At 56.5% G+C, this 115343-nt stretch carries 102 protein-coding genes and 3 rRNA genes (2 of these 105 only partly in view); 29 read left to right on the forward strand and 76 right to left on the reverse strand.

Going from position 1 to position 115343, the window contains the following annotated elements:
* From fdhF to NQ230_RS21520, 3 genes are all read left to right on the forward strand, one after another.
* Nucleotides 1-943, forward strand: the 3' portion of a protein-coding gene (gene fdhF / locus NQ230_RS21510) for a formate dehydrogenase subunit alpha (RefSeq protein WP_159515341.1). It extends 1205 nt beyond the left edge of the window; 943 of the gene's 2148 nt are visible here — the last part of the coding sequence; its start codon lies beyond the left edge, outside the window; the stop codon is at nucleotides 941-943.
* Between the two features lie 322 nt (nucleotides 944-1265).
* Entirely contained in the window at nucleotides 1266-1418 is a 153-nt protein-coding gene (locus NQ230_RS21515) for a Hok/Gef family protein (RefSeq protein WP_042719158.1), read from the forward strand.
* A 121-nt stretch (nucleotides 1419-1539) separates the two neighbouring features.
* Nucleotides 1540-2214: a tetratricopeptide repeat protein gene (locus NQ230_RS21520; protein ID WP_257259073.1), complete on the forward strand. Its 675-nt coding sequence runs from the start codon at nucleotides 1540-1542 to the stop codon at nucleotides 2212-2214.
* Between the two features lie 80 nt (nucleotides 2215-2294).
* On the opposite strand, the gene gltP is transcribed toward NQ230_RS21520, so the two are convergent.
* Nucleotides 2295-3608: a glutamate/aspartate:proton symporter GltP gene (gltP, locus tag NQ230_RS21525; protein WP_023310067.1), complete on the reverse strand. Its 1314-nt coding sequence runs from the start codon at nucleotides 3606-3608 to the stop codon at nucleotides 2295-2297.
* A 422-nt stretch (nucleotides 3609-4030) separates the two neighbouring features.
* On the opposite strand from gltP, the gene acs reads away from it, so the two are divergent.
* The 3 genes from acs to actP all read left to right on the forward strand — a co-directional run bounded on the left by acs (nucleotide 4031) and on the right by actP (nucleotide 8085).
* Complete coding sequence (acs, locus tag NQ230_RS21530; RefSeq protein WP_257259075.1) at nucleotides 4031-5989, forward strand: acetate--CoA ligase; 1959 nt, start codon at nucleotides 4031-4033, stop codon at nucleotides 5987-5989.
* Nucleotides 5990-6124: 135 nt separating this feature from the next.
* Nucleotides 6125-6439 (forward strand): DUF485 domain-containing protein, encoded by a 315-nt coding sequence (locus NQ230_RS21535; protein ID WP_063144972.1) that lies wholly within the window; start codon nucleotides 6125-6127, stop codon nucleotides 6437-6439.
* Nucleotides 6436-8085, forward strand: a complete 1650-nt coding sequence (gene actP, locus NQ230_RS21540; protein ID WP_121426247.1) for a cation/acetate symporter ActP — start codon at nucleotides 6436-6438, stop codon at nucleotides 8083-8085. Before NQ230_RS21535 ends, actP begins: the two co-directional genes overlap by 4 nt.
* Nucleotides 8086-8117: 32 nt before the next feature.
* Here actP and NQ230_RS21545 read toward each other — a convergent pair whose 3' ends face one another.
* Together NQ230_RS21545 and NQ230_RS21550 are read right to left on the reverse strand one after the other, a co-directional pair.
* Nucleotides 8118-8807, reverse strand: a complete 690-nt coding sequence (locus tag NQ230_RS21545) for an LrgB family protein (RefSeq protein WP_257259079.1) — start codon at nucleotides 8805-8807, stop codon at nucleotides 8118-8120.
* Nucleotides 8800-9210, reverse strand: a complete 411-nt coding sequence (locus tag NQ230_RS21550) for a CidA/LrgA family protein (RefSeq protein WP_059312929.1) — start codon at nucleotides 9208-9210, stop codon at nucleotides 8800-8802. The genes NQ230_RS21545 and NQ230_RS21550 overlap by 8 nt, the downstream gene beginning before the upstream one ends.
* Before the next feature lie 102 nt (nucleotides 9211-9312).
* Here NQ230_RS21550 and NQ230_RS21555 point away from each other — a divergent pair, with 102 nt between their 5' ends.
* On the forward strand, nucleotides 9313-10200 hold the full coding sequence (locus NQ230_RS21555) for a LysR family transcriptional regulator (RefSeq protein WP_257259083.1): 888 nt from the start codon (nucleotides 9313-9315) through the stop codon (nucleotides 10198-10200).
* 81 nt (nucleotides 10201-10281) lie between these two features.
* Here NQ230_RS21555 and NQ230_RS21560 read toward each other — a convergent pair whose 3' ends face one another.
* From NQ230_RS21560 to soxR, 4 genes are all read right to left on the reverse strand, one after another.
* The gene (locus NQ230_RS21560) at nucleotides 10282-11928 is read right to left on the reverse strand and encodes a Na+/H+ antiporter (RefSeq protein ID WP_257259086.1); all 1647 of its coding nucleotides are present in this window, start codon (nucleotides 11926-11928) and stop codon (nucleotides 10282-10284) included.
* A 152-nt stretch (nucleotides 11929-12080) separates the two neighbouring features.
* Nucleotides 12081-13430 (reverse strand): guanine/hypoxanthine transporter GhxP, encoded by a 1350-nt coding sequence (gene ghxP, locus NQ230_RS21565; RefSeq protein WP_219324588.1) that lies wholly within the window; start codon nucleotides 13428-13430, stop codon nucleotides 12081-12083.
* 295 nt (nucleotides 13431-13725) lie between these two features.
* Nucleotides 13726-14397 (reverse strand): glutathione S-transferase family protein, encoded by a 672-nt coding sequence (locus tag NQ230_RS21570; RefSeq protein WP_193941015.1) that lies wholly within the window; start codon nucleotides 14395-14397, stop codon nucleotides 13726-13728.
* 376 nt (nucleotides 14398-14773) lie between these two features.
* Nucleotides 14774-15232, reverse strand: coding sequence for a redox-sensitive transcriptional activator SoxR (gene soxR / locus NQ230_RS21575; protein ID WP_023331806.1), 459 nt, complete (start codon nucleotides 15230-15232; stop codon nucleotides 14774-14776).
* A 98-nt stretch (nucleotides 15233-15330) separates the two neighbouring features.
* Here soxR and soxS point away from each other — a divergent pair, with 98 nt between their 5' ends.
* On the forward strand, nucleotides 15331-15657 hold the full coding sequence (soxS, locus tag NQ230_RS21580) for a superoxide response transcriptional regulator SoxS (RefSeq protein WP_013095071.1): 327 nt from the start codon (nucleotides 15331-15333) through the stop codon (nucleotides 15655-15657).
* A gap of 6 nt (nucleotides 15658-15663) precedes the next feature.
* Here the strand turns inward: soxS and pdeC are convergent, their stop codons facing one another.
* Nucleotides 15664-17229 carry a cyclic di-3',5'-guanosine monophosphate phosphodiesterase PdeC gene (pdeC, locus tag NQ230_RS21585; protein ID WP_111964200.1) on the reverse strand — a complete coding sequence of 522 codons (1566 nt, stop codon included), beginning with the start codon at nucleotides 17227-17229 and terminating at the stop codon, nucleotides 15664-15666.
* 644 nt (nucleotides 17230-17873) lie between these two features.
* Between pdeC and NQ230_RS21590 the strand changes: the two genes are divergently transcribed.
* Nucleotides 17874-18155, forward strand: a complete 282-nt coding sequence (locus tag NQ230_RS21590) for a YjcB family protein (protein ID WP_008503385.1) — start codon at nucleotides 17874-17876, stop codon at nucleotides 18153-18155.
* Nucleotides 18156-18217: 62 nt separating this feature from the next.
* Here the strand turns inward: NQ230_RS21590 and ssb1 are convergent, their stop codons facing one another.
* Nucleotides 18218-18748: a single-stranded DNA-binding protein SSB1 gene (gene ssb1, locus NQ230_RS21595; RefSeq protein WP_023310055.1), complete on the reverse strand. Its 531-nt coding sequence runs from the start codon at nucleotides 18746-18748 to the stop codon at nucleotides 18218-18220.
* Between the two features lie 250 nt (nucleotides 18749-18998).
* Between ssb1 and uvrA the strand changes: the two genes are divergently transcribed.
* Complete coding sequence (gene uvrA, locus NQ230_RS21600) at nucleotides 18999-21821, forward strand: excinuclease ABC subunit UvrA (protein WP_121426241.1); 2823 nt, start codon at nucleotides 18999-19001, stop codon at nucleotides 21819-21821.
* Nucleotides 21822-21824: 3 nt separating this feature from the next.
* Here the strand turns inward: uvrA and NQ230_RS21605 are convergent, their stop codons facing one another.
* From NQ230_RS21605 to dnaB, 8 genes are all read right to left on the reverse strand, one after another.
* Complete coding sequence (locus NQ230_RS21605; protein ID WP_023310053.1) at nucleotides 21825-22178, reverse strand: MmcQ/YjbR family DNA-binding protein; 354 nt, start codon at nucleotides 22176-22178, stop codon at nucleotides 21825-21827.
* Between the two features lie 2 nt (nucleotides 22179-22180).
* Nucleotides 22181-22597 (reverse strand): secondary thiamine-phosphate synthase enzyme YjbQ, encoded by a 417-nt coding sequence (locus NQ230_RS21610; protein ID WP_029740213.1) that lies wholly within the window; start codon nucleotides 22595-22597, stop codon nucleotides 22181-22183.
* Nucleotides 22598-22710: 113 nt separating this feature from the next.
* Nucleotides 22711-23424, reverse strand: coding sequence for an acid phosphatase AphA (gene aphA, locus NQ230_RS21615; RefSeq protein WP_193941020.1), 714 nt, complete (start codon nucleotides 23422-23424; stop codon nucleotides 22711-22713).
* A 254-nt stretch (nucleotides 23425-23678) separates the two neighbouring features.
* On the reverse strand, nucleotides 23679-24872 hold the full coding sequence (gene tyrB / locus NQ230_RS21620; protein ID WP_121426237.1) for an aromatic amino acid transaminase: 1194 nt from the start codon (nucleotides 24870-24872) through the stop codon (nucleotides 23679-23681).
* A 75-nt stretch (nucleotides 24873-24947) separates the two neighbouring features.
* A complete protein-coding gene (locus NQ230_RS21625; protein ID WP_257259096.1) occupies nucleotides 24948-25958 on the reverse strand; it encodes an AAA family ATPase in 1011 nt (336 codons plus the stop codon).
* Nucleotides 25955-26512 (reverse strand): nicotinamide riboside transporter PnuC, encoded by a 558-nt coding sequence (pnuC, locus tag NQ230_RS21630; RefSeq protein ID WP_121426235.1) that lies wholly within the window; start codon nucleotides 26510-26512, stop codon nucleotides 25955-25957. The genes NQ230_RS21625 and pnuC overlap by 4 nt, the downstream gene beginning before the upstream one ends.
* A gap of 22 nt (nucleotides 26513-26534) precedes the next feature.
* A complete protein-coding gene (gene alr, locus NQ230_RS21635; protein WP_257259097.1) occupies nucleotides 26535-27614 on the reverse strand; it encodes an alanine racemase in 1080 nt (359 codons plus the stop codon).
* A 16-nt stretch (nucleotides 27615-27630) separates the two neighbouring features.
* On the reverse strand, nucleotides 27631-29043 hold the full coding sequence (dnaB, locus tag NQ230_RS21640) for a replicative DNA helicase (RefSeq protein WP_023310046.1): 1413 nt from the start codon (nucleotides 29041-29043) through the stop codon (nucleotides 27631-27633).
* A gap of 66 nt (nucleotides 29044-29109) precedes the next feature.
* Between dnaB and NQ230_RS21645 the strand changes: the two genes are divergently transcribed.
* A complete protein-coding gene (locus NQ230_RS21645) occupies nucleotides 29110-30093 on the forward strand; it encodes a quinone oxidoreductase (RefSeq protein ID WP_121932734.1) in 984 nt (327 codons plus the stop codon).
* A 184-nt stretch (nucleotides 30094-30277) separates the two neighbouring features.
* Here the strand turns inward: NQ230_RS21645 and pspG are convergent, their stop codons facing one another.
* From pspG to NQ230_RS21665, 4 genes are all read right to left on the reverse strand, one after another.
* A complete protein-coding gene (gene pspG, locus NQ230_RS21650; RefSeq protein ID WP_023310044.1) occupies nucleotides 30278-30520 on the reverse strand; it encodes an envelope stress response protein PspG in 243 nt (80 codons plus the stop codon).
* Between the two features lie 136 nt (nucleotides 30521-30656).
* The gene (gene dusA / locus NQ230_RS21655; RefSeq protein WP_032623124.1) at nucleotides 30657-31652 is read right to left on the reverse strand and encodes a tRNA dihydrouridine(20/20a) synthase DusA; all 996 of its coding nucleotides are present in this window, start codon (nucleotides 31650-31652) and stop codon (nucleotides 30657-30659) included.
* Nucleotides 31653-31734: 82 nt separating this feature from the next.
* The gene (locus NQ230_RS21660) at nucleotides 31735-33045 is read right to left on the reverse strand and encodes a conjugal transfer protein TraF (RefSeq protein ID WP_032662606.1); all 1311 of its coding nucleotides are present in this window, start codon (nucleotides 33043-33045) and stop codon (nucleotides 31735-31737) included.
* A gap of 172 nt (nucleotides 33046-33217) precedes the next feature.
* Nucleotides 33218-33706, reverse strand: coding sequence for a cupin domain-containing protein (locus NQ230_RS21665; protein ID WP_121426231.1), 489 nt, complete (start codon nucleotides 33704-33706; stop codon nucleotides 33218-33220).
* 115 nt (nucleotides 33707-33821) lie between these two features.
* Here NQ230_RS21665 and zur point away from each other — a divergent pair, with 115 nt between their 5' ends.
* Complete coding sequence (zur, locus tag NQ230_RS21670) at nucleotides 33822-34334, forward strand: zinc uptake transcriptional repressor Zur (protein WP_008503369.1); 513 nt, start codon at nucleotides 33822-33824, stop codon at nucleotides 34332-34334.
* A 47-nt stretch (nucleotides 34335-34381) separates the two neighbouring features.
* Here zur and NQ230_RS21675 read toward each other — a convergent pair whose 3' ends face one another.
* From NQ230_RS21675 to NQ230_RS21690, 4 genes are all read right to left on the reverse strand, one after another.
* Nucleotides 34382-34591 (reverse strand): CsbD family protein, encoded by a 210-nt coding sequence (locus tag NQ230_RS21675; protein ID WP_024906712.1) that lies wholly within the window; start codon nucleotides 34589-34591, stop codon nucleotides 34382-34384.
* 120 nt (nucleotides 34592-34711) lie between these two features.
* The gene (gene dinF / locus NQ230_RS21680; RefSeq protein ID WP_257259098.1) at nucleotides 34712-36049 is read right to left on the reverse strand and encodes an MATE family efflux transporter DinF; all 1338 of its coding nucleotides are present in this window, start codon (nucleotides 36047-36049) and stop codon (nucleotides 34712-34714) included.
* A gap of 63 nt (nucleotides 36050-36112) precedes the next feature.
* Nucleotides 36113-36721 carry a transcriptional repressor LexA gene (gene lexA / locus NQ230_RS21685; RefSeq protein ID WP_257259099.1) on the reverse strand — a complete coding sequence of 203 codons (609 nt, stop codon included), beginning with the start codon at nucleotides 36719-36721 and terminating at the stop codon, nucleotides 36113-36115.
* A 108-nt stretch (nucleotides 36722-36829) separates the two neighbouring features.
* Nucleotides 36830-37198: a diacylglycerol kinase gene (locus NQ230_RS21690; RefSeq protein ID WP_023334158.1), complete on the reverse strand. Its 369-nt coding sequence runs from the start codon at nucleotides 37196-37198 to the stop codon at nucleotides 36830-36832.
* Nucleotides 37199-37352: 154 nt separating this feature from the next.
* Here NQ230_RS21690 and plsB point away from each other — a divergent pair, with 154 nt between their 5' ends.
* Entirely contained in the window at nucleotides 37353-39773 is a 2421-nt protein-coding gene (plsB, locus tag NQ230_RS21695; RefSeq protein WP_063144995.1) for a glycerol-3-phosphate 1-O-acyltransferase PlsB, read from the forward strand.
* Nucleotides 39774-39891: 118 nt separating this feature from the next.
* On the opposite strand, the gene gntU is transcribed toward plsB, so the two are convergent.
* From gntU to NQ230_RS21720, 5 genes are all read right to left on the reverse strand, one after another.
* Nucleotides 39892-41232 carry a gluconate transporter gene (gene gntU, locus NQ230_RS21700; RefSeq protein ID WP_023310036.1) on the reverse strand — a complete coding sequence of 447 codons (1341 nt, stop codon included), beginning with the start codon at nucleotides 41230-41232 and terminating at the stop codon, nucleotides 39892-39894.
* Nucleotides 41233-41235: 3 nt separating this feature from the next.
* Nucleotides 41236-41763: a gluconokinase gene (gene gntK, locus NQ230_RS21705; protein ID WP_008503362.1), complete on the reverse strand. Its 528-nt coding sequence runs from the start codon at nucleotides 41761-41763 to the stop codon at nucleotides 41236-41238.
* Nucleotides 41764-41889: 126 nt separating this feature from the next.
* The gene (gene gntR, locus NQ230_RS21710) at nucleotides 41890-42885 is read right to left on the reverse strand and encodes a gluconate operon transcriptional repressor GntR (RefSeq protein WP_021242747.1); all 996 of its coding nucleotides are present in this window, start codon (nucleotides 42883-42885) and stop codon (nucleotides 41890-41892) included.
* A gap of 91 nt (nucleotides 42886-42976) precedes the next feature.
* Nucleotides 42977-43672, reverse strand: coding sequence for a pirin family protein (locus NQ230_RS21715; protein ID WP_000639796.1), 696 nt, complete (start codon nucleotides 43670-43672; stop codon nucleotides 42977-42979).
* A gap of 123 nt (nucleotides 43673-43795) precedes the next feature.
* Nucleotides 43796-44833 (reverse strand): oxidoreductase, encoded by a 1038-nt coding sequence (locus NQ230_RS21720; protein WP_257259107.1) that lies wholly within the window; start codon nucleotides 44831-44833, stop codon nucleotides 43796-43798.
* Between the two features lie 256 nt (nucleotides 44834-45089).
* Here NQ230_RS21720 and yhhY point away from each other — a divergent pair, with 256 nt between their 5' ends.
* Nucleotides 45090-45578: an N-acetyltransferase gene (yhhY, locus tag NQ230_RS21725; RefSeq protein ID WP_045143059.1), complete on the forward strand. Its 489-nt coding sequence runs from the start codon at nucleotides 45090-45092 to the stop codon at nucleotides 45576-45578.
* A gap of 106 nt (nucleotides 45579-45684) precedes the next feature.
* On the opposite strand, the gene ggt is transcribed toward yhhY, so the two are convergent.
* Complete coding sequence (gene ggt, locus NQ230_RS21730; protein WP_196355181.1) at nucleotides 45685-47430, reverse strand: gamma-glutamyltransferase; 1746 nt, start codon at nucleotides 47428-47430, stop codon at nucleotides 45685-45687.
* A gap of 123 nt (nucleotides 47431-47553) precedes the next feature.
* Between ggt and NQ230_RS21735 the strand changes: the two genes are divergently transcribed.
* Nucleotides 47554-47931, forward strand: coding sequence for a DUF2756 family protein (locus NQ230_RS21735; RefSeq protein ID WP_029742185.1), 378 nt, complete (start codon nucleotides 47554-47556; stop codon nucleotides 47929-47931).
* On the opposite strand, the gene ugpQ is transcribed toward NQ230_RS21735, so the two are convergent.
* The 10 genes from ugpQ to livK form a co-directional block, all read right to left on the reverse strand.
* Entirely contained in the window at nucleotides 47915-48661 is a 747-nt protein-coding gene (gene ugpQ / locus NQ230_RS21740; RefSeq protein WP_257259115.1) for a glycerophosphodiester phosphodiesterase, read from the reverse strand. The genes NQ230_RS21735 and ugpQ overlap by 17 nt on opposite strands.
* Nucleotides 48658-49728, reverse strand: a complete 1071-nt coding sequence (locus NQ230_RS21745) for a sn-glycerol-3-phosphate import ATP-binding protein UgpC (protein WP_032662615.1) — start codon at nucleotides 49726-49728, stop codon at nucleotides 48658-48660. The genes ugpQ and NQ230_RS21745 overlap by 4 nt, the downstream gene beginning before the upstream one ends.
* A 1-nt stretch (nucleotide 49729) precedes the next feature.
* Nucleotides 49730-50575, reverse strand: a complete 846-nt coding sequence (ugpE, locus tag NQ230_RS21750) for a sn-glycerol-3-phosphate ABC transporter permease UgpE (protein ID WP_257259116.1) — start codon at nucleotides 50573-50575, stop codon at nucleotides 49730-49732.
* Entirely contained in the window at nucleotides 50572-51459 is an 888-nt protein-coding gene (gene ugpA / locus NQ230_RS21755) for a sn-glycerol-3-phosphate ABC transporter permease UgpA (protein ID WP_023310026.1), read from the reverse strand. The genes ugpE and ugpA overlap by 4 nt, the downstream gene beginning before the upstream one ends.
* A gap of 102 nt (nucleotides 51460-51561) precedes the next feature.
* Nucleotides 51562-52878, reverse strand: a complete 1317-nt coding sequence (ugpB, locus tag NQ230_RS21760; RefSeq protein WP_023310025.1) for a sn-glycerol-3-phosphate ABC transporter substrate-binding protein UgpB — start codon at nucleotides 52876-52878, stop codon at nucleotides 51562-51564.
* A gap of 247 nt (nucleotides 52879-53125) precedes the next feature.
* Nucleotides 53126-53839, reverse strand: coding sequence for a high-affinity branched-chain amino acid ABC transporter ATP-binding protein LivF (gene livF, locus NQ230_RS21765; protein ID WP_008500102.1), 714 nt, complete (start codon nucleotides 53837-53839; stop codon nucleotides 53126-53128).
* Nucleotide 53840: 1 nt separating this feature from the next.
* Nucleotides 53841-54608, reverse strand: a complete 768-nt coding sequence (gene livG / locus NQ230_RS21770) for a high-affinity branched-chain amino acid ABC transporter ATP-binding protein LivG (RefSeq protein WP_023310024.1) — start codon at nucleotides 54606-54608, stop codon at nucleotides 53841-53843.
* Nucleotides 54605-55882: a high-affinity branched-chain amino acid ABC transporter permease LivM gene (locus NQ230_RS21775; protein ID WP_080329946.1), complete on the reverse strand. Its 1278-nt coding sequence runs from the start codon at nucleotides 55880-55882 to the stop codon at nucleotides 54605-54607. The genes livG and NQ230_RS21775 overlap by 4 nt, the downstream gene beginning before the upstream one ends.
* A complete protein-coding gene (livH, locus tag NQ230_RS21780) occupies nucleotides 55879-56805 on the reverse strand; it encodes a high-affinity branched-chain amino acid ABC transporter permease LivH (protein WP_047646901.1) in 927 nt (308 codons plus the stop codon). The genes NQ230_RS21775 and livH overlap by 4 nt, the downstream gene beginning before the upstream one ends.
* Before the next feature lie 46 nt (nucleotides 56806-56851).
* A complete protein-coding gene (gene livK, locus NQ230_RS21785) occupies nucleotides 56852-57961 on the reverse strand; it encodes a high-affinity branched-chain amino acid ABC transporter substrate-binding protein LivK (protein WP_193941044.1) in 1110 nt (369 codons plus the stop codon).
* A gap of 424 nt (nucleotides 57962-58385) precedes the next feature.
* Here livK and panM point away from each other — a divergent pair, with 424 nt between their 5' ends.
* Nucleotides 58386-58775, forward strand: coding sequence for an aspartate 1-decarboxylase autocleavage activator PanM (panM, locus tag NQ230_RS21790; protein ID WP_121426223.1), 390 nt, complete (start codon nucleotides 58386-58388; stop codon nucleotides 58773-58775).
* A gap of 109 nt (nucleotides 58776-58884) precedes the next feature.
* Here panM and livJ read toward each other — a convergent pair whose 3' ends face one another.
* The 6 genes from livJ to ftsY form a co-directional block, all read right to left on the reverse strand.
* A complete protein-coding gene (gene livJ, locus NQ230_RS21795; RefSeq protein WP_146198314.1) occupies nucleotides 58885-59985 on the reverse strand; it encodes a branched chain amino acid ABC transporter substrate-binding protein LivJ in 1101 nt (366 codons plus the stop codon).
* A gap of 197 nt (nucleotides 59986-60182) precedes the next feature.
* The gene (locus NQ230_RS21800; protein WP_211138228.1) at nucleotides 60183-61448 is read right to left on the reverse strand and encodes a 4-aminobutyrate--2-oxoglutarate transaminase; all 1266 of its coding nucleotides are present in this window, start codon (nucleotides 61446-61448) and stop codon (nucleotides 60183-60185) included.
* Nucleotides 61449-61584: 136 nt separating this feature from the next.
* Nucleotides 61585-62442 (reverse strand): RNA polymerase sigma factor RpoH, encoded by an 858-nt coding sequence (gene rpoH / locus NQ230_RS21805; RefSeq protein WP_024906692.1) that lies wholly within the window; start codon nucleotides 62440-62442, stop codon nucleotides 61585-61587.
* Nucleotides 62443-62693: 251 nt separating this feature from the next.
* Nucleotides 62694-63749, reverse strand: a complete 1056-nt coding sequence (ftsX, locus tag NQ230_RS21810) for a permease-like cell division protein FtsX (RefSeq protein ID WP_029741817.1) — start codon at nucleotides 63747-63749, stop codon at nucleotides 62694-62696.
* Complete coding sequence (ftsE, locus tag NQ230_RS21815) at nucleotides 63736-64407, reverse strand: cell division ATP-binding protein FtsE (RefSeq protein ID WP_023310016.1); 672 nt, start codon at nucleotides 64405-64407, stop codon at nucleotides 63736-63738. The genes ftsX and ftsE overlap by 14 nt, the downstream gene beginning before the upstream one ends.
* A gap of 2 nt (nucleotides 64408-64409) precedes the next feature.
* Nucleotides 64410-65870 (reverse strand): signal recognition particle-docking protein FtsY, encoded by a 1461-nt coding sequence (gene ftsY / locus NQ230_RS21820; RefSeq protein ID WP_257259125.1) that lies wholly within the window; start codon nucleotides 65868-65870, stop codon nucleotides 64410-64412.
* Nucleotides 65871-65997: 127 nt separating this feature from the next.
* On the opposite strand from ftsY, the gene rsmD reads away from it, so the two are divergent.
* Together rsmD and NQ230_RS21830 are read left to right on the forward strand one after the other, a co-directional pair.
* On the forward strand, nucleotides 65998-66600 hold the full coding sequence (gene rsmD / locus NQ230_RS21825) for a 16S rRNA (guanine(966)-N(2))-methyltransferase (protein ID WP_029741819.1): 603 nt from the start codon (nucleotides 65998-66000) through the stop codon (nucleotides 66598-66600).
* Nucleotides 66584-66865: a DUF1145 family protein gene (locus NQ230_RS21830; RefSeq protein WP_010436509.1), complete on the forward strand. Its 282-nt coding sequence runs from the start codon at nucleotides 66584-66586 to the stop codon at nucleotides 66863-66865. The genes rsmD and NQ230_RS21830 overlap by 17 nt, the downstream gene beginning before the upstream one ends.
* 83 nt (nucleotides 66866-66948) lie before the next feature.
* Here NQ230_RS21830 and NQ230_RS21835 read toward each other — a convergent pair whose 3' ends face one another.
* Complete coding sequence (locus NQ230_RS21835; protein ID WP_257259128.1) at nucleotides 66949-67308, reverse strand: DUF2500 domain-containing protein; 360 nt, start codon at nucleotides 67306-67308, stop codon at nucleotides 66949-66951.
* A 129-nt stretch (nucleotides 67309-67437) separates the two neighbouring features.
* Between NQ230_RS21835 and NQ230_RS21840 the strand changes: the two genes are divergently transcribed.
* Nucleotides 67438-68064, forward strand: a complete 627-nt coding sequence (locus NQ230_RS21840) for a lysoplasmalogenase (protein ID WP_028017965.1) — start codon at nucleotides 67438-67440, stop codon at nucleotides 68062-68064.
* A gap of 76 nt (nucleotides 68065-68140) precedes the next feature.
* Nucleotides 68141-70312, forward strand: coding sequence for a Zn(II)/Cd(II)/Pb(II) translocating P-type ATPase ZntA (gene zntA, locus NQ230_RS21845; protein WP_257259130.1), 2172 nt, complete (start codon nucleotides 68141-68143; stop codon nucleotides 70310-70312).
* An 89-nt stretch (nucleotides 70313-70401) separates the two neighbouring features.
* On the opposite strand, the gene ubiA is transcribed toward zntA, so the two are convergent.
* The 5 genes from ubiA to malK form a co-directional block, all read right to left on the reverse strand.
* A complete protein-coding gene (gene ubiA / locus NQ230_RS21850; protein WP_257259132.1) occupies nucleotides 70402-71271 on the reverse strand; it encodes a 4-hydroxybenzoate octaprenyltransferase in 870 nt (289 codons plus the stop codon).
* A 12-nt stretch (nucleotides 71272-71283) separates the two neighbouring features.
* Nucleotides 71284-71781 carry a chorismate lyase gene (ubiC, locus tag NQ230_RS21855; RefSeq protein WP_023334136.1) on the reverse strand — a complete coding sequence of 166 codons (498 nt, stop codon included), beginning with the start codon at nucleotides 71779-71781 and terminating at the stop codon, nucleotides 71284-71286.
* A gap of 180 nt (nucleotides 71782-71961) precedes the next feature.
* Nucleotides 71962-72915 carry a maltose operon protein MalM gene (gene malM / locus NQ230_RS21860; protein WP_257259134.1) on the reverse strand — a complete coding sequence of 318 codons (954 nt, stop codon included), beginning with the start codon at nucleotides 72913-72915 and terminating at the stop codon, nucleotides 71962-71964.
* 112 nt (nucleotides 72916-73027) lie between these two features.
* Nucleotides 73028-74365, reverse strand: coding sequence for a maltoporin (locus tag NQ230_RS21865; protein WP_121426216.1), 1338 nt, complete (start codon nucleotides 74363-74365; stop codon nucleotides 73028-73030).
* Between the two features lie 71 nt (nucleotides 74366-74436).
* On the reverse strand, nucleotides 74437-75546 hold the full coding sequence (gene malK, locus NQ230_RS21870) for a maltose/maltodextrin ABC transporter ATP-binding protein MalK (protein ID WP_023310005.1): 1110 nt from the start codon (nucleotides 75544-75546) through the stop codon (nucleotides 74437-74439).
* Between the two features lie 370 nt (nucleotides 75547-75916).
* Here malK and malE point away from each other — a divergent pair, with 370 nt between their 5' ends.
* From malE to malG, 3 genes are all read left to right on the forward strand, one after another.
* Nucleotides 75917-77107 carry a maltose/maltodextrin ABC transporter substrate-binding protein MalE gene (gene malE, locus NQ230_RS21875; protein WP_257259146.1) on the forward strand — a complete coding sequence of 397 codons (1191 nt, stop codon included), beginning with the start codon at nucleotides 75917-75919 and terminating at the stop codon, nucleotides 77105-77107.
* Between the two features lie 121 nt (nucleotides 77108-77228).
* A complete protein-coding gene (gene malF / locus NQ230_RS21880) occupies nucleotides 77229-78773 on the forward strand; it encodes a maltose ABC transporter permease MalF (RefSeq protein WP_257259148.1) in 1545 nt (514 codons plus the stop codon).
* 14 nt (nucleotides 78774-78787) lie between these two features.
* Nucleotides 78788-79678: a maltose ABC transporter permease MalG gene (gene malG / locus NQ230_RS21885; protein ID WP_023310002.1), complete on the forward strand. Its 891-nt coding sequence runs from the start codon at nucleotides 78788-78790 to the stop codon at nucleotides 79676-79678.
* Between the two features lie 97 nt (nucleotides 79679-79775).
* On the opposite strand, the gene psiE is transcribed toward malG, so the two are convergent.
* The 6 genes from psiE to pgi form a co-directional block, all read right to left on the reverse strand.
* Nucleotides 79776-80186: a phosphate-starvation-inducible protein PsiE gene (gene psiE / locus NQ230_RS21890; protein WP_000202963.1), complete on the reverse strand. Its 411-nt coding sequence runs from the start codon at nucleotides 80184-80186 to the stop codon at nucleotides 79776-79778.
* Between the two features lie 193 nt (nucleotides 80187-80379).
* On the reverse strand, nucleotides 80380-82476 hold the full coding sequence (locus NQ230_RS21895; RefSeq protein WP_121426214.1) for a YjbH domain-containing protein: 2097 nt from the start codon (nucleotides 82474-82476) through the stop codon (nucleotides 80380-80382).
* Nucleotides 82476-83213 (reverse strand): capsule biosynthesis GfcC family protein, encoded by a 738-nt coding sequence (locus NQ230_RS21900; RefSeq protein ID WP_257259151.1) that lies wholly within the window; start codon nucleotides 83211-83213, stop codon nucleotides 82476-82478. The genes NQ230_RS21895 and NQ230_RS21900 overlap by 1 nt, the downstream gene beginning before the upstream one ends.
* Complete coding sequence (locus NQ230_RS21905) at nucleotides 83210-83848, reverse strand: YjbF family lipoprotein (protein WP_126797440.1); 639 nt, start codon at nucleotides 83846-83848, stop codon at nucleotides 83210-83212. Before NQ230_RS21905 ends, NQ230_RS21900 begins: the two co-directional genes overlap by 4 nt.
* Before the next feature lie 63 nt (nucleotides 83849-83911).
* The gene (gene yjbE / locus NQ230_RS21910; protein ID WP_008503423.1) at nucleotides 83912-84154 is read right to left on the reverse strand and encodes an exopolysaccharide production protein YjbE; all 243 of its coding nucleotides are present in this window, start codon (nucleotides 84152-84154) and stop codon (nucleotides 83912-83914) included.
* Between the two features lie 367 nt (nucleotides 84155-84521).
* Nucleotides 84522-86171: a glucose-6-phosphate isomerase gene (gene pgi, locus NQ230_RS21915; RefSeq protein ID WP_121426211.1), complete on the reverse strand. Its 1650-nt coding sequence runs from the start codon at nucleotides 86169-86171 to the stop codon at nucleotides 84522-84524.
* Nucleotides 86172-86545: 374 nt separating this feature from the next.
* On the opposite strand from pgi, the gene lysC reads away from it, so the two are divergent.
* The 3 genes from lysC (at nucleotide 86546) to NQ230_RS21930 (ending at nucleotide 89256) form a co-directional block, all read left to right on the forward strand.
* Nucleotides 86546-87895 carry a lysine-sensitive aspartokinase 3 gene (gene lysC, locus NQ230_RS21920; RefSeq protein ID WP_023334126.1) on the forward strand — a complete coding sequence of 450 codons (1350 nt, stop codon included), beginning with the start codon at nucleotides 86546-86548 and terminating at the stop codon, nucleotides 87893-87895.
* 93 nt (nucleotides 87896-87988) lie between these two features.
* On the forward strand, nucleotides 87989-88933 hold the full coding sequence (panS, locus tag NQ230_RS21925; protein ID WP_159515309.1) for a ketopantoate/pantoate/pantothenate transporter PanS: 945 nt from the start codon (nucleotides 87989-87991) through the stop codon (nucleotides 88931-88933).
* A 50-nt stretch (nucleotides 88934-88983) separates the two neighbouring features.
* A complete protein-coding gene (locus NQ230_RS21930; RefSeq protein ID WP_121426208.1) occupies nucleotides 88984-89256 on the forward strand; it encodes a YjbD family protein in 273 nt (90 codons plus the stop codon).
* Here NQ230_RS21930 and rluF read toward each other — a convergent pair whose 3' ends face one another.
* The 5 genes from rluF to metH all read right to left on the reverse strand — a co-directional run bounded on the left by rluF (nucleotide 89257) and on the right by metH (nucleotide 96422).
* Nucleotides 89257-90129 (reverse strand): 23S rRNA pseudouridine(2604) synthase RluF, encoded by an 873-nt coding sequence (rluF, locus tag NQ230_RS21935; RefSeq protein ID WP_159515308.1) that lies wholly within the window; start codon nucleotides 90127-90129, stop codon nucleotides 89257-89259.
* 54 nt (nucleotides 90130-90183) lie between these two features.
* Nucleotides 90184-90501 carry a CcdB family protein gene (locus NQ230_RS21940; protein ID WP_121426206.1) on the reverse strand — a complete coding sequence of 106 codons (318 nt, stop codon included), beginning with the start codon at nucleotides 90499-90501 and terminating at the stop codon, nucleotides 90184-90186.
* Entirely contained in the window at nucleotides 90501-90794 is a 294-nt protein-coding gene (locus tag NQ230_RS21945) for a type II toxin-antitoxin system CcdA family antitoxin (RefSeq protein ID WP_014830260.1), read from the reverse strand. The genes NQ230_RS21940 and NQ230_RS21945 overlap by 1 nt, the downstream gene beginning before the upstream one ends.
* A 95-nt stretch (nucleotides 90795-90889) precedes the next feature.
* Nucleotides 90890-92521, reverse strand: coding sequence for a Na/Pi cotransporter family protein (locus NQ230_RS21950; protein WP_159515306.1), 1632 nt, complete (start codon nucleotides 92519-92521; stop codon nucleotides 90890-90892).
* A 217-nt stretch (nucleotides 92522-92738) separates the two neighbouring features.
* A complete protein-coding gene (gene metH / locus NQ230_RS21955) occupies nucleotides 92739-96422 on the reverse strand; it encodes a methionine synthase (protein ID WP_257259162.1) in 3684 nt (1227 codons plus the stop codon).
* Nucleotides 96423-96615: 193 nt separating this feature from the next.
* Between metH and iclR the strand changes: the two genes are divergently transcribed.
* Nucleotides 96616-97443 (forward strand): glyoxylate bypass operon transcriptional repressor IclR, encoded by an 828-nt coding sequence (gene iclR, locus NQ230_RS21960; RefSeq protein WP_159515305.1) that lies wholly within the window; start codon nucleotides 96616-96618, stop codon nucleotides 97441-97443.
* A gap of 37 nt (nucleotides 97444-97480) precedes the next feature.
* On the opposite strand, the gene aceK is transcribed toward iclR, so the two are convergent.
* From aceK to NQ230_RS21995, 7 genes are all read right to left on the reverse strand, one after another.
* The gene (aceK, locus tag NQ230_RS21965; RefSeq protein ID WP_257259167.1) at nucleotides 97481-99217 is read right to left on the reverse strand and encodes a bifunctional isocitrate dehydrogenase kinase/phosphatase; all 1737 of its coding nucleotides are present in this window, start codon (nucleotides 99215-99217) and stop codon (nucleotides 97481-97483) included.
* Between the two features lie 51 nt (nucleotides 99218-99268).
* A complete protein-coding gene (aceA, locus tag NQ230_RS21970; RefSeq protein ID WP_029742132.1) occupies nucleotides 99269-100573 on the reverse strand; it encodes an isocitrate lyase in 1305 nt (434 codons plus the stop codon).
* A 31-nt stretch (nucleotides 100574-100604) separates the two neighbouring features.
* The gene (aceB, locus tag NQ230_RS21975) at nucleotides 100605-102206 is read right to left on the reverse strand and encodes a malate synthase A (protein WP_121426201.1); all 1602 of its coding nucleotides are present in this window, start codon (nucleotides 102204-102206) and stop codon (nucleotides 100605-100607) included.
* Between the two features lie 270 nt (nucleotides 102207-102476).
* Nucleotides 102477-103406, reverse strand: a complete 930-nt coding sequence (gene metA / locus NQ230_RS21980) for a homoserine O-acetyltransferase MetA (protein WP_024906663.1) — start codon at nucleotides 103404-103406, stop codon at nucleotides 102477-102479.
* Between the two features lie 173 nt (nucleotides 103407-103579).
* A 5S ribosomal RNA gene (gene rrf, locus NQ230_RS21985) occupies nucleotides 103580-103695 on the reverse strand.
* A gap of 74 nt (nucleotides 103696-103769) precedes the next feature.
* Nucleotides 103770-106675 (reverse strand): 23S ribosomal RNA (locus tag NQ230_RS21990).
* Nucleotides 106676-106883: 208 nt separating this feature from the next.
* Nucleotides 106884-108425 (reverse strand): 16S ribosomal RNA (locus NQ230_RS21995).
* Together the 16S, 23S and 5S rRNA genes form the textbook arrangement of a ribosomal RNA operon.
* Nucleotides 108426-108986: 561 nt before the next feature.
* Between NQ230_RS21995 and purH the strand changes: the two genes are divergently transcribed.
* The gene (gene purH, locus NQ230_RS22000) at nucleotides 108987-110576 is read left to right on the forward strand and encodes a bifunctional phosphoribosylaminoimidazolecarboxamide formyltransferase/IMP cyclohydrolase (protein ID WP_121425949.1); all 1590 of its coding nucleotides are present in this window, start codon (nucleotides 108987-108989) and stop codon (nucleotides 110574-110576) included.
* A gap of 15 nt (nucleotides 110577-110591) precedes the next feature.
* Nucleotides 110592-111884: a phosphoribosylamine--glycine ligase gene (gene purD, locus NQ230_RS22005; protein ID WP_080330445.1), complete on the forward strand. Its 1293-nt coding sequence runs from the start codon at nucleotides 110592-110594 to the stop codon at nucleotides 111882-111884.
* A gap of 49 nt (nucleotides 111885-111933) precedes the next feature.
* Here the strand turns inward: purD and NQ230_RS22010 are convergent, their stop codons facing one another.
* From NQ230_RS22010 to hemE, 5 genes are all read right to left on the reverse strand, one after another.
* Nucleotides 111934-112626, reverse strand: coding sequence for a DUF1481 domain-containing protein (locus tag NQ230_RS22010; protein ID WP_257261358.1), 693 nt, complete (start codon nucleotides 112624-112626; stop codon nucleotides 111934-111936).
* 11 nt (nucleotides 112627-112637) lie between these two features.
* On the reverse strand, nucleotides 112638-112910 hold the full coding sequence (hupA, locus tag NQ230_RS22015) for a nucleoid-associated protein HU-alpha (RefSeq protein ID WP_002445246.1): 273 nt from the start codon (nucleotides 112908-112910) through the stop codon (nucleotides 112638-112640).
* A 186-nt stretch (nucleotides 112911-113096) separates the two neighbouring features.
* On the reverse strand, nucleotides 113097-113687 hold the full coding sequence (locus NQ230_RS22020) for a YjaG family protein (protein ID WP_029742042.1): 591 nt from the start codon (nucleotides 113685-113687) through the stop codon (nucleotides 113097-113099).
* Between the two features lie 47 nt (nucleotides 113688-113734).
* Nucleotides 113735-114400, reverse strand: coding sequence for a deoxyribonuclease V (nfi, locus tag NQ230_RS22025; protein ID WP_257259176.1), 666 nt, complete (start codon nucleotides 114398-114400; stop codon nucleotides 113735-113737).
* A 9-nt stretch (nucleotides 114401-114409) separates the two neighbouring features.
* Nucleotides 114410-115343 carry the 3' portion of a uroporphyrinogen decarboxylase gene (hemE, locus tag NQ230_RS22030; protein ID WP_029742041.1) on the reverse strand. Its footprint extends 131 nt past the window's final position, so only the last 934 of its 1065 coding nucleotides appear in the window; its start codon lies off the right edge, out of view; its stop codon occupies nucleotides 114410-114412.

Here is a 115343-nt window from a genome sequence, read left to right on the forward strand (position 1 = left end):
TGAAGATCCGCTCCAGACCGACGCCGAGCTGTCTGCGGTACGCAAAGGGTTTGAGGATCTGGAGCTGGTGATTGTCCAGGATATCTTCATGACCAAAACCGCGGCGGCGGCGGATGTGATTCTACCGTCGACCTCCTGGGGCGAGCATGAAGGCGTCTACACGGCGGCGGACCGCGGCTTCCAGCGCTTCTTTAAAGCGGTCGAGCCGAAGTGGGATTTGAAAACGGACTGGCAGATCATCAGCGAAATCGCCACCCGCATGGGCTACCCGATGCACTACAACAACACTCAGGAGATCTGGGACGAGTTGCGCAGTCTGTGTCCGGACTTTTATGGGGCAACCTATGAAAAAATGGGTGAGCTGGGGTACATCCAGTGGCCGTGCCGCGATGAGTCCGAAGCCGACCAGGGGACGTCGTATCTCTTTAAAGAGAAGTTCGACACCCCGAACGGGCTGGCGCAGTTCTTCACCTGCGACTGGGTCGCGCCGATCGATAAGCTCACCGACGAGTATCCGATGGTGCTCTCCACCGTGCGTGAAGTAGGCCACTACTCCTGTCGTTCGATGACCGGCAACTGCGCCGCGCTGGCGGCGCTGGCGGACGAACCGGGCTATGCGCAAATCAATACCGCCGACGCGAAGCGCCTTGGTATTGAGGACGAAGCGCTGGTGTGGGTGAATTCGCGCAAAGGGCGGATCATCACCCGCGCGCAGGTCAGCGATCGTCCGAACAAAGGGGCGGTCTATATGACCTACCAGTGGTGGATTGGCGCCTGTAACGAGCTGGTGACGGAGAACTTAAGCCCGATAACCAAAACGCCGGAGTATAAATACTGCGCCGTGCGCGTGGAGCCGATTGCGGATCAACACGCAGCGGAACAGTATGTGATCGACGAATATAACAAGCTGAAAGCCCGACTGCGTGAAAGCGCAATGGGTTGATGCCGTTAATTAAACGATGAATAAAGGGAGTGAGATATTCACTCCCTTTTTATTTCCGCTTAACACATTAAAAATATCAATTGTTATTCTGGAAAGCGGCTCGCAGAAATAATGTAATTCTCGCGAAAAAGAATTACATCTTTGCATTTTAATTCAGAGGGATAAGATGTGCGGCGGGTGCTTAAGACTTTCTGTCTTGAGCATTGTTGAGGGACAGAAAGTAAGAAGCCCCGGGAAATTTTCATTTACCCGAGGCTACTCCCTCAACTACCAACAGGTTGAGAGTAGCCTCTTATTCTTTTTTACACAAGGAGTAAAAGGCATGACGCCATTAAAAACTGCGTTAGGCATTGTCTTTATTATCTGCCTGACGATAGTGATCTTTACCTTTATTACTCGCGGCAGGCTCTGCGAGTTTTCAATAAAGAGTGAACATCAGGAGGTGGCGGCTAAATTAGCCTGCAACGCAGGCTAACCTCTACGGGCGGAAAAAGGGTTCCGCCCGGCTTGTAGGATGCTGAGGTCTTAATGCACCCATTTTTTTCTTCCGCCACCGCGATTATACTGCGCGGCGTGTACCCAGATGATAAGAATCCATGAAACCCATTTTTCTGTTGTTATTCTTTTTAACCTCTTTCGCCCGCGCGGATGAGATAGGCAGCCAATATCAGAAGCAGGCGGAAGCAGGCGATGCCCGCGCCCAGTATTATCTTGCTGATACGTACTTCAGTTCCGGTGACAGCAAGCAGGCAGCGCTGTGGGCAGAGAAAGCCGCAAAAGGCGGCGACGTTGACGCCATGGCGCTGCTATCGCAAATCCACTTTACGCAGGGCGATTACGCTCAGGCCAAAGCCCTGGCGCAGCAGGCAAACATTGCTGGCAGCAAACGTGGCGCAATCATGCTGGCGCGCGTGCTGGTGAACACCCAGGCGGGGAAAACCGACTATCCGCAGGCCATTAAACTGCTGCAAACGGCGACCGAGGATATCGACAACGACTCCGCTGTTGATGCACAACTGCTGCTGGGGCTGATTTATGCCAACGGCGTTGAAGTGGCCCAGGACGATGTGCAGGCTGCCTCGTGGTTTAAGCGCAGTTCAGCACTCTCACGTACGGGCTACGCCGAGTACTGGGCAGGGATGTTGTTCAGGCAGGGTGAGAAAGGCTTTATCACGCCAAATAAACAGAAAGCGCTCTACTGGTTGAACCTGAGCTGTACGGAAGGGTTTGATACGGGATGCGAAGAGTTTGATGCGTTGAGCGGAGAATAAAGTGCCGGGTGGCGGCTTCGCCTTACCCGGCCTACAAAACCCGTAGGCCCGGTAAGCGCAGCGCCACCGGGCTTAGGATGTTACTGGTCAGCCGTCTTATCAAAACGACCCAGCACCTCGCGTTCATACGCCAGCGCTTTTTTGCGGTCGAATTTGTGTTCCCACTTGGCGATAACCAGCACCGCCAGGGCATTCCCCACCACGTTCAGCGCCGTACGCGCCATATCGAGGATACGGTCCACACCGGCGATAAATGCCAGACCTTCCAGCGGAATACCGACGCTGCCGAGCGTAGCCAGCAGCACCACGAAGGAGACACCCGGAACGCCTGCAATACCTTTGGACGTCACCATCAGCGTCAGTACAAGGACGATCTCCTGCCACAGAGACAGGTCAATGCCGTACAGCTGCGCAATAAAGATAGCGGCGATACTCTGGTACAGCGTCGAACCATCCAGGTTAAAGGAGTAGCCGGTCGGTACCACGAAGCTGGTAATAGAGGCAGGCGCGCCATAGGCTTCCATCTTCTCGATGATACGTGGCAGCACGCTCTCAGAGCTTGCCGTGGAGTACGCCAGAATCAGTTCATCTTTCAGGATACGAATCAGGATCCAGATGCTCAGCCCGCACAGGCGCGCCACGATCCCCAGCACCACCAGCGCGAAGAACAGGATGGCGAAGTGCACCAGGAGCACCAGCTTCGCCAGCGGCCACAGGGAGGCAAAACCGAAGTTCGCCACGGTGACGGCAATAAGCGCAAACACCCCTACCGGCGCGTAGCGCATCACCATGTGGGTCACTTTAAACATGGTTTCGGAGATAGAGCGGAACACGGTCACCAGCGGTTCGCGATGCGTCGCTGGCAGTGAAGAGAGTCCCAGACCAAACAGCACCGAGAAGAAGATGATAGGCAGCATCTCGCCCTTCGCCATCGACGCCACGATGTTGGTCGGCACCAGCGACAGGATCGTGCCCATCAGGCCATGCGCGTGGCTCTGCACGTCAGCGGTCGTACTTTGGTATTTCGAAATATCCACCGTGGCCAGCTGCGACATATCAATCCCGGAACCCGGCTGGAACACGTTCGCCAGCGTGATACCGAGGATAATCGCAACCGTAGTGATCACTTCGAAATAGATAATGGTTTTCGCACCAATACGGCCTAACTGCTTCGCATCGCCGACGCCCGCAATACCGACCACCAGCGTCGAGATCACAATCGGTACCACAATCATCTTGATCAGATGAATAAAGATATCCCCTGCCGGTGAAAGCAGGTTCGCAATCAGCCATTCGCGGCTGTCGCTGTGATAGTGAAGGTAGCTGCCCAGCAAGATGCCCAGCACAAGGGCGATTAAGATCTGCCAGGCAAGGCTGACTTTAACGTTTTTCATAGAAACTGACTTCCTCAATGAAGCGCCTTATTCACTCAAACTGCATGAATATGGAGACATACTGAAAGGGTATGAATTGTGTTGCGTTGGTTTATGGGATTTTTTAACGCGGCGTATGAGTATCATTTGCGCGACCTGTTGCGCAAGCCTTAAAGAACGACGCGTTTCACTCACAAAAGCGACGATGACGGGAGTTTGTTCTAATTCTGATAAATAACCTTTTGTTATAAAAACGCTTTTTTAAACATAAATGTGAATAATCGTCAGCATAAATTATTTTCCTTCAAAGTTTCATTCGCTCATTTTTCATACTCTTCAAACAATGCGTGATCTGTAGCCCAAATACTAAACAAAGCTTGTAAAGCCCCTACAATTAACGTTTTTGCGACATATTATTAACATCTTACAAGGAGAAAAAAGCCATGAGCCAAATCCACAAACATGACATTCCCGCAAATATTGCGGACCGTTGCCTGATCACCCCGGAGCAGTACCACGAGAAATATCAGCAATCTATCACCGCCCCGGACACCTTCTGGGGTGAGCAGGGCCATATCCTTGACTGGATCAAACCTTATCAGAAGGTGAAGAACACCTCCTTTGCGCCCGGCAATGTCTCCATTAAATGGTATGAAGATGGCACCCTGAACCTGGCGGCGAACTGCCTTGATCGTCACCTTGCCGAGCGCGGGAACGAGACGGCCATCATCTGGGAAGGCGATGACGCCTCGCAAAGCAAACACATTACCTACAAAGAGCTGCACCGCGACGTGTGCCGCTTCGCCAACGTCCTGCTGGAAAAAGGCATTAAAAAAGGCGACGTGGTCGCTATCTATATGCCGATGGTGCCGGAAGCGGCGGTGGCTATGCTGGCCTGCGCGCGTATCGGTGCGATTCACTCGGTGATTTTTGGCGGGTTCTCACCAGAGGCGGTTGCCGGACGTATTGTCGATTCAAGTTCTAAACTGGTGATCACGGCCGATGAAGGCGTGCGCGCCGGTCGCGGTATCCCGCTGAAGAAAAACGTCGACGAAGCGCTGAAAAACCCGAACGTCAAAACGGTCAGTAACGTCATCGTCCTGAAGCGTACCGGCGGCAAAATCGACTGGAACGAAGGGCGCGACCTGTGGTGGAGCGACCTGATTGAAAAAGCGAGCGACCAGCATCAGCCGGAAGAGATGAACGCAGAAGATCCGCTGTTCATTCTTTATACCTCCGGCTCAACCGGTAAGCCGAAAGGCGTCCTGCACACCACCGGCGGCTATCTGGTCTATGCAGCCACCACCTTCAAATACGTCTTCGACTACCACCCGGGCGATATCTACTGGTGTACCGCCGACGTGGGCTGGGTCACCGGACACAGCTACCTGCTGTACGGCCCGCTGGCCTGTGGCGCAACAACGCTGATGTTTGAGGGCGTACCAAACTGGCCGACCCCGGCGCGTATGTGTCAGGTGGTCGACAAGCACCAGGTCAACATTCTCTACACCGCACCAACGGCGATCCGCGCATTAATGGCGGAAGGCGATAAAGCCATCGAAGGCACGGACCGTTCTTCATTGCGCATCCTCGGTTCCGTGGGTGAGCCAATCAACCCGGAAGCCTGGGAGTGGTACTGGAAGAAAATCGGCAACGAGAAATGCCCGGTGATGGACACCTGGTGGCAGACCGAAACCGGCGGCTTCATGATCACCCCGATGCCGGGTGCCACGCAGCTGAAGGCTGGTTCCGCAACCCTTCCGTTCTTCGGCGTGCAGCCTGCGCTGGTGGATAACGAAGGCAACCCGCTGGAAGGCGCCACCGAAGGCAACCTGGTGATCACAGACTCCTGGCCGGGTCAGGCGCGTACCCTGTTCGGCGATCACGATCGCTTCGAGCAGACCTACTTCTCGACCTTTCAAAACATGTATTTCAGCGGCGACGGCGCGCGCCGTGACGAAGACGGTTATTACTGGATAACCGGGCGCGTGGACGACGTGCTGAACGTCTCCGGCCACCGTCTGGGCACCGCTGAGATTGAATCGGCGCTGGTGTCGCATCCGAAAATTGCCGAAGCCGCCGTTGTCGGTATTCCGCACAACATCAAAGGCCAGGCGATTTACGCCTATGTCACCCTGAACCACGGCGAAGAGCCGTCGCCAGAGCTGTATACCGAGGTGCGCAACTGGGTACGTAAAGAGATTGGCCCGCTGGCGACGCCGGACGTGCTGCACTGGACCGACTCGCTGCCGAAAACCCGCTCCGGCAAAATCATGCGCCGCATCTTGCGCAAAATCGCGGCAGGAGACACTAGCAACCTCGGCGATACCTCAACGCTCGCGGATCCTGGCGTGGTGGACAAACTGCTCGAAGAGAAGCAGGCCATCGCGATGCCTTCCTAGTGTTTTCTCCCTCTCCCCGTGGGAGAGGCCCGGGGTGAGGGCATCAGACCGCCCCTTCCTCCCCTCACCCTAACCCTCTCCCCAAAGGGGAGAGGGAACTAAAAACAAACCAACCTTACCTTTGGAGACTCTGTGATGAATAACGATATTTGTCAGCAGATAGAGAATAGTGCGCACTACAGGGAGCTCGTCGATAAGCGGCAACGGTTTGCCTTCATCCTTTCCATCATCATGCTGGTTATCTACGTCGGCTTTATTCTGCTGATCGCCTTTGCCCCGCACTGGCTGGGCACCCCGCTGCACGAGGGGACCAGCGTGACGCGCGGCATTCCGATTGGCATTGGCGTGATTGTGATTTCATTCTTGCTGACCGGCGTCTACGTCTGGCGCGCGAACGGTGAATTCGATCGTCTTAACAGAGAAGTCCTGCGCGAGGTAAAAGCATCATGAAGCGAGTCCTGACGGCGCTAGCCGCCACACTTCCCTTTGCTGCCAACGCGGCGGATGCCATTACCGGCGAGGTCCAGCGCCAGCCAACCAACTGGCAGGCGATTATCATGTTCCTGATTTTCGTGGTGCTGACGCTGTACATTACGTACTGGGCGTCGAAACGCGTGCGCTCACGTAACGATTACTACACCGCAGGCGGCAACATTACCGGCTTCCAGAACGGGCTGGCGATTGCGGGTGACTTTATGTCCGCGGCCTCGTTCCTCGGGATCTCCGCGCTGGTCTACACCTCCGGCTATGACGGCCTGATCTACTCTCTCGGCTTCCTCGTTGGCTGGCCGATCATTCTGTTCCTGATTGCCGAACGCCTGCGTAACCTGGGCCGCTATACCTTCGCTGACGTGGCCTCTTATCGCCTGAAGCAGGGGCCGATTCGCACCCTCTCTGCCTGCGGCTCGCTGGTGGTGGTAGCGCTGTATCTGATTGCGCAGATGGTGGGCGCGGGTAAATTGATCCAACTGCTGTTCGGCCTCAACTACCACATCGCGGTGGTGCTGGTTGGCGTGCTGATGGTGATGTACGTCCTGTTCGGCGGCATGCTGGCGACCACCTGGGTGCAGATCATCAAAGCCGTCCTGCTGCTGTTTGGCGCCAGCTTTATGGCCTTTATGGTGATGAAGCACGTCGGCTTCAGCTTCAATAACCTGTTCACCGAAGCGATGGCGGTCCACCCGAAAGGGGAAGCGATCATGAGCCCGGGCGGGCTGGTGAAAGACCCGATATCCGCGCTCTCGCTGGGTCTCGGCCTGATGTTCGGTACCGCAGGTCTGCCGCATATCCTGATGCGCTTCTTTACCGTGAGCGATGCGCGTGAAGCGCGCAAGAGCGTCTTCTACGCCACCGGCTTCATGGGTTACTTCTATATCCTGACCTTTATCATCGGCTTTGGCGCGATCATGCTGGTGGGGGCGAACCCGGCGTTTAAAGACGCGGCGGGCGCGCTGATTGGCGGTAACAACATGGCGGCGGTGCACCTGGCCGACGCGGTGGGCGGTAACCTGTTCCTCGGCTTTATCTCCGCCGTGGCCTTCGCCACTATTCTTGCGGTGGTTGCAGGGCTGACGCTGGCCGGCGCGTCTGCGGTGTCGCATGACCTCTACGCCAACGTCATCCGTAAAGGCGCGAGCGAGCGCGATGAGCTGAAGGTCTCGAAAATCACCGTGCTGGTGCTGGGCGTTGTGGCGATACTGTTAGGCATTCTGTTCGAGAAGCAGAACATCGCCTTTATGGTGGGGCTGGCCTTCTCGATTGCGGCAAGCTGTAACTTCCCGATCATCCTGCTCTCCATGTACTGGTCGAAACTGACCACCCGTGGCGCAATGATTGGCGGCTGGCTGGGGCTGCTGACGGCGGTGATCCTGATGATTCTGGGCCCAACCATCTGGGTGCAGATCCTCGGTCACGCAAGCGCCATCTTCCCGTATGAATACCCGGCGCTGTTCTCTATCGCCGTGGCGTTTATCGGCATCTGGTTCTTCTCGGCCACCGACAATTCGCCGGAGGGTAACCTGGAGCGTGAGAAATTCCGCGCCCAGTTTATCCGCTCACAAACTGGTCTCGGCGTCGAGCAGGGCCGCGCGCACTAAGCCTTTCTCCCCGGTCATTCTGGCCGGGGAGCTTAGAACATCACCCACGCCACCAGCGGCGCAATCAGCACCATTACGACGCCCGAAAGCATCATCACCAGGCTCGCGACAACGCCCTCCTGCTGCCCCAGCTCATACGAACGTGCCGTGCCCGCCCCGTGCGACGCCGCGCCAAACCCTGCCCCTTTTGCCATCCCTTCACGGATCGACAAGCGCAGGAATAGCATATCGCCGACCGCCATACCGAACACACCCGTCACGACAACAAACAGCGCTACCAGATCCGGCTGCCCGCCGAGAGGTTTAGCCGCCGCCAGCGCAAACGGCGTGGTCACCGAACGCACGGCCAGACTGCGCTGAATTTCATCGGACAGGGTAAACAGCCGCGCCAGCCAGACGGAGCTGCACACCGCCACCACCGTGGCGGTGACAACGCCCGCGCTGAGCGACATCCAGTGGCGTTTGATAATCGCCAGGTTGTCATAAACGGGGACGGCAAACGCGATGGTCGCCGGGCCGAGCAGCCACAGCAGCCAGTGGGATTCACCAATGTAGTTCTGCCAGGAGATATGGCCGAAGACCAGCATCAGCACCAGCAGGATCGGCGTGAAGACCAGCGGCATCAGCGGCAGGGCATGGAAACGACGATACAGCCGCTTGTTGGCGAAGTAGATCGCCAGCGTCGCAATCAGGCACAAGACGCTGATCTGAAAGTTAGTCATGCTTCTGCCTGCTGATTTCAAAGCGATACACTTTATCCACCACCCAGGCGGTCGCCCCCAGCACCATCAGCGTACTCAGCGCAATAACCGCAAAGATTCGCCAGCCGTCCACCATCAGCAGCTGCGCGTAGTTCACCACCGCCACCACGGCAGGCACAAAAAACAGCAGCATCTCCGCCAGCAGCCAGCGAGCGCCTGCACGCACCCAGTTCAGGGGGATCACGCGACACAGAATAAGCGTCAGCATCAGCAGCATCCCCACCAGGTTGGCAGGCAGCGGCAGATGCAGCCAGCCGACAAGATATTCCGCGAAAACAAACAGTCCCGCATAGAGCAGTACCTGAACCGGGACCTGGAGTCGTTGCACAACGGCAGGCGTAACACGGCTTAACGCCACGGCCATGGAGGGTTTCCTCAAAAATGAGACGAGGCGCCAGTATAGAGACCGCACGGAGTGGACTGAAATGAATTAAAATCATCAAAGGTATAGTTTCGAGGAATAATCATGGACATAAGAACGCTGCGCTATTTTGTCGAAGTGGTTCGTCAGCAAAGTTTTACCCGCGCAGCGGAGAAGTTGTTTGTTACCCAGCCGACCATCAGCAAGATGCTGAAAAACCTCGAAGATGAGCTGAACTGTACCCTGCTGATCCGCGACGGACGCAAGCTGCTGCTGACCGATACCGGGCGCGTGGTGTTCGAGCGCGGGCTGGCCATCCTGGCGGAGTTCCGCCAGCTGGAGGCCGAGCTTGGCGACATCAACCACCTGACAAGAGGGCTGTTGCGGCTCGGCATTCCGCCGATGGTTGGCATGATGATGGCCGGGCCGATAAGCCTGTTTCGTCAGCGTTACCCCGGCGTTGAGCTTAAAATTTCTGAATTTGGCGGTCTGACCGTGCAGCAGGCGGTGATGAACGGCGAACTGGACGTGGCGATGACCGCGCTCCCTGTTGAGGAGGAGAGCGGCCTGGCGACGCTGCCGCTCTTTAGCCACCCGCTGTGCGTGCTGGTCCCTCGCTCCGGCGACTGGCTGAAGCGAGACTCGGTGAAGCCTGAACTGCTCGGCGAGCACCCTCTGCTTATTTACAACGAAGACTTTGCCCTCAGCCGCCAGCTGATGACGCTGTTTAGCCACCATAACGTCAAGCCGCGCATTGCGGTGCGCAGCGGACAGTGGGATTTTCTGGCGGCGATGGTGCAGGCAGGCGTGGGAATTGCCATTCTGCCGCAGCCGATTTGCGAGCGGCTGGATAAAAACACGCTGCGCTGGATCCCGCTGGAGAGCGACCTGCACTGGCAGCTGGGGATGATCTGGCGTGAAGGGGTGTATTTATCGCAGAGCGCGCAGGCGTGGCTGCAGTGTTGTGAGGGGTTTTGGGTGCGGTCTGAATAGTGCCGGGTGGCGGCTTCGCCTTACCCGGCCTACGGTTCGAAGGTAGGCCCGGTAAGCGCAGCGCCACCGGGCAAAACAGCGCTACTGATTCTCTATCAACAGCGCTTCCAGCAGGTCCAGATCGTGCAGCAGCTTTTGCAGCGTTTCGTTGCTGATCTGGCGCGTGGCGCGCAGGTGATACAGCTCGGCACGCTCGGAGCGCAGCGCCGCCAGGCGGAACCGGCGCTCCAGGTTCTCCTCCTGCAGCGAACTTTCCACGTCGTTACGCCCGTCCGCGCGGCGGCGCAGGTTACCAATCACGCGGGAACTGACTTCCGTCAGCAGCTGATTGTCGATGTTCTCTTCCGCATCCGCGGCCAGACGCTCTTCCATTTTCTGGATGGCGACAATTGCCACTTCGGCAGTCGCCGCCCGGGCAATACGTTCTTCTTTATGCTGCTGGGTCGAATCACCGGCATCAATATGCTGGAGTAAAATCGGCAGCATAATCACGCCGACAAACAGGGAGAATAGAATCACGCCCGCCGCCAGGAAGACCAGCTCGTAGCGCGCCGGGAAAACGTCTCCCGTAGGCAACAGCAGCGGAATGGAGAGCACACCGGCCAAAGTGATCGCCCCGCGTACGCCCGCAAAAGAGGCGATCAGCAGCTCACGCGTTGTCCACGAGCCGAACTCCATCGGCTTTTTCTTCAGGAAGCGCACGCTGAATCTCTTCATCGTCCACAGCCAGCCGAAACGCACCAGCATCAGCGCCAGGTAGATCAGCACGACGTCGGTAAACAGCATCCAGACCTCAACGTTCGGGTCGGCTTCGGCCGCCACCAGCGAGGATTCCATAATGCCCGGCAGCTGCAGGCCCAGCAGCAGGAACACCATGCCGTTAAAGACAAATTCCAGCATGGCCCAGGTGCTGTTGGCACGCAGGCGCATGGCCAGCGGCGCGCGGCGCATTACGCCAGAGCGGGTGATGGTCATCCCTGCCGCCACCGCTGCCAGAATGCCCGACACGCCGATATGCTCGGCAATCAGATAAGAGGCAAAAGGCAGCAGGAACAGCAGTACGATCTGCGTAGCGGGTTCATCGCCGCCCCAGCGGCTGAGGAAGCGCAATGAGCGGCCGTACAGCCAGCTCACCACGAAGCCTGCGAGAATACCGCCAATCGCTACCTTGAAGAATTCCAGCGTTGCACCGCCGACGGTAAAGACCATCGTGCCCATCGCAACGGCCACGGCAAACTTCAGGGCGACCAGGCCGGAGGCGTCGTTCATCAGCGCCTCACCCTGTAAAATCCCCATGATTTTCTTCGGAATACGGCCTTCACCCACAATGCCGGACAGCGCCACGGCGTCGGTTGGCGACAGCACGGCGGCCAGCGCAAAAGCCGGTATTAATGGAATACCCGGCACCGCCCAGTAGATCAGGAAACCAATCCCGACGACGGTGACCACCACCAGCGCCAGCGCCAGGCCGAAGATCTCGCGCCCGTGCTCAAGGAATTCGCGCGTGGGCGTTTTCCAGCCATCGGCAAACAGCAGTGGCGGGATAAACAGTACGAGGAACAGTTCGGGGTCAAATTCCACGTGCAGGCCAAACGTCGGCCACGCCAGCAGCGCGCCGATGGCAATTTGCATTAATGGCAGGGGGACCTGAAAGGGCAGTACGCGTGTAACTACCCCGGATAGCGAGACCACAAGGGTCATGATGAGTATTGTGAAGAAGATTTCCATGCGTTCCCTGTTTGCTGTGTTGCTTAAAAGCCAAACCTAAGGCGTCGTGCCTTTTATTCTATCTTCTCCAGAGTAACGCAAAAGGCAACGGGATGAGTCCTGAAAATAAAAACGGGCGGCCTGAGCCACCCGTTTTCGCATCAAAGGACAACTTAGATTGCCCAGCCGCCCGCGTAGAATGCCACCAGCGCAACGGCGATAATCACGGTGCCGATGTTCAGCTTGCGCCATTCACCGGAAACCAGACGACCAATCACCAGCGACGCGAAACCGATCATAATGCCGGTCACGATGTTACAGGTCAGCACGATGAAGACCGCGGTAATCAAGCCGGACATGGCGTCCACGAAATCTGCAAAATCGATTTTCGCCACGTTGCTCAGCATCAGCAGGCCAACGTACATCAGCGCTGGTGCGGTCGCATACGCCGGAACCAGATAGGAGAGCGGAGAGAGGAACAGGATCAGCATGAACAGCACGCCGACGGTGATCGCCGTCAGGCCGGTTTTACCGCCTGCCGCCGTACCCGCTGCGGATTCGATGTACACCGCCGCAGGCGCCGCGCCCACCAGGCCAGAGAAGACGCTGCTCAGGGAGTCAGTAGTCAGCGCTTTGCCGCCATCAATAATCTGACCGTCTTTATCCAGCAGGTTCGCCTGACCGGCCACCGCACGAATGGTACCGGTCGCGTCAAACACGGCGGTCATCACCAGCGCCAGCACGCTTGGCAGGATCACCGGGTTCAGCGCGCCAACGATATCCAGGCTGCCAATCAGGGAGTTGCCTTTATCATCGCTCAGCGACGGCATGGCGAAGATACCGGAGAAGTGTACGGTTGGATCGAAAATCAGGCCGACAATAGAAACGCCGATAATAGTCAGCAGAATGCCGCCCGGGACTTTCAGTTTTTCCAGACCGATAATCACCGCCAGACCGATCAGCGACATAATCACCGGGAAGCTGGCGAAGTGGCCCAGCGCCACCGGCAGGCCGTCCAGCGGGTTCTTGATGACCAGACCAACGCCGTTAGCGGCAATCAGCAACAGGAACAGGCCGATGCCGATACCGGTACCATGCGCCACGCCCTGCGGCAGGTTGCGCAAAATCCAGCTACGGATGCCGGTCGCGGAAATCACGGTAAACAGCACGCCCATCAGGAACACGGCACCCAGCGCAACCGGTACGCTGATGTGCTGACCCAGCACCAGGCTAAACGCGGTAAACGCGGTCAGAGAGATGGCGCAACCAATCGCCAGTGGCAGGTTCGCCCACAGGCCCATCACGATGGAGCCCACGCCGGCCACGAGGCAGGTCGCCACAAAGACGGCCGCTGGCGGGAAGCCTGCTTTGCCCAGCATGCCCGGCACAACGATGACGGAATAAACCATCGCCAGAAACGTTGTCAAACCGGCAACAATCTCCTGGCGCACGGTGCTGCCGCGAGCCGAAATTTTAAACATGGCGTCAAGTGAACCGCCAGTACGCGCAGATGGCGTAGACATAGAAAACATCCCCTGAGAGTTTTTTAGGAAGTCCGTAAGCGAGGTGGAGACGCCACTGCCAGCTGAACGTCAAATCCTTGTGTTGCGTTTGTGACGAAAGGGCGTCACAAAAAAAAGCAAACGTTTAGCTCCGCGCTTACAAACGGGTGGTCAAATTAAGGCAAACGATTATCTAGCGTAATCCCCGCCCTTTTCAACTGAACTTTCTCGTTTTTCGCTAAAATTCACTTATGACGCTGAAGAAATAAACAGAGGATGCGCAAACGTTATCGTCCATGCGCAATTTGTTTACATTTCAATCCTCGCCGGGGATAGATAACGGCCCCCCTTGCTCCAGGGTTCTTTGCCAGCCAGGGCTGCTCTCAACTTTTGTCTTCCATGCCTGAATATGCGGCAGATTAGCGATACCTCCGCGCGCCAGCAGGGCAAAGATCGGAAAGCTCATCTGAATATCGGCCATGCTGAGCCTATCCCCGGCAAACCAGCTGTTTTCGGCAAGATGTGACTCAATAAAGCGCGCATGGGTTTCCAGTTGGCGGTTGAGATAGGCTTTCTGCACCCCCTGCCCCAGCGCTTTGCCCAGGGTTCTGATACCAAACGGCACCGGCGGCTTGCCGAGACTGTTGAAGACCAGCTTCATTAACAGCAGCGGCATCAGGGATCCTTCGGCGTAATGCAGCCAGAAGCGGTATTGCACCTTATGCGCCGGATCTAAAGGCTTAAGGCGTGACTCGGGATCGTACGTTTCCTGCAGGTACTCCAGGATGGCGCCCGACTCCGCAAGAATCAGTCCGTTATCTTCGATGACCGGTGATTTACCCAACGGATGCACCTTTTTGAGAGCCTCCGGTGCCAACATGTTCTTTTCGCGCTGGTAGTGAACGATCTCATAAGGCAGCTCGAGTTCTTCCAGCGCCCAAATCACGCGGTGCGAGCGCGACTGGTTAAGGTGGTGTACCGTGAGCATGGTTTTCTCCTGTTATTCATACTTTTTAACTATAGAAAATTGAACAACACCGCGAAAAAAATTCGTCGAAAAAACGGTCAGCAAGGCTGGCGAAAAAACGGGTCTTGCATAGAATTAAAGTGTCAGCACAATCCGGAACCTCACCAACCAGCTCGACACGAGGGGTACTGACGTCGGGGGAAACCCTCCCGTGAACCAGCGGGATAGAGTGAAAGACAAAGACCGGGAAAAACTAAAGCGCCCTTATGTGGCGCTTTAGTTCTTTATGTATGCGGAGTTTTTGCCGGGTGGCGGCTGCGCCTTACCCGGCCTACATTTAACGGTCTGGTAGGCCGGGTAAGCGAAGCGCCACCCGGCGAATGGGCTACACGCACGCTCAATCCTCTTCCAGCAGCCGCGCCCCCGTCCCCTGCTCGCCCAGCCGGTCACCGGGGTTACGCAACGGACAATCGCTACGCGACAGGCAGCCGCAGCCGATACAGCCATCCAGCTCGTCGCGCAGGGCGACCAGCGTATGAATACGCCTGTCCAGCTCCTCACGCCACTGTGATGACAGCTCTTTCCACTCTTTCGGGCTAAGCGTGTGACCTTCCGGCAGCACGCCAAACGCCTCGCCGATCGTGGCCAGGGGAATTCCGATTCGTTGCGCAATTTTGATAATCGCCACGTAGCGGAGCACGTCGCGGGTATAGCGACGCTGGTTCCCCCCGTTACGGATACTCTTGATTAACCCTTTGCTTTCATAGAAGTGGAGCGCCGATACCGCAACGCCGCTTCGCTTTGCCACTTCACCGGGGGTTAAAAGCGCTTTAATTCGCGGCAATCTCTTTTCCATAAAACCTCTTTACCTCAAGTTAACTTGAGGAATTATACTCCCCCGCAGAGAAAACGACGAATTAACCGAGATAGTTGTATCTACAGAGGGGCAACCTTATGTCGCATCAGCAGATTATTCAGACACTTATTGAATGGATTGATGAACATATCGACCAACCGTTGAACATTGATGTGGTCGCTAAAAAGTCGGGCTATTCGAAATGGTATTTACAGAGAATGTTCCGCACGGTCATGCATCAGACGCTGGGTGAGTACATTCGCCAGCGCAGACTGCTGCTGGCGGCGCAGGCACTACGCTCAACGCAGCGGCCCATTTTTGATATTGCGATGGATCTTGGCTATGTATCGCAACAAACCTTTTCCCGCGTGTTTCGCCGCGAGTTTGACCGCACGCCGAGCGACTATCGCCACCAGTTGAATTAATTACCCTCAGTGCAAAGGCTGCTGCTGCCAGGTCATAAATTCCTGGGGCGGCATCGCTTTCGCGAAGTGCCATCCCTGACAAAACTGGACGCCGCGCTTCAGCAGCCAGCTTACCTGCTCTGCCGTCTCTACCCCTTCCGCAATGGTTTTCAGCCGCAGGCTTTGCGCCATCTCGATAATATGCTCAGCGATCAGGTGGCTGGTGCTGTTGGTCGTTAAGGTATCGATAAATGATTTATCGATTTTCAGAATATCCACGTTCAGCGAGTAGAGGTTGTGCAGGTTCGAATAGCCGGTACCGAAGTCATCGATCGCGACTTCATAACCTGCCTGACGGAAAGCCTGAATCACCGGCGTGGTTTTTGGCACATCGATAAAACCGCGTTCCGTCACTTCTATTTTGATTTGCTGCGCACGGACGGCGTAGTGGCGAGCCTTGTCGGAGATCATGGCGATCAGCCGCGAGGAGTGGAAATCCGTGGCCGACAGGTTAATCGAAATATAGAGATGCGGGTGCTCGGCCAGGAAATGGCCCAGATCGTTGAACACCTCTTCAACGACATAGTCCGTAATCCGCTCGCTCATCCCCTCATTTTCCGCCAGCGGAATAAACTCCGCCGGGCTCATCACCTGCCCGTTAAAACCAGGCCAGCGTAACAACGCCTCCGCGCCCACGCACTGGTTGTTCTTGATATCAATAATCGGCTGATAGTGCACGCAAAGCTGTCGTTTGTTCAGCGCCCGGTGCAGTAAGCGCCCCGGCGAGTTGAGCTCACGATGGGTACGGGACCATACCAGCAAAATAATAATGCTGCAGATCATGCCCAGCGGCAGCGTCAACGTCGCCTGGTGATAAAGCGTTTCATAAAAGCGTTTATTCGATGTCGACACAATGGCCGCAATAGGTCTTTTAGGGGATGTTACGATCGTATAAAAGCGGTTATCTTTTTGAAATACCGATTCCTTATCCCGAATCATCGAATTTAATAAAGAAACATTGGCTTTCTGGCTGACGGAAAAGAAAGCATTGGTTACCGTGTCGTACACGCCCCACGAGAGAGAATGATCCGCAGACATGACTTCGCTGTATGAAAGCGGGTTGACGACCACCACATAATTTCCGCGCTGCATATATGTCATTTTATAGCCAGTATAAAATGGGGTATCGCGATAATAATAGATAGCGACGTCAGGTTTACGCGTGTAATTAGCAACAGGAATGGCGTAGGGGTGATCCGGTGTAAAAACGGTCGAACAAAGAAAATTCTGACCTTCAGCGTAAATTAAATCGGCGACAAACAGGCGGCCACGAACAACGTTCAGCATATATTGACGATGTCCCGGCGTGCAAAGCTCACCCTGATATTTTTCAGCCTCGTCCCGGGCCAGCTCAACCTGTTGAATAACCAGTTCTGTTTTGTCTAAAGCCAGTTCAGCAAATGTCCTTAGCTGGGCGCTTGTTTCAGACACGGCTCGTAGCTGGGCAAACCATAGCGCAAGCATCACCGGCAGCATAACTACCATGATGATCCCTACTACCCTGAGCATTTTGCGCCGCGCGCTACGATTCATTTCCCGCCCTATATCCCTGCATGTTGTACGCCTGTAGTAATGAAGGCCGGATGCTTTGTTAAACAGGTGATTACGTTGCATGAATCATGCGAAGTTAGCAACTGACTTTTCGTATTAAAAATCTTAAATTTCGTTATGACGATAATATTTTCCCGTAAGTTAAACTGTAAGTATTCGTTCCGTTTCAATTAAGGAAAATAATTATCCAGCCCGCAGGGTCAGGCGGGAAGATAACACAACAGACGATCGTTGATTAAGCCAAACGTCTGACAGCATGAAAAAAGTACAACTTCCTCATGACGTTTTATGCTATTTGCTCTGGGTTATTGTGCTCGTTGATTTATAAATAATCAGACTTCGCACAATATTTTCAGCTTCGGCTGAGAATAACGCCCCGCTTATAAAAACCGAATTTGCGGTATTCCCACCTGCCCGGTGGGCGTTTCCGGCACGCTGTGGGTCCATCCCCTCATGCGCCGAAGGCAGAACCAGCCTGTACAATCAGCTTTCCAGAGGAATAAAATCCTCTTTTTGCTCACACAGAGACTGGCGAATAAATCAACAAATGTGATATAGTTCACACATATTTTGTAACGAGAAACACCGTTTCATTCAGTTCGTCTGTTTTGTAGAGGATGGGGTTTATGGCAACCATTACTACCAGCATGGTTCTCCTGCGCTGGCCTTTGTTGAGTGCGGTACTGATGTTTTTAGCCAGCACGCTGAACATTCAGTTTCGTAAATCTGACTATGCGGGTCTTGCTGTCATCAGCACCCTGCTGGGGCTGGGTGCGGCCTGCTGGTTTGCAACGGGTCTGCTTGGCATCACCCTGCTGGATATCGCCGCCGTCTGGGAAAATATTAAAGTGGTGATGGTTGAGGCGATGAGCCACACGCCGCCAGACTGGCCGATGGTGATTACCTGATCCCTTACGGAATAAAAAAACCCAGACCATAGTCTGGGTTTTTTATTTTAAGCACTCGGAAATCAGAACGGAATGTCGTCGTCGAAATCCATTGGCGGTTCGTTAGACGGCGCCGGAGCAGACTGCTGCTGCGGACGAGACTGTGCGCCGCCGCTGAACTGGTTGCCGCCCTGCGGCTGCTGAGGCTGACCCCAACCGCCCTGCTGCTGGCTCTGACCGCCACCTGCCGGTGCGCCACCGCCCTGACGGCCACCCAGCATCTGCATGGTACCGCCCACGTTAACCACAACTTCAGTGGTGTACTTCTCAGCACCGGACTGATCGGTCCATTTGCGGGTACGCAGCTGGCCTTCGATATAGACCTGAGAACCTTTACGCAGATACTCACCGGCCACTTCGGCCAGTTTGCCAAACAGCACAACGCGGTGCCATTCGGTCTGCTCTTTCATCTCACCGGTCGCTTTATCACGCCAGGATTCGGAAGTAGCCAGCGTAATGTTGGCAACTGCGCCACCACTCGGCATGTAGCGTACTTCCGGGTCCTGGCCCAGATTACCGACGAGAATCACCTTGTTTACGCCTCTGCTGGCCATGTTCGTGTCTCCTGAATACGTTTCTTAATAGTGTAAACGCGCGAGTGTAACATTTCCATGCTGCACTTTGATAGTTGCGTAGCACGTTCCAGAGTTCTCTCGCAACTCAACATTGTTACACAGCCAATCAGAAAATGCATTCCAATACTGTATATTCAAACAGGTCAAATTGTGTCATAATTAGCCGTTTCTGACAGCCGTTTGTCCTTCAAACAAATCAGGCAATCCGTGTTCCAACCGGGAAAGGTGAATGGATAAGATCGAAGTTCGGGGCGCCCGCACCCACAATCTCAAGAATATCAACCTCATAATCCCTCGCGACAAACTCATTGTCGTGACCGGGCTTTCGGGGTCTGGCAAATCCTCACTGGCTTTCGACACTTTGTATGCCGAAGGACAGCGTCGTTACGTTGAATCACTCTCTGCGTACGCGCGTCAGTTCCTGTCGCTGATGGAAAAACCGGATGTCGACCATATTGAAGGGTTGTCCCCTGCTATCTCTATTGAGCAGAAGTCCACCTCACATAACCCGCGCTCAACGGTCGGGACCATTACCGAAATTCATGACTACCTGCGTCTGCTGTATGCCCGCGTGGGCGAGCCGCGCTGCCCAGACCACGACGTCCCGCTGGCGGCCCAGACCGTAAGCCAGATGGTGGATAACGTGCTGTCGCAGCCGGAAGGCAAACGCCTGATGCTGCTGGCGCCGATCATCAAAGAGCGAAAAGGCGAACACACCAAAACGCTGGAAAACCTGGCAAGCCAGGGCTATATCCGCGCCCGTATCGACGGTGAGGTGTGTGACCTGTCCGATCCGCCAAAGCTGGAGCTGCAGAAGAAGCACACCATCGAGGTGGTGATTGACCGCTTTAAGGTACGCGACGATCTCGCCACGCGTCTGGCGGAATCCTTTGAAACCGCGCTGGAACTCTCCGGCGGCACGGCCGTGGTCTCCGACATGGATGACCCAAAAGCGGAAGAGCTGCTCTTCTCCGCCAACTTTGCCTGCCCGATTTGCGGCTACAGCATGCGCGAGCTGGAACCGCGCCTGTTCTCCTTTAACAACCCGGCGGGCGCGTGCCCGACGTGTGACGGCCTGGGCGTTCAGCAGTATTTCGACCCGGACCGCGTGATCCAGAACCCGGAGCTGTCGCTGGCGGGCGGCGCCATTCGCGGCTGGGACAAGCGTAACTTCTACTACTTCCAGATGCTGAAATCGCTGGCGGAGCACTACAAGTTCGACGTCGAAGCGCCGTGGGCGAGCCTGAGCCCGAACGTGCACAAAGTGATCCTGTTCGGTTCCGGCAAAGAGAACATCGAGTTCAAGTACATGAACGATCGCGGCGATACCTCCGTGCGTCGCCACCCGTTCGAAGGGGTGCTGCACAATATGGAGCGCCGCTACAAAGAGACCGAATCCAGCGCGGTGCGCGAGGAGCTGGCGAAGTTTATCAGCAACCGCTCCTGCGCCACCTGTGAAGGCACGCGTCTGCGCCGCGAGGCGCGTCACGTGTTTGTGGAAAACACCGCGCTGCCGACCATCTCTGACATGAGCATCGGCCACGCGATGGACTTCTTCAACAACCTGAAGCTCTCCGGCCAGCGTGCAAAAATTGCCGAAAAAGTGCTGAAAGAGATCGGCGATCGCCTGAAGTTCCTGGTGAACGTCGGCCTGAACTACCTGACGCTTTCCCGCTCGGCGGAAACGCTCTCCGGCGGTGAGGCCCAGCGTATCCGTCTGGCCAGCCAGATTGGCGCGGGCTTAGTCGGCGTAATGTACGTGCTGGATGAGCCGTCCATCGGCCTGCACCAGCGCGACAACGAGCGTCTGCTCGGCACGCTTGTCCACCTTCGCAACCTCGGCAACACGGTGATCGTGGTCGAGCACGACGAAGATGCGATCCGTGCGGCTGACCACGTCATCGACATTGGCCCAGGCGCTGGCGTACACGGCGGTCAGGTGGTCGCGGAAGGCACGCTGAAGGACATCATGGCGGTGCCCGAGTCGCTGACCGGCCAGTTCATGAGCGGCAAGCGCAAGATTGAAGTGCCGAAACAGCGCGTAGCGGCAGATCCGGAAAAAGTGCTGAAGCTGACCGGCGCGCGCGGCAACAACCTGAAAGACGTCACCCTGACGCTGCCGGTTGGCCTGTTTACCTGTATCACCGGCGTGTCCGGTTCCGGTAAATCGACGCTGATCAACGATACGCTGTTCCCGATTGCGCAGACGGCGCTGAACGGCGCGACGCTGGCCGAACCTGCACCGTACCGCGACATCCATGGGCTGGAGCATTTCGATAAAGTTATCGACATTGACCAGAGCCCGATTGGCCGTACCCCGCGCTCTAACCCGGCAACCTATACCGGCGTCTTCACGCCCGTTCGTGAACTGTTTGCCGGCGTGCCGGAAGCGCGCTCCCGCGGCTATACGCCAGGACGTTTCAGCTTTAACGTGCGCGGCGGCCGCTGCGAAGCGTGCCAGGGCGACGGTGTGATCAAGGTTGAGATGCACTTCCTGCCGGATATCTACGTGCCGTGCGACCAGTGCAAAGGCAAGCGCTATAACCGTGAAACGCTGGAGATTAAGTACAAAGGCAAGACCATCCACGAAGTGCTGGATATGACCATCGAAGAGGCGCGCGAGTTCTTTGACGCCGTCCCTGCGCTGGCGCGTAAGCTTCAGACGCTGATGGACGTGGGCCTGACCTACATTCGTCTGGGACAGTCCGCCACCACGCTGTCCGGCGGTGAAGCGCAGCGCGTGAAGCTGGCGCGTGAGCTGTCAAAACGCGGCACCGGTCAGACGCTCTACATTCTGGACGAGCCGACCACCGGCCTGCACTTTGCCGACATCCAGCAACTGCTCGAGGTTCTGCATCAGCTCAGAGACCAGGGCAACACTATCGTGGTCATCGAACATAACCTGGACGTGATTAAAACCGCGGACTGGATTGTCGATCTCGGCCCGGAAGGCGGCAGCGGCGGCGGTGAAATTCTCGTCTCCGGTACGCCAGAGACCGTTGCAGAGTGCGAAGCCTCGCACACCGCGCGCTTCCTTAAACCGTTGCTGTAATTGTCACACGGAGAGTTGCTGTCGGGTGGTTTCCGGCAGCAGCTCAACCGCCTGCTGATAGGACGCGTCCACCAGGTAGTAAATCTGCGAGCCTGGAATCGAACCGTCCAGATAGACGGTGCTCCAGTGCGCCTTATTGAGGTGCTTGCTCGGCCTCACGTCATCATGCTGCTGACGGAGCAAATCCGCCAGTTCAGGGCTGGTTTTCAGCGACGCCGCCGGGCGGCCTTCCACCTCTTTCACCATCGCAAACAGCACATCACCCACCTTAATCTGCGTGGCTTTCCAGTCGCTGTGGACGCTCTGCTCCGCGCCGGGCTTGCTCATGCAGTACTGAAGTATCTCCGAAATTGTCATCTTTATTCCCCTTGTAGCGTGGCGATAATTTTACGCGAACCACCGTGAATGCGATGCTCTCCCAGCCAGATCCCCTGCCACGTTCCCAACATCAGCCGCCCGTTGTGAACCGGCAGCATCAACGATACGCCCAGCAGGGAGGATTTAATATGCGAAGGCATATCGTCCGCCCCCTCATAGTCATGCTCGTAAGGCGCGTTGTCCGGGACGCTCTTCAGAAAATGGTGCTCCATGTCGGACCGGACGGTGGGATCGCAATTTTCATTAAGCGTGAGAGAGGCGGACGTATGCTGAAGCAGCAGATGCAGCAAACCCGTTTTCACCCGCGACAGGTCGCGGAGTTGCCCGATGACTTCATCCGTCACCAGGTGAAATCCGCGTGGTTTTGCGCTTAAGGTCAGGGTCTGTTGGTACCACATGTGCTGCTCCGTGATGAAAGATGAATCTTTCTAAGTGTGCAGCAAGAAGACGAAAGGTAAAACCCGCAGCAGCGAGATTTGATTAAAAAAGAGTCAAACCCGCTGCCGGGTACTTAATACTCCGAGTTGACGATCACCTCTTCGCCAAACTTTCCGGCCATCGGCAGCGGTCGATACGTGGAGTTAGAGGCACGTAACACCCTGATCCCTCTGGCACCCACGTCATGCGCGGCGGTGATGTCGTTATCTGAATCGCCGTAGAATACTTTGATATTTTTCTTTTCCAGCCACTGGGTTTTGGTGTTTTGCCCTTCTTTGTCACCGGCAAAAATTACCGGATTCATGCTGGTCACCGGGATCTGGAAATCATCCTGCAGCGTTTTAGAGACGGTTTCCGTTTTGGTCTGACTGCGGCCGGTCACAAAATAAATGCTGTCACCGCGCTTCACGTGCATGGCAATAAGCGCACGGGCAACCTCTTTCGGGATGCTGAATTCGTCCCAGCCGTTATTCATTTTTTCCCAGAATTCCGGGTTCTTCAGATACGCTTCGCTGTCTGGTGAATACGTTTTCTTACCGCGCCAGAAGCCGGGGCTTGAGAACAGCACGGTATCGTCAATGTCAAAACCTACGGCCATTGGCGCACGGCCCATCAGGCTGTTTTCGATTTGGGCCACGGAAACCCAGTGAATGGGCGCCTGCTCGGCGAGAATGGCGGCGGTGGTGCCGGTGTAAAGCGGCGTCGGGGCAGAAGCTCGCGCGACGACGGCGCTATTAAGCGAGAACAATAAGCAGGCGGCGCTGAGCGCCAGTGTGATCTTGCGCATATTTTCCCCTGAATATTCAGTTTGTTATCGTTTTATTTTGAGTGAGTGGTCAAAAAACTATCCGACCATAACCCCAGCGGGAGGTGAAGGGAAGGAGTTTTTGCTTATGAAGCTGAATAAAAAGAAGACGATCACAAAGCGCGGAAGAGGCGTGTAGGCCCGGTAAGGCGCAGCCGCCACCGGGCAAGATTTTCTGCGGCCTGATGCCCTCACCCCGGCCCTCTCCCACGGGGAGAGGGAGGGTTGGTAAGTACTTACATTACAGCAGCTAACGCCTGCGCCACGCGATGAACATTGCTGGCATTCAGACCCGCCACGCACATACGGCCGCTGGCGATCAGGTAGACGCCAAACTCTTCGCGCAGGCGATCGACCTGGGCCGCACTCAGTCCGGTATAGCTGAACATCCCGCGCTGCTTGAGCAGATAGTCGAAATTATGTCCCGGCACGGCCTCTTTCAGGACGTTAACCAGCTCCTGACGCATCGTCTGAATGCGCTGGCGCATCGCTTCCACTTCCGCAAGCCAGGACGCTTTCAGCTGCTCGTCACCGAGAACCGTCGCCACCACCTGCGCACCAAAGTTCGGCGGGCTGGAGTAAATGCGGCGCACCGTCGCCTTAAGCTGGCCGAGCACGCGACCTGCCGCTTCGGCGTCTTCACACACCACGGACAGGCCGCCAACGCGTTCACCGTACAGGGAGAAGATTTTAGAGAAGGAGTTGCTGACCAGCGCTGGCAGCCCGGCGCTGGCCACGGCGCGAATGGCGTATGCATCTTCTTCCATGCCCGCGCCAAAGCCCTGGTAGGCAATGTCGAGGAACGGGATCAGATTGCGGGCCTTCAGTACCTCAATCACCGCATCCCACTGGGCATTGGTGAGATCCGCACCGGTCGGGTTATGGCAGCATGGATGCAGCAGCACAATGCTGCGCTCCGGCAGGGTGTTCAGTTTTTCCAGCAGCGCTTCAACGCGCACGCCGTTAGTTTCGCTGTCGAACCACGGATAGGTCGCCACTTTGAAGCCTGCGCCCTCGAAGATCGCAACGTGGTTTTCCCACGTCGGGTCACTCACCCACACGCCTGAATCCGGGAAGTATTTTTTCAGGAAGTCTGCACCCACTTTCAGCGCACCCGAGCCGCCCAGCGTCTGGATGGTCGCCACGCGTTTTTGCGCGAGCACCGCGTGATCGGCACCAAACAGCAGCGGCGCAATGGTGCTGCGATAGGCATTTAACCCTTCCATCGGCAGATAGAGCGACGCGCCGTGTGGAACAGCGTTCAGACGCGCTTCAGCTTCGGCAACGGCCTGCAGCTGAGGAATAAAACCCTCGTGGTTGTAATACAAACCGATGCTCAGGTTCACTTTGTCGCTGCGAGGATCTTCTTTGAAACGCTCCATTAAGGAGAGGATAGGGTCGCCGGCATAGGCGTCAACTTTCTGAAACACGCGATGGTTCTCCGGAATTCGATGAGGCAGGGATTTCAACAATAAACCGGAAGTGGGAGAAGGTCGAGAGCGATATCAGGCCAGCCCCTGGATATATCGGCAAATTTGATCGATTCGCGCAGAGAGTGGACCCTGCACGCGCAAAAAGGGGATATTTCGCTGTGACAGCTCCGCTTCATACCACGCTTGCTGCCGATGACGAAACGCCTCATCCTGACGGGTCCCATCCTGCACAAAGGGAAATTCATCCCCGCAGAGTACGACCAGAGAATAGTCGCGTTCGGCTAACTCAATTAATGCCTGCGGCGCGCTGCCAAACTGATCGAGCGTGTAAAACAAGGTCGTTAAAGGTGACGTATCGCACACCAGGTAAGGCGCGATACAGGATAATTCCTCTCGGCGCACTTGCTCTCGGGCTATATGCAGTAAATCCTCCAGCTCAAGAACACCATTCTTTGCTTCCCAGTGTTCACGACCATACTCTGCAACGTACGGGACGTTTAGCATCTGCGCCAGTGCCTTAGAAAGCGTGCTTTTGCCCGTTGATTCTCCACCTAATAAGCAGATGCGGAAAACAAAGCTGCGATAAACCTCAGGAGACATCATCTTACGATAACGATGAACATCAGAACGTATGCGCGTTCCCGAAGGGGCATCAGGTTCCAGTGAACGCTGGAGACGAACGTGCGCAACCGGTCGTCCGAAACGTTGGCTCAACACACTGGCAAACCCATCGCCATAGTCTTCGGCAGTAAATACCGCCTGTGGCTGACAATGCAGGATGTCTTCACACAGCGTGGCAACGTAATGACGATGCAGATCGGCGTCAGCGTCGTTCGGTGGGGGCGGCGCAATATCGTAAGACGCCATCACCTGCGGAGAAAGCACAAGGTGGCGACATTGCGGGAAGCGCATCGTTAACCAGTGAAGTCGTTTTTCAGGTTCATAACCGCGTATTTCCGGCACCGAATAGCTAATGATAAAGACCGTCTCGCACTGCTCAAGTGCCGCATTGATAAGCGCTTCATGGCCTGCATGTAATGGTGCGAATTTGCCCACAACCAGGCCGCTGGTATAACGCTTCATTGCGCGCGGATCTCCTTACGCCACTGATAAAGCCCGTGCCACGCATTAAACCAAAACAGCAGATATAACCCGGCGGTCAGATGCAGGTCCCTCATCGCATACAGCGGTACCGCCAGCGTGTTAACGGCAATCCAGACGTACCAGTTTTCCAGACGTCGTCCCATTAGCATAAACTGAGCAAGAACGCTGAACGTCAAAATGATGGAATCCAGCCAGGGCGCCCAGGCATTGGTGTAGAGATGCAAAATCAATCCGTACACCGCCGCCACGCTCATGGCACAGGCCAGCAGAATAAAAAAATGCCCCGGTCTGGTACGCCGAACGGGCAGTACATCCCCGCGATTGCCTTTCAGCCAGTGCAGCCAGCCGGTTATGCTCGTAATGATGAAGAAGAACTGAAGGGTAACGTCAGCATATAGCTGCACAGAATAGAAGACCCAGGCATAAAGCCCGCTGCCTATGATGCCAATCCACCACGTATGGATGTTATTTCTGGCGGCCAGCCAGACGGAGAGCGCATAGGCCAGACAAGCAGCGATTTCTGAAGGGGACATTATCCTTCCCTGGAGTAAAATGTTAGTCGATGTACTTCATCGCCACCCTTGACGTCAGGCGCGTGATAAGTTCGTAAGCACTTACTTTCGTGATTTCCGCGATGTGCTCAACGGGTAAACCTTCTCCCCACATCACCACATCGTCGCCTGGCTTATCCTCGGCTTCAGGCCCCAGATCGACACAAATCATGTCCATAGCCACGCGGCCAACAATCTTCACCTCGCGACCGTTGACCAGAACCGGCGTACCCGACGGTGCGGCACGCGGATATCCGTCACCATAGCCCATCGCCACCACGCCAAGACGGGTATCACGCTCGCTGGACCAGGTACCGCCATAGCCCACCGGCTCACCCGCTTTATGGTCACGCACGGCAATCAGGTTAGAGACCAGCGACATGACCGGCTGGAAGCCAAAGTCCGGCCCCCAGGGTTTGTTCTCCAGCGGCGACACGCCGTAGAGAATGATGCCCGGTCGCGCCCAGTCGAAATGCGACTGCGGCCACAGCAGAATACCGCCCGATGCCGCAATCGAACGCATCCCCGGTTTGCCTTCGCAAAAGGTATTAAAGATATCCAGCTGCCGCTCGGTCGCACCGCACTCGGGCTCATCGGCGCGGGCGAAGTGGCTAACGATATTCACCGGTTGGCGCACGTTTTTGCACCGGCATAAGCGCTGATAAAACGCTTCCGCACTCTCCGGACGCACGCCGAGACGGTGCATGCCCGTGTCGAGCTTCATCCATACGGTCACCGGCTCGCTCAGCTCGGCGGTTTCGAGTGCGGCGAGCTGTTCTTCATTATGCACTGCCGTGTGAAGATGCTGGTCAGCGATGGTCGGCAAATCTGTGGCTTCGAAAAAGCCTTCGAGGAGCAGAATGGGTTGAGTAATGCCGCCCGCGCGCAGGCGGAGGGCTTCTTCAAGACGGGCGACGCCAAAGGCGTCGGCATCGGGGAGCGTTCGCGCGGTCTCCAGAAGACCGTGTCCGTAAGCGTTCGCTTTCACGACTGCAACGAGCTTGCTGGCGGGTGCCAGTTCACGCAGACGTTGCAGGTTGTGTCGCAGAGCGCGGCGGTTAATAACAACAGTTGCCGCTTGCATTTGAATTCCTTAGAAATTACTCATCATCATATTGAGGACCGGCATAGTTGTCGAACCGCGACCACTGTCCGTTAAAGGTCAGACGCACCGTCCCGATCGGGCCGTTACGTTGTTTACCAATAATAATTTCGGCGATCCCTTTCAGGTCGCTGTTCTCGTGATAAACCTCATCACGGTAGATGAACATGATTAAGTCGGCATCCTGCTCGATGGAGCCGGACTCACGCAGGTCAGAGTTGACCGGGCGCTTGTCGGCACGTTGTTCCAGGGAGCGGTTAAGCTGCGACAGCGCAACGACCGGAACGTGCAGCTCTTTGGCTAACGCCTTGAGCGAGCGGGAAATCTCCGCAATTTCCAGCGTACGGTTGTCGGAGAGCGACGGGACGCGCATCAGCTGTAAGTAGTCGATCATGATAAGACCGATGCCGCCGTGTTCACGGGCGATACGGCGCGCGCGGGAACGAACCTCCGTCGGCGTCAGGCCGGAGGAGTCATCGATATAGATGTTACGTTTTTCCAGCAGAATGCCCATGGTGCCGGAGATGCGCGCCCAGTCTTCATCATCGAGCTGGCCGGTACGAATGCGGGTCTGATCCACACGCGACAGCGACGCCAGAGAACGCATCATAATCTGTTCGGAGGGCATCTCAAGACTGAAGATAAGCACTGGCTTATCCTGCAACATCGCCGCGTTTTCGACGAGGTTCATCGCAAATGTGGTTTTACCCATCGACGGACGCGCGGCAACGATGATCAAATCCGACGGCTGCAGGCCGGCAGTTTTCTTGTTCAAATCGTCATAGCCGGTGTTCACGCCGGTGACGCCATCGTGCGGCTGCTGGAACAGCTGTTCGATACGAGCCACGGTGGCGTCGAGGACATCGGCGATGTTTTTTGGGCCTTCGTCTTTATTGGCGCGGCTTTCGGCAATTTTAAAGACGCGGGACTCAGCGAGGTCGAGCAGGTCTTCGCTGGTACGCCCCTGCGGATCAAAACCGGCTTCGGCGATCTCGTTCGCCACCGAGATCATCTCGCGAACGACGGCACGTTCGCGCACGATATCGGCATAAGCGCTGATGTTCGCCGCACTAGGCGTGTTTTTTGACAGTTCCGCCAGATAGGCAAACCCGCCGCAGCTGTCGAGCTGTCCAAGACGCTCCAGCGATTCCGCGAGCGTGATCAGGTCGATTGGGCTGCCCGACTCCTGCAGACGCGCCATTTCGGTAAAGATGTGGCGGTGCGGACGGGTGTAGAAATCTTCCGCCACGACGCGCTCGGCGACGTCGTCCCAGCGCTCGTTATCCAGCATTAAACCGCCCAACACCGACTGTTCCGCTTCAATCGAGTGCGGCGGGACTTTTAACCCTGCGACCTGGAAATCACGCTCGCGAGGTTCAGTCTGTTTGTTGAAGGGTTTGTTTCCTGCCATAGTGAATGGAGTTACCGAGATAAAGAGTGGGTCGAAAGATTACCATATTTTTCTTACGGAGGGAGCATGGCAACGCGCATTGAATTCCAGAAACACGGTGGGCCAGACGTACTGAAAGCGGTGGAGTTCACCCCTGCCGCGCCTGGCGAAAACGAAGTGCAGGTTGAAAACAAAGCCATCGGCATTAACTACATCGACACCTATATTCGCGGCGGTCTCTACCCGCCTCCGTCAATGCCGAGCGGCCTGGGCACTGAGGCAGCCGGTGTCGTCGTCAAAGTGGGCAGCGCGGTCAAGCATATTAAAGAGGGCGACCGCGTGGTGTACGCGCAGTCTGCGCTGGGCGCTTACAGCTCCGTCCACAACGTTCCGGCGGATAAAGCCGCCCTGCTGCCTAACGCCATCTCCTTTGAGCAGGCGGCAGCCTCGTTCCTGAAAGGTCTGACGGTTTACTACCTGCTACGCAAAACCTATGAAATTAAACCCGACGAGCAGTTCCTGTTTCATGCCGCAGCGGGTGGCGTCGGGCTCATCGCCTGTCAGTGGGCAAAAGCACTGGGCGCGAAGCTGATCGGCACCGTCGGAAATGCACAAAAAGCGCAGCGCGCGCTGCAGGCGGGCGCCTGGCAGGTGATTAATTACCGCGAGGAGAGCATTGTTGAGCGGCTGAAGGAGATCACCAGCGGCAAAAAAGTGCGCGTGGTGTATGACTCGGTGGGGAAAGACACGTGGGAAGCGTCGCTGGACTGCCTGCAGCGTCGTGGTCTGATGGTCAGCTTCGGCAATGCGTCAGGCGCGGTGACCGGCGTTAACCTGGGCATTCTGAACCAGAAAGGGTCTCTGTACGTGACGCGCCCTTCTTTGCAGGGTTACATCACCAACCGGGAAGAACTTGAGGAAGCCAGCAACGAGCTGTTCTCGCTGATCGCCAGCGGCGTCATCAAAGTGGATGTGGCAGAGGCGCAGAAATTCGCGCTGACCGATGCGCAGCGCGCGCATGAGGTGCTGGAGAGCCGGGCGACGCAGGGGTCGAGCTTGTTGATTCCCTGAGCCCCAAAAAGAAATTGGGCTTCCCGTGGGAAGCCCTTTCTTTTTTTAGTTCGGCTGTATGTAGGGTACAGCTCGATGAATTCTTTAGCGGCAGTCATAGTGACAGATTCGATAAGTAAATCCTATTCTGTTCTAAGCCATGCCGCCGGAAAAGTTACAAGTATGTGACGAACCCCTCAATACCTTAGTAACGGAAGCGGTTATTGCGCTGATAACTGGGCACTTTTGGCGCTTTAATCGCCCGAATCACCCACACGACCGCAATGGCCAGCAGTAGCCACGGCAACAGCTTGATCGTCAGGGCAAACAATCCACCAATAAACATGACCACCGTCGCCACCACGATAGCCGCCAGAATGCCGAGCAGCGAAACGCCTGTCGCTAACAGCATGACAAAAAAACCAATCACAAAAAGTAGTTCCAGCATGGTGCTCTCCCACGAGTTCCCGAGTAATGCAGTAGGCATTACAAGAATCATGCCAGTATTAACCTGTTGTTATTAAAGCAAAACGCCCCGCGAACGTTCGCAGGGCGTGGTGAATTTGACGAACTTTTAGCGAAAGTTATCGCTTGTCTGCCACCAGTCGCAGCGCATGTTCCAGCACCTCGATATCTGCACCGGCTTTATGCGCATTCTCGCTCAGGTAGCGACGCCACTGACGCGCGCCAGGAATACCCTGGAACAGGCCAAGCATATGGCGGGTGATATGGCCGAGATACGTGCCATTGCTCAGCTCGCGCTCAATGTAAGGGTACATCGCACGCACGACGGCAACCGGATCGGTGTCCGCGCCTTCGATGCCAAAGATTTCGCGATCGACCGTCGCCAGAATGCCCGGGTTCTGATACGCCTCGCGCCCGACCATCACGCCATCCATATGTTCCAGATGGGCTTTAGCCTCTTCCAGCGACTTGATGCCGCCGTTAATGGACATCGTCAGGTGCGGGAAGTCACGCTTCAGCTGATACACGCGCGGATAGTCCAGCGGCGGGATCTCACGGTTCTCTTTCGGGCTGAGGCCGGAGAGCCAGGCTTTTCGCGCGTGGATGATGAACATCTCGCACTCGCCTTTCCCGGATACCGTATTGATGAAGTCGCACAGGAATTCGTAGCTGTCCTGGTCGTCAATGCCGATACGGGTTTTGACCGTGACCGGAATGGAGACCACATCGCGCATCGCCTTGATACAGTCCGCTACCAGCTGCGCGTTCCCCATCAAACATGCGCCAAACATGCCGTTTTGCACGCGGTCGGACGGGCAGCCAACGTTAAGGTTGATCTCGTCGTAGCCGCGCGCTTCTGCCAGCTTTGCGCACTGCGCCAGCGCAGCCGGATCGCTGCCGCCCAGCTGCAGGGCAACCGGATGCTCTTCTTCGCTGTAGGCCAGATAGTCGCCCTTCCCGTGAATGATTGCGCCCGTGGTCACCATTTCGGTGTACAACAGCGTATGGCGGGAGAGCTGGCGCAGGAAATAGCGGCAGTGTCTGTCCGTCCAGTCGAGCATCGGCGCAATGGAGAAACGGTGTGCAGGGAAAGCGGTCTGTAATTCTGACGACATGGCGAAGTTTTAAGCATCTGGTGGAAAAGGGGCGCTACTATAGCACAAAGAAAAGCCGGAGGCGCAGCGCCTCCGGTGGACTTTAGAACGTCATACTCAGCTGAGCCCCTGCGCCCCAGGTTTCGTCTTCACCGTACAGACCCATCAGGTCTACATGAACGGTGCTGAACGGCGCGAAACCGACACCTCCGGTAAAGACATTGCTGTCGTTACCCTTCACGTCCGCGCGATAACCCGCACGCACCGCCAGCCAGCTGAGCGGCGTAACCTCGGCACCGACACCCACATACTGCGACGTATCTTCGCTCTTGAAGCCTTTGGTTTCCGTCAAATCGCCATCGGCGGTCAGCGTCACCAGATCGTTGTGCCAGGCGGCGCCGGCGGTCACCAGCGGACGGATCTGGTAGGTATCTTTATAGCTCACCACTTCTCCCGTACGGCCGTTGCGGATACGGATATCTTTGGTGTCGATATCGCGCGACATCAGGTTTTGTCCGCTCACGCCTACCGTCCAGTGTTCGCCGAAATCAGCCGCAATACCGGCATCGACGTTAAAGCCCGTGTCGTCCGTACGGTAGCGGCTGTCGTTCCACTTGTTACTGTCGTAATCGTAGATTGAGGTGGTGTAGTTATAGACCCAGGTTTTTTGCAGCTTTGGCGTAACCCCTACGGAAACCGGGACGCCGCCGAGGTCAAACTGACGGGCAACGGCAACACCATAGTCGGACACAATCGCCGCCCGGCCAGACGCCGTTGAGTTGAGATTTTTAGTGATCTGATCCGTGCCGTTCAGCGCAGCGTCCAGGGCAACACCGGCAGCCACCACTTTGCTTTGTTGAATACCGCGCAGATAATCAATATCTTGCTGATCGATAGACGAGCTCACCCGGCCATGGGCATAGCCTTTCGCCATAAAGGCCACGGAAAGCACATCGTTAGGGATACTCACGGCAAGCCCTGCACCTGCTGTCGCGCGTGCGGTTTTACCCTTGAGATAGTCCAGCTCATCGGCCAGATCTTTGGCCGCGCCCTGGAACTGATTAATGGAACCTAACGGATTGGTGATAATGTCTCCTGGCGTGAGGTCGTCAACCACATCCTTATAGTGATTGATTTTGTCGTTGATGGTATCTATCTCGTCTTGAAGATTGTCCTCATCCGTCACCTGTACGCCAACGGACGGCAAAATGACCGTCACATCATCGTCCGGTTTTGCCTTTGCCAGCAACGCGGGGTTGATTAACGCCCCGCTACCATAGCTCCCGGAGGCAACGCCAGTGCCACCCATTGCGTCACTCCGTGATTCTGTCCAGGTATTGGCTGCTCCCGCCTGATTTGCCATAAACAAGGAAACAGCGATACTCACCACCGAAAATTTAAAATTTTTTTTCACAGTATGCCCGTTATAGTCTGTTATGAAATAACCCCTGTCTGTTATCACCCAAACAGGAACGAACTATTGCTGTGAATAAGTAGTAAAAGACCCGCTATTTCTTTCCCTAAGTAAAACTCCCTTACGGCCTGTTATATTTTGTGACGGCCCTCAATATTTATAGAAGAGGAAATTATTTTTTCCCAGGTTTTCCATCATGCGGTCCAAAAAACTGGGGTGGGTGGTCAACCCAGCGATCCTCTCGGGTAGCGGCATACACCGGATTGAGGGGATAGTAGATGCGATTGTGCTTCTTGTTGGCCTCGCCTACGACCAGCAACCGCACCTCTTCCTCCGTGTTGTTAATAAAGGTGTGGCAGATACCGGTTCCGGCAGGAAACCCCACGCTGTCGCCCGGTTCAAGTTTCCATAAATAGCCATTAATCCACGCGTCTGGATAACCTTCAATCACGTAAATGAACTCTTCTTCATCGCTTTCAGCATGCGGATAGGACGTTCTGCGCCCGGGCGGTAAACGCTCATGATGGATGCCAATGCGTCCAAGCCCGAGCTTGCGAGCCAGCGGGGCGCCTATAGAAAAAAGCTCATCGCTATCTGGATAGGTCGAATCATCCGCGCCTTCTACGTCGCGCCAGTGCCGAATACAGTCAGGTTTTTTCATTGTTTATTTCCCGGTTTGTAATGGGTCAGGTATAGCACAGACTGGCGGATCTCGGTGTTTTTACCAGAACATGATAAAGTGGGGGTTTTCCGTCCTATAACATCCGGGGTGCTACATGGATAAGTCCACAAAAGAGCTGTTAGCGCAGGCCGAAAAGCTGTGCGCGCAACGCAATGTGCGCCTGACTCCGCAGCGCCTTGAAGTATTACGTCTGATGAGCCTGCAGCAGGGTGCTATCAGCGCCTACGATCTGCTCGACCTGCTCCGCGAAAGCGAGCCGCAGGCGAAGCCACCGACGGTGTATCGCGCCCTGGATTTCCTGCTTGAACAAGGGTTCGTGCATAAGGTTGAATCCACCAACAGCTATGTGCTGTGCCATCTGTTCGATCAGCCCACCCACACGTCGGCGATGTTTATCTGTGACCGCTGCGGCGTGGTGAAAGAAGAGGCTGCGGAAGGCGTGGAAGATATTATGCATACGCTGGCGGCGAAAATGGGTTTTGCCCTGCGTCATAATGTGATTGAAGCGCACGGGCTGTGCTCTGCCTGCGTGGAAGTGGAAGCCTGTCGCCATCAGGACGCTTGCCAGCACGACCACTCAATTCTTGTGAAGAAAAAGCCGCGTTAACGGCAAAAGAAAAGGCGGCTTAGAGCCGCCCTATGGGTTATTCAGCGTTACCAGCGGTAGTCGTTACGGGTTTCCCAGTCTTTGACTTCGTTTTCCGCCTGATCTTTCGCATAGCCGTAACGTTCCTGAATTTTACCGACAAGCTGATCGCGTTTACCTTCAATGACGGTCATATCGTCATCGGTCAGCTTACCCCACTTTTCTTTCGCTTTACCTTTGAACTGCTTCCAGTTGCCGCCGATTTCGTCTTTATTCATCATCGTGTCCTCTTAGTTAAGCGTCGGGTCGTAACGTCCGTTACGTTCTTTTCTGCTGGACGTGATAATTATTGTAGTTAAGGATTCGGCAGTTGATTTCATATTCGGAATCTTTAACCGTCACGATATATCGTGACGTGAAGAGAACCAGGTATTGTTTTGCCAGTGGCGGTGCCAGATAAAAGCCAGCGATATCCCTCGCAGCGAGAGGAAAACGGCCAGGGCCAGCCACAAACCGTGATTACCCAGCCAGGGAAGCGTCAGCAGCGTCAGGCCAAACCCTGCCGCCGCGACCGCCATGCTGTTGCGCATTTCCGCTCCGCGCGTCGCACCAATAAACATGCCGTCCAGCAGATAACACCAGACGCCGACTACCGGTAAGATGACTTGCCAGATGAGATAGTGACTCGCCAGTTCGCGCAGCGCAGGGATAGACGTCAGCAATGCCACGATCTGCTCACCCAGGCAGGCGTAGACCAGGCCGAACGCCAGCGCCACCAGTCCCGACTGACGGCAGGCTGCCCGCCATACGTCCCGAAGCTGCCCGCTTTCGCGCGCACCGTACGCCTGCCCGGAATGCGCTTCTACCGCATAGGCAAAACCGTCCAGCGCGTAGGCGGTAAAGGTCAGTAGCGTCATCAATACCGCGTTGACCGCAACGATTTCTGGCCCCAGTCGAGCCCCGAATACCGTCAGCGCGCCGAAGCAGAGCTGAAGCAGCAGCGAGCGCAGCATGATGTCACGATTAAGTGCCAGCAGCTTACGGATATTGCCGCGCCATGCGGTTTTGAGCAGCGCCAGGGAGATGCCGCGCATCGCGAGCACGCGCCAGACCATCCACAGGCCAATAATAAAGGTTCCGTACTCGGCAATCACCGTCGCCAGCGCCGCGCCCTGCACGTTCATATGCAGGCCCATTACCAGCCAGACATCCAGCACAATGTTGATAAGGTTGCCTACCACCAGCAGAATGACCGGCGCACGGGCGTACTGAACGCCCAGTAGCCACCCCAGCAGAACCAGGTTTGCCAGCGAGGCGGGCGCGCTGAGCCAGCGGATTTCAAGGAAACGTCGCGCCTGCGCCAGTACCGCCTCGCTGCCGCCAACAACGTGGAGCGCAAGGTCGATAAGAGGCGCACGTAATAAAACGATTAACGCCCCCGCGCCAAACGCAAGGATCAGCGGCTGCACCAGCGCGCGCGCCAGACGCAGCGGATCTTTTGCGCCATAAGCCTGTGCCGTAAGCCCGGTGGTGCTCATACGCAAAAAGAGCAGCAGCATAAACAGGAAGCTGGTTGCCGTCGCGCCAATCGCCACGCCGCCAAGATAAACAGGCGAATCAAGGTGACCAATAACGGCAGTATCGACCAGACCCAGCAAGGGCACGGTAATATTGGAGAAAATCATCGGCAGAGCAAGACGCCACAATGCCTTATCGGATGCCGTCAGCAGTGACATGAAAAATACCGGGAGTCGAGAATGAAGCAGGCTACAGCGGCGCCATAGCCTGTCAGGAAGAGGTTACAGCCATTCGCCGTTGCGAATGACCCCAACCGCCAGTCCTTCGATAGAGAAGTTGTGTTCGCGGAGATCGACCACAATCGGGGAGAACTCGTTGTTTTCAGGCAGTAGCTGAACGGTGTTCCCCTGTTTTTTCAGACGCTTGACGGTGACTTCATCATCAATGCGCACGACAACCACCTGGCCGTTACGCACATCCTGCGTTTTGTGCACCGCAAGCAGATCGCCGTCAAGAATACCGATGTCTTTCATCGACATACCGCTGACGCGCAGCAGGAAATCAGCGCTCGGTTTGAACATGGCCGGATCGACCTGGTAGTGGCCTTCAATATGCTGCTGTGCCAGTAAAGGCTCACCGGCAGCAACACGCCCCACCAGCGGAATGCCCGTCTCTTCTTCCACCAGCAGGCGGATACCACGTGACGCGCCTGAAACAATCTCAATCACGCCCTTACGCGCCAGCGCTTTGAGGTGTTCTTCGGCAGCATTCGGAGAACGGAAGCCCAGACGCTGCGCGATTTCCGCACGCGTGGGTGGCATACCCGTCTGGCCGATATGATCCCGGATGAGATCAAACACCTCTTGCTGCCTGGTCGTTAACGCTTTCATTCCGCCCCCTGGGTGTATATACAGTTATGCTGTGAGTATATACAGTCAAAGGCGATTTTGGAACCAAAAACTGCACAAAAAACCAGGGACTTAATTATTCCTCGAGGCTCATCGGAAATGTGACCAAAGCAGCGTGACCCAGGTGATAACAGCAGTGATAATCGCCAGCAACACGGCAGCAGAGCCCATGTCTTTTGCGCGGCCAGAAAGCTCGTGGAAATCTGAACCAATGCGATCAACAACGGCTTCAATAGCGCTATTAAGAATTTCCACTATCATCACCAGAAGCACGGAACCGATAAGAAGTACGCGGGTAATAGCATCAACATCAAGGAAACAGGCGATGATCACCGCGATGATAGCGGCGACGCCCTCCTGGCGAAAGGCGGCTTCGTTGATCCACGCGGCACGGAACCCTTTCCATGAATAGCCGGCGGCTTTGATGATACGCGTTAACCCAGTGGTATTATTGGCCATTAAAAGAACCTTTTATGAAAAAAAGCGTCAGTAACAGGAACTGTAGCGCGTTTCGCTACAGCCTGAAGTATGACGGGTAACAACAGAAATTTTGCGCGCTTTCTGTTATCCTTGCGCCGCAATTGCATTATTAACCAGAGGCTTTACATCGTTTATGTCCGGCTGGCCACGAATTTACTACAAATTACTTAATTTACCATTAAGCATCCTGGTAAAAAGCAAGTCTATCCCAGCAGAACCCGCGCTGGAATTGGGGCTCGATACGTCGCGTCCTATTATGTACGTTTTGCCTTATAACTCGAAGGCAGACTTACTGACGCTTCGCGCCCAGTGTCTGGCGCATGACTTACCTGACCCGCTTGAACCGCTTGAAGTTGACGGCACTTTACTGCCGCGCTACGTGTTCATTCACGGTGGACCGCGCGTGTTTACCTACTACACGCCAAAAGAAGAGTCCATCAAGCTGTTCCATGACTATCTCGACCTGCACCGCAGCAACCCCGATCTGGATGTGCAGATGGTGCCGGTATCGGTGATGTTTGGTCGTCGCCCGGGCCGTGAAAAAGGTGAAGAGAACCCGCCGCTGCGCATGCTTAACGGCATCCAGAAGTTCTTCGCGGTCTCCTGGCTGGGACGCGACAGCTTTGTGCGTTTCTCCCCTTCCGTTTCGCTGCGTCGAATGGCGGACGAGCACGGCACCGACAAGATCATCGCGCAAAAACTGGCGCGCGTGGCGCGTATGCACTTCGCCCGCCAGCGCCTGGCTGCCGTAGGGCCGCGTCTCCCGGCACGTCAGGATCTGTTCAACAAGCTGCTGGCCTCCAAAGCGATCGCCCGCGCCGTTGAAGACGAAGCGCGCAGCAAGAAAATATCGCATGAGAAAGCCCAGCAGAACGCCATTGCGCTGATGGAAGAGATTGCAGCGAACTTCTCTTACGAGATGATCCGCCTGTCCGATCGTATTCTCGGCTTTACCTGGAACCGTCTCTACCAGGGCATCAACGTTCATAACGCCGAGCGCGTACGCCAGCTGGCGCATGACGGCCATGAGATTGTCTATGTTCCCTGCCACCGCAGCCACATGGACTACCTGCTTCTTTCCTATGTGCTCTATCACCAGGGGCTGGTACCGCCGCACATTGCTGCCGGTATCAACCTGAATTTCTGGCCAGCAGGCCCGATTTTCCGCCGCCTGGGCGCCTTCTTTATCCGTCGTACCTTCAAGGGCAACAAGCTCTACTCCACCGTGTTCCGCGAGTATCTGGGCGAGCTGTTCAGCCGCGGCTATTCTGTGGAGTACTTCGTCGAAGGCGGTCGTTCCCGTACCGGACGCCTGCTCGATCCGAAGACCGGCACGCTGTCGATGACCATTCAGGCGATGCTGCGCGGAGGAACCCGTCCAATCACGCTGGTGCCAATCTACATTGGCTATGAGCACGTGATGGAAGTGGGCACGTACGCCAAAGAGCTGCGCGGTGCGACCAAAGAGAAAGAGAGCCTGCCGCAGATGCTGCGCGGCTTAAGCAAGCTACGCAATCTCGGTCAGGGCTATGTGAACTTTGGCGAGCCGATGCCGCTGATGACGTACCTGAACCATCACGTTCCCGAGTGGCGCGAATCCATCGATCCTATCGAAGCGATTCGTCCAGCCTGGCTGACGCCAACGGTTAACGGCATCGCGTCCGAGCTGATGGTGCGCATTAACAACGCCGGTGCGGCTAACGCCATGAACCTGTGCTGTACGGCGCTTCTGGCTTCGCGTCAGCGCTCGCTGACCCGCGAACAGCTCACGGAGCAGCTGGATTGCTATCTGGACATGATGCGCAACGTGCCGTATTCCGTTGATTCAACTGTGCCTTCTGCTACCGCCAGTGAGCTTATCGATCACGCGTTGCAGATGAACAAGTTTGAAGTCGAAAAGGACACGATCGGCGACATCATCATTCTGCCGCGCGAGCAGGCAGTTCTGATGACGTACTACCGCAACAACATCACCCATATGCTGATGCTGCCGTCGCTCATGGCGGCCATCATCACCCAGCATCGCCGTATCTCGCGTCAGGAACTCTTGCGTCACGTTGATACGCTCTACCCGATGCTGAAAGCGGAGCTGTTCCTGCGCTGGAGCAAAGATGAGCTGGCGGGCGAACTGGATAAACTGACGGAAGAGCTGCGTCGTCAGGGGCTGATCACCGTCTCAAACGACGAGCTGCACATCAATCCGTCACGCTCCCGCACCCTGCAACTGCTGGCGGCCGGCGCGCGCGAAACGCTGCAGCGCTACGCCATAACGTTCTGGCTGCTGAGTGCGAACCCGTCTATCAACCGCGGTACGCTGGAGAAAGAGAGCCGGACGCTGGCACAGCGCCTGTCCGTTCTGCACGGCATTAACGCCCCTGAATTCTTCGACAAAGCGGTCTTCAGCTCTCTGGTGCTGACGCTGCGTGACGAAGGCTTCATTAGCGATACGGGCGATGCCGAGCCGGAAGAGACGCTGAAGGTGTACCAGATGCTGGCAGAGCTGATCACTTCGGACGTGCGTTTAACGATTGAGAGCGCCACGCAGGGCGAGTGATGTGAAAAAGCCGGGTGGTGGCTTCACCTGACCCGGCCTGGCGTTCTGCATAATATAAAGGCCCGGTAAGCGTTAACGCTACCGGGCCTTATTTTTGAGCCTTGTTAAATCACCGCATTCAGCTCAGCAGCGTAAAGGCAATCATCCCGACAATCGCACCCGTCGTGCCGAGGATGGTTTCCATCAGCGTCCAGGTTTTCAGGGTTTGCGCTTCGGTGGCGCCGGTAAATTTACCGAACAGCCAGAAGCCTGCGTCGTTAACGTGAGAGACCACAATCGAACCGCCCGCGATACAGATAGACAGCGCGGCCATCTGCGCACCGGAGTAGTTCAGCTGTTCAATCACCGGCATCACCAGACCCACGGCGGTTAAACACGCCACGGTTGCGGAACCCTGGATGATACGCACCGCCGCGGCCAGTACGAAGCAGGTTACCGCAATCGGCAGGCCCATCCCGGTCAGCGCTTCGCCCAGAGCCGGACCCACGCCGGAATCCACCAGCACCTGCTTGAACACGCCACCGGCACCGATCACCAGCAGGATAATACCCGCAGGCTGCAGCGCGGCACCGCAGATCTCCATCACCCGGTCTTTTGGCATCCCCTGACGCATCGCCAGGCCGTAAATCGCCACCAGACAGGCCACCAGAATCGCCGTGAACGGGTGGCCGATGAACTCAAACCATTCATAGGCGCTGGAGCCCACCGGCACAAAGCGCGCGGCAATGGTTTTCAGACCCACGAGAACCAGCGGGAGCAGGATCAGCGACAGGCTGAAGCCGAAGGACGGCATTTTGCCCTCACCCAGGTGCGGCTCGGTGACGTCATCCGGAATGTGCAGCTCAACGTAACGGCTGATGAAGTTGCCCCACAGCGGACCGGCAATAATCATCCCCGGAATTGCCGCGCACAGGCCGATCAGGATCATCCAGCCAAAGTCAGCGTGCATCTGGGACGCCAGCAGCATCGGCGCAGGCCCCGGCAGCAGAAACGCTGCGGCCGCCGCCACGCCCGCAAACAGCGGAATAACCAGCTTCACGAGGTTAGTGCCGGTATGGCGCGCCATGGAGAACGCGACGCTTATCAGCAGCACAACGGCCACTTCGAAGAACAGCGGCAGCGCGCAAATCAGGCCAGCCAGGCCAATCGCGTAGTGCGCGCGGCTGTGGCCGAAGGATTTCAGCATCTTGACGGCAATCTGGTCGACTGCGCCCGTCTCGTGCAAAATCTTGCCAAACATCGCACCAAGGGCCACCACAATCGCCAGGAAGCCCAACGTACCGCCCATCCCTTTTTCCATCGTCGCGGCGATCTTGTCGAGCGGCATACCGGAAAAGAGACCTGCACCTATAGAAACCACCATCAAAGCAACAAAAGCGTGCATACGCGCCTTCATCACTAAAAACAGCAGCAGCAACACGGAACCCACTGCTGTCAAAACTAGCGTTAATGTACTCAAAACTTACTGCCTTTTATTAATGACCTCGATGGTGCTGGCAACAACACCTTCCAGTGACTGATCGATATCAACCACTAAGACGTCTTTCTCATCTTCACCCGGCTCCTGCAGCGCTTCGAACTGCGTCACCAGCATCTGGGTTTTAAAGAAGTGACCCTTACGCGCCTTCAGACGGCTTTCAATCACCTCGAAATCCCCTTTCAGGTAGATGAAAGAGAGGTTCGGGTTGCCGTCGCGCAGCAGGTCGCGATAGGTTTTTTTCAGCGCAGAGCAGACGATCAGGGAGACTTTGTTAGTGCGCTGCATAGCGAACGCGGCGTCATTCAGCGCCTGCAACCACGGTTTGCGGTCGTCGTCGTTCAGCGGCTCGCCGGAGGCCATTTTCATGATGTTGCTGCGCGGATGGAGGAAGTCGCCATCAAGGAACGCAGCCTGGAGTTGATGCGCCACTTCACTGGCTACGGCTGATTTCCCGCTACCGGAAACGCCCATCAGGACGTAGACGTGGTGATCGTGATTAGTCGTGCTCAAAGGGTGTCCCTCAGTCAATTGTTACGGGTAACAGTTATCGGTAACATTGTCCTGCTGGGGCAAAAGAGAAGCAATATCCAAACGTGCGCGAAGTGAATAAGTGTGAGCTACTTCAAATTTGTGAGTTCAAATAGATCCACCCGGTGACAAGGTGAAACCTAAATCTAACATTTTCGGGGTAACCGTCTCGCCACGAATGCGCGCCAGCAGGCGTTCTGCGCCAATGCGGCCCATACGTTCACGCGGGGTCAGGACGCTCGCCAGACGCGGCTCCATCACCTGGCCGATGTCGTGGCCGTGGAAACCGGCAATCGCCATATCGTCGGGGATCTTAAGCCCCAGACGCTGGCACTCAAACGCCGCGCCGACCGCAAGGTCATCGTTGGTGCAGAAAATACCGTCCAGTTGTGGATACTCGCGTCGTGCCTGACGCATCAGCTCAATACCCGACGTATAGGAAGAGGACTGCTCCACCATCACGCTGTAGGGGGTTAAGTTCGCGTCGAGCATCGCCTGCTCGTATCCCTTCTGTTTGATGATAGTACGTTCATCAAGACGCGCACCCAGATAGGCGATATGACGATGCCCACGGGCGATGATGGCCGCCGTCATCTGGCGCGCCGCTTCGAAGTTATCGAACCCAACGGCGATGTCGAGGCACGGCGACTGGCTGTCCATCAGCTCCACCACCGGGATACCGGCCACTTCGATCATTTTGAGCGTGCGGGCAGTGTGGGTACGTTCGGTTAAAATCAGGCCGTCAATGTTCCAGGAAAGCATCGATTCAAGACGTTCCTCTTCCAGTTCCGGCTTGTACCCGTAGTGGGCGAGCATGGTCTGATAGCCAAAAGCATCGGTGACGCTTTCGATTCCTCGTAATACTTCGGCGAAAACCTGGTTGGTCAGGGAAGGAAGCAGGACGCCCACCGCACGGCTTGTCGCATTGGAGAGAATATCGGGTGCGCGGTTGGGGATATAACCCAGTTCATCAAGGGCAGCGGCAATCTTGCCACGTAACGCCACGGAAACCTGCTCCGGGTTACGTAAAAAACGGCTGACCGTCATTTTGGTCACACCGACGCGATCGGCGACATCCTGAAGTACGGGGCGTTTCTTTTTCATCGTCCTGAGAAATCTTGAAGTGAGAGATTTGCTCAGTTTATCACGGACAAAGCTCAACCTTCCCCGTTTAAAGGGAAGGTTGAGTAATTATTTATACCGGCGGCAGGTCAAACAGCAGGATTTCACTTTCGCTGTCGGCGTGCACGGAGAGCGCCTGCTCATCCCAGATGGCCAGGCCATCGGCGGTGGTTGCTTTGGTGCCGTTGATGGACACTTCACCTTTCACCACCTGGATCCAGACGCGGCGGTTGGCGGCAATCTGATGCACAGACTGTTCGTCTTTCGCCAGCGCCCAGCGGTACAACTCCATATCCTGATGCACCTTCAGGGAACCTTCACGCGCATCCGGGGAGAGCACCAGCTGTTTGCCCTGCTTCGCGTCGAAGCGGCGCTGCTCGTAGCGCGGCGTGATGCCGGTCTCTTCTGGAATGATCCAGATTTGATACAGGTGCAGTTTTTCCGTTTTGCTCGGGTTGTACTCGGAGTGACGCACCCCGGTACCCGCGCTCATAATCTGGAACTCGCCCGCCGGAACCTGCTCTTTGTTGCCCATGCTGTCCTGGTGCTCAACCGCCCCTTCCAGCACGTAGGTCAGAATTTCCATGTCTTTGTGCGGGTGGGTACCGAAGCCCTGGCCTGCATCAATTACGTCGTCGTTAATCACGCGCAGTGCGGAGAAGCCCATGAAGTTCGGGTCGTAGTAGTCGGCAAACGAGAATGAATGCCATGAGTCCAGCCAGCCATGATTCGCGTGACCACGTTCGTTTGCTTTGCGTAAGTAGATCATTGTTTTCACCCTCAGTTCGTTTCGATGGAGTAAGTGTGGACGCAAACCGCCTGGGATCATAGAGGGTGAAAATTGACTCCTCTGTTCAAAAATTATGAACAAGCACAGAGGAACCGTTTTTGCTTATTTCGCGAGGGTTATCGTGGCAGGAGAAGCCTGCTCGAAGGCCCGCTCAAGGATTTCCAGGTTAGTAAGAACGTCAGATTCCTTGACGTAATTCGGCGCGCCGGCTGTGAGGGTTTCATACAGCGCATCGTAGACGCGGCCATAGTCGCCCACTTCCGGTTTCAGCTCCTCCCTGACCGTTACGCCATCATCGCTAACGTACTCCAGCACGCCCACGGAATCATCCGCCGCAAAGCCCGGTTCGCCCGGCATGATGTTGGCCTTCAGGCTGGTCTCCTGCTGGTCGATGCCGTACTTAATGAACGAGCCGCGGGTGCCGTGAACGATAAATTTTGGATAGTCGATTTTCACCAGATGGCTGGTTTTGACGATGGCTTTCAGGTCGCCGTAGAACAGCTGCGCTTCAAAGGTGTCGTCCGGGTTGGCTTTATTACGCAGGCTGCGGATGTCATACGCCACGTGGTCCGGTCGTCCAAACAGGGAGATGATCTGGTCCATGGTGTGCACGCCCAGACCATAGAACGAGCCGTCCTGCGGCAGGCCGGGCTGAGTTTCCGCGACCGGACGGTAGTAATCGAAGTGGCTTTCGATTTCCACGATGTCGCCCAGCTTGCCGCTTTCAATCGCCTTTTTCGCCGTCAGGAAGCAGCTGTCAAAGCGACGGTTCTGGTACGGCGTAACGGTCAGGCCTTTGCTTTTCGCCAGCGCGAACAGCTCTTTTGCTTCGGCGATGGTCGGGGTGAACGGCTTTTCTACCAGCACGTTTTTACCCGCTTCCAGCGCGCGTTTCGCGTAGTCGAAGTGGCTGTCGGCGTGGGTGCAGACGACAACCAGTTTGACCTGCGGGTCGTTAAGCACTTCATCCAGATCGCTGGTGAAATGGATGTGGGAATACTGCGGGGATTGCTCTTCCGGCTTCGCGCGGCGGCGGTAGATATGGGCCACGTGCCAGCTGTCTTTACGGTTGAGAACATACGGCAGGTGGTAGCGGGTCGTACTTTTACCAAATCCAATAAATGCGCAATGTAGTGTCATGGCTCAGTCCTTTTGGAAGGTTACTGAGTCTAACCATAACAAAAAAAAAGCCAGCTAAAAGCTGGCTAAAGTAATACTGGAAGCAATGTGAGCAATGTCGTGCTTTCAGGTTCCCGTAGGGGTCTTCCTGAATGCAGAGCAATAATAATCATTCTCATTCGCACTTGTCCAATACTTTTTGCAAAAAATAGCGGTTGACTCAAATTTTAAAGTCATTGATGTTGGAAGGGATATTTAACTGACTGAGGAACAAGGAATGAGTGAGATAGTGATACGCCATGCGGAACCGAAAGATTATGACGCCATTCGTCAGATCCACGCCCAGCCGGAGGTGTACCACAACACGCTACAGGTTCCTCATCCCTCTGAGCAAATGTGGCAAGAACGGCTATCCGACCAGCCCGGCATCAAGCAGCTCGTCGCCTGCATAGACGGTCATGTCGCCGGCCATCTGTGCATCGTCGTCGCGCAACGCCCGCGCCGCAGCCATGTGGCTGATTTTGGGATTTGTGTCGGCGCGCAGTGGCAAAACCGGGGCGTCGCCAGCGCGCTAATGCGCACCATGATTGATATGTGCGATAACTGGCTGCGCGTTGACCGCATTGAGCTGACGGTGTTTGTTGATAACGAACCGGCGATTGCGGTGTACAAAAAACACGGGTTCGAAATTGAAGGCACCGGCAAACGCTATGCCCTGCGCAACGGCGAGTATGTGGATGCGTATTATATGGCGCGGATGAAGTGACATACTCCCCTCACCCCGGCCCTCTCCCCATAGGGGCGAGGGAGAAAAGACCGCACCGTGCAATCCCCTCTCCCCTATGGGGAGAGGGTTAGGGTGAGGGGAACCATCAATACCCCGCCGACAAATCATCCACCGAACGCGGGTCCGACGCGCCAAACAGCGCCCCGTCCGGCCCCACCATAATGCTCTGGGTGCTGCCCATCGCCTCTTTCACCGCCACCTTCTGCCCGCGCTGCTCCAGCAGCTTGATGGTATCCGGGCTAAAGCCCTTCTCGACGCGCAGCTCGTCCGGCAGCCATTGATGATGGAAACGAGGGGCGTTGGTCGCTTCGGCGACGTTCATCCCAAAGTCGATGCTGTTCACCACCATTTGCAGTACGGTGGTGATAATACGGCTGCCGCCAGGGCTGCCGGTTACCAGCCAGGTTTTTCCGTCTTTCACCACGATGGTGGGCGACATGGACGACAGCGGACGTTTCTTCGGCCCGACGGCGTTTGCATCACCGCCTACCAGCCCGTAAACGTTTGGCACGCCCGGCTTGGCGGAGAAGTCATCCATCTCGTTGTTCAGCAGAATGCCGCTGTTGCCCGCCACAATCCCGGTGCCGAAGGTGGTGTTGAGCGTATAGGTCACCGCCACCGCATTACCGTCTTTATCCACCACCGAGAAGTGGGTGGTCTGGTTGCTTTCATACGGCGCCAGCTTGCCGGGGCGGATTTCGCTCGACGGTTTGGCCTTGTTGATGTCGATCTGATCGGCAATGGATTTGGCATACGCCTTGTTGGTCAGCGCCTGCCACGGCACCTTCACGAAGTCCGGATCGCCGAGGTATTCCGAACGGTCGGCGTAGGCGCGTTTTTCCGCTTCCGCCATCACCTGCATGGCGTCCGCGCTGCCGAAGCCGAACTTGTGCATATCGAAGTTTTCAAGAATATTGAGGATCTGCACGATGTGGATCCCGCCGGAGGACGGCGGCGGCATGGAAAAGACCTCGTAGCCGCGATAGGTGCCGCTAATTGGCTCGCGCTCCACCGCCTTGTATTCCGCCAGATCCGCTTTGGTGATGAGCCCGCCGTTCTTCTGCATCTCTTCCGCAATCTGGTCGGCAATCGCCCCTTTGTAGAAGGCGTCGGGACCGTGCTCCGCAATCAGCTCCAGGCTTTTGGCGAGGTTCTTCTGCACCAGCCTGTCGCCCTTCTTCAGCGGCTCACCGTCTTTCCAGAAGATCGCTTTGCTGTTTTCATGATTCGGAATGACTTCGCTGCCGTAGGTCTTGAGATCGTCCGCCAGGGCGTCATTCACCACAAAGCCGTCGCGCGCCAGCTTGATGGCAGGCTGCACCACCTTGTTCAGCGGCATCGTGCCGTATTTTTCCAGCGCCAGCGAGAAGCCAGCAACGGTGCCCGGCGTGCCGGTGGCGAGATGCGAGGTCAGGGATTTTTTGCTGTCAGGGTTACCCTGGTCGTCGAGGAACATATCGCGGGACGCCTGGGAAGGCGCCATCTCGCGGAAGTCGATGGCCGTCGTTTTGCCGTCTTTGGTGCGCAGCATCATAAAGCCGCCGCCGCCCAGGTTACCCGCCTGCGGATGCGTTACCGCCAGCGCATAGCCGACGGCGACCGCTGCATCCACCGCGTTGCCGCCCTGCTTGAGAATATCGACGCCCACTTTTGTTGCCAGCGCATCCACTGACGCCACCATGCCATGGGTTGCCCGCACGGGATGAAAAACATCTTCCTCCACGCCGTAAGAGACCGGAGGCGCCGCTGGCGGGTTGGCCGCCACGCTAAATGTACCGCCTGCCATCAGCGCGGCGATGGCGACCCAGCGCAAAAACGTTGGTTTCATCATTATTGTTCTCCAGGTGAAGGGATCCATATTCCCCGCTTAAGCCTGGTTCACAACTCCTAAAAAATCATCGTCATGGTGAAATCGGGGTAAACTTAAGAGAGACCTCAAAAGGAGGAAATGACAATGAAACGCTTATTGATTCTTACGGCGCTGATCCCATTTGCCGCGCTCGCACAGCCCCTCAACACCATGAACAACCCCAACCAGCAGGGTTATGTTATCCCGAGCCAGCAGCGTATGCAGACCGAGATGATGAGCCAGCAACAGCAGCAGAAAGGGATGCTTAACCAGCAGCTTAAAACGCAGACCCAAATGCAGCAGCAAAGCCTGCAAAATCAGATGAACGCCAACACCCAGCGCGTGCAGCAGGGGCAGATGCGCGAGCAGCCGCTGCCGAATAAAAACGGCGGGATGTTAGGGGGAATGACGTCGTCAGGCAGCGGACAGCAGCATATGCTGCCGCCGCAGTCGAATGGCAGTATGCTTAATCCGCAGAACTAAAGTCCGGGCCGATCAGGTCAATTGCATCGGTACAGATGCTGTCCACGCCCCAGCGCAGCAGCTCGGCTGCACGCTGGGGTTTGTTAACGGTGTAGACCAGAATATGCAGACCCGCGTCTTTCAGCATCTCCACCCGCGCCTCATCCAGCAGCCTGTGATTGAGATGGATAGAAACGCACGCTAAGCGCGTCGTCAGCTCGCGCCAGTCCTCGCGCCACTCGTCAAGCAGCAGCCCGCGCGGCAGCTCCGGCACGGCCGCCTGTGCCGCTTCCAGCGCGTCAATTTCAAACGAGGAGAGCAGCGGCGCGGTCATCCCGTCCCACAGCTCGCGCGCGGCCAGGGCAATCACTTTGCCCGTCAGCGGCCCGGTGCCGGTGGTCGGTTTGATTTCGATATTGGCCATCATGCCGTGCTGGCGGCAGCGGTCAGCCACCTCCGCCAGCAGCGGCAGCGGTTCGCCTTTGAATTCGCCGCTGTACCAGCTTCCGGCGTCTACCTTCAGCAGATCGCGCCAGGGCAGCTCGCCCGCCACGCCCCAGCCGTTGCTGGTGCGTTCGAGGTTATCGTCATGCAGCAGGAAAATCTCACCGTCTTTCGACAGCTTGGCGTCGAACTCGATCATCGTGTGACCGTAGCGCGCGCCAACGTCAATCGCCGCCAGGGTGTTCTCCGGCGCCAGCTTACCGCCGCCCCGGTGGGCGACGACGTGGGGATAAGGCCAGTTGCTCATACTCGTTGTCCTGTTTCACCGTCAAACAGGTGCAGATGGTTTTCCGGCAGGTGCAGCCACAGCGTGCTGCCTGCCTTAGGGCGCTCCTGATGCGGCAGGCGCACCACCATTTTTTGCTCGCCCCAGCGCCCGTGCGCCAGGTTATCTGCACCCAACATCTCCAGCGTGTCCATCACCAGCGGCACGCCGCCGTCCGCCTGAGAGGTTAAAGCAATATGCTCCGGGCGGATACCGAGCGTCATCTTACGCCCGGCGTAGCCACGATAGTACCAGTTGATCGGTAATGCCATCCCGCTTTCCAGCTCAAAATGCGTGCCCGCGCTGCTGATACGCCCTTCCAGCAGGTTCATTGCCGGGCTGCCGATAAAGCTCGCCACAAAGCGGGTGGCCGGTTTCTCGTACACCTCCACCGGCGTGCCAATCTGCTCGGCGATGCCTTTGTTCATCACCATTACGCGCTGGGCGAGGGTCATGGCTTCGACCTGATCGTGGGTCACGTACAGGGAGGTGGTTTTCAGACGACGATGAAGCTGCTGCAGCTCAAGACGCATCTGCACGCGCAGCTTGGCGTCGAGGTTAGAGAGCGGCTCGTCGAACAGGAATACCGCCGGATCGCGCACGATGGCGCGCCCCATCGCCACGCGCTGGCGCTGGCCGCCGGAGAGCTCGCGCGGGCGCCGCTTCAGCAGGCCGTCCAGCTCGAGAATGCGCGCCGCCTCTTTCACCCGCTCGTCGATATGGCCTTTGCCCATGCCGCGGATTTTCAGCCCCCAGGCCATGTTCTCTTCCACGCTCATGTGCGGATAGAGGGCGTAGTTCTGGAACACCATCGCGATGCCGCGGTCTTTGGGTTCCATTTCGGTAACGCGCTGGCGGTCAATCCAGATATCCCCGGACGTCACGCGCTCCAGCCCCGCCACCATGCGCAGCAGGGTGGATTTGCCGCAGCCGGACGGGCCGACCATCACGATAAATTCCCCGTCCGCCACGTCGAGCGTGAGCGGCTGAATGACCTGGGTTTTGCCGTCCCAGCTTTTGGTTACTGCCTGAAGTTTTAAACCTGCCATCTTATTTCTCGCTATCGACCAGGCCACGGACAAACGCACGCTGCATGGCTAAAACAATGACTACGGGTGGGATAAGGGTGAGCAGCATTGCCGCCATCACCTGGTTCCAGAGGGTGGTGCCTTCGCCGGTGGCGATCATGCCTTTGATGCCCGCTACTGCGGTACCGAGGTTGACGTCCTGAATAATCAGCAGCGGCCACAGGTACTGGTTCCAGCCGTAGATAAAGGTGATCACAAACAGCGCCGCAAGGTTGGTTTTCGACAGCGGCAGCACGATGTCGCGGAAGAAGCGCATCGGCGACGCGCCGTCGATGCGTGCGGCTTCAATCAGCTCGTCCGGCAGCGTCATAAAGAACTGGCGGAACAGGAAGGTGGCGGTCGCCGAGGCCATCAGCGGCAGGGTTAAGCCCGCATAGCTGTCGAGCATTTTCAGGTTGGCGATCACCTCCACCGTCGGGAAGATACGCACCTCCACCGGCAGCATCAGGGTGATAAAAATCATCCAGAATAAGAGGTTACGCAGCGGAAAGCGGAACCAGACGATGGCGAAGGCCGAAAGCATCGACACCGTAATTTTGCCGACCGTAATGCCAAACGCCATGATGAAGCTGTTGAGCATCATCAGCCAGAACGGCGCGCTGTTGGCGCCCACGCCCTGGGTCCAGATGGTCTTCATGTTCTCGAAAAGATGTGTGCCTGGGATCAGCGTCATCGGCGTGTCGAACACCGCTTTGGTGTCCAGCGTGGCGGCAACAAACGCCACGTACAGCGGGAAGAGGATGACGATAATCCCTAAAATCAACATGGTATGGCTGAAAATCGTCAGCCCGCGACGGTTCTCAATCATTGGTAGCGCACCTTACTTTCGACATAGCGGAACTGCACCACCGTGAGGATGATGACGAGGAACATCAGCACGACGGACTGCGCGGCAGAGGCGGAGAGATCCAGGCCGGCGAAACCTTCGCGGTAGATTTTGTAAATCAGCGTGGTGGTCGCCTGCACCGGGCCGCCTGCGGTCGCCGCGTCGATCACCGGGAAGGTGTCGAAGAAGGCGTACACGAGGTTAACCACCAGCAGGAAGAAACTCACTGGGGCGATCAGCGGCAGCGACAGTCTGAAGAAACGACGAATGGGCCCTGCGCCGTCAATTGCCGCGGCTTCCACCAGCGAGCGCGGAATGGACTGCAGCGCGGCAAAGAAGAACAGGAAGTTGTAGCTTATCTGCTTCCACACCGAGGCGAACACCACCAGGAACATCGCCTGACCGCTGTTCTGGGCATGATTCCAGTCGTAGCCCAGTTCGGCCAGGAAATGGGTAATCAATCCGCGCCCCGGGTTAAACAGGAAGATCCACAGCACGGCGGCGACGGCGGGAGCCACGGCGTAAGGCAGTAGCATCAGGGTCTGATAAATACGGCTGCCGCGCACCACGTAGTCCACCAGCGCGGCGAAGAACAGCGAGGCAACCAGACCGCTGACAGTTACGAGGGCGCTGAACTTCATCGTCGTCCAGAAGGAGTCCAGGTAGTAGCTGTCATGGAACAGCGCGGTGAAGTTGTCCAGGCCCACAAACTGGCTGGACAGCCCAAAGGGATCGACGCTTTGTACCGAGTACCACAGCGCTTCGCCCGCAGGCCAGATAAAGAAAATAACGGTGATGACCAGCTGCGGCGCGACCAGCAGATACGGCAGCCAGCGGGAACGGAACACCGGACGGGATGATGACATTGAGATTTGGTTCCTGAACAATGCCGGGTGGCGGCTACGCCTTACCCGGCCTACATGGGGCACGTCGTAGGCCCGGATCGCTACGCGTCACCGGGCATTTTTTTACGATTTGGTCGACTGCTCAAAGCGGCGCAGCAGCTGATTCCCGCGCTCTACCGCAGAATCCAGCGCCTGCTGTGGCGTTTTCTTCCCGGTCCACACGCTTTCCAGCTCCTCATCCACGATGGTGCGGATCTGCGGCATGTTGCCCAGACGCAGGCCCTTGGTGAACGGCAACGGCGGCTTGTTCAGCATCTGACGCGTCGCGATGTCCGCCCCCGGGTTCTTGCTGTAGAAGCCCTGCTCGCGGGTCAGGTCGTACGCGGCTTTGGTTATCGGCAGGTAGCCGGTCTTCTGGTGCCACTCGGCGGCGTTTTCAGGCTTGGCCAGGAAGTCGAGGAACTCGGCTACGCCTTTGTAGGTGCCCTTGTCTTTACCCTGCATCACCCACAGGCTCGCCCCGCCGATAATGGCGTTCTGCGGCGCGCCCTTCACGTCTGCGTCGTACGGCATCATGCCCACGCCGTAGTTGAATTTGGCGTAGTGACGGATATCCGCCAGCGAGCCGGACGAGGCGGTGGTAATGGCGCAGTCGCCGTTGTAGAACTTCTCGGTAGATTCGTCTTTGCGCCCGAAGTAGCTGAAGTCGCCCTTCTTGTTCAGATCGGCAAGCAGCGCAATGTGCTTCACCTGCTCCGGCTTGTTGAACTCCAGTACCGCATCGGTGCCGTCGAAGCCGTTGTTTTTGGTCGCCACCGGCAGGCCGTGCCAGGCGCTGAAGTTTTCAATCTGGATCCAGCCCTGCCAGCCGCTGGCGTAGCCGCACTTCATCCCCGCCGCCTTCAGCTTCGCGGTGTACTCCGCCAGGTCCTGCCAGGTTTTTGGCGGCTGCTCCGGGTCTAAACCGGCTTTTTTGAAGGCGTCTTTGTTGTAGTAGAGCACCGGCGTGGAGCTGTTAAACGGCTGGGACAGCAGGTGGCCGGTTTTGGAATCGGTGTAGTAACCCGCGACGGTCGGCACGAACTGGGATTCATCGAAGTTGATGCCCGCCTCTTTGAACACTTCATAGACCGGCTTGATGGCTTTGGAGGCCATCATGGTGGCGGTGCCCACTTCATAAACCTGTAACAGGGCAGGCGCGTTGCCGGTACGGAAGGCGGCGATGCCCGCGCTCAGGCTCTGCTCGTAGTTGCCTTTGTACACCGGCACAATTTTGTAATCCGGGTGGGTGTCGTTGAAACGCTGCGCCAGGGAGTCAACTTCTTTACCCAACTCCCCTTCCATTGAATGCCAGAACGGAATGGTGGTGACAGCCATTGCGTTCGTCGCAAAAGCCAGACCCAGTGCCAGACCCAAAGCTGTGTGTCGTAACGATGTCATTGTCATCTCTCTTATTGTGCCGGATGCGCGATATCACGCGTTTTATGCTCGCGAGGTAACATGACATGCTCGAATTACAGAAAAATAACTGTTTGTTTACAGATAAGTGACAGCCAGGCGTCAGGGGGATGATGGTTGTGTGAAGGGGTGTAGTGGTTAAAAAAGCCGGGTGGCGGCTACGCCTTACCCGGCCTACTCGATCCCTGTAGGCCCGGTAAGCGTAGCGCCACCGGGCGATACAGACGGCTCAGCCGCCCAAATACGCGCTCCGCACCGCTTCGTTCGCCAGCAGCGCGTCGCCGGTATCCTCCAGCACCACGCGGCCGTTCTCCAGCACGTAGCCGCGGTCAGCGAGCTTCAGCGCCTGGTTGGCGTTCTGCTCGACGAGGAAGATGGTCATTCCCTCTTTACGCAGCTGTTCGATGGTGTCGAAGATCTGCTGAATGATGATCGGCGCCAGACCGAGCGACGGCTCGTCCAGCAGCAGCAGGCGCGGCTGGCTCATCAGCGCGCGGCCTATCGCCAGCATCTGCTGCTCACCGCCGGACATGGTGCCCGCACGCTGGATGCGGCGCTCCCACAGGCGCGGAAAAAGCTCGTACACCCACTTGATGCGGGTCTGGTATTCATCGCGGTGGGCGAAGAACCCGCCCATTGCCAGGTTCTCTTCCACCGTCATGCGGGAAAACACGCGACGCCCTTCCGGAACAATCGCCACCGCCTCGCGCATGATTCTGGCCGTCTGCCAGTCGGTAATGTCTTTACCATCGAACACAATCCGCCCGCTGGTGGCGCGCGGGTCGCCGCACAGGGTGCCGAGCAGCGTGGTTTTGCCCGCGCCGTTGGCGCCAATCAGGGTCACGATTTCCCCCTGATTGATATGCAGGCTGACGTCGTGCAGCGCCTGGATCTTGCCGTAGTGCGCATTGACCTTGTCGAACGTTAACATCGCTTTTTCCATCTTATGCCTCACCAAGGTATGCGCGGATCACGTCCGGGTTGTTGCGGATCTCTTCCGGCGTGCCGTTTGCCAGCGGCGTGCCCTGGTTGACCACGTAGATACGGTCCGAAATGCCCATCACCAGCTTCATGTCGTGCTCAATCAGCAGGATGGTGGTGTCGTGACTATCGCGCAGCTCGGCAATCAGCTCGTCCAGCTCTTTGGTCTCTTTCGGGTTGAGCCCTGCCGCCGGTTCGTCGAGCATCAGGATTTCCGGCTGCGTCACCATGCAGCGCACAATTTCCAGGCGACGCTGGTCGCCGTAGGCCAGGTTGCTCGCCTGACGGTTGGCGTGCTGCAGCAGGCCAATTCGGTCGAGCCAGGTGGCGGCGCGGTCGAGCGCTTCATCCTGCGCGCGGCGGAAGGCCGGGGTTTTCAGCAGGCCGGAGAACAGCCCGGTTTTCAGCTGCTGATGCTGTGCCACCAGCAGGTTCTCAATCACCGTCATCTCGCGGAACAGGCGCACGTGCTGGAAGGTACGCACCACGCCCATGCGGGCAATCTGCTGGCCCGGCAGCCCTTCCAGATGCTGGTCGCGCAGCATGATGGTGCCGCCCGTCGGCTTGTAGAAACCGGTCAGACAGTTAAAGACCGTGGTCTTTCCCGCGCCGTTCGGGCCAATCAGAGAGACAATCTCTTTCTTGTGCAGATCCAGATTCACGTTGTTGACCGCCAGCAGGCCGCCAAAACGCATCATCAGACCGTTAACGGATAATAATGGCTGACTCATGCCTGCTCTCCTTTCGCTTCCGCACTCTTAAGCTTCAGCTGTGGACGCGTCATCGGCAGCAGACCCTGCGGACGCCAGATCATCATCAGCACCATCAAACCACCCAGCATCAGCATGCTGTATTCGTTAAAGTCGCGCATCAGCTCGCGCGAGACCACCAGCAGGATGGCCGCGAGGATAACGGCGAACTGCGAGCCCATCCCGCCGAGCACCACAATCGCCAGCACGAAGGCGGATTCGGCAAAGGTGAACGATTCCGGGCTAACGAAGCCCTGACGCGCGGCAAACAGCGTTCCGGCGAAACCGGCAAACGCGGCGCTGATGGTGAACGCGGTCAGCTTGATGCGGGTCGGGTTCAGGCCCAGGGAGCGGCAGGCGATCTCATCTTCACGCAGCGCTTCCCACGCGCGGCCCAGCGGCATGCGCAGCAGACGGTTAATCACGAACAGGGTAATCACCACCAGCAGCAGCGCCACCAGATAGAGCCAGATCACGCGGTCGGACGGGTCGTACTTGATGCCAAAGAAATTGCTGAAGGTATCCCAGCCGCCTTCGCGGGCGGTACGGCTGAACTCCAGGCCGAAGAAGGTCGGTTTCGGGATCTGGCTGATGCCGTTCGGGCCGCCGGTCACTTCGGTGTTGTTGAGCAGCAGGATACGGACGATTTCGCCGAAGCCTAAGGTCACAATCGCCAGGTAGTCACCGCGCAGGCGCAGCACCGGGAAGCCAAGAAGGAAGCCCGCCGCGGCAGAGACCAGCCCCGCCAGCGGCAGGCAGGTCCAGAAGCCGAGACCGTAATAGTGGTTCAGCAGCGCGAAGGTGTAGGCGCCGATGGCGTAGAAGCCGCCGTAGCCCAGCACCAGCAGGCCAGAGAGCCCCACGACCACGTTCAGACCGAGACCGAGAATCACGTAGATCATGGTCAGAGTGGCGATATCCACGGTGCCGCGAGACACCACAAACGGCCACGCCACGGCGGCCACCAGCAGCGCCACGAGGAACAGCTTCTGCTTAACGGTAGAACCGTCGATTGCCGGCAGCACGAATTTCGGCCCGGAGACGTTTTTCAGCGTCTTCTGGAACAGCGGACGCAGCAGCTGGAACAGGAACACCACGGCGGTGCCGATAAACACCCACTGCCAGCGGATGTCGGGGGCGGTATCCACCACCAACTTCGTGCCGTCCAGACCTAACTGGACGCCCATAAAGACGCCCGCCAGCACGAAGAACATGGCGGCAGAGAGCAGCGCCATTGCAAAATGCATCGGTTTCATACTTTCTCTACCTCCGGACGGCCCAGAATACCGGTAGGCATCACCAGCAGAACCAGAATCAGCAGGGCAAACGACACCACGTCTTTATATTCCGTGCTCAGGTACGCCGAAGAGAGCGCTTCCGCCACGCCCAGGATCAGGCCACCGATCATCGCGCCCGGAATACTGCCGATACCGCCCAGAACCGCCGCGGTGAAGGCTTTCATCCCGGCCATAAAGCCGATGTACGGGTTGATCACGCCGTAGAACTGGCCGAGCAGGACACCCGCCACCGCCGCCATCGCTGCGCCAATCACGAAGGTCAGGGCAATCACGCGGTCGGTGTTGATGCCGAGGAGACTCGCCATCTTCAGGTCTTCTGCACAGGCGCGGCAGGCGCGTCCCATACGCGAGTAGCGGATGAACAGCGTCAGGGCAAGCATCGCAATAAAGGTCACGACCCAGATAACCAGCTGCATGGTGGTGATAGTGGCCGCGAAGTTTTCGCTGGCCCCCACAATCCACTGGCCGTTAAACAGGCTTGGCAGCGCCACGTCGCGCGAGCCTTCGGTCAGGCTGACGTAGTTTTGCAGGAAGATCGACATACCGATGGCGGAGATCAGCGCGATCAGGCGCTTGGAGCTGCGCACCGGCCGGTAGGCCACGCGCTCGATGCTCCAGCCGTAGGCGCTGGCTATCACAATCGCGCCGACAAACCCGGCGGCGACCAGCAGCCAGCTGCTGTCGATGCCCATCATCATCAGGGCGGCGATAATCATGAAGGAGACGTAGCTACCGATCATGTACACCTCGCCGTGGGCGAAGTTGATCATGCCGATAATGCCGTAAACCATCGTATAGCCGATGGCGATCAGCGCGTAGGTGCTTCCCAGCGTAACGCCGTTAAACATCTGCTGCAGGAAATAGAGAAACTGCTCGGACATATGCAAACCTTTTTATACCCGCCCGTCATGCCGGGCGGTGGGATAATTATTTGGCGGCCGAGGACGAACCGTCGGCGTGCCACTTAAAGACACCAAACTCAAATCCCTTCAGATCGCCTTTCTCATCCCAGTTCAGCGGCCCAATCACGGTGTTCGCCCCGTGTGCTTTTAAATCTTTCACCAGATCCAGCGGTTCTTTGCTGCCGGAGCGATCCAGCGCGATGGCCAGAGACTGTACGGCCGCATAGGTGATCCAGACGTACGGACCGCTCGGATCTTTCTTCTGCGCCTTGAGCGCATCCACGATAGCCTTGTTGGCCGGATCCTGGTCATAGCGTTTTGGCATCGTCACCAGCATGCCTTCAGCAGAATCCCCCGCGATGTTTGACAGGGAGGCATTGCCCACGCCCTCTGGCCCCATAAACTGGGTTTTCAGGCCAGTGGCGCGCGCCTGGCGCAGCATCTGGCCCATCTCCGGGTAGTAGCCGCCGTAGTAAACGAAGTCGATGTTCTCTTTTTGCAGACGGGCTATCAGCGCGGAGAAGTCTTTCTCACCGGCGGTAATGCCGTCGAAGAAGACGATGTTCGCGCCGCCTTTTTTCAGGCCGTCCTGCACGGAGCGCGCCAGGCCTTCGCCGTACTGCTGTTTGTCATGAATAATGGCAATGCGCTGTGGCTTAACGGTCTCGAGGATGTATTTGGCGGCGGTGGGACCCTGCGAGGAGTCCAGACCGGCGGTACGCATGATGTGCTGATAGCCGCGCTGGGTCAGCTCAGGGTTCGTTGCGCCTGGGGTGATCATCAGGATGCCTTCGTCTTCGTAGATATCAGACGCAGGCTGGGTGGAGGATGAACACAGGTGGCCGATCACATACTGGATACCGTCGTTGACGATTTTGTTGGCGACCGCGACGGCCTGTTTTGGATCGCAGGCGTCGTCATATTCCACGCCCACCAGCTTGTCGCCCTTGATGCCGCCCTTGGCGTTGATGTCTTTAATGGCCTGCCGCGCGCCGTTGAACTCCATGTCACCCCACTGGGCAACAGGGCCGGACATCGCACCCACTACCGCAACTTTAATGTCGTCGGCCATAGCGGCATGCGAGATCGACAGTGCGACCATCCCCGCGATTAACGTCTTCGCGTTCCTTTTCATCTCTGAATCCCCATTCGTGATGTCGTGTTTATATTTTGTTTTATTATGGTTAAAAAGCATTCTGTACTTTTAATGAACAACGCTATTTTTACCAGTGCCTTTAATGGTTTAGCGCAGGTTTTTGTCAAAAACCAGACTAAAATCTCTATTTTTCAGGCGATTAAGCAAAGATAATATTCTGAAATCAGGCAGAGATAAACAAATAAAAGTGCAGTTTGCAGCATAAAATAACGGTACAAAGCGCCGAATAAATCACTGCCCTTCAGGTTAAAATTCTGCTTATTTTTCGATCCATGTGTTTTCAAGCTGCCCATCGCGTTGCCAAAAAACTAATCACCTGGTTAATGAGAATAAAAAGAGGAAGCCGCTGAGTGAATAAATTGAGTACACTGCCCCTACTCAATCTGATTTGGACAAGTAGCTAATGAAACTGACTATCGTGCGTCTGGTGACCTTTAGCGACCAGGATCATATCGACCTGGGCAAGATCTGGCCGGAATATTCCCCTTCGTCGCTGCGCGTTGATGAGACCCACCGTATTTATGCCGCGCGTTTTAACGAGCGCCTGCTGGCTGCGGTTCGCGTAACCCTGAGCGGTACAGAAGGGGCGCTGGACTCGCTGCGCGTACGTGACGTCACCCGTCGTCGCGGTGTGGGACAGTATTTAATTGAAGAAGTGATCCGTGAAAACCCGAGCGTGACCTCATGGTGGATGGCCGACGTGGGCGTGGAAGACCGCGGCGTGATGGCGGCGTTTATGCAGGCGTTAGGGTTTACGGCGCAGGAGAGCGGGTGGGAGAAGCGCCAGGATTGATTTGTGCGGCCTGATGCGTGCGGTGCGGCCTGATGCCCTCACCCCGGCCCTCTCCCACGGGGAGAGGGAGAAAACATTAAAAAAGGCAACTTACGTTGCCTTTTTGCTTTTATTTGGCGTCTGTCGCCGTGCCGTTCGCATGCCAGTCAAACACGCCGAACTCGAAGCCCTTCAGATCGCCCTTCGCGTCCCAGGACAGCGGCCCCATGACGGTGTCGACAGTGTTCGCTTTCAGCCAGGTGGCAATCTCAGCCGGATCGGCTGACTGGTTCAGGCCCGCCTGCAGAGACTGCAGCGCCGCGTAGGTGGTCCAGACGAACGCGCCGCTTGGATCCTGTTTCTTCGCCTTGATGGCATCCACGATAGGTTTGTTCGCAGGGACCTGGTCGTAGTTCTTCGGCTTGGTCACCAGCAGGCCTTCGGCTGATTCACCCGCAATGTTAGACAGGGACACGTTCGCCACGCCTTCCGGACCCATAAACTGGGTTTTCAGGCCTGCAGCGCGCGCCTGGCGCAGGATCTGGCCCATTTCCGGGTGGTAGCCACCGTAGTAAACGAAATCAATATTCTCTTTCTTCAGACGCGCTACCAGGGTGGAGAAGTCTTTCTCACCAGCGGTGATCCCGTCGAAGAACACCACGTCGGCATTCGCTTTCTTGAGGTTGTCCTGCACTGAACGCGCCAGACCTTCACCGTACTGCTGCTTGTCATGAACGATGGCAATGCGCTTCGGCTTCACTTTTTCAACGATGTATTTCGCCGCGGTTGGTCCCTGGTCAGAGTCCAGACCGGTGGTGCGCAGGGTCAGCTTGTAGCCACGCGCGGTCAGCTCTGGTGCGGTCGCCGCCGGGGTGATCATCAGAATACCTTCATCTTCGTAGATGTCAGACGCCGGCTGGGTAGAGGAAGAGCACAGGTGACCGATAACGTATTTGATCCCGTCGTTCACCACTTTGTTCGCGACCGCGACCGCTTGTTTCGGGTCACAGGCATCATCATATTTTACGATCTGCAGTTTTTCGCCTTTGATACCGCCCTTAGCATTAATGTCTGCAACCGCCTGCTCAGCGCCGGTAAATTCCTGGTCGCCGTACTGTGCTACCGGACCGGACATTGCGCCAACCACGGCCACCTTGATGTCTGCCTGTGCCATGGTGCTGAATGCCAACGCGATACATCCTGCCAGTAACGCTTTACCCTTCATGTTCATCCTGAGATTCCCCATTATTATGGTTATTACGATTGTTGTGATGTTGTTGTGCAGCGCTTTATTTCAGTTATAGGTGTGCTGTTCGCGCTTTTTCAGCATACTCTGCTAAAACATACCCGATTTTTATGATTTTGGAATAGCTAATTTGAAATGAATATATGATAAGCCCGGCAGGAATTTCCGCCGGGCGCGTGGCTTTAACGTGTCAGCGATGCGGAGATAATGTCCAGCGCTTTGCGGAACTGCGCTTCAGGGATAGTCAGCGGATAGAGGAAACGAATGACGTTGCCGTAGACGCCGCAGCTCAGAAGGAGCAGCCCTTCCTGCAACGCGCGCTCCTGGACCTGGCGGGTAAATTCCGGCGAAGGCTGACCCGTTTGCGGGTCGTTAAACTCCACCGCCACCATCGAGCCCTGCGCGCGAATGTCAGCGATATACGGGCAGTGTTCCTTCGCCTTGTTCAGCACTTCCACCAGGTGATGGCCAAGATGCGCCGAGCGCGTGCAGAGATCCTCTTCATCAATCACGTCGAGCACGGCATGCGCCGCCGCAATCGCCAGCGGGTTTCCGGCGTAGGTACCGCCCAGCCCGCCCGGCGCGGGTGCGTCCATCACCTCCGCACGGCCCGACACAGCAGAGAGCGGCATCCCGCCCGCCAGGCTTTTCGCCATGGTGATCAGATCGGGCTTCACGCAGTGGTGTTCCATCGAGAACAGCTTGCCGGTACGGGCGAAACCGCTTTGCACCTCGTCGGCAATCAGCAAAATACCGTGGGTGTCGCACAGGGCGCGCAGGGCCTGCATAAAATCAGCTGGCGCAATGTTGAAACCGCCCTCGCCCTGAACCGGTTCGAGAATAATGGCCGCGACCTGGTCGGGAGCGATATCCGCTTTAAAGATGCGTTCCAGGCTTTTCAACGCTTCCGCCGTGCTAACGCCGTGCAGTTCATTCGGATACTGCGCGTGATACACCGAACCGGGGAATGGGCCAAAACCGAGCTTGTACGGCGCAACTTTGCCGGTCAGCGCCATGGTCATAAAGGTACGGCCGTGGAACGCGCCGCCGAAGGTGATAAGGCCGGGACGTTTGGTGTACGCCCGGGCAATTTTGACCGCGTTTTCGACCGCCTCTGCCCCCGTAGAAAAGAAGGCTGTCTTGGCGGGTCCGTCAACGGGCACGCGCTGGTTGATGCGCTCGGCAAGCGCGACGTAGCTTTCGTACGGCACAATCTGGTACGCCGTATGGGTAAACGCGTGGAGTTGTTTTTCAATGGCGGAAATGACTTTTGGATGGCGATGGCCGGTATTCAGCACCGCGATCCCGGCGGCGAAGTCGATGTACTCGTTGCCTTCCACGTCCCACACCGTGGCGTTTTCAGCTTTATCGGCATAGAAGTTACACATCACGCCGATACCGCGCGGCGTCGCCTGTAAACGCCGGTCGTTCAGTTCGTTATTTTTCACCCTGTCCCCCTGAGAAAGTCGCCTGCTTAGCGCATCAGTAAGTGTTTGCCAGGGGGAGGGAATTCGCCAGAGCGGGCGCTAAAAAAACAAAACCCCCAGACTCTCATCCAGGGGTTCTCGGTGTACTTCGCGGAAATTACGCTTCGATAGCGGCGCGAAGTTTTTTCATGGCGTTCTTTTCAAGCTGACGGACACGTTCCGCAGAAACGCCGTAGCGGTCGGCCAGCTCCTGCAGCGTGGACTTGTTGTCTTCGTCCAGCCAGCGGGCGCGGATAATATCCTGGCTACGTTCGTCGAGGCCTTCCATCGCATGGGTCAGCTTGTTCGCGGCCTGATCTTCCCAGTTATCCTCTTCGATGCCATCAGCAAAGTTAGAGGTTTTATCCTGGAGATACAGAACCGGTGCCATCGGCTGGCTGTCAGATGCGTCGTCGTCGGAGGACATATCAAAGGTCATGTCCTGCGCGGCCATACGGGATTCCATCTCACGCACGTCTTTGCTGGTTACGCCCAGCTCGCGCGCCACCATTTCCACTTCATCCTGGTTGAACCAGCCCAGACGCTGCTTGGTTTTACGCAGGTTAAAGAACAGTTTGCGCTGCGCTTTTGTCGTGGCGACTTTCACGATACGCCAGTTGCGCAGCACGTATTCGTGAATTTCTGCTTTGATCCAGTGCACGGCGAAGGAGACCAGTCGCACACCCACTTCCGGGTTGAAGCGACGTACAGCCTTCATCAGACCGATGTTACCTTCCTGAATCAAGTCCGCCTGCGGCAGGCCGTAGCCCGCATAATTACGAGCAACGTGAACAACAAAGCGCAGGTGAGACAGGATCAGCGTCTTAGCTGCTTCCAGATCGCCCTGGTAATGCAGCTTTTCAGCAAGCTCCTTTTCTTCCTCGGCCGTTAACATCGGCCAGGTGTTCGCAGCCCGGATATAAGATTCCAGGTTACCAACAGGGGCTAAAGCTAAAGTTTGCATTTCTTTGGTCATTCATTCCTCTCAATGTTTCTTCTGGTCCAGGTCGTCCCCGTCAGGCAACAACCATGCCAAAGCGTTTGAGCAACGAGATTAGCATTCACTCTTTTATCAGACAGTGATTTTATCCACAAGTTCCAGGTGCAACGGTGAATAAATTACGCACAAAATGTGACATGGAAATGATAACAGGGGGAGCGACAACAGGGACGCTTTCCCTGCAGAGCGAACATCTCGGTGCAGGGAAAGATTATATCACGCTTTTATTAGTCGGGAGTAAAGTGACGTAAATGTTGAACGGTTGCCAGCCAGGCTGCTACCCACCCAATCATCGAGCAAACCAGCAGCAGTAACAGGCACTCATCGAATCCTAAGCCACTGATATCAAACTTCGTTCCGAAAACCTGCGCCACTTCAGTCACGGCAGACGAAAGCCGCATCACCAAAATTTCTGACAATATCAGTGAAAGAAATGCGCCGGAAAAACCGAGCAGTGCACCGCCGTAAAGGAACGGTCGGAGGATGAAGCCATCCGTCGCACCAATCAGTTTCTGCACGTTGATGGTATCGCGACGGGCAAAGATGCTTAGGCGTACGCTGTTACCAATGACGAGGAAGACCGCCGCCACCATCAGCACGCCAATCATCGCCGCGACGCGTCCTACCAGCCCGGTCAGGGCAGCAAGGCGCGCAAACCAGCTGTCGTCCATGCGCACTTCATCAATGCCCTTAATCCGCGTGATGCGATCGCGCAGGGTGTTAAGCGAATCGGTCCCCTGGAAATCCAGCTTCGGGATCACCACCGCCACGGCGGGCAGCGGGTTCTCTTCGAGCATATCCAGCGCACCGCCAAAGCCAGACCAGTTACGGAACTCGCCCAGCGCGTCTTCACGTGAGAGATAGTTGACCTTCTCCACGCCCTGCTCGGCCTGGATTTGCCCAACCACCTGCGCCGCGGCGTTATCGTCGAGCGCTTTATCCATATAGACCGTGATCTGCGGGGACGGATAATACTGTGAAGCCGCCTGGTTGACGTTTTTATAGACCATGTAGCAGACGCTTGGCAGCGTCAGGGAGATGGCAATCACCATCACCGTCAGGAACGTCGCCAGCGGTTTGCTTTTCAGGTCCTGCAGCGCGCCGTGGAAGGCGTAGCGCACCTGCTCGTTAAACACGTTGGTTTTACGGGAGGCCGGTTTTGGCGCGGCCTTCTGGCGCTTCGGCGCATTACGATTGCCGTCACCACCGCCCTGCGGCTTACGGAAACGGTCAAACCGGTTCCCGAACTGCCGAATCTGGTTCATTGCATCACGCTTGTTCACCGTGGCCTCCGTGCAAATGCCCGTCGCTCAGGGTCAGCATGCGGTACGAACGACGGGAAATGAGCCCGATGTCGTGCGTCGCCATCAATACCGTGACCCCTACGCGGTTGAATTCCTCAAACAGACGCAAAATCCCTTCGGACAGGGCATCGTCCAGGTTACCGGTTGGTTCATCCGCCAGCAGCACCGCAGGCTTGTTCACCACCGCGCGGGCGATGCCCACGCGCTGCTGTTCACCGCCGGAGAGCTGGATCGGGAAGTTCTTCGCTTTGTCCAGCAACCCCACCTTATCCAGCGCCGCAGAAACGCGACGGCGGATATCGTCATAGCTGGCGCCGGCAATAATCAGCGGAATGGCCACGTTATCGAAAACGGTGCGATCCATCAGCAGGTGGTGATCCTGGAAAATCATGCCGATCTGACGACGCAGGAACGGCACCTCGCGGTTTTTCAGGCGGCTGATCTCATGGCCGCCGAAAAAGATTTTCCCGGCGCTTGGCCGCTCGATCCCACAGATAAGCTTGAGCAGGGTACTTTTCCCCGCGCCGGAATGGCCGGTCAGGAATGCCATCTCGCCCGGCTGCAGGTGGAATGTCACCCCCTGCAGCGCTTGTCTCCCACCGAGATAGGCCTTGCTGACGTGTTCAAAGCGAATCATTGTTAGTCCTCTCGGGCAAATAATGCCTCAATAAAGTCGTCCGCTTTAAACGGACGCAAATCCTCAATACGCTCGCCCACACCGATGTAGCGGATAGGAATGCCGAACTGGTCGGCCACGGAGAAGATCACCCCGCCTTTCGCGGTGCCGTCCAGCTTGGTCAGCGCGATCCCCGTCAATCCTACCGCTTCAGTGAACAGCTTCGCCTGACTGATGGCGTTCTGTCCGGTGCTGGCATCAATGGTCAGCATAATTTCATGCGGTGCGTCTTCGTCCAGCTTCTTCATGACGCGAACGATTTTCTTCAACTCTTCCATCAGGTGCGATTTGTTCTGCAAACGCCCTGCGGTATCGGCAATCAGCACGTCCACGTTGCGCGCCTTCGCCGCCTGGATGGCGTCGAAGATCACGGATGCGGAATCCGCGCCGGTATGCTGGGCAATCACCGGAATGTTGTTGCGCTGGCCCCAAACCTGCAGCTGCTCAACCGCTGCCGCACGGAAGGTATCGCCCGCCGCCAGCATCACCGATTTACCCTGCTGCTCGAACTGACGCGCCAGCTTGCCGATGGTGGTGGTTTTCCCCACGCCGTTCACGCCAACCATCAGAATAACAAATGGCGTTTTGCCTTCAATATTAAGCGGTTCGTCAACTTTTGCGAGAATTTCACCCATCTCGTCTTTCAACAGACCGTACAGCGCTTCGGCGTCGCGCAGCTGTTTGCGGCTCGCCCCTTCGGTCAGATTGGCGATGATCTTACGGGTGGTTTCCACGCCGACGTCCGCAATCAGCAGCTGTTCTTCCAGCTCTTCAAACAGATCGTCGTCGATCTTCTTGCCGCGGAACAGACTGATAAATCCGGAACCTAAGTTTTCTTTGGTTTTGAGCAGGCTGCGCTTCAGGCGCGCGAAGAAACCTTCTTTGGTCGGTTTTTCCTGCTCCTGAACGATCTCTTCTTCGGCCTGCTCTTCCACCGGCACGACGATAACCGCTTCTTCAGCCGCTTCCGCCGCCAGCGCCTGGGCTTCCAGCTCTTCGTCGGTCAGCTCTGGCTCAAGTGCCGCCTCTTCTTCCACCGCCTCAACGATTTCAACGGTTTCCGCTTCAGCCTGCCACTCTTCGGCAGACACCTCTTCGGCTTTGACCTCTTCCGGCAGCGGCAGCTCTTCGTGTTCGATTACAGCCTGCGGCGCCTCGGTAACGGCTTCGATGACGACAGATTCTGGCTTCTCGCTCTCCTGAACCTGCTCAGTGACCTCAACCACCTCTTCAGCAAAGGACTCGATCTCTTCTTTGCTGTGGGCAGGCTCTTCCGCTTCGACAACCGCAGCGGTTTCTACAGGCGTTTCAGGCTGTGACTGCTCTTCTACAACCTGTTGTTCTTCGGTTTTCTGTTCTGTTTCTTGCTCTTTTTCACCGAAACCCAACCAGGAAAAGAAGCCACGTTTTTTTTGTTTTGCCATCTGCGACTACACTCCTCGCGGCGCTATATACATGGAAGCTAAAAAAATGATGAAATAGTCTAACACTTTACTTAATTGACATCACCGCCCGCAATCGCAGGCCAATTGTTAACAGAGCTTTCCTGAGATGAAGAAACCCAACCGCGCCCCGGCCGGTCAAATTCGTATTATCGGCGGTCAGTGGCGAGGCCGGAAATTACCGGTGCCGGACAGCCCCGGTTTACGCCCTACTACCGACCGCGTGCGCGAGACACTGTTTAACTGGCTGGCCCCGTCAATGGTAGACGCCCACTGCCTGGACTGCTTCGCCGGAAGCGGCGCGCTCGGGCTTGAAGCGCTGTCGCGCTATGCCGCCAGCGCCACGCTGCTGGAGATGGAGCGCGGCGTTGCGCAGACGCTGCAGCAAAATCTGGCGACGCTGAAGGCGAGCAACGCCAAAGTCGTGAACACCAACACGCTGAGTTTTCTTGCGCAGCAAGGCACGCCGCATAACGTGGTGTTTGTCGACCCGCCGTTCCGCAAGGGGCTGCTGGAGGAGACGCTATCCCTGCTGGAGCAAAACGGCTGGCTGGCGGATGACGCGCTAATTTACGTTGAAAGCGAAGTGGAAAACGGTCTGCCGCCGGTTCCCACTCACTGGGATCTGCACCGCGAAAAAGTCGCGGGTCAGGTTGCCTATCGTCTGTATCACCGTCAGGCACAAGGAGGATCCGATGCCGGTACTGATTAACCTGGGACGTTTGCTGATGCTGGGCGTCTGGGCGTTTTTGATTCTGAATCTGGTGCACCCTTTCCCGCGCCCGATGAACATTTTCGTTAACGTGGCGCTGATTTTCACGTCGTTTATGCACGCCCTGCAGATGGTGATGCTGAAAAACGGTCTGCCGAAAGACGGCCCGCAGATGACGGGCTGGCAGCAGCTGCGCGTGTTTATTTTCGGCGTGTTTGAGCTGCTGGTGTGGATGAAAAAGTTTAAGGCGCAGGTGAAGAAGTAACACCCTCACCCTAACCCTCTCCCAGAGGGAGAGGGGACGATTACACCCTCTCCCTCTGGGAGAGGGCCGGGGTGAGGGGAAAATTACCGCTCCGGTTCAAACCCCTCAAACCGCGACCCTTTGTAGCTCAACGTCCCTTTCTCCCCCACCGTCAGCTGATGATACTGCTGCGCCTCCAGGCGGAAGGTCATCTCCAGTCCGCCCGTTTCCGGCTTAAAGCTCGCTTCATAGCGCATGCTGGTTCCCGCAGGCGTCACCTGCTGCTGGCGCGAGCGGCGGTCGTTGAGCGGTTTTTCGCGTTTGTTGGACACCACCACGCGCTTTTGCATCAGCGGCGCGGCATCGTTATCCGCCTTCTCGCGGCGCTGCTGCACGAAACGGAACGAGGCGGCAATGACGATAATCGCCACCACGATAATGAAAAAAAGCGGCATCTTGCTCATTCTAAAATCCCATAAGATTATGCGGAAATCAGGATACCTTGCCTTCCCCGCCATTGCCAAACGCCCGACCGCGTCACTACACTGGATCAGAAACTGATTATTCAGACTCAACAGATACAGGGAGTTAATATGCTTTGGTCATTTATCGCTGTCTGTTTTTCCGCATGGCTTTATGTCGATGCGTCGTACCGCGGTCCCACCTGGCAGCGCTGGTTGTTTAAACCGGTCACGCTGTTGCTCCTGCTGCTGCTGGCCTGGCAAGCGCCGATGTTCAACGCCGTCAGCTATCTGGTGCTCGCCGGGCTGTGTGCGTCCCTGATAGGCGATGCGCTGACACTGCTCCCCCGCCAGCGTCTGCTCTATGCCGTGGGCGCGTTCTTCCTGTCGCATCTGCTCTATACCATCTACTTTGCCAGCCAGATGACGCTCTCCTTCTTCTGGCCGCTGCCGCTGGTGCTGCTGGTGATTGGCGCGCTGCTGATTGCGGTGATCTGGTCGCGTCTGGAAGAGATGCGTTTGCCGGTCTGTACCTTTATCGCCATGACCCTGGTGATGGTGTGGCTGGCGGGCGAGCTGTGGTTCTTCCGCCCGACCGCTCCGGCGATGTCCGCGTTCTTCGGCGCCGCGCTGCTGCTGCTCGGGAATATCGTCTGGCTGGGCAGCCACTATCGCCGCCGCTTCCGGGCGGATAACGCGATTGCCGCAGCCTGCTACTTTGCCGGGCATTTCCTGATTGTGCGTTCGCTGTATATCTAAATAGCGCTTGACTCTGGAGTCGACTCCAGAGTGTATGCTGCGGTTAATGAGAAAATTATCATTGCCGGAGACTGCCATGTCGACTCCAGAAATACCCAAAAAAGTACCTCAATTCTCGGCACTTAAGCTCAGCCCGGCTCCGTCGAAAGACGACTGCTGCTGCGAAGGCGCGTGCGAAACGCCAACTCAACCCCTTCCTGAAAGCGGCAACCGCTTCAGCTGGGTCGTCAACGGTATGGACTGCGCGGCCTGCGCGCGCAAAGTGGAAAACGCGGTGAAGCAGGTGCCGGGCGTGAGTCACGTTCAGGTGCTGTTCGCCACCGAAAAGCTGCTGGTTAACGCCGATAACGACGTCAGCAAACAGGTTGAAGCCGCCGTCAGCAAGGCGGGCTATACCCTGCGCAGCGAAACGGCGCCCGTTGAAAAAGCCTCTTCCCTGAAAGAAAACCTGCCGCTCATTACCCTCATCATCATGATGGCCCTGAGCTGGGGGCTGGAACAGATTAACCATCCGTTCGGCAATCTGGCGTTTATCGCCACCACGCTGGTCGGGCTGTTCCCGATTGCCCGTCAGGCGCTGCGCCTGATGAAAAGCGGCAGCTGGTTTGCCATCGAAACGCTGATGAGCGTGGCGGCAATCGGCGCGCTGTTCATTGGCGCGACGGCGGAAGCGGCGATGGTGCTGCTGCTGTTCTTAATCGGCGAACGTCTTGAGGGCTGGGCGGCGAGCCGGGCGCGTAAAGGGGTCAGCGCGCTGATGGCGCTGAAGCCGGAAACAGCCACTCGCGTGATAAACGGCACGCGTGAAACGGTCGCCATCAGTACGCTGCGCCCGGGCGACGTGATTGAAGTGGCCGCAGGGGGGCGTCTGCCTGCCGACGGCGCGCTGCTTACCGCCACCGCGAGCTTTGATGAAAGCGCCCTGACCGGGGAATCCATTCCGGTAGAGCGTGCCGCGGGTGAAAAAGTGCCTGCTGGTGCCACCAGCGTCGACCGTCTGGTGCAGCTCACCGTGCTTTCCGAGCCGGGCGACAGCGCCATCGACCGTATCCTGAAGCTGATTGAAGAGGCCGAGGAGCGCCGCGCGCCCGTCGAGCGTTTCATCGACCGTTTTAGCCGGATTTACACCCCTGCCATCATGCTGGTTGCCCTGCTGGTCACCGTCGTCCCGCCGCTGTTCTTTGGCGCGCCGTGGGAGGGATGGATTTATAAAGGGCTGACGCTGCTGCTGATTGGCTGCCCGTGCGCGCTGGTGATCTCCACTCCGGCGGCGATTACCTCCGGGCTGGCGGCTGCGGCACGTCGCGGGGCGCTGATTAAGGGCGGAGCGGCGCTGGAGCAGTTGAGTCAGGTCCAGCATATCGCCTTCGATAAAACCGGTACGTTAACCGTAGGCAAGCCGCAGGTGACCGGCGTTTATCCGCAGGACATCAGTGAAGATGAGCTGCTTACGCTGGCCGCCGCCGTTGAGCAGGGGTCCACTCACCCGCTGGCGCAGGCGATTGTGCGTGAAGCGCAGTCGCGCGGGCTGAACATCCCTCCGGCAACCGCCCAGCGGGCGCTGGTCGGGTCAGGGATTGAGGCCACCGTTGACGGTAAAAAGGTGCTGATTGTCGCGGCGGGTAAGTCTTCTAACTCAGAGGTTGAGGCGTTAGAACAGACCGGACAAACCGTCGTGACCGTCCTGCAGGACGGCGTCGCGGAGGGAATGCTGGCGCTGCGCGACACCCTGCGCGATGACGCCAAAGAAGCCGTGGCGGCGCTGCATCAGCTAGGCGTACAGGGCGTTATTCTCACCGGTGATAACCCTCGCGCGGCGGCAGCGATTGCCGGTGAGCTGGGGCTGGAGTTTAAAGCTGGATTATTGCCCGCGGATAAGGTCAGCGCGGTAACGGAGCTGAACGCTCACGCGCCGCTGGCGATGGTCGGTGACGGGATTAACGATGCCCCGGCGATGAAAGCGTCCACCATTGGTATTGCGATGGGCAGCGGGACCGACGTGGCGCTGGAAACGGCTGACGCGGCGCTGACGCACAACCGCCTGACCGGGCTGGCGCAGATGATTAGCCTGGCGCGGGCGACGCGGGCCAATATCCGTCAAAACATCGGTATCGCGCTCGGGCTGAAAGGGATTTTCCTGGTGACCACGCTGCTGGGCATGACCGGGCTGTGGCTGGCGGTGCTGGCGGATACCGGGGCTACGGTGCTGGTGACGGCGAACGCGCTTCGGCTGCTGCGTCGCCGGTAAAAAAGCCGGGTGGCGGCTACGCCTTACCCGGCCTACAATTCGGCACGACACGTAGGCCCGGTAAGGCGTAGCCGCCACCCGGCTATTTTTCAGGAGAAATAGCTCATCGCCAGGCCTAAAAACAGCACCAGACCGACGTAGTTGTTGTTCATAAACGCTTTAAAGCAGGCGTCGCGCTCACGCTTCGCAATCAGCTTTTGCTGGTACGCAAACAGCAGTCCCGCCATCAGCACGGACCAGTAAAACTCCCAGTTCAGCCCGTTCAGGCGACCGATCGCGACCATCAGCGCCAGTACCGCGACCTGCAGGATACCGATAATCAGCTTGTCCTGACGACCAAAGAGGATGGCGGTAGATTTGATGCCAATTTTCAGGTCATCGTCGCGGTCTACCATCGCGTATTGCGTGTCATACGCCACCGCCCAGAGAATGTTCGCCAGGAACATCAGCCAGCAGCTAAGCGGTAAGGACTCACTAACCGCCGCAAACGCCATCGGAATCGACCAGCCAAACGCCGCGCCCAGCACCACCTGAGGCAGGTGGGTATAGCGCTTCATAAACGGATACACCCAGGCCAGGGCCAGCGCCGCAACGGAAAGCAGAATAGTCATGGTGTTGAGGGTTAACACCAGCAGGAAAGAGAGCAGCACCAGAACAATGAACAGCACGCGGGCTTCTTTCCCGGTGACCTGTCCGCTGGGTAACGGACGACCGGCAGTACGCTTAACATGGCCGTCGAATTTACGATCGGCATAGTCATTCACCACGCAGCCCGCCGCGCGCATCAGCCAGACGCCGGCAACGAATACGCCCAGGATCCACAGCGGCGGCACACCCGGCGTGGCGAGCCACAGCGCCCACAGGGTCGGCCACAATAGCAGTAACGCGCCAATCGGTTTATCGGTACGCATTAAGCGGTGATACGCCAACAGCTTATTCTGCGTCAGGCTCCACTCCATTTTTTCTTCCTCTTAGTACAACGGTGATGCCGGTAAAAAAAGCTCCGTCAGAATTAACGGCTTACCGCTCAGGCGAAGGCGGGAACGACGCCCCCAGAGTTCGGCATCACGACCAATCTCAATAAAATCTCGGGTAAGCTCAGACGAGGTGAAAAGGTAACGCCCCAGCGGCGTTTTCCCCAGACGCTGCAGCGCCAGCTCTGGCCCGGAAAGGGTGGACTCGGGCACCACCGTCCGCCCGGCAAGCCATGGCTCACCGTCAGCACAGAGTAAAATTTCGCGCAGCCAGTAACGTGGCTCCTGCGGCAGCAGCGGCAGCTCGCTGGCGATCTCATCGCCAGAGACAAACCCTTCCTGAATCAGGGTCACCGTGACCGTTTTACCCTGTTGCTCAAAACGTTTCGTCATGGAATCTTCCAGCAACAGCCAGTCAAGCTGCTGCGGATCAAGCGCAGGTATTTGGTCGAAATAGCGCAGCGCACGCAGTTGCGTTAGCGCAGGGTGTGACATGCCAGACTCTCCGATACATAACGTAATGGCATTGTATCGCAGAAACACGGATTGAGGGGGGCCAAACGTTATTTAACGATCACGATCGCAACATGGGCGCAACAGCCTGGCGGATACGAAAAAAAGTGCGCCCACTCAGGCGCACCAAACTACTAACAAATCAGCACTGTGGGGAAACGGTTACCCCTTGCCTTTTACACTGCTGATAAAGGTGGAACGGGCAGTGGTTGAACCTAAACGTTCGGCTTCATCAAGCAGTTTCAGCGCTTTATCGACATCGCCGCGCTTCACCGCCTGCTTAATGGCGTTGTTGAAGTACTCTTCGGTGTCGTTCAGTACCGGCTCAGCTTTCTTCGACGGGGCAGGCGCTGCGGTCACCACCGGTGCGGCTGCCGTGGCAGTTGGCGCGGAATAAGCCGGGGAAGCCGTATTCCCCACCGTAACAGGGCCGTTACCGGAGGAACCAAACAGCGGGCCGACCAGTACGCTGGAACCGCTGTTCGTTTTCACCTTCAGCTTTAACGTTCCATCGGTGACGTGACGAGCAATCGGGTCTGGAATATCAGGAATCGCGTTGCCGGTACCTTTTGCGTAGGCTTTAGCCGGATCGAGCAACGTGGTGGTCTTCTGGAGATCTTGCTCAGTAGTAAAGACCAGAACGTAGAGTTTTTGCTGACCCAGCGCTGGCGTCAGGCGCATGACACCTTCCAGACGATCGGCGCTCATCACGCCGGGTTCCTGATACGTAAAGTATTCGCTTGGGAAAAAGGCAGATGGCGTCATGTTCTGATCGAGAATCAGCACATTAGGCGAAAATACGCTTGTCTGCTTGTTGACTTCACTGGTCAGGGTAATGGCCAGCTCTCCGATATTGGCGGGTACGCTATACGCAGCGACCGGGCCGGTAATACCTAGAACATTAAGTGACTGACCTGCCGTTGAGAGCTGGGTGGTCTGGGTTTTAGACTGATCGACAGGCGTCCAGACAAGCTGTTGCAGTGCCGCTGCCGGAATAGCCGGCGCGGATGTTGTGTTTTGCGGAACGAAATTGACGTTAGCAAGCGTTACAGCAGGCGCACTTGCCAGCAGCCCTGCGGATAAACAAAGGGCAAGGAGAGTTTTGTTCATTTTCATTGTTATCACCTCAAAATGCACAGGTCAGCGGTAGCCAGGCAATAGCGCGCCGTCCCAAGGATTGAGGGGCTTGCGCCCCTCAGTTTGGTCATTACGTCAGGTTAAGACGGTATTACCACCAGATTTCCATCTGGGCGCCGAAGGACCACTCGTCGTTGTCGCCGCGGCTGAAGCTTTTCGCAGTGGTATCGCTATAGGCCATGCCTGGGGTATAACCCGCAACGGAGTTTTTACCTGAAGGCGCATAACCCCATTTCTCATCCCACTTCGCATAGGTTGCAAATACGCGGATTGCCGGACGTGACCAGATGCTGTCGCCAGCCTGCCACTGTTGTGCAAGGGTGATTTTATACTGGTTGTTGGTTTCGCCAGTTTCCTGAGATTTGACGTTGTCGTAGCCCACTTCAAGCAGAGTGCTCATGATAGGCGTCCATTTGTACATAGGACGCACGCCGACGGTCCACCATTTCGTACCGTTGTTGTTATCCCAGTTGATATCCTGGTACATACCGACGTACATCAGGTCCCAGCTATCGCCCAGGGAGATAGCACCGTGGTCAAGTACGCGCCACAGGTGACCATTGTTGTTGATGCCGTAGTTGATATCGTCAGTGGTGCCAATGTTCGAACCTTGCGACAGACCTTTACCCTGAGAGGTCATAGAATCAGTTGCATATTGCAGAACGAATTTGTTGTAGCCTTTCAGCATGCTCTGCGTGTGTTCAGCAGTGAACATCCAGCCATCTTTAGATGCGCCGTCGATCAGGTGATAATCATCACGTGGGTTTGCACGGCCGTAATCAGCCCCCAGCTCCAGGGTACCGCCCGGGTTAATTTCCATCTGGGCTAAACGCACGTCAAAGACATCGTTCGCCGTGCGGGTGGTGTAGTCATAAACGCTGTTGCTGGCGAAGGAAGAAGAACCGCCGGCTTCAGAAGAACGGGTCGCAGCCAGAGAAAGCTTACCGAAACCGACGTCGATGTTTTCCAGACCCGCACCAGGACCTGAAATATCCCAGTAGTAGAAGTCGATCATGTGGACGTCATGACGCTGATAGAAGCGCTTACCGGCCCAGATGGTGGAACCAGGCAGCCATTCAATCAGGTTTTTACCCTGCACGTTAGCTTCACGGAACGCTGGGTCAGTGGCTTCCCAGTCGTTCTGCTGCGCCACGGAGTACGCTACGTTGGTGTCGAAGTAGAAGCTCTTGTCACCTTCTTTCCACACTTCCTGGCCCAGTTTCAATTCCGCATAGGTTTCACATTCGTTACCGAGACGGTATTTACTTTGAGCACCAGTTGCCTGGAAGCACTGTTGTTCGCCGCCACTACCCGTCCAGCCGATACCGGAACGAGCATAACCATGGAAATCCACGGCCAGTGCCTGAGCAGACATTACGCCCGCTGCGACGGCAACTGCCAGAGGAAGTTTGCGCAGAGTAATCATCATTCTATCTCCTGAGATCATTGCTTTTCTTTGAACACTTCACCTGTCGGTTTCGTGTCTTCTTTTGGGATTGCTTAAACGCCTGGCTCTTTGTGCAACCGACGACATGCAGTGCCATCCTCACGGAACAGATGGCAACGCTCTGGCGGCAAGCCGATAGCGAATGTGGCACCCTCTTCTACCAACACCACGTCATTCTGGCGGTAGACCAGGTTCTGACGGATGGCGGGGATCTGGATATGAATCTGTGTTTCGTGACCAAGCTGTTCGACGACCTGAACGTCACCTTCCAGGGTCACATCGGCGATGTGGCTCGGGAGTAAATGTTCAGGACGAATACCCAGGGACATGTTTGCCCCGACCTGTACGTTGGCGCTGTCGACCGGCAGCCAGACCTGCTGGCGGTTTGGCAGCTCCACCTGTACCTGTTCAATGGCTGTCGCGGTCACTTTGACGGGCAGGAAGTTCATCTTTGGCGAGCCAATGAAGCCCGCAACAAAGCGGTCTGCCGGGTAGTGGTATAGCTCCAGCGGTTTACCCACCTGCGCCACGCGGCCGGCATCCAGCACCACGATTTTGTCGGCGAGGGTCATCGCCTCCACCTGATCGTGGGTGACGTAAATCATCGTGCGGCCAAGACGCTTGTGCAGACGGGAGATTTCAATACGCATCTGGACGCGCAGGGCGGCATCCAGGTTAGAGAGAGGTTCATCGAGCAGGAACACGCGCGGTTCGGCCACCAGCGTACGGCCAATCGCCACACGCTGACGCTGACCACCGGAAAGCGCTTTTGGTTTACGCTCCAGCAGGTGCGCCAGCTGTAACACTTCCGCCACCTGCGTCACGCGCTGGTTAATGACCTCTTTCTTCGCGCCGGCCAGCTTCAGGCCGAAGGACATGTTTTCGGCAACGGAAAGGTGGGGATAGAGTGCATAAGACTGGAACACCATGCCTACGCCACGTTCGGCAGGCGGGATGTCGTTCATTCGGGTATCACCAATCAGCAGGTCGCCGCTGGTGATGGTTTCAAGACCGGCAATCATACGCAGCAGAGTAGATTTACCACAGCCTGATGGGCCAACAAACACCACGAATTCGCCTTCGTTGATGTCCAGATTGATGTCTTTTGACACCACAACGTCACCCCAGGCTTTCGTTACATTACGCAGCTGTACGCTCGCCATGCCCTTCTCCCTTCGTTACAACCTGTCACCGACAGAAACATTCAAGATAAGTTCACTATGGGGTATCCATTACTTTCCCGAATCCTCCACCCCCCGCCTTTTTTATGGGGGAGGAGGCGGGAGGATGAGAGAGCAGGCTCTGCGACCGCTGTGGGAGGGCTAAGGCAAAATTCGTGAAGCCGCCTGCAAAATTCGGTGGGGTTTTATGTGCGCCAGCACTCATAACTTAAATTTATGCAACGGAGATCACACAAACGGGGGGTGGGGCGTAGGGGTTGGGAGGATGGAAAGAGGATGTCAAATAAGGAGACTGAGACACGTTGAACCACTGAAGTCATACCACGAGACATCACCAAAAAGGATGGCAGCTATGAATATCAAGACTGGCGCACGCGTTTTCGCATTGTCCGCCCTCGCAGCAATGATCATTTCCGCACCGGCGCTCGCCAAAATTGAAGAAGGCAAACTGGTTATCTGGATTAACGGCGACAAGGGCTATAACGGCCTGGCCGAAGTGGGCAAAAAATTCGAGAAAGACACCGGTATCAAAGTTACCGTAGAACACCCGGACAAGCTGGAAGAGAAATTCCCGCAGGTTGCAGCAACTGGCGACGGCCCGGACATCATCTTCTGGGCGCATGACCGTTTCGGGGGTTACGCGCAGTCTGGCCTGCTGGCTGAAGTGACCCCAGATAAAGCCTTCCAGGACAAACTGTTCCCGTTCACCTGGGACGCCGTTCGCTATAACGGCAAGCTCATCGCTTACCCTATCGCGGTTGAAGCCCTGTCTCTGATTTACAATAAAGACCTGGTACCAAACCCACCGAAAACCTGGGAAGAGATCCCGAAACTGGATAAAGAGCTGAAGGCGAAAGGTAAATCCGCCCTGATGTTCAACCTGCAAGAGCCGTACTTCACCTGGCCACTGATTGCTGCCGACGGCGGTTACGCGTTCAAGTTTGAAAACGGCAAATATGACGTGAAAGACGTGGGCGTGGACAACGCGGGTGCGAAAGCGGGTCTGACCTTCCTGGTCGATCTGATCAAGAACAAACACATGAACGCGGATACCGACTACTCCATCGCGGAAGCGGCGTTCAACAAAGGCGAAACCGCGATGACCATCAACGGTCCGTGGGCCTGGACCAACATCGACAAGAGCAAAATCAACTACGGCGTGACCCTGCTGCCAACCTTCAAAGGCAAGCCGTCTAAACCGTTCGTTGGCGTGCTGAGCGCGGGCATCAACGCCGCCAGCCCGAACAAAGAGCTGGCGAAAGAGTTCCTGGAAAACTACCTGCTGACCGATCAGGGTCTGGATGAAGTGAACAAGGACAAACCGCTGGGCGCCGTTGCGCTGAAATCCTTCCAGGATCAGCTGGCGAAAGACCCACGTATCGCCGCCACCATGGATAACGCCCAGAAAGGCGAAATCATGCCGAACATCCCACAGATGGCAGCGTTCTGGTACGCCACCCGTACCGCGGTCATCAACGCTGCAAGCGGTCGTCAGACTGTCGATGCCGCGCTGAAAGATGCTCAGGGTCGTATTACTAAGTAAGTCTGAAAAACGGCGGGTGGCGCATGCGCTTACCCGCCCTACGACTACGGCACGATCCGTAGGTCAGGTAAGCGCAGCGCCACCTGACGATAAGTTTCCACCGTTGTAGAGGAAGAACCCCATGGATGTCATTAAAAAGAAACGCTGGTGGCAAAGCGACGCGCTGAAGTGGTCAGTGATAGGTCTGCTGTGCCTGCTGGTGGGTTACCTTGTTGTTTTAATGTACGTACAAGGGGAATATCTGTTTGCCATCATGACGCTGATTTTAAGCTCTGCTGGCCTGTATATTTTCGCTAATCGTAAAGCCTATGCCTGGCGCTATGTCTACCCGGGCGTGGCCGGGATGGGGCTGTTTGTCCTGTTCCCGCTGATTTGTACCATCGCCATTGCGTTCACCAACTACAGCAGCACTAACCAGCTTGCGCAGGAACGCGCGCAGCAGGTCCTGCTGGATCGCTCATATCAGGCAGGCAAGACCTTTAACTTCGGCCTGTATCCTGCCGGTAACGAGTGGAAGTTAGCGCTTACTGACGAATCAAGCAGCAAATACTATGTCTCCGACGCGTTCAAGTTTGGTGGCGAGCAGAAGCTGGCCTTAAAAGAGGCTGCGGCCCTGCCGGAAGGTGAACGTGCCAATCTGCGCGTGATTACGCAAAACCGTCAGGCGCTGACCCAGCTCACCGCCGTGCTGCCAGACGAAAGCAAAGTGACCATGAGCTCGCTGCGCCAGTTCTCCGGCACGCAGCCGCTGTATACCCTGGCGGACGACGGCACGCTGACCAACAACCAGAGCGGCGTGAAATATCGTCCGAATAACGACATTGGTTTCTATCAGTCCATTACTGCCGACGGCAAATGGGGTGATGACAAGCTCAGCCCGGGCTATACCGTCACCATCGGCTGGGACAACTTTACCCGCGTGTTTACCGACGAAGGCATTCAGAAACCGTTCTTCGCCATCTTCGTCTGGACGGTGGTCTTCTCGGTGCTGACGGTGATCCTGACCGTGGCCGTGGGCATGGTGCTGGCCTGTCTTGTGCAGTGGGAATCTCTGAAAGGCAAAGCGATTTACCGCGTGCTGTTGATTCTGCCTTACGCCGTACCGTCGTTTATCTCGATTCTGATTTTCAAAGGGCTGTTTAACCAGAGCTTCGGTGAAATCAACATGATGCTGAGCGCCCTGTTTGGTATCAAACCGGCCTGGTTCAGCGATCCAACCACCGCCCGCTCGATGATTATCATCGTGAACACCTGGCTCGGTTATCCGTACATGATGATCCTGTGCATGGGCCTGCTGAAGGCTATCCCGGACGATCTGTATGAAGCCTCGGCGATGGACGGCGCGGGCCCGTTCCAGAACTTCTTCAAGATTACGCTGCCGCTGCTCATTAAGCCGCTGACGCCGCTGATGATTGCCAGCTTCGCCTTTAACTTTAACAACTTCGTGCTGATTCAGCTGTTGACCAACGGCGGCCCGGACCGCCTTGGCACCACGACGCCAGCAGGCTATACCGACCTGCTCGTGAGCTACACCTACCGTATCGCCTTCGAGGGCGGCGGCGGTCAGGACTTCGGTCTGGCGGCGGCGATTGCCACCCTGATCTTCCTGCTGGTAGGCGCCCTGGCGATTGTGAACCTGAAAGCCACACGTATGAAATTTGACTAAGGAGGGCATCGATCATGGCAATGGTACAACCCAAATCTCAGAAACTGCGCCTCCTGGCGACGCACTTAGGCCTGCTGATTTTCATCGCGGCGATCATGTTCCCGCTGCTGATGGTTATCGCCATCTCCCTGCGTTCGGGTAACTTCGCCACCGGAAGCCTGATCCCGGACGAAATTTCCTGGGAGCACTGGAAGCTCGCGCTGGGCTTCAGCGTGGAACACGCGGATGGCCGCGTCACGCCGCCGCCGTTCCCGGTGCTGCTGTGGCTGTGGAACTCGGTGAAAATTGCAGGCATTACCGCCATTGGTATCGTGGCACTTTCCACCACCTGCGCCTACGCCTTCGCCCGTATGCGTTTCCCGGGCAAAGCGACGCTGCTGAAAGGGATGCTGATTTTCCAGATGTTCCCGGCCGTGCTGTCGCTGGTGGCGCTGTATGCCTTGTTTGACCGTCTGGGCCAGTACGTACCCTTTATCGGTCTGAACACCCACGGCGGCGTGATCTTCGCCTATCTTGGCGGTATCGCACTGCATGTATGGACCATTAAAGGCTATTTCGAAACCATCGACGGCTCGCTGGAAGAAGCGGCCGCGCTGGATGGCGCAACCCCTTGGCAGGCGTTCCGCCTGGTGCTGCTGCCGCTGTCGGTGCCGATTCTGGCGGTGGTGTTTATTCTGTCGTTTATCGCTGCGATCACCGAAGTACCGGTTGCCTCACTGTTACTGCGTGATGTGAACAGCTACACCCTGGCCGTAGGTATGCAGCAATACCTCAACCCGCAAAACTACCTGTGGGGCGACTTTGCCGCGGCGGCCGTACTCTCTGCCATCCCGATTACCGTGGTGTTCCTGCTGGCGCAGCGCTGGCTGGTCAACGGCCTGACGGCGGGCGGTGTGAAAGGTTAAGTTTCATTTTGTTATGCCACTGCAACCCTCAACTTTAGACGTATTGTATTGACCCAACTTGTGACTGTTGTTAGGCGGCCTCCGGGCCGCCATTTTTTTATTCGCGTTTCAGCCGCTTCGAGTTGCACAGCCAGAGGGTGATCACCAGCAGCAGGATCGCCGCCGAGTAGATCAGCACGTCGAGTGGAGATTTATGATCGACGATGATCAGCCGCACAATCGCGGTGATCCCAATGTAGACAAAATAACGCAGCGGGAAGTGAAAGCCGGACTGAAAGTACTTCACAATCAGGGCGATAAATTCAAAGTAGAGAAAGTAGACCACCAGGCCTTCCACCAGCGCATATTTGCTGGTTTGTTCAGGGGCGAACAGTACATCCGCGAGATGCACCGTCTCTTTACCCAAAAAGACGACCAGTATCAGGCCAAGGCTCAACAGACCGAGGTTCAGCACGGTCTGGAGGATAGTTGAGATAAACTCAACGCGCGGGCGAGTCAGGGATGTCATACAGCACCTCATTCTCCAGGGCGAGATTCCTGTATAACGCAAAAATGTGACGGGGATCTATATTTTTTGTTTATGTTTGGCGCAACGGAGAGGATTCCCCTCACCCCGGCCCTCTCCCCAAAGGGGCGAGGGGGAAAAGACAGCGCCGAGCGCTCCCCTCTCCCCTTTGGGGAGAGGGTTAGGGTGAGGGGCATCAGCGGAAGTTAACGTTCTTATCACTGGTCATGTCATACAGCTGGAACTTACGCCCAAGCTGCTGACCCCCGTCACGCGTCAGCGGCGTCCAGCCCACTGCCGCACGGCTGCGGGTTGGGCCTGACGAGAACAGATCCAGCGGAATTGACACGTAGACCCCTTTGGTGAAGTCCCCTTCCCCGTATTCGTCCGGCGAGACGTTGGTGATGGTGGCGTAGCCGCCCACCACGACGCCGCTGTCGAAGTGTTTAGAAATATCCAGCGTACCGCCCTTATCGCCCGCCAGGTACTGGCCGACGCTGGCTTTCACCAGCACGTCAGGGGCGAACGACGGCGTCCAGTAGGCGGTCAGATGGCCCGTTTTGACGCTGTAGTCGGTGAACTTCATCATGTCCTGCGCGCTGCGCCAGTCACGCTGCTTGACGTAGTTGGCATCAACCCCGAACGCCCAGTTGCTGTCGACAGGACGATAAAGCACTTCCGCCCCCGCGCCGCCGTACATGGTTTCCAGATACCCGCCGTACACCTGGCCGTAGAAGCCGTTGCCGAAGTACTGGAAGTAGTTGGCCTGCAGGTTATTCACGTAGGCATCGTTCTGCACGTATTCACGCACACGGGTACGCACGCGCGGCAGCGTCGAGTCTTTTGGCGGGTTGGTGTAGTTGAATTTGTCATAGTTGTTGGCGATGTTGCCGAACAGGCTGCCGGTGGTCAGCAGGTGGTCGGTGACCCACAGATCCGCCGTCGCCATGACGCCCAGCTGATACATGTAGAAGTTTTCCGGCCCGCCGACGGACTGGTTCAGCACCGGATCGATATGGAAATCGAAGCGCGATTTATCGATATACCAGCCCTGCTCGGTGGTGTCCGGCACCACGGGCTCGATGCGTTTTTGTACCAGCTCGGTTTCATGCCCGAGCGGCTCGCCTTCAAGATGGCGCTTGAGGCTGGCAACGTCCGTTTCGGTTGTGACCTGCGGCAGGTTGAGACGGTTCTCCGTCACGCGGATCGTGCGGATCCCCTCCGGCAGATCGTTCATAACGATCCGGTTGGCACGTTCGATCCCTTCGCGCGAGTCGCGGTATTTCACCTGCTCGCCGGTGACGTAAAGCGTATCGCCCTTGGTCTGAATCTTTGGATCCGCCAGACCGGCATTGTATTTCAACAGCGTCAGCTGGTTTGCCACCACGGAGTGCTGCAGAATCGCATCCTGCGGCTCCGGCTGGTATGCAGGTCGCGCGTTATCATTGTAGTGCGGCCGCATGTCGTTAAAGTTGGTGCGCAGCGTGAAGCCAAACATCACCGTATTGCCGCGCTCGTAGCTGAGGTTAACGTCGGCCCAGTCGGTGACGCGATAAATGGCGCCGACGTTAAACTTGCTCTTCTGCTCAATCTTCCCGGCGAAGTCCTGCGAGTAGTCATTCCCTTCATACTCCAGCTTCAGGCGTAATGGCTGCCAGGGCGTTTGATACTCCACCCCGCCAAACAGCGAGGCGGGGCCGTGGAACATCTGGTCACCGTTGATGGAACCGGCTTTTTTGTAGCTGTTATCGCGGTAGCAGTATTTATCGCTGTAGGAACAGAACGGGTTTTTCACGTTACCGCTGGTGCCCAGATAGCCCCATCCCAGGCCGAGCGAGAAGTCGAACGGGCCCCAGGCTTTGCTGGCCACAATGTATTCCGCATCAAACAGACCTGTACCACCGATATCTTTGGCACCCACGGACACCTGCGGCATCCAGTAGCTCTCTTCCCACAGGCGCAGCTTGACGTCGAAGGCTTTATCTTTGTAGGTCTGATCGCCGGAGAATGCCTCAACGCTGCTGTATTGTTTCGTACGCACGTCGGTATAGCGCAGCGTGGTTTCAAGCCACGGGAACAGCTGCACCGACGCCGAGTAGTAGCGATACTGGTCGTTATCACGGTAGTTAAGGCTAATTTCTCCTTCGCGCGCCATACGCGCGGTGGGCGTTTGCAGTAAACCGACGCCGCCGAAGTCTGACTGAGACGGGCCAATGGGTGCCGGATACGTTTCTGCATGGCAGGCGGCACTCACGCAGAGCGCCAGCATGCTGTAGAGATAGGTTTTTTTCATTATTCCGGTATCCGCTGAATCAGGGAGTGAAGGATATCGGCGTTAAGCCCGTCATACGCCTTCGTCCAGAAATGGTCGGCAAAACCGACAAAAATGATGCTGCCCGGCATAGGTTCGATATGCCGTTTATTCCAGTAAGCAACGGGGGCTTTTTGTGTGTGTCCGTCAGGGTAAACCACCCAGGCGTAGCTGTTATCGGCACCGCTCAGCAGGCTCTGCTCGTCGAGGTAGCTCGCCACGTCACGACCGGGCGTAAAGGGCTTTTTACCCGGGCTGCTGATAAGCCCCATCACGGTCACCGTCGTCGGCTTCACCGGCAGCCAGAGCGTATACTCCCCTTCAAGCGTGGGGTTGCCCTTTTCCGTGACGCGCACTTCATCTGGATCAAGATTCACTATCTGACGGCCCGTCACCTTCAGCGCCTGCAGCTGCTGGCGAACGCTGTTAATGGCCGCCGCGTCGTCGCCATCTTCCTGCTCCGCTAACCCCGTCAGCCTGGCCAGGAGCGCCTTGTGCTGTTGTTCCGCTTCAGCGGTCTTCTGCCGTTCAGCGATTACTGCCCCCGGCCACCAGCTGTTGGCGAGCCTTGGCTGTCCGACGAGATCGATCAGATGCTCGGCGTGGGTTAAGGTTTTGGGTTTTTCACTGTCCGGCGTGTAGACATTTACCGTCCCTGCGGACCATGCCAGCGGCGCGGCAAGGCTGGCGAGAAGCGCAACGTTGATGAGCGTTTTCATGATTTCGCCGCCTTGATCAGGGTGGTTTTCACCGGGAAGAATCCGGCACCGAGATACTGCAGGGACTGGCGGATCTGCCCTTCCTCGTCGATCCAGAAGCGGTTGTGCCAGGTGGCCTGGTCGGTGGTGACTTCTTCATCCAGCACGCGGACATGGGTTTCGTCGCTGCCGACTTTCACGCTGTCCGTACCGTCCCAGCGGAAGGTCGAGCGTGCCGTGGCGTAACGCACCTGCTTATGTTCGGTCCAGCCCATCGTGCGCGTCCAGCTTGCGCCGTCGGCGATCTGGTTCGGCTTGAGCAGCGGATCGGCAGCGATATTATTCACTTCCAGCAGGTTGTCGCCACCCAATAGGGTTTTCACGATACGGCCATGCTGCGTCACGATGGTGGCCTGATCCTGCGTCACCCATTTCTGCTGCCCGTTTTCATCGAAAGCGAGCACCACAAACAGCTGCGGGCCATCGTTAAGCTGCATGTACTGACTGGCATAGGGCATGTTTTGAAGTTCGTCATCGGTCAGATGTACGCCCGGTGTACCGAACATGCTTTCCCACAGTGAGTTTCCCAGCCCTTTAGTGGTGGCCGAGCACGCCTGCAGCAGCAGGCAAATCAGAATGATTGCAGGTCGCTTCACGACTCTTCTCCGAAGGGGCGAAATAACCACACCGAAGTGTGGTTATGATTAAAACACCCGCTATTACTGGGTGCTGGTTGTCGTGGTGGTCGTGGTTCCGGTATTGGAGCCATCACCGCCACCGGTTGCCGCCAGCGCGACACCCACGGCTGAACTTACGGTGCTGGCGCTGGCTGCGGTAGAACTACCCGCAGACGCAGACGTCGCAGCCGAACCTGCCGCTTCTCCGACCTGAACCGGAGCTGCATAAACAGATGTCGCCGCAAGCGCAGATATGGCAAAAATGCCATACAGTACTTTCTTCATAACAATTTCCCTTCAATGAATGAATGGAGATTTGCCCGAAAAGAATTTCAGGCGGAATCGAGTATACACAACTCCTGCCGTGGGTTTGCCGTAAGGGGAAATAGGGAGAGGGTTTTCGGACTAATGGTTAAAATGGAAATGAAAGACAAATAGCAGAAATATATAATAGATAAAATTCAATGAGTTATAATATATACATATTAATGAACTACTGCGTATTTTCTTAAAATAAACCTCAGCAATTAACGGGTTAAGCGCCTTTTTCGGATTAAACTCAGATCCAGAATTTGAGTTAACTAACAGACATCAGGAATTATCCGATAAAAAAATGCCGGCATTAAGCCGGCACGTTTTCATGACGTTTTAATTACGCTCGCCATGCTTTATAACGGTTGATCAAACCATTTGTCGAGCTGTCATGGCTGGCAATCGCTTTATCGTCACCCAGCTCTGGCAGAATACGGTTTGCCAGCTGTTTGCCCAGCTCAACGCCCCACTGGTCAAAGGTGAAGATGTTCAGGATGGCACCCTGCGTGAAGATCTTGTGCTCGTACAGGGCAATCAGCGCACCCAGGCTGAACGGCGTGATTTCACGCAACAGGATGGAGTTGGTTGGACGGTTGCCTTCGAACACTTTGAACGGCACAACGTGGTCCAGGGTTGCCGGATCTTTACCCTGGTCACGGTATTCCTGCTCAACCACCTCGCGGGATTTACCGAACGCCAGCGCTTCGGTCTGCGCAAAGAAGTTCGACAGCAGCTTCGGATGGTGGTCGGACAGCGGGTTATGGGTGATAGCCGGGGCGATGAAATCGCACGGTACCATTTTGGTGCCCTGGTGGATCAGCTGGTAGAAGGCATGCTGGCCGTTGGTGCCCGGCTCGCCCCAGATGATTGGGCCAGTCTGGTAATCCACCGCGTTGCCGTTACGGTCAACGTATTTACCGTTGGATTCCATGTTGCCCTGCTGGAAGTAGGCTGCAAAGCGGTGCATATACTGGTCGTACGGCAGGATCGCTTCGGTTTCAGCGCCGAAGAAGTTGTTGTACCAGATACCGATCAGCGCCAGCAGCACCGGCAGGTTTTTCTCTGGTGCGGTCGTGGAGAAGTGTTTATCCATCGCGTGCGCGCCGGAGAGCAGCTCAACGAAGTTGTCGAAGCCCACGGACAGGATGATGGACAGACCGATCGCAGACCACAGGGAGTAGCGGCCGCCAACCCAGTCCCAGAACTCGAACATATTCGCGGTATCAATGCCGAACTCGCTGACCGCTTTACCGTTGGTAGACAGCGCCGCGAAGTGTTTCGCCACGTGCTTGTTGTCGCCCGCGGTTTTCAGGAACCAGTCGCGCGCGCTGTGGGCGTTGGTCATGGTTTCCTGAGTGGTGAAGGTTTTGGAGGCAACCAGGAACAGGGTGGTTTCCGGGTTTACGTTCTTCAGCACTTCGGCGATGTGGGTACCATCGACGTTAGACACAAAGTGCATATTGAGGTGGTTTTTGTACGGGCGCAGCGCTTCGGTCACCATGAACGGACCGAGGTCAGAGCCGCCGATACCGATGTTAACCACGTCGGTGATCGCTTTGCCGGTGTAGCCTTTCCAGCTACCGGAGATGATCGCCTCGGAGAAGGCTTTCATCTTTTCCAGCACCGCGTTCACTTCCGGCATGACGTCTTTGCCGTCAACGATGATTGGCGTATTGCTACGGTTACGCAGGGCCACGTGAAGCACGGCACGGTCTTCGGTGCGGTTGATCTTCTCACCGGAGAACATGGATTTGATGGCGTCGGCAAGCTCAGTCTCTTTCGCCAGATCCTGCAGTTTTGCCAGCGTCTCTTCGGTAATGCGGTTTTTGGAGAAATCCACCAGCATCAGGTCGTCGAAGGTCGCGGAGAACTTAGCGAAACGATCGGCATCTTTCGCGAACAGATCCGCGATGGTGACGTCTTTCATTTCATCAAAATGTTTCTGGAGTGCCTGCCAGGCAGCGGTCTGCGTTGGGTTGATGTTTTTCATTAGCAATACTCTTCTGATTTGAGAATTGTGACTGCGGTCGATTGTAGCGCCTGCAAATAAAAATTGTGATGGTTTTTATGCCATTGCCCTGGCCTGCATCAAACACAGGTGAAAAGACCCAAAAAGTATAGCTGCTGTCGAAGCCTCCTGGGGCGGCGAAATGTCGCCCAAAACAGGCTAAAATGGAGCATAAAATATGGCCCTGTTATAAGTCCTGTTTCTCAGGGGTACCCCCCCATAAAAAATCCGCATAATCCCAGCATTGACAGGACCTCCCCCGCATTTTATTTATAGGGCCGTATTTTGCGCCTGCACCTGTTTTCGTTTCACTCTTGTGCCAAGGTCGCTTATTCATTCCCTGACACGAGGTTGTTATGACGAGTTTTGTGGTCGCCAAATTTGGCGGCACCAGTGTGGCCGATTACGATGCCATGAACCGCAGCGCCGATGTGGTGCTGGCCGATCCGAATACCCGCCTGGTGGTGCTGTCTGCCTCCGCCGGCGTGACGAACCTGCTGGTTTCTCTGTCTGAAGGACTGGAAGCGACAGAACGTTTCGTGAAGCTGGATGCACTGCGCAAAATTCAGTTCGACATTCTTGAGCGTCTGCAGAACCCGAACGTCATCCGCGAGGAAGTGGAACGTCTGCTGGAAAATATCACCACCCTGGCAGAAGCGGCCTCTCTGGCCACCTCCACCGCCCTGACCGACGAACTGGTCAGCCACGGCGAGCTGATGTCCACCCTGCTGTTTGTTGAAATCATGCGCGAGCGTAACATTCAGGCGCAGTGGTTTGACGTGCGTAAAGTGATGCGTACCAGCGATCGCTTTGGTCGTGCCGAGCCGGACGTTGAGGCGCTGGCAGAGCTGACCAATCAGCAGTTGGCACCACGCCTGGCAGACGGTATCGTGATCACCCAGGGCTTTATCGGCAGTGAAGCGAAAGGCCGCACCACCACGCTTGGCCGCGGCGGCAGCGACTACACCGCCGCGCTGCTGGGCGAAGCCCTGCATGCAACGCGCGTGGATATCTGGACGGACGTTCCGGGCATTTACACCACCGATCCGCGCGTCGTTTCTGCAGCTAAACGTATTGATGTGATCGCCTTTGAAGAAGCGGCGGAAATGGCCACCTTCGGCGCGAAAGTGCTGCACCCGGCAACGCTGCTGCCAGCCGTACGCAGCGATATTCCCGTCTTCGTCGGCTCCAGTAAAGATCCGAAAGCGGGCGGGACGCTGGTCTGCAAGAAAACGGAAAACCCACCGCTGTTCCGCGCCCTGGCCCTGCGTCGTCGCCAGACGCTGGTGACGCTCCACAGCCACAATATGCTGCATTCCCGCGGTTTCCTGGCGGAAGTGTTTGGCATTCTGGCGCGCCACAATATCTCCGTGGACCTTATCACCACCTCTGAAGTGAGCATTGCGCTGACGCTGGACACCACCGGCTCTACCTCCACCGGCGACACACTGCTGACGCAGTCTCTGTTGATTGAGCTGTCTGAACTGTGCCGCGTGGAAGTAGAAGAAGACCTGGCGCTGGTTGCCATCATTGGCAACAAGCTGTCGCGCGCCTGCGGCGTGGGTAAAGAGGTGTTCGGCGTACTCGACCCGTTCAGCATCCGCATGATCTGCTACGGCGCGTCCAGCTACAACCTCTGCTTCCTCGTGCCTGCCGATCAGGCCGAGCAGGTCGTGCAGAAACTTCATCAGAATTTGTTTGAATAAAATTCGTTAGCACGATAAACAATACCTATAAGCCGGGCACAGACCCGGCTTTTTCATAACTAAACAACACGACAATACTGCAAGGAATCCACTATGTTATCCGTCATCACACGGCTGTTCCCGTTATGGGCGCTGCTGCTCTCCGTACTCGCGTATTACACCCCCGCCACCTTCACGGGCATTGGTCCGTGGGTCGCCACGCTGCTGATGCTGATCATGTTCGGTATGGGCGTGCATCTGAAAATCGACGACTTCAAACGCGTGCTCTCTCGCCCTGCACCCGTCGCAGCAGGGATCTTCCTGCACTACCTGGTGATGCCGCTTGCGGCGTGGCTGCTGGCGATGGCCTTTAAGATGCCACCCGATCTCTCCGCCGGGATGGTGCTGGTGGGCAGCGTGGCTAGCGGCACGGCGTCCAACGTCATGATCTACCTGGCGAAAGGCGACGTGGCGCTCTCCGTCACGATCTCGTCCGTTTCCACGCTGGTGGGCGTGATTGCCACGCCGCTGTTAACTCGCCTGTACGTGGACGCGCATATTCAGGTGGACGTGATGGGCATGCTGCTCAGCATTCTGCAGATTGTAGTGATCCCGATTGCGCTGGGGCTGGTCATTCACCATCTTTTCCCGCGCGTGGTGAAGGCCGTTGAGTCGTACCTGCCCGCGTTTTCGATGGTCTGCATTCTGGCGATCATCAGCGCCGTGGTGGCGGGTTCCGCATCGCACATTGCCTCCGTGGGCTTTGTGGTGATCATCGCGGTGGTGCTGCATAACACCATTGGCCTGCTGGGCGGCTACTGGGGCGGGAAGCTGTTTGGTTTTGACGAATCGACCTGCCGCACGCTGGCAATCGAGGTAGGCATGCAGAACTCCGGCCTGGCGGCGGCGCTCGGCAAAATTTACTTCTCCCCGCTGGCGGCCCTGCCCGGCGCGCTGTTCTCCGTCTGGCATAACCTCTCCGGCTCGCTGCTGGCGGGCTACTGGTCCGGCAAACCGATTGATGAGCAAACGAAAAAAGATGCGGTGAAGCAGGGTTAATTTACGCGGCTTGCTTTACACTGAAGCCTCCCCTTCAGGAGGCTTCAGCAATGGCTACACCACGTTTGACCCAGAAAGACATGACGGAAGCCGAGCAGCGCGAACTGAAAACGCTTCTCGACCGCGCCCGTATCGCACATGGCCGCACGCTGACGAACGCCGAAACCAATCAGGTGAAAAAAGAGTACATCGATAAGCTGATGGCGCAGCGTGAGGCCGCGGCGAAAAAAGCCCGCAAGCTGAAAAAAGAGCAGACTTATAAACCGGATGCAGAGGCGACCTTCTCCTGGTCGGCCACCACGTCAACCCGTGGAAGGCGCTAATCAGCGCCCTTTCTTTTTACGCCCCGGCTGGGTAAAGCGCTTTCCGTTACCCGGCTTGCCTCGCCCTTTCTCTTCCGCCTGCGGCGCCTTTACGACCGGGCGCTTAATCGCCTGGGTTTTCGGTTTGGCTTTAGCTTTCGGCTTCGCTTCAGACGACGAGTTCTCGATAAGCTTGAACAGCTCAATCAGCTCGTCATCCGTTAAGTCGCGCCACTCGCCCAGCGGAATACCGGACAGGCTGACGTTCATGATGCGCGTGCGTTCCAGCTTCGTCACTTCATAACCGAAGTGTTCGCACATGCGGCGGATCTGGCGGTTCAGGCCCTGCACCAGCGTAATGCGGAACGCGAACGGTGCTTCTTTCTTGACCTTACACTTCTTCGTGACGGTGCCGAGGATCGGCACACCGGCGCCCATGCCGCGAATAAATTCGTCCGTGACCGGCTTGTTCACCGTCACAATGTACTCTTTCTCGTGGTCGTTACCGGCACGCAGGATTTTGTTGACCAGATCGCCGTGGTTGGTGAGGAAAATCAGCCCCTGAGAGTCTTTATCCAGACGGCCAATCGGGAAGATACGGCTGCTGTGGTTTACGAAATCAACGATGTTGTCCCGCTCACCGTCTTCCGTGGTGCTGACAATCCCAACCGGTTTATTCAACGCGATAAACACCAGATCTTCAGCATCACGCGGCTCGATGACCTGACCATTCACTTTAACCACATCGCCAGGGGCCACCTGATCGCCGATGGTGGCGCGTTTGCCGTTAAGAAACACGTTACCTTGTTCAATGTAACGGTCAGCCTCGCGACGTGAGCAGATCCCGCTCTCGCTAATGTATTTGTTTAATCGGGTTGATTGAGTTGGCAGCATAGTTTCTCCTGTGAAGGGCGAAATATACCTTACCTTGCGGCTGACAAAAAAGTGTTAGTAACCGTTGATCAAAAAATCGAGTGCATCCCGCAATGAAGCCCGGTTTTGCGTAAGATCGGCGACACGCTCGCCTAACTCTTTTGGCGATATGCCTGCCATCATGTGCATCATGACCACGCAAGGCTTACCCGCTATCTCAACGACAGGGCACACTTTCGCAGGCGGTTGAATGCCTCCCAGGTGTCTAAGCTCAACTGCGGGAGCAACCAGGACATGTTTCATCACATTGGCCACCGGATGCTGCATATTGATTAGCCAGGGATAGGCAGTTTTCCCCTTACCTTCATTCTCATAAGCAAAATATTGCTCCATCAGAACGACCTCTGAAAGTCACTAAAGGAGCCGTTTTCATCAACCCATTGGTTAATGGCCTCGATAGACGCTTTATTTTCTGCTAACCACTCTGCGCGCTGATGCGCACGAAACTGCTCCTGCAGTGCAGCCGTGAGCACGGCAGAGAGATTAAGTTTAAGCCGTCTCGCCTCTTCCAGGATTTCTGGCGCTAACGACACATTGACTGATTTTTTGATGCCATGCGTAGTGCGCATGAGAACCCCCATAGGAATGCGCATGAATTGGCGAAGTGTAGCGTAATAAACGAGCATTTTCTATTCCCTTAAAAATGTAAGGTTTGAAGAGTAAATGGCGCGTTATAAGGTGTCACGCCTCGCGAAACGGTTTTGCGAGGCGCTTTCAGAGATTAATACTCATCCCGCTCGTCGTCTTCATCAGGCTGCTCCATCACGCTATACGCCACCGCGCAGAACAACGAGTTGAGACGCTTCATATCCCCCAGCAGCCCCAGATGCAGCGAACTGGTTTCGATACTCTGCACGTTCTGCTGGTGCAGACGCTCAACGTGGGCGTGCGAATAGCGGCGGTTCAGAATGCGGAAACGGTGCTTGTTACGGCGCAGGCGGCGCGCGCTCGGCACGTCGCTGGAGAAGAAGACCGACATCGCCAGCTTGAGGTTGCTGACCAGCTGTTCGTGCAGCGCTTCCAGCTCCTTCAGGCCCTCACCTGAAAACGCACGACGCGCGGCAAGGGATTTATCGGCAATCTCGCTGCCCATACGTTCAACGATATCCGACGCCTGCTCGAGGTTAAGCGACATCTCGATAATTTCCGCCCAGCGGCGAGATTCCTCTTCCGCCAGCTCGTCCTGCGGCATACGCGCCAGGTAAAGCTTGATGGCGGTATAGAGCACGTTGATATCGTCCGCTAATCTGCGCAGCTCTTTCTCTTCACGCGGCTCGCCGTGCATCACCTTTTGCAGGCCTTCGAGCATGGTTTCCATTGCGTCGCCCATGCGCAGCGTCTCGCGCGCGGCATTCGCCAGCGCCAGCGCCGGGGTATCCAGCGCGGAGGTATCCAGGTGCTTCGGTTTCAGGCGCGCATCCAGCTCCGGTTCGTCCTGAATGAGGCGTTCGCAGAAGCGGGCCATCGGCCCAGCGAACGGCACCATCGCCAGGCAGCGCACCAGGTTGTAGAACACGTGGAAATAGATCACCAGCTCCGCCTTCGGCAGCGGTAGGTTGTCCATCAGGTTCGCCAGCGGGTGCACAAACGGCAGAATAATCAGGCTGCCCACCAGCTTAAACAGCAGGCTGCCCAGCGCCACGCGGCGGGCAGCGGCATTGGCGGCGCTGTTATTGAGCATCGCCAGCAAGCCGGAGCCGAGGTTGGCCCCGATCACCAGACACAGCGCCACCGGGAAGGAGATCGCCCCTGCGGCGGTAAGCGTGGCCGTCAGCAGGACCGCCGCCAGGCTGGAGTAGCTGACGATAGCAAACACCGCACCGATCAGCGCATCCAGCATGATATCCCCGGTCAGGGAGGCGAAGATGACCTGCACGCCGTTGGCCTGGGTGATCGGCGTGACCGCCTGCACAATCAGCTCCAGCGCCAGCAGGATCAGCCCCAGGCCAATCCCTACGCGCCCGAGCTGTCCGGCGCGCGTCTGTTTGCGACCGAGGAAAAAAATAACGCCGATAAAAATCAGCAGCGGCGACAGCCAGGAGAGATCGAACGTAAGAACACGCGCCATCAGCGCGGTACCTACATCCGCCCCCAGCACAATCACCAGCGCCGGGGCGAGCGCGACCAGATCCTGCGCCACAAAAGAGGTGACAAGCAGGGTGGTGGCGTTACTGCTTTGAACCAGCGCCGTTACGCCAATGCCCGCGCAGAAGGCGAGCGGCTTCTTCTCAACGCTGCTGCTGAGAACGGTACGTAAGCGCGCGCCAAATACGCGCATCACGCCGGTACGGACGATATGGGTGCCCCATACGAGCAGTGCGACTGCAGAGAGCAGGTGTAACAGGGTCAGCACGGAAGGTTTTCCTCCTTATCGTTATCGATATTCCTGAGGTTCGCTGCGCGTTGCCATGCCGGATGGCGGCTACGCCTTATCCGGCCTACGCGTAGGCCCGGTAAGCGCAGCGCCACCGGGCAAAAGGGTTAGAACCTTATTTCAGTATAAGGGTTTAAACGTAAGAAAGAGACAGGGCGCCTCATGAGCGCCCTGTTTGTTGTAAGGAAAAGTGATTTTAGTCAGCGTCGTAGCCTAAATTCGGTGCCAGCCAGCGTTCCACTTCAGATACGCTCATGCCTTTGCGCAGGGCGTAATCTTCGATCTGATCCCGCTGCAGCTGCGCCACGGCGAAGTACTTGCTGTCCGGATGGCTGAAGTACCAGCCTGAAACTGACGCGCCTGGCCACATGGCGAACGACTCGGTGAGCTTCATGCCGGTATGGGCTTCCACGTCCAGCAGTTTCCAGATAGTGCCTTTTTCGGTGTGCTCCGGACAGGCCGGATAGCCCGGCGCCGGGCGAATGCCCTGGTAGTTTTCGCGGATCAGCTCCTCGTTGCTGAGGTTCTCATTCGCCGCGTAGCCCCAGTGCACCTTGCGCACGCGCTCGTGCAGGTACTCGGCGAAGGCTTCCGCCAGGCGGTCGGCAATCGCTTTCACCATGATTTTATTGTAATCATCGTGCTGCGCTTCGAACGCGTCCGCCAGCGCGTCTTCTTCAAGACCGCCGGTTACCGCAAAGGCGCCGATATAGTCGGCTTTACCACTCAGCTTCGGCGCGACGAAATCGGCCAGGCAGTAGTTGGCAAAGCCCACTTTCTCCGTTTGCTGGCGGAGATGGCGGCTGACCGCCAGCACGTGGGTGCGGGTTTCATCGCGGTAGATTTCGATGTCGTCGCCCACGCGGTTCGCCGGGAACAGGCCCACCACGCCGCGCGGGTTGAGGGTTTTCTCTGCGCTCAGCGTGTCTAGCATGTCGTTGGCATCTTTAAACAGGCGCTTCGCCTCCTCGCCTACCACCTCATCCTCCAGGATGCGCGGATATTTGCCCGCCAGCGACCAGGTCATAAAGAACGGCGTCCAGTCAATGTAGTTGCGCAGCGTCTCGATGCTGGCCGTTACGTCCTGCACGCCCAGGCGGTGCGCCACCGGCGGCGTGTAGCTGGACCAGTCAAAGGCCAGATCGTTGTCGCGCGCCGCCTGAAGCGAAACAGGCGGGGTGCGCGGCTTCTTACGGCCGTGCTGGATGCGGACGGTTTCGTACTCTTTGCGGGTGCGCGCCACAAAATCGTCGCGCTGGGTGTCGGAGAGCAGCGCGGAGACCACGCCCACCGTGCGCGAGGCGTTCTGCACGTATACCGTCGGGCCGCTGTAGTTCTGCTCGATTTTTACCGCCGTGTGCGCTTTCGAGGTGGTCGCCCCGCCAATCAATAACGGAATGGTGAAGCCCTGTCGCTCCATCTCTTTTGCCACGTTGACCATTTCGTCCAGCGACGGCGTAATCAGACCGGAGAGGCCAATCAGGTCGGCGTTCACCTCGCGCGCGGTCTTGAGGATTTTATCCGCCGGGACCATCACACCGAGGTCGATAATTTCGTAGTTATTGCACTGCAGCACCACGCCGACGATATTCTTGCCGATGTCGTGCACGTCGCCCTTCACGGTGGCGATGACCATTTTGCCGTTGCTGGAGCCTTTCTCTTTGCTGGCTTCGATGTAGGGTTCGAGATACGCCACCGCCTGCTTCATCACGCGGGCGGATTTTACCACCTGCGGCAGGAACATTTTGCCCTCACCGAACAGATCGCCGACCACGTTCATGCCGTCCATCAGCGGGCCTTCGATCACCTCAATCGGGCGGTCTGCCTGCTGGCGCGCCTCTTCAGTATCGAGCTCGATAAATTCGGTGATGCCTTTGACCAGCGAGTATTCCAGACGCTTTTTCACGTCCCAGGAACGCCACTCGGCCTGCTGAACGTTTGCCGCCTCATCCGATTTGCTGCCGCGATATTTCTCCGCCAGGTCCAGCATGCGCTCGGTGGCGTCGTCGCGACGGTTAAGGATCACGTCCTCGACGGCATCGCGCAGCTCTGCAGGAAGGTCGTCGTAAATCGCCAGCTGTCCGGCGTTAACGATCCCCATATCCATGCCGTTGCGGATGGCGTAGTAGAGGAACACGGCGTGGATCGCTTCACGCACCGGGTCGTTACCGCGAAACGAGAACGACACGTTCGATACGCCGCCGGAGATCAGCGCATGCGGCAGCTCGCGCTTGATGTCTTCACATGCGCCGATAAAGTCCTGGGCATAGTTGTTGTGCTCTTCAATCCCGGTCGCGACGGCGAAAATGTTCGGGTCAAAGATAATATCTTCCGGCGGGAAGCCCACCTCTTCGGTCAGAATTTTGTACGCGCGGCGGCATATCTCGATTTTGCGCTCGCGGGTATCCGCCTGGCCCACTTCGTCAAAAGCCATGACCACCACGGCGGCACCGTAGCGGCGGATCATCTTCGCGTGGTGGATAAAGATATCAACGCCCTCTTTCATCGAGATAGAGTTGACGATGCCTTTACCCTGAATGCACTTCAGCCCTTTTTCGATGACTTCCCACTTAGAGGAGTCAATCATAATCGGCACGCGGGCGATGTCCGGCTCCCCGGCGATCAGGTTGAGGAAACGCACCATCGCCGCTTCGGCGTCGAGCATCCCCTCGTCCATGTTGATATCGATAATCTGCGCGCCGCTTTCCACCTGCTGGCGGGCGACGTCCAGCGCTTCGCTGTACTTCTCTTCTTTGATCAGACGCTTGAACTTCGCGGAACCGGTGACGTTAGTCCGCTCACCCACGTTCACAAAAAGGCTGTCGTCGCCGATGGTCAACGGCTCGAGGCCGGAAAGGCGACAGGCAACCGGAAGCTCGGGCAGCTTGCGCGGCGGCAGACCGGCCACCGCACGGCTCATGGCCGCGATGTGCTCCGGCGTGGTGCCGCAGCAGCCGCCGACGATATTCAGGAAGCCAGACTCGGCCCACTCGCGGATTTGCGCCGCCATGGTGTCGGCATCGAGATCGTATTCGCCAAACGCGTTCGGCAGACCGGCGTTCGGGTGGGCGGTGACGTAGCATTCCGCGATGCGGGAAAGCTCCTGCACGTACTGGCGCAGCTCGTCCGGCCCCAGCGCGCAGTTGAGGCCGAAGGAGAGCGCTTCGGCGTGACGCAGGGAGTTATAAAACGCTTCGGTTGTCTGGCCGGACAGGGTGCGGCCGGAGGCGTCGGTGATGGTGCCGGAAATCATGATCGGCAGGTCAACGCCCAGCGCCTCAAACTCCTCTTTCACCGCGTAAATCGCGGCTTTGGCGTTGAGGGTGTCGAATACGGTTTCAATCAGGATCAGGTCGGAACCGCCTTCCACCAGCGCTTTGGTCGATTCGCGGTAGGCGGCAACCAGCTGGTCAAAGGTGATATTACGAAACGCCGGGTCGTTGACGTCCGGTGAAATCGACGCGGTGCGGTTCGTCGGGCCAAGCACCCCGGCAACGTAGCGCGGCTTGTCCGGCGTGCGGGCCGTCCACTCGTCGGCGCAGGCGCGCGCCAGCTTCGCGGCTTCCAGGTTGATTTCCGCCGACAGGGATTCCATCTGGTAATCCGCCATGGCGATGGTTGTCGAGTTGAAGGTGTTGGTTTCAACGATATCCGCACCCGCTTCGAAGTAGGCGTTGTGGATATCCTTAATAACGGACGGCTTGCTGAGCACCAGCAGGTCGTTGTTCCCTTTCAGGTCGCAGGGCCAGTCGGCAAAGCGCTCGCCGCGGAAATCGTCTTCACTCAGACGATAGCCCTGGATCATGGTGCCCATGCCGCCGTCCAGCACCAGAATTCGTTCATTTAACTGCGCACGCAGTTGCTCTACTTTGCTGCTCACACTTGCTCCCGACAACGCTCAACAAGGCCAAAAGGCTGGGTTCCATACTGGCACAATCTCGCGGGGTGGAAAAGTCGCACAGCGGTAACATGAGACATGTTCACCATCACTCCTCCGATCAGTCAGGATAACGGTTGCAAATTCACCAAATAAAACGAAAATGATTTCCACGATACAGAAAAAGGAGATCGTCATGGTCGCGACCGTTCCCGCCAAACGCGGCAGAAAGCCTGCTGCCACTACCACCGCCCAACAGGGCGGACAGGTTCAATCGCTCACGCGCGGTCTGAAGCTGCTGGAGTGGATAGCCGAGTCGCACGGCAGCGTGGCCCTGACGGAGCTGGCCCAGCAGGCTGGCCTGCCAAACTCCACCACCCACCGCCTGCTGACCACCATGCAGCAGCTGGGCTTTGTCCGCCAGGTCGGCGAGCTGGGGCACTGGGCGGTGGGCGCGCACGCGTTTATCGTCGGCAGCAGCTTCCTGCAGAGCCGCAACCTGCTGGCGATTGTGCACCCGATTCTGCGCAAGCTAATGGAAGATTCCGGCGAGACCGTAAACCTGGCGGTGCTGGACCAGAGCGACCACCAGGCGATTATCATCGACCAGGTGCAGTGCACGCAGCTGATGCGCATGTCTGCACCAATTGGCGGCAAGCTGCCGATGCACGCCTCCGGGGCGGGGAAAGCGTTTCTCTCACAGCTGAGCGAGGAGCAGGTGACGGGGCTGCTGCACCGTAAAGGGCTGCACGCCTATACCCACGCCACGCTGGTGTCGCCCGTGCATCTAAAAGAAGATCTGGCCCTGACCCGCAAGCGCGGCTATTCGTTTGATGATGAAGAACATGCCCTGGGCCTGCGCTGCCTCGCGGCCTGCATTTTTGACGAGCACCGCGAGCCGTTTGCCGCGATCTCCATATCCGGTCCGATTTCGCGCATGACCGATGACCGCGTGACAGAACTGGGTGCGCTGGTGATTAAGGCGGCGAAAGAGGTGACGCTGGCGTACGGTGGGATTCGTTGAGATCGCTTTGCCGGGTGGCGGCTTCGCCTTACCCGGCCTACATGATGTCCTCTGAAAACCTGATGCTAAACCTCTGCTTGCGGCGGTAGGCGTACACATCTTCGACATGCCCGTTTTTGATCCGCGTTTGCAGTCCGCGCCAGTAGCTGGCACGGAACAGGTCCTCATGCATCTCTTCGAATAGCGGCCCGATGCGCGGGTCGGCGCACAGCCAATGGCGAAACTCCTCCGGAAACACATCGCCCGGCGAGACGCTGTACCACGGCTCGCCGGAAAGCTCATCTTCCGGGTAGCGGGGCGGCGGGATATCGCGGAAGTTCACCTCGGTCATGTAGCAAATTTCGTCGTAGTCGTAGAACACCACCCGCCCGTGGCGGGTGACGCCGAAGTTTTTAAACAGCATATCCCCCGGGAAGATATTGGCGGCGGCAAGCTGGCGAATTGCGTTCCCGTACTCTTCAATGGCATCACGCAGCGCCTGACCGTCGGACTGTTCCAGCCAGATATTGAGCGGCACCATGCGGCGTTCAATGTAGAGATGGCTTATCACGATTTTGTCGCCATGATCGGTGATTTTGCCGGAGGCTTCCTGCAGTAAAAGCGTCATGAGCGCCGGATCGATCTGCTGCTTATCCAGCACAAAGTTTTCGAATTCCTGGGTATCCGCCATGCGTCCGACGCGATCGTGCTCTTTAACCAGCTGGTAGCAGGCGCGAACATGGGCTGCGGTCATCTCTTTCTGTGGCGCAAACCTGTCTTTAATCACCTTAAATACGCGGTCAAAGCCCGGAAGCGTAAACACCAGCATTACCATGCCGCGAATGCCGGGCGCTTCGATGAACTGCTCATCCGCCGTGGTGACATAGCGCAGGTACTCCCGGTAGCTTTCCGTCTTGGCGTGCTTCTGGCAGCCAATCGCCATATACAGCTCGGCGGTGGTTTTGCCCGGCAGGATCTCGCGCAGCCACTCCACCAGGGCGGCAGGCAGCGGGGCGTACACCATGAAATAGGAGCGGGCGAAGCCAAACACGATGCTGGCCTCGGCGCCAGTGGTCAGGCAGGTATCGACAAACAGTTCCCCGTCGTCGGTACGGTGAATGGGCAGCAGAAACGGCACAATGGCGGTCGGCGTAACCAGTTTGCCCACCAGCCAGGCGGCTTTATTACGGTAGAAAAGCTCGTTGGCAACCTGCAAATGGCTGTGGCTAAGCACCTCCGCGCCGAAGGTTTCGTTGAGATGGGTGTGAATATAGCCGATATCCCGGGCTTTATTCTCCCAGGGCAGGCGCAGCGGCAGATCCGTTAGCACGCGGTGCAGGAGCTTTTCCCAGCCGCGGTCGGGAAAGAAATCTTTCGCCAGCGGACGTGGAATGGTTCGAAAGCGGCGCTCGGGCTGGGAGCTGAAGATAAATAACCGCTCAGGAGATAGTGAGCGGTGGTCAAATAACCGGCAATAGACGGAGTTGAAAAAGCTCTCCGCAATCTCGAAGCGCGGGTAGTCGGGTAACAAATGGGTGTAGTGCTCCTTCACGCGCAGTAAAAATTCTGCATCCGGGCTTTTACCGTCGGTGATACAGCGCAGCTGCTCCACCACCAGACCCACGTGGTGGTCGTAGAGATGGATACGCTGCTTCATGGCCTGCTGAACCGCATGCCAGTCTGCATGTTCAAAGCGCTGCTGCGCGCCGGATGTCACTTCAAGAAAACGACCATACTGGGCATCGAAGCCCTGCAAAATAGTTTGAGCAATCAGTAATTCCAGGCCACGCGACATATATTCCCCCTCACCCCAACCCTCTCCCCGAGGGGGGAGAGGGGGAAAAGATTAGAACTGTGCTTCTTCGGTTGAACCCGTTAAGGCGGTGACGGAGGATGTGCCACCCTGAATGATGGTCGTCACGTTATCGAAGTAGCCTGTTCCCACCTCCTGCTGGTGAGACACGAAGGTATAGCCGTCTTTGCCCGCGGCAAACTCCGGCTGCTGCACCTTCTCAACGTAGTGCTTCATGCCCTCACCCTGCGCGTAGGCGTGCGCCAGGTCGAACATGTTGAACCACATACTGTGGATGCCTGCCAGGGTAATGAACTGGTATTTGTAGCCCATGTCGGACAGCTGCTGCTGGAAGCTGGCGATGGTTTTGTCATCCAGCTTTTTCTGCCAGTTGAAGGACGGCGAGCAGTTGTAGGCCAGCAGCTTGCCCGGGTATTTCGCGTGGATGGCGTCGGCAAAGCGTTTTGCCAGCGCCAGATCCGGCGTGGAGGTTTCACACCAGACCAGGTCCGCATAAGGCGCGTACGCCAGCCCGCGGCTGATCGCCTGTTCAATGCCGGCATGGGTGCGGTAGAAGCCTTCGCTGGTACGCTCGCCGGTGATGAACTCGCTGTCGTACGGGTCGCAGTCAGAGGTAATCAGGTCCGCCGCGTCCGCATCGGTACGGGCAATCACCAGCGTCGGCACGCCGAGCACGTCAGCAGCCAGACGCGCGGCAACCAGCTTCTGAATCGCTTCCTGAGTCGGAACGAGCACCTTACCGCCCATATGTCCGCATTTCTTCACTGACGCCAGCTGGTCTTCGAAGTGTACGGCCGCTGCACCGGCCTCAATCATCGATTTCATCAGCTCGAAGGCGTTCAGCACGCCGCCGAAGCCTGCTTCCGCATCCGCGACGATCGGCAGGAAGTAGTCCGTAAAGCGCGGATCGCCAGGTTCGATACCTGCGGCCCACTGGATCTGATCCGCACGGCGGAAGGTGTTGTTGATCCGATCCACCACCGACGGCACGGAGTTAGCCGGATAGAGCGACTGATCCGGGTACATGCTGGAGGCCAGGTTGGCGTCCGCCGCGACCTGCCAGCCGGAGAGGTAAATCGCCTCAATACCGGCCTTCGCCTGCTGCAGCGCCTGACCGCCGGTCAGCGCTCCGAGGCTGTTGATGTAACCCTTTTTAGAGCCACCGTGCAGCAGCTTCCACATTTTCGCCGCGCCATTTTGCGCCAGCGTGCATTCCGGATTGACCGAGCCGCGTAATTTCACCACTTCCTCCGCGCTGTAAGGACGGCGGATGCCTTCCCAGCGAGGTTGTGTCCACTCTTTCTTTAACTCTTCGATTTGTTGGGTACGGGTTTTCATGTGCAGATGCTCCATATTGTTATGCGGTGAGTTACGCCAGGAAGCGGTAGCCCGGCAGGGTCAGGAAGTCGATTAAGTCATCTGATGTGGTGATTTGCTCCATCAGGCGCGCAGCGTCGTCAAAACGCCCGCTGCTGAAGCGGTGTTCGCCCAGCTCGTCCTGGATCACCCGCATCTCTTCGGCCAGCATCTGGCGGAACAGAGATTTGGTTACCGGCTTGCCGTTGCTGAGCGTTTTTTGATGGTGGATCCACTGCCAGATGGAGGTACGTGAGATCTCCGCCGTCGCGGCATCTTCCATCAGGCCGTAGATCGGGACACAGCCGTTGCCGGAGATCCACGCTTCGATGTATTGCACGGCGACGCGAATATTGGCACGCATGCCCTCTTCCGTCCGCTCGCCCGCACACGGAGCCAGCAGCTGTTCTTCAGCGGTTGGGGCATCGTCATCGCGCGTGACAAACAGCTGGTTTTTATTGTCACCGAGTACGCGATTGAAAACCTCCATCGCCGTGTCGGCCAGGCCGGGATGGGCAATCCACGTGCCGTCGTGACCGTTACGGGCTTCAAGCTCTTTGTCGGCCTTCACCTTGTTGAGCACCTGATTGTTGCGTTCTGCGTCTTTGCTCGGGATAAATGCCGCCATGCCGCCCATCGCAAAGGCACCGCGCTTGTGGCAGGTTTTGATCAGCAGACGCGAGTAGGCGCTCAGGAACGGTTTATCCATGGTCACGACCTGGCGATCCGGCAGCACGCGATCGGGATAGTTTTTCAGGGTTTTGATGTAGCTGAAAATATAGTCCCAGCGTCCGCAGTTCAGGCCGACAATGTGGTCGCGCAGGGCGTGCAGAATTTCATTCATCTGGAACACGGCTGGCAGCGTTTCAATCAGTAGCGTGGCCTTGATGGTGCCGCGCGGCAGGTTGAAACGATCTTCAGCGTAACTGAACACCTCGCTCCACCAGGCCGCTTCCTGCCAGGCCTGCGTTTTCGGCAGATAGAAATAAGGTCCGCTGCCTTTTGCCAGCAGGTTTTTGTAGTTGTGGAAAAAATAGAGTGCGAAATCAAACAGGCTGCCCGGAATGGCTTCCCCACGCCAGGTAACATGTTTTTCAGGCAGGTGCAGGCCGCGTACGCGACAGATCAGCACCGCCGGGTTCGGTTTGAGCTGGTAAATTTTGCCGGCTTCGTTGGTGTAGCTGATGGTGCCATTCACGGCGTCGCGCAGGTTGATCTGCCCGTCGATAACTTTGTTCCAGTCTGGTGCCAGTGAGTCTTCAAAATCCGCCATAAAGACTTTAACGTTGGCATTCATGGCGTTGATCACCATTTTGCGCTCTACCGGACCGGTGATCTCAACGCGACGATCCTGTAAATCTTCAGGGATGCCGCGGATTTTCCACTCACCGCGACGAATGGAAGCGGTTTCCGAAATGAAGCCAGGCAACTTGCCATCGTCAATTTCCTGCTGCTGATGAATGCGCGCCGCCAGCAGCTTATTGCGCTGCGGCGTAAAGCGGGTCACCAGTTCAGTCAGAAACTCTACCGCTTCCGCCGTCAACACTTGCTGTTCTTGCTCTCCGTACGGCTTGGTAAAGGCCAGTTCATCGACCGTCGTTGCCTGTTGAGTCATTACTCTGCTCCTCATCAAAGATCCAAAATCACGCCCCCGATGCGAACGAAAGATCGTTGGGTAGTTTTCGCTCAGCAGAATTAAGACTATCTATATTTTTCCTAAAATCAAAAACAATTTCCATTTTAATTATTAATTGTAATTAATTGATTGATTTTATTAAGATTAAAGTTTAATCGAACAGTGAGTGACATTTCGGAAATAAAAAAAGCACCCGAAGGTGCCTGATTTGAATAGCTGAAACGCTTTAGGATCGTTTAGTGCAGAAGATTACTCCAGCGTCGGATTCATGTGACGCAGATCGTATGGCGTTATCTGATAGACGTAATAGTTGAGCCAGTTGGTAAAAAGCAAATTCCCGTGACTGCGCCAGGTTGCTCTCGGTTTGTTTTGCGGGTCGTCTTTCGGGAAATAGTTGTACGGTACATCCGGATTAAGACCCGCTTCGACATCACGGAAATACTCTGACGCGAGGGTATGCGGATCGTATTCAGGATGCCCAGTCACAAATGCAATGCGTTTATCCTTGCTGGCAAACAGATAAGCATCTCCATCTTCCGTTTCGGCCAGGATCTCCAGATCGGTGTAATCACGAATCAGCTGGGCCGGGAAATCGGCGTAGCGAGAATGCGGCGCCAGGAAAGAGTCATCGAAACCACGCGTCAGCAGCGCGTGTGGATGAAGAATGTGGTGTTCGTATACGCCGGAGAGCTTTTCAGTGCGGGTTTGCTTGGGGATGCCATAAAGAATATTCAGTGCGGCTTGTACCGCCCAACAGACAAACAATGTGGACGTGACGTGATCTTTTGCCCACTCCAGAACCTGTTTGATCTGCGGCCAGTAGGCGACATCGTTAAATTCAACCAGGCCAAGCGGCGCGCCGGTCACAATCAGTCCGTCGAAGTTTTCACCCTGAATGTCATCGAAGTTACAGTAGAAGTTGTTCAGATGCTCAGAAGGCGTGTTGCGTGACTCACGGGCATCGATTCGCAGCAGCTGAATATCAACCTGCAGCGGGGAGTTAGACAGAAGACGCAGGAACTGGTTTTCTGTTTCGATCTTTTTTGGCATCAGATTGAGAATAAGCACCTTCAGCGGGCGAATTTCCTGACCTGTCGCACGCGAAGCCGTCATCACGAAGACGTTTTCTTCACGCAAGAAATTGACGGCTGGTAGCTCGTCCTGCACCCGAATCGGCATAACTTAATATCCTCACAGCATACGTATAAACGTTTAGACATCCAGATAGCTAACGATACCCAGAAATGGTTTGAATGTCGAGTCTGCAAGAGGAAGGTGAGAAAGTTTCAAGGAGGGGGAAAAACAAAAGCAAAAAACCCCGCACCTTACGGTACGGGGTTCTTCTAATTGATGCCTGGCAGTTCCCTACTCTCACATGGGGAGACCCCACACTACCATCGGCGCTACGGCGTTTCACTTCTGAGTTCGGCATGGAGTCAGGTGGGACCACCGCGCTAAAGCCGCCAGGCAAATTCTGTTAAATCTGTATCAAAGCTGAAATTGATTGTCTGTCTCTCTTCGCCGAAACAGCTTCGGCGTTGTAAGGTTAAGCCTCACGGTTCATTAGTATCGGTTAGCTCAACGCATCGCTGCGCTTACACACCCGACCTATCAACGTCGTAGTCTTCAACGTTCCTTCAGGACCCTTAAAGGGTCAGGGAGAACTCATCTCGGGGCAAGTTTCGTGCTTAGATGCTTTCAGCACTTATCTTTTCCGCATTTAGCTACCGGGCAATGCCATTGGCATGACAACCCGAACACCAGTGATGCGTCCACTCCGGTCCTCTCGTACTAGGAGCAGCCCCCCTCAATTCTCCAGCGCCCACGGCAGATAGGGACCGAACTGTCTCACGACGTTCTAAACCCAGCTCGCGTACCACTTTAAATGGCGAACAGCCATACCCTTGGGACCTACTTCAGCCCCAGGATGTGATGAGCCGACATCGAGGTGCCAAACACCGCCGTCGATATGAACTCTTGGGCGGTATCAGCCTGTTATCCCCGGAGTACCTTTTATCCGTTGAGCGATGGCCCTTCCATTCAGAACCACCGGATCACTATGACCTGCTTTCGCACCTGCTCGAGCCGTCACTCTCGCAGTCAAGCTAGCTTATGCCATTGCACTAACCTCCTGATGTCCGACCAGGATTAGCTAACCTTCGTGCTCCTCCGTTACTCTTTGGGAGGAGACCGCCCCAGTCAAACTACCCACCAGACACTGTCCGCAACCCGGATTACGGGTCTACGTTAGAACACCAGCCATTAAAGGGTGGTATTTCAAGGTTGGCTCCACGCAGACTGGCGTCCACGCTTCAAAGCCTCCCACCTATCCTACACATCAAGGACCAGTGTTCAGTGTCAAGCTATAGTAAAGGTTCACGGGGTCTTTCCGTCTTGCCGCGGGTACACTGCATCTTCACAGCGAGTTCAATTTCACTGAGTCTCGGGTGGAGACAGCCTGGCCATCATTACGCCATTCGTGCAGGTCGGAACTTACCCGACAAGGAATTTCGCTACCTTAGGACCGTTATAGTTACGGCCGCCGTTTACCGGGGCTTCGATCAAGAGCTTCGCGTTGCCGCTAACCCCATCAATTAACCTTCCGGCACCGGGCAGGCGTCACACCGTATACGTCCACTTTCGTGTTTGCACAGTGCTGTGTTTTTAATAAACAGTTGCAGCCAGCTGGTATCTTCGACTGATTTCAGCTCCACCCGCAGGGGCTTCACCTACATATCAGCGTGCCTTCTCCCGAAGTTACGGCACCATTTTGCCTAGTTCCTTCACCCGAGTTCTCTCAAGCGCCTTGGTATTCTCTACCTGACCACCTGTGTCGGTTTGGGGTACGATTTGATGTTACCTGATGCTTAGAGGCTTTTCCTGGAAGCAGGGCATTTGTTACTTCAGCACCGTAGTGCCTCGTCATCACACCTCAGCGTTAGAAGAGTTCCGGATTTACCTAAAACTCCCGCCTACATGCTTAAACCGGGACAACCGTCGCCCGGCTAACATAGCCTTCTCCGTCCCCCCTTCGCAGTAACACCAAGTACAGGAATATTAACCTGTTTCCCATCGACTACGCCTTTCGGCCTCGCCTTAGGGGTCGACTCACCCTGCCCCGATTAACGTTGGACAGGAACCCTTGGTCTTCCGGCGTGCGGGCTTTTCACCCGCATTATCGTTACTTATGTCAGCATTCGCACTTCTGATACCTCCAGCATGCCTCACAGCACACCTTCAACGGCTTACAGAACGCTCCCCTACCCAACAACGCATAAGCGTCGCTGCCGCAGCTTCGGTGCATGGTTTAGCCCCGTTACATCTTCCGCGCAGGCCGACTCGACCAGTGAGCTATTACGCTTTCTTTAAATGATGGCTGCTTCTAAGCCAACATCCTGGCTGTCTGTGCCTTCCCACATCGTTTCCCACTTAACCATGACTTTGGGACCTTAGCTGGCGGTCTGGGTTGTTTCCCTCTTCACGACGGACGTTAGCACCCGCCGTGTGTCTCCCGTGATAACATTCTTCGGTATTCGTAGTTTGCATCGGGTTGGTAAGCCGGGATGGCCCCCTAGCCGAAACAGTGCTCTACCCCCGAAGATGAATTCACGAGGCGCTACCTAAATAGCTTTCGGGGAGAACCAGCTATCTCCCGGTTTGATTGGCCTTTCACCCCCAGCCACAAGTCATCCGCTAATTTTTCAACATTAGTCGGTTCGGTCCTCCAGTTAGTGTTACCCAACCTTCAACCTGCCCATGGCTAGATCACCGGGTTTCGGGTCTATACCCTGCAACTTAACGCCCAGTTAAGACTCGGTTTCCCTTCGGCTCCCCTATACGGTTAACCTTGCTACAGAATATAAGTCGCTGACCCATTATACAAAAGGTACGCAGTCACACCACGAAGGTGCTCCCACTGCTTGTACGTACACGGTTTCAGGTTCTTTTTCACTCCCCTCGCCGGGGTTCTTTTCGCCTTTCCCTCACGGTACTGGTTCACTATCGGTCAGTCAGGAGTATTTAGCCTTGGAGGATGGTCCCCCCATATTCAGACAGGATACCACGTGTCCCGCCCTACTCTTCGAGTTCACAACCTGTGTGCTTTCGTGTACGGGACTATCACCCTGTACCGTGCGACTTTCCAGACGCTTCCACTAACACACAAGCTGATTCAGACTCTGGGCTGCTCCCCGTTCGCTCGCCGCTACTGGGGGAATCTCGGTTGATTTCTTTTCCTCGGGGTACTTAGATGTTTCAGTTCCCCCGGTTCGCCTCGTTAACCTATGTATTCAGTTAACGATAGTGTGTCGGAACACACTGGGTTTCCCCATTCGGACATCGCCGGGTCAAAGGTTCATATCACCTCGCCGGCGCTTTTCGCAGATTAGCACGTCCTTCATCGCCTCTGACTGCCAGGGCATCCACCGTGTACGCTTAGTCGCTTAACCTCACAACCCGAAGATGTTTCTTTCGATTCATCATCGATTTGCGAAAATTTGAGAGACTCGAACACACATAACATGTGTGTCGTTTCAATTTTCAGCTTGATCCAGATTTTTAAAGAGCAAAACTTCTTAATGCACTCAAAAGTACATTCAGAAGTTCATCATTCATCAGACAATCTGTGTGAGCACTGCAAAGGCAGGTTCTTTAAGGTAAGGAGGTGATCCAACCGCAGGTTCCCCTACGGTTACCTTGTTACGACTTCACCCCAGTCATGAATCACAAAGTGGTAAGCGCCCTCCCGAAGGTTAAGCTACCTACTTCTTTTGCAACCCACTCCCATGGTGTGACGGGCGGTGTGTACAAGGCCCGGGAACGTATTCACCGTAGCATTCTGATCTACGATTACTAGCGATTCCGACTTCATGGAGTCGAGTTGCAGACTCCAATCCGGACTACGACGCACTTTATGAGGTCCGCTTGCTCTCGCGAGGTCGCTTCTCTTTGTATGCGCCATTGTAGCACGTGTGTAGCCCTACTCGTAAGGGCCATGATGACTTGACGTCATCCCCACCTTCCTCCAGTTTATCACTGGCAGTCTCCTTTGAGTTCCCGGCCGGACCGCTGGCAACAAAGGATAAGGGTTGCGCTCGTTGCGGGACTTAACCCAACATTTCACAACACGAGCTGACGACAGCCATGCAGCACCTGTCTCAGAGTTCCCGAAGGCACCAAAGCATCTCTGCTAAGTTCTCTGGATGTCAAGAGTAGGTAAGGTTCTTCGCGTTGCATCGAATTAAACCACATGCTCCACCGCTTGTGCGGGCCCCCGTCAATTCATTTGAGTTTTAACCTTGCGGCCGTACTCCCCAGGCGGTCGACTTAACGCGTTAGCTCCGGAAGCCACTCCTCAAGGGAACAACCTCCAAGTCGACATCGTTTACGGCGTGGACTACCAGGGTATCTAATCCTGTTTGCTCCCCACGCTTTCGCACCTGAGCGTCAGTCTTTGTCCAGGGGGCCGCCTTCGCCACCGGTATTCCTCCAGATCTCTACGCATTTCACCGCTACACCTGGAATTCTACCCCCCTCTACAAGACTCTAGCCTGCCAGTTTCGAATGCAGTTCCCAGGTTGAGCCCGGGGATTTCACATCCGACTTGACAGACCGCCTGCGTGCGCTTTACGCCCAGTAATTCCGATTAACGCTTGCACCCTCCGTATTACCGCGGCTGCTGGCACGGAGTTAGCCGGTGCTTCTTCTGCGGGTAACGTCAATCGACAAGGTTATTAACCTTATCGCCTTCCTCCCCGCTGAAAGTACTTTACAACCCGAAGGCCTTCTTCATACACGCGGCATGGCTGCATCAGGCTTGCGCCCATTGTGCAATATTCCCCACTGCTGCCTCCCGTAGGAGTCTGGACCGTGTCTCAGTTCCAGTGTGGCTGGTCATCCTCTCAGACCAGCTAGGGATCGTCGCCTAGGTGAGCCGTTACCCCACCTACTAGCTAATCCCATCTGGGCACATCTGATGGCAAGAGGCCCGAAGGTCCCCCTCTTTGGTCTTGCGACGTTATGCGGTATTAGCTACCGTTTCCAGTAGTTATCCCCCTCCATCAGGCAGTTTCCCAGACATTACTCACCCGTCCGCCGCTCGTCACCCGGAGAGCAAGCTCTCCTGTGCTACCGCTCGACTTGCATGTGTTAGGCCTGCCGCCAGCGTTCAATCTGAGCCATGATCAAACTCTTCAATTTAAGTTTGATGCTCGTGAATTAAACTTCGTAATGAATTACGTATGTTCACTCAGAGACTTGGTATTCATTTTATTGTCCGAAGACATTAAGAATCCATGTCACTTTGAGTGCCCACACAGATTGTCTGATAAATTGTTAAAGAGCAGTGCAACGCGGCTTTCGCTCACCGTTGCGAGGTGGCGTATATTACGCTTTCCTCTTTCAGAGTCAACCCGTTATTTCAGGATTTTTTCTCTTCAACCGACCGGGTTGTTTGTGAAGTGATTCACATCCGCCGTGTCGATGGAGGCGCATTATAGGGAGTTCTCAGCAGGCCGCAACCGCTAAATGACAGAAAAATGACTGACTGCTGCATTCCACAGCAAAACCCCGCCTTATACCTTTTTACACACAGACTTATCCACAATGATACGAAAAAGTGAAAATGTGCGAGCGTTGCGCAAACGTTTTCGTTAAAATGCTCGCGCTTAATAAGGATGCCCCGTCAGGTGTGTTAGATGAGTTTTTCGCAGGAAAATTCATCTAACGCTCTCTGTAATCGTGAAATCCAGGGGATTTACCATGCAACAACGTCGTCCAGTCCGCCGCGCTCTGCTCAGTGTTTCTGATAAAGCCGGTATCGTCGAATTCGCTCAGGCACTTTCCGCACGCGGTGTGGAGCTGCTTTCTACAGGCGGCACCGCTCGCCTGTTAGCAGATAAAGGTCTGCCGGTAACCGAAGTGTCCGATTACACCGGTTTCCCGGAAATGATGGATGGACGCGTCAAAACTCTGCACCCGAAAGTACACGGCGGTATTCTTGGCCGTCGCGGTCAGGACGACGCCATTATGGAAAAGCATGACATCGCGCCAATCGACATGGTGGTTGTTAACCTCTACCCGTTTGCCCAGACCGTTGCCCGCGAAGGCTGTTCACTGGAAGATGCCGTAGAGAATATTGATATCGGCGGCCCGACCATGGTGCGCTCCGCGGCCAAGAACCATAAAGATGTGGCCATCGTCGTAAAGAGCAGCGATTACGAAACCATTATTAATGAGATGGATGCCAACGAAGGGTCCCTGACGCTTGCAACGCGTTTCGACCTCGCCATCAAAGCCTTCGAACACACCGCCGCGTACGACAGCATGATCGCCAACTACTTCGGTAGCCTGGTGCCAGCCTACCACGGTGAAAGCAAAGATCCTTCCGGCCGCTTCCCGCGCACCCTGAACCTGAACTTCATTAAAAAGCAGGATATGCGCTACGGCGAGAACAGCCACCAGCAGGCTGCCTTCTATATAGAAGAAGAGGTAAAAGAAGCCTCTGTCGCGACAGCCCAGCAGGTTCAGGGCAAAGCACTCTCCTATAACAACATTGCCGACACCGACGCCGCGCTGGAATGTGTGAAAGAGTTCAGCGAGCCGGCCTGCGTTATCGTTAAGCATGCGAACCCATGCGGCGTTGCAGTGAGCACCTCTATTCTGGATGCCTACGATCGCGCCTACAAAACCGACCCGACCTCTGCTTTCGGCGGCATTATCGCCTTCAACCGCGAGCTGGATGCTGAAACGGCTCAGGCCATCATCTCCCGCCAGTTCGTTGAAGTGATCATCGCGCCATCCGCATCCGAAGAGGCGCTGAAAATCACCGCCGCGAAACAGAACGTGCGCGTACTGGTTTGCGGCCAGTGGGCAGAACGCGTGCCGAGCCTGGACTTCAAGCGCGTGAACGGCGGCCTGCTGGTTCAGGACCGCGATCTGGGTATGGTGACAGAAGCCGACCTGCGCGTGGTGACCAAGCGTCAGCCGAGCGAACAGGAACTGCGTGATGCGCTGTTCTGCTGGAAGGTCGCCAAGTTCGTCAAATCCAACGCCATCGTCTACGCGAAAGAGAACATGACCATCGGAATAGGTGCAGGCCAGATGAGCCGCGTCTACTCCGCGAAAATCGCGGGTATTAAAGCAGGCGATGAAGGTCTGGAAGTCAAAGGCTCCGCCATGGCTTCTGACGCCTTCTTCCCGTTCCGTGACGGTATCGACGCGGCAGCCGCGGTAGGGATCACCTGCGTGATCCAGCCTGGCGGTTCAATCCGCGACGATGAAGTGATTGCCGCCGCCGACGAACACGGCATTGCGATGATCTTCACCGACATGCGCCACTTCCGCCATTAATTCCCGGAGCTGAAAATGAAAGTATTAGTAATTGGTAACGGCGGACGCGAGCACGCTCTGGCGTGGAAAGCGGCGCAGTCTCCGCTGGTGAAAACGGTCTTCGTGGCACCGGGCAACGCCGGTACCGCCCTGGAGCCGACGCTACAGAACGTCGCCATTGGCGTAACCGACATTCCGGCGCTGCTGAGCTTTGCCCAGAGCGAGAAAATCGACCTGACCATCGTCGGCCCGGAAGCGCCGCTGGTGATTGGCGTCGTCGATGCCTTCCGCGCGGCGGGCCTGACAATCTTCGGGCCAACGCAAGGTGCCGCGCAGCTGGAAGGCTCTAAAGCCTTCACCAAAGATTTCCTCGCGCGTCATAACATCCCGACGGCGGAATATCAGAACTTCACCGAAGTAGAGCCAGCCCTGGCCTATTTACGTGAAAAAGGCGCGCCGATTGTTATCAAGGCCGACGGTCTGGCCGCCGGTAAAGGCGTGATCGTGGCGATGACCCTCGAAGAAGCAGAAGCCGCGGTTCAGGATATGCTGGCGGGCAACGCCTTTGGCGATGCGGGCCACCGCATCGTGATCGAAGAGTTCCTCGACGGTGAAGAGGCCAGCTTTATCGTGATGGTCGACGGCGAGCACGTTCTCCCGATGGCCACCAGCCAGGACCACAAGCGCGTGGGTAATGGCGATACCGGCCCGAATACTGGCGGAATGGGCGCTTACTCCCCTGCTCCGGTAGTGACTGATGAAGTACACCAGCGCACCATGGATCGCGTCATTTGGCCAACCGTGAAAGGGATGGCGGCGGAAGGCAACACCTACACCGGTTTCCTCTATGCGGGTCTGATGATCGACAAGCAGGGTAACCCTAAGGTTATCGAATTCAACTGCCGCTTTGGCGATCCGGAAACGCAGCCCATCATGCTGCGTATGAAATCCGATCTGGTGGATCTGTGTCTTGCAGCCTGCGAAGGCAAGCTCGACGAGAAAACCTCAGAGTGGGACGAGCGCGCGTCTCTGGGCGTGGTGATTGCTGCGGGTGGTTACCCGGGCAACTACAACACCGGGGATGAGATCCACGGACTGCCGCTGGAAGAGATTGACGGTGCGAAGGTGTTCCATGCCGGTACGAAGCTGGCTGAAGACGATCGCGTCCTCACCAACGGCGGACGCGTGCTGTGTGCGACCGCGCTGGGTCATACCGTGGCAGAGGCGCAGAAGCGCGCCTATGCGCTGATGGCGGATATTCACTGGAACGGCAGCTTTAGCCGTCAGGATATCGGTTATCGCGCGATTGCACGCGAGCAGGGCGAGTAATTTCACACCCTCACTCTAACCCTCTCCCTCAAGGGAGAGGGAACTTAAATCAAAAACTCTTTTCCGTCGGCTGCCAGGTGCAGAAGTCTTCGTTCGCCACCAGCAGCAGCTGAGAGCCTTCCGGCGCTTCCAGCCACGCCACACTCACCTCCACTGATGAATGACGCTGACGGCGTTGAATGTGTTCTGTTGCCCAGGATTCGAGCTCGGGCTTGACCGTCTGCCCTTCGCAGGTGGTTACCGTTCCATCGGCATGCCAGCGCCCCTGGCGCAGCACAACGCGGCCCAGACGAAGCGCATCGCTGGTCTGGCGGATTTGTTCGGCACGATAACGGTAGAGGGCGATTTGATCGCTGGAAAGCTGCTGTTTTTGACCGCTGACTTCACGCTGCATAAAGCTCAGCTCGCCATGGTCGTCAAAACGCACTTTCACGTGTTCGGGGGTCTTGCTGTAGACGTTCAGTTCAATCAGCGACAGGTCATCTCCCTGCCAGCGATATTCCGCCGTCGACGTATTGCCGTTATGCCACGGGCTGAAGGCAGAAAGCAGATGCACTTCGCCGCCGGAATCTTTGCGCCAGATCCTGACCGCACCCTGGTTGTCCGCGTAACCGCTGGCGGTAAACGGCGGCAGTGAGGTGTCGTGGCTGCAGGCGGACAGCAGCAGCATGCCTGCCAGCGCGAGCGTTCCACGCCAGAAAGACAAAAGGGGCGTTGCCGCCCCTTCGCTAAAACTGTTCACTGCCACGCGTCTTACTTAACAGCGTCTTTCAGTGCTTTACCAGAAACAAATGCCGGCACGTTAGCTGCGGCGATTTTGATTTCTTTACCGGTCTGCGGGTTGCGGCCAGTACGCTCAGCGCGGTGGTTCACTTTGAAGGTACCGAAACCAACCAGTTGTACAGCATCGCCTTCTTTCAGAGACTCAGTAATAGCAGCCAGGGTAGATTCCAGAGCAGCTTTAGCCTGCACTTTAGACAGATCAGCCTTGTCCGCAATTACATCAATCAGTTGAGTCTTGTTCATAAGTTATCCTTTCAATGTGTTTATCGCTTGCTAAGCATCGAGTGCGACGAAAATGCCAAAAAAGCACTCTCCTGCATACACGCACCGATAGCCACTTTTTTTCGCCCCCCAAATGTAGACCAGACAAGGGGCGAAAGGGAAGAGTCGAGGAGCGACAAAACGGGCGTTATCTCAAGTTTTCTTATCTCATTGGTTAAAAATTATACCAATATTGCTCTCAGCAGCCTCTCGTAAGTCCGCGCGTAGCCCTTTTATCAGCTCGATATCGCGTTCTTCACACTCTGCCAGCAGGCGGAAAATTTCCCACTGAATGTCCCATTCTTGCTCAACCGCCGGGTTTGCACGCAGCTCTTCGTCGGTCATCTCGCGACCTTCCTGGGTCATTTCCAGCATCGCGACGGTCGTAATAGATGCCTTACTGACTTCAATAGCGTGCTCCAGCGTTTCACCGCTCAGACGGGAGTGAAGCAGTTCGCTTAACGCCACGCAGGCATCAATGGCCGGGTAGACGCCGTACAGGTCAAAATCATCCGCAGCCGGAATCGCCTCTTCCAGCTTTTCCAGCTGGGAGTCGAAGTTCACCTTCGCGTCTTTTACCGTCAGCGTTTCCCAGATCAGATCCAGAATGCGGCGGTAGATATGGCCATCACCAAAGCCCGTCTCCTTACAGAACGCGGCATAGTTGGGATACATGCGCTCGCACAGGCAAGCCATAAACGTCACGTGCTGCCAGCTTTCAACTTTCTCAAGGCGCAGGTGAATCGGGTTTTGTAGCATGATGATCTCTCGAATCGAAAATTAGGCGCAGTTTACCTGAATCATCACTAAATTTCCTGCCAACGAACAAAAGCCGGACGCGAAGATGCCACGGCGTCTGCCCAGCGCGTCGGCTCCGGCAAGCGGTAGCCCTTCATACAGCGCTGCACCCACGCCAGGGCGCTGTCCATGCTCACCCGGTGCCCGGTGGCGATAAACAGCGGGTTACAGCGCGCCTTGCTGCGCCAGACCCACGCTAGCTGCTCGCCTTTATGGACAAGCGGCGCCAGCGCGCCCGGCTCGGCGGAAAGAGGTTCAAACGCGCCGCACAGGCGTTTCTTGGCGACGCCAATGGTCGGCACATCCACCAGCAGCCCAAAGTGGCTGGCAACGCCTAAACGGCGCGGGTGTGAAATACCGTGTCCATCGACAAACAGCAGGTCAGGTTTTTGCGAGAGTTGCTCCCACGCTGCCAGCAGCGCGGGATATTCGCGGAAGGAGAGAAAGCCTGGAATGTACGGCATGGTGGTCGCGATACGCGCAACCTTGTACTCCACCAGCTCAAGCGACGGGTATTTCAGTACCACCATCGCCGCTCGCGTCACTTCTCCGCCCTGCTCGAACCCGACGTCTGCTCCGCCAATGTACTGCGGAGGATCTTTATCCAGACGATCCTCGCGGATCACTGATGATGCCAGTTCGATTTGCTGAGCGCGTAGCGACGCGAGATCCATAACCACTCCTTACTTGTGATACTGGGCAGAAAGCCGATGCACCGCCTCCACAAATACGCCTGCGTGTTCTGGCGGCACATCCTGATGGATGCCGTGGCCGAGGTTAAAGACGTGGCCTTCCCCCTGGCCGAAACCAGACAGTATAGTCGACACTTCTTCTTCAATGCGGGCAGGTGGCGCATAGAGCATGGACGGATCCATATTGCCCTGCAGCGCCACTTTGTCGCCCACGCGGCGGCGAGCATCGGCAATATCGGTGGTCCAGTCGAGGCCCAGCGCGTCGCAGCCGGTTGCCGCCATCGCTTCCAGCCACTGACCGCCACCTTTGGTGAACAGCGTCACCGGCACGCGACGACCTTCGTTTTCACGCAGCAGGCCGTCAACGATTTTGTGCATGTAGTACAGGGAGAACTGCTGATAATCGCGCCCGGTCAGCACGCCGCCCCAGGTATCGAAAATCATCACCGACTGTGCACCAGCCTTAATCTGCGCGTTCAGATAGAGGGTGACGCTCTTCGCCAGCTTGTCGAGCAGCGCATGCAGGGCCAGCGGCTCGGCGTACATCATCTTTTTAATCATGGTGAAAGCTTTGCTACTGCCCCCTTCCACCATATAGGTCGCCAGCGTCCACGGGCTGCCGGAGAAGCCAATCAGCGGCACTTCACCTTTCAGCTCGCGGCGAATGGTGCGTACGGCGTTCATCACGTAGCCCAGCTCGCCTTCCGGATCGGGGATCGGCAGCTTATCCACGTCGGCTTTGCTTTTGATTGGGGAGGTGAAACGCGGACCTTCACCGGTTTCGAAGTACAGGCCAAGGCCCATTGCATCCGGAATGGTCAGAATATCCGAGAAGAGGATCGCAGCATCCAGCGGGAAACGGCGCAGCGGCTGGAGCGTGACTTCACAGGCCAGCTCGGCGTTTTTGCACAGCGACATAAAATCG

The organism is Enterobacter asburiae, from assembly GCF_024599655.1.
GTDB lineage: Bacteria > Pseudomonadota > Gammaproteobacteria > Enterobacterales > Enterobacteriaceae > Enterobacter > Enterobacter asburiae_D.

Coding starts and splice junctions, on each gene's coding strand:
- NQ230_RS21515 (WP_042719158.1), top strand. CDS start 1,266: ATGACGCCATTAAAAACTGCGTTAGGCATTGTCTTTATTATCTGCCTG.
- NQ230_RS21520 (WP_257259073.1), top strand. CDS start 1,540: ATGAAACCCATTTTTCTGTTGTTATTCTTTTTAACCTCTTTCGCCCGC.
- gltP (WP_023310067.1), bottom strand. CDS start 3,608: ATGAAAAACGTTAAAGTCAGCCTTGCCTGGCAGATCTTAATCGCCCTT.
- acs (WP_257259075.1), top strand. CDS start 4,031: ATGAGCCAAATCCACAAACATGACATTCCCGCAAATATTGCGGACCGT.
- NQ230_RS21535 (WP_063144972.1), top strand. CDS start 6,125: ATGAATAACGATATTTGTCAGCAGATAGAGAATAGTGCGCACTACAGG.
- actP (WP_121426247.1), top strand. CDS start 6,436: ATGAAGCGAGTCCTGACGGCGCTAGCCGCCACACTTCCCTTTGCTGCC.
- NQ230_RS21545 (WP_257259079.1), bottom strand. CDS start 8,807: ATGACTAACTTTCAGATCAGCGTCTTGTGCCTGATTGCGACGCTGGCG.
- NQ230_RS21550 (WP_059312929.1), bottom strand. CDS start 9,210: ATGGCCGTGGCGTTAAGCCGTGTTACGCCTGCCGTTGTGCAACGACTC.
- NQ230_RS21555 (WP_257259083.1), top strand. CDS start 9,313: ATGGACATAAGAACGCTGCGCTATTTTGTCGAAGTGGTTCGTCAGCAA.
- NQ230_RS21560 (WP_257259086.1), bottom strand. CDS start 11,928: ATGGAAATCTTCTTCACAATACTCATCATGACCCTTGTGGTCTCGCTA.
- ghxP (WP_219324588.1), bottom strand. CDS start 13,430: ATGTCTACGCCATCTGCGCGTACTGGCGGTTCACTTGACGCCATGTTT.
- NQ230_RS21570 (WP_193941015.1), bottom strand. CDS start 14,397: ATGCTCACGGTACACCACCTTAACCAGTCGCGCTCGCACCGCGTGATT.
- soxR (WP_023331806.1), bottom strand. CDS start 15,232: ATGGAAAAGAGATTGCCGCGAATTAAAGCGCTTTTAACCCCCGGTGAA.
- soxS (WP_013095071.1), top strand. CDS start 15,331: ATGTCGCATCAGCAGATTATTCAGACACTTATTGAATGGATTGATGAA.
- pdeC (WP_111964200.1), bottom strand. CDS start 17,229: ATGAATCGTAGCGCGCGGCGCAAAATGCTCAGGGTAGTAGGGATCATC.
- NQ230_RS21590 (WP_008503385.1), top strand. CDS start 17,874: ATGGCAACCATTACTACCAGCATGGTTCTCCTGCGCTGGCCTTTGTTG.
- ssb1 (WP_023310055.1), bottom strand. CDS start 18,748: ATGGCCAGCAGAGGCGTAAACAAGGTGATTCTCGTCGGTAATCTGGGC.
- uvrA (WP_121426241.1), top strand. CDS start 18,999: ATGGATAAGATCGAAGTTCGGGGCGCCCGCACCCACAATCTCAAGAAT.
- NQ230_RS21605 (WP_023310053.1), bottom strand. CDS start 22,178: ATGACAATTTCGGAGATACTTCAGTACTGCATGAGCAAGCCCGGCGCG.
- NQ230_RS21610 (WP_029740213.1), bottom strand. CDS start 22,597: ATGTGGTACCAACAGACCCTGACCTTAAGCGCAAAACCACGCGGATTT.
- aphA (WP_193941020.1), bottom strand. CDS start 23,424: ATGCGCAAGATCACACTGGCGCTCAGCGCCGCCTGCTTATTGTTCTCG.
- NQ230_RS21625 (WP_257259096.1), bottom strand. CDS start 25,958: ATGAAGCGTTATACCAGCGGCCTGGTTGTGGGCAAATTCGCACCATTA.
- pnuC (WP_121426235.1), bottom strand. CDS start 26,512: ATGTCCCCTTCAGAAATCGCTGCTTGTCTGGCCTATGCGCTCTCCGTC.
- alr (WP_257259097.1), bottom strand. CDS start 27,614: ATGCAAGCGGCAACTGTTGTTATTAACCGCCGCGCTCTGCGACACAAC.
- dnaB (WP_023310046.1), bottom strand. CDS start 29,043: ATGGCAGGAAACAAACCCTTCAACAAACAGACTGAACCTCGCGAGCGT.
- NQ230_RS21645 (WP_121932734.1), top strand. CDS start 29,110: ATGGCAACGCGCATTGAATTCCAGAAACACGGTGGGCCAGACGTACTG.
- pspG (WP_023310044.1), bottom strand. CDS start 30,520: ATGCTGGAACTACTTTTTGTGATTGGTTTTTTTGTCATGCTGTTAGCG.
- dusA (WP_032623124.1), bottom strand. CDS start 31,652: ATGTCGTCAGAATTACAGACCGCTTTCCCTGCACACCGTTTCTCCATT.
- NQ230_RS21665 (WP_121426231.1), bottom strand. CDS start 33,706: ATGAAAAAACCTGACTGTATTCGGCACTGGCGCGACGTAGAAGGCGCG.
- zur (WP_008503369.1), top strand. CDS start 33,822: ATGGATAAGTCCACAAAAGAGCTGTTAGCGCAGGCCGAAAAGCTGTGC.
- NQ230_RS21675 (WP_024906712.1), bottom strand. CDS start 34,591: ATGAATAAAGACGAAATCGGCGGCAACTGGAAGCAGTTCAAAGGTAAA.
- dinF (WP_257259098.1), bottom strand. CDS start 36,049: ATGTCACTGCTGACGGCATCCGATAAGGCATTGTGGCGTCTTGCTCTG.
- lexA (WP_257259099.1), bottom strand. CDS start 36,721: ATGAAAGCGTTAACGACCAGGCAGCAAGAGGTGTTTGATCTCATCCGG.
- NQ230_RS21690 (WP_023334158.1), bottom strand. CDS start 37,198: ATGGCCAATAATACCACTGGGTTAACGCGTATCATCAAAGCCGCCGGC.
- plsB (WP_063144995.1), top strand. CDS start 37,353: ATGTCCGGCTGGCCACGAATTTACTACAAATTACTTAATTTACCATTA.
- gntR (WP_021242747.1), bottom strand. CDS start 42,885: ATGAAAAAGAAACGCCCCGTACTTCAGGATGTCGCCGATCGCGTCGGT.
- NQ230_RS21715 (WP_000639796.1), bottom strand. CDS start 43,672: ATGATCTACTTACGCAAAGCAAACGAACGTGGTCACGCGAATCATGGC.
- NQ230_RS21720 (WP_257259107.1), bottom strand. CDS start 44,833: ATGACACTACATTGCGCATTTATTGGATTTGGTAAAAGTACGACCCGC.
- yhhY (WP_045143059.1), top strand. CDS start 45,090: ATGAGTGAGATAGTGATACGCCATGCGGAACCGAAAGATTATGACGCC.
- ggt (WP_196355181.1), bottom strand. CDS start 47,430: ATGATGAAACCAACGTTTTTGCGCTGGGTCGCCATCGCCGCGCTGATG.
- NQ230_RS21735 (WP_029742185.1), top strand. CDS start 47,554: ATGAAACGCTTATTGATTCTTACGGCGCTGATCCCATTTGCCGCGCTC.
- ugpQ (WP_257259115.1), bottom strand. CDS start 48,661: ATGAGCAACTGGCCTTATCCCCACGTCGTCGCCCACCGGGGCGGCGGT.
- NQ230_RS21745 (WP_032662615.1), bottom strand. CDS start 49,728: ATGGCAGGTTTAAAACTTCAGGCAGTAACCAAAAGCTGGGACGGCAAA.
- ugpE (WP_257259116.1), bottom strand. CDS start 50,575: ATGATTGAGAACCGTCGCGGGCTGACGATTTTCAGCCATACCATGTTG.
- ugpA (WP_023310026.1), bottom strand. CDS start 51,459: ATGTCATCATCCCGTCCGGTGTTCCGTTCCCGCTGGCTGCCGTATCTG.
- ugpB (WP_023310025.1), bottom strand. CDS start 52,878: ATGACATCGTTACGACACACAGCTTTGGGTCTGGCACTGGGTCTGGCT.
- livF (WP_008500102.1), bottom strand. CDS start 53,839: ATGGAAAAAGCGATGTTAACGTTCGACAAGGTCAATGCGCACTACGGC.
- livG (WP_023310024.1), bottom strand. CDS start 54,608: ATGAGTCAGCCATTATTATCCGTTAACGGTCTGATGATGCGTTTTGGC.
- NQ230_RS21775 (WP_080329946.1), bottom strand. CDS start 55,882: ATGAAACCGATGCATTTTGCAATGGCGCTGCTCTCTGCCGCCATGTTC.
- livH (WP_047646901.1), bottom strand. CDS start 56,805: ATGTCCGAGCAGTTTCTCTATTTCCTGCAGCAGATGTTTAACGGCGTT.
- livK (WP_193941044.1), bottom strand. CDS start 57,961: ATGAAAAGGAACGCGAAGACGTTAATCGCGGGGATGGTCGCACTGTCG.
- panM (WP_121426223.1), top strand. CDS start 58,386: ATGAAACTGACTATCGTGCGTCTGGTGACCTTTAGCGACCAGGATCAT.
- livJ (WP_146198314.1), bottom strand. CDS start 59,985: ATGAACATGAAGGGTAAAGCGTTACTGGCAGGATGTATCGCGTTGGCA.
- rpoH (WP_024906692.1), bottom strand. CDS start 62,442: ATGACCAAAGAAATGCAAACTTTAGCTTTAGCCCCTGTTGGTAACCTG.
- ftsE (WP_023310016.1), bottom strand. CDS start 64,407: ATGATTCGCTTTGAACACGTCAGCAAGGCCTATCTCGGTGGGAGACAA.
- ftsY (WP_257259125.1), bottom strand. CDS start 65,870: ATGGCAAAACAAAAAAAACGTGGCTTCTTTTCCTGGTTGGGTTTCGGT.
- rsmD (WP_029741819.1), top strand. CDS start 65,998: ATGAAGAAACCCAACCGCGCCCCGGCCGGTCAAATTCGTATTATCGGC.
- NQ230_RS21830 (WP_010436509.1), top strand. CDS start 66,584: ATGCCGGTACTGATTAACCTGGGACGTTTGCTGATGCTGGGCGTCTGG.
- NQ230_RS21835 (WP_257259128.1), bottom strand. CDS start 67,308: ATGAGCAAGATGCCGCTTTTTTTCATTATCGTGGTGGCGATTATCGTC.
- NQ230_RS21840 (WP_028017965.1), top strand. CDS start 67,438: ATGCTTTGGTCATTTATCGCTGTCTGTTTTTCCGCATGGCTTTATGTC.
- zntA (WP_257259130.1), top strand. CDS start 68,141: ATGTCGACTCCAGAAATACCCAAAAAAGTACCTCAATTCTCGGCACTT.
- ubiA (WP_257259132.1), bottom strand. CDS start 71,271: ATGGAGTGGAGCCTGACGCAGAATAAGCTGTTGGCGTATCACCGCTTA.
- ubiC (WP_023334136.1), bottom strand. CDS start 71,781: ATGTCACACCCTGCGCTAACGCAACTGCGTGCGCTGCGCTATTTCGAC.
- malM (WP_257259134.1), bottom strand. CDS start 72,915: ATGAAAATGAACAAAACTCTCCTTGCCCTTTGTTTATCCGCAGGGCTG.
- NQ230_RS21865 (WP_121426216.1), bottom strand. CDS start 74,365: ATGATGATTACTCTGCGCAAACTTCCTCTGGCAGTTGCCGTCGCAGCG.
- malK (WP_023310005.1), bottom strand. CDS start 75,546: ATGGCGAGCGTACAGCTGCGTAATGTAACGAAAGCCTGGGGTGACGTT.
- malE (WP_257259146.1), top strand. CDS start 75,917: ATGAATATCAAGACTGGCGCACGCGTTTTCGCATTGTCCGCCCTCGCA.
- malF (WP_257259148.1), top strand. CDS start 77,229: ATGGATGTCATTAAAAAGAAACGCTGGTGGCAAAGCGACGCGCTGAAG.
- malG (WP_023310002.1), top strand. CDS start 78,788: ATGGCAATGGTACAACCCAAATCTCAGAAACTGCGCCTCCTGGCGACG.
- psiE (WP_000202963.1), bottom strand. CDS start 80,186: ATGACATCCCTGACTCGCCCGCGCGTTGAGTTTATCTCAACTATCCTC.
- NQ230_RS21895 (WP_121426214.1), bottom strand. CDS start 82,476: ATGAAAAAAACCTATCTCTACAGCATGCTGGCGCTCTGCGTGAGTGCC.
- NQ230_RS21900 (WP_257259151.1), bottom strand. CDS start 83,213: ATGAAAACGCTCATCAACGTTGCGCTTCTCGCCAGCCTTGCCGCGCCG.
- yjbE (WP_008503423.1), bottom strand. CDS start 84,154: ATGAAGAAAGTACTGTATGGCATTTTTGCCATATCTGCGCTTGCGGCG.
- pgi (WP_121426211.1), bottom strand. CDS start 86,171: ATGAAAAACATCAACCCAACGCAGACCGCTGCCTGGCAGGCACTCCAG.
- lysC (WP_023334126.1), top strand. CDS start 86,546: ATGACGAGTTTTGTGGTCGCCAAATTTGGCGGCACCAGTGTGGCCGAT.
- panS (WP_159515309.1), top strand. CDS start 87,989: ATGTTATCCGTCATCACACGGCTGTTCCCGTTATGGGCGCTGCTGCTC.
- NQ230_RS21930 (WP_121426208.1), top strand. CDS start 88,984: ATGGCTACACCACGTTTGACCCAGAAAGACATGACGGAAGCCGAGCAG.
- rluF (WP_159515308.1), bottom strand. CDS start 90,129: ATGCTGCCAACTCAATCAACCCGATTAAACAAATACATTAGCGAGAGC.
- NQ230_RS21940 (WP_121426206.1), bottom strand. CDS start 90,501: ATGGAGCAATATTTTGCTTATGAGAATGAAGGTAAGGGGAAAACTGCC.
- NQ230_RS21945 (WP_014830260.1), bottom strand. CDS start 90,794: ATGCTCGTTTATTACGCTACACTTCGCCAATTCATGCGCATTCCTATG.
- iclR (WP_159515305.1), top strand. CDS start 96,616: ATGGTCGCGACCGTTCCCGCCAAACGCGGCAGAAAGCCTGCTGCCACT.
- aceK (WP_257259167.1), bottom strand. CDS start 99,217: ATGTCGCGTGGCCTGGAATTACTGATTGCTCAAACTATTTTGCAGGGC.
- aceA (WP_029742132.1), bottom strand. CDS start 100,573: ATGAAAACCCGTACCCAACAAATCGAAGAGTTAAAGAAAGAGTGGACA.
- aceB (WP_121426201.1), bottom strand. CDS start 102,206: ATGACTCAACAGGCAACGACGGTCGATGAACTGGCCTTTACCAAGCCG.
- metA (WP_024906663.1), bottom strand. CDS start 103,406: ATGCCGATTCGGGTGCAGGACGAGCTACCAGCCGTCAATTTCTTGCGT.
- purH (WP_121425949.1), top strand. CDS start 108,987: ATGCAACAACGTCGTCCAGTCCGCCGCGCTCTGCTCAGTGTTTCTGAT.
- purD (WP_080330445.1), top strand. CDS start 110,592: ATGAAAGTATTAGTAATTGGTAACGGCGGACGCGAGCACGCTCTGGCG.
- hupA (WP_002445246.1), bottom strand. CDS start 112,910: ATGAACAAGACTCAACTGATTGATGTAATTGCGGACAAGGCTGATCTG.
- NQ230_RS22020 (WP_029742042.1), bottom strand. CDS start 113,687: ATGCTACAAAACCCGATTCACCTGCGCCTTGAGAAAGTTGAAAGCTGG.
- nfi (WP_257259176.1), bottom strand. CDS start 114,400: ATGGATCTCGCGTCGCTACGCGCTCAGCAAATCGAACTGGCATCATCA.